Source organism: Vibrio gelatinilyticus (assembly GCF_022836845.1).
In the GTDB taxonomy this organism is placed as follows: domain Bacteria; phylum Pseudomonadota; class Gammaproteobacteria; order Enterobacterales; family Vibrionaceae; genus Vibrio; species Vibrio gelatinilyticus.
Map to the genome: position 1 here is coordinate 1 of NZ_JAJNNZ010000015.1, position 91,292 is coordinate 91,292.

Annotated in this window: 104 protein-coding genes, 1 tRNA gene and 1 riboswitch; of the genes, 65 read left to right on the plus strand and 40 right to left on the minus strand. The window is 45.4% G+C overall.

What is annotated here, in order from left to right; genetic code table 11:
* The first annotated feature begins 473 nt into the window (after positions 1-473).
* The 28 genes from rpsJ to rplQ all read left to right on the plus strand — a co-directional run bounded on the left by rpsJ (position 474) and on the right by rplQ (position 14,127).
* Positions 474-785 (plus strand): 30S ribosomal protein S10, encoded by a 312-nt coding sequence (gene rpsJ, locus LNL84_RS15690; RefSeq protein WP_005417222.1) that lies wholly within the window; start codon positions 474-476, stop codon positions 783-785.
* 14 nt (positions 786-799) lie between these two features.
* Positions 800-1,429, plus strand: coding sequence for a 50S ribosomal protein L3 (gene rplC / locus LNL84_RS15695; protein ID WP_244358500.1), 630 nt, complete (start codon positions 800-802; stop codon positions 1,427-1,429).
* A gap of 16 nt (positions 1,430-1,445) precedes the next feature.
* Positions 1,446-2,048 carry a 50S ribosomal protein L4 gene (gene rplD, locus LNL84_RS15700; protein ID WP_244358501.1) on the plus strand — a complete coding sequence of 201 codons (603 nt, stop codon included), beginning with the start codon at positions 1,446-1,448 and terminating at the stop codon, positions 2,046-2,048.
* Positions 2,045-2,347, plus strand: a complete 303-nt coding sequence (gene rplW, locus LNL84_RS15705) for a 50S ribosomal protein L23 (protein ID WP_031495626.1) — start codon at positions 2,045-2,047, stop codon at positions 2,345-2,347. The genes rplD and rplW overlap by 4 nt, the downstream gene beginning before the upstream one ends.
* A 16-nt stretch (positions 2,348-2,363) precedes the next feature.
* Positions 2,364-3,188, plus strand: a complete 825-nt coding sequence (gene rplB, locus LNL84_RS15710) for a 50S ribosomal protein L2 (RefSeq protein WP_244358502.1) — start codon at positions 2,364-2,366, stop codon at positions 3,186-3,188.
* Positions 3,189-3,207: 19 nt separating this feature from the next.
* Positions 3,208-3,486, plus strand: coding sequence for a 30S ribosomal protein S19 (gene rpsS / locus LNL84_RS15715; RefSeq protein ID WP_004736729.1), 279 nt, complete (start codon positions 3,208-3,210; stop codon positions 3,484-3,486).
* Positions 3,487-3,496: 10 nt separating this feature from the next.
* Positions 3,497-3,829 (plus strand): 50S ribosomal protein L22, encoded by a 333-nt coding sequence (gene rplV / locus LNL84_RS15720; protein WP_075651046.1) that lies wholly within the window; start codon positions 3,497-3,499, stop codon positions 3,827-3,829.
* Positions 3,830-3,843: 14 nt separating this feature from the next.
* Positions 3,844-4,542, plus strand: a complete 699-nt coding sequence (rpsC, locus tag LNL84_RS15725; protein ID WP_244358503.1) for a 30S ribosomal protein S3 — start codon at positions 3,844-3,846, stop codon at positions 4,540-4,542.
* A gap of 11 nt (positions 4,543-4,553) precedes the next feature.
* Positions 4,554-4,964, plus strand: coding sequence for a 50S ribosomal protein L16 (gene rplP / locus LNL84_RS15730; RefSeq protein ID WP_021708930.1), 411 nt, complete (start codon positions 4,554-4,556; stop codon positions 4,962-4,964).
* Positions 4,964-5,155 (plus strand): 50S ribosomal protein L29, encoded by a 192-nt coding sequence (rpmC, locus tag LNL84_RS15735; protein WP_004410456.1) that lies wholly within the window; start codon positions 4,964-4,966, stop codon positions 5,153-5,155. Before rplP ends, rpmC begins: the two co-directional genes overlap by 1 nt.
* Positions 5,155-5,409, plus strand: a complete 255-nt coding sequence (gene rpsQ / locus LNL84_RS15740; protein ID WP_244358504.1) for a 30S ribosomal protein S17 — start codon at positions 5,155-5,157, stop codon at positions 5,407-5,409. Before rpmC ends, rpsQ begins: the two co-directional genes overlap by 1 nt.
* Before the next feature lie 161 nt (positions 5,410-5,570).
* Positions 5,571-5,942 carry a 50S ribosomal protein L14 gene (gene rplN / locus LNL84_RS15745; protein ID WP_004398463.1) on the plus strand — a complete coding sequence of 124 codons (372 nt, stop codon included), beginning with the start codon at positions 5,571-5,573 and terminating at the stop codon, positions 5,940-5,942.
* An 11-nt stretch (positions 5,943-5,953) separates the two neighbouring features.
* Positions 5,954-6,271: a 50S ribosomal protein L24 gene (gene rplX, locus LNL84_RS15750; RefSeq protein WP_096994896.1), complete on the plus strand. Its 318-nt coding sequence runs from the start codon at positions 5,954-5,956 to the stop codon at positions 6,269-6,271.
* Positions 6,272-6,294: 23 nt separating this feature from the next.
* Positions 6,295-6,834: a 50S ribosomal protein L5 gene (gene rplE, locus LNL84_RS15755; RefSeq protein ID WP_244358505.1), complete on the plus strand. Its 540-nt coding sequence runs from the start codon at positions 6,295-6,297 to the stop codon at positions 6,832-6,834.
* A gap of 17 nt (positions 6,835-6,851) precedes the next feature.
* Positions 6,852-7,157: a 30S ribosomal protein S14 gene (gene rpsN / locus LNL84_RS15760; RefSeq protein ID WP_042502755.1), complete on the plus strand. Its 306-nt coding sequence runs from the start codon at positions 6,852-6,854 to the stop codon at positions 7,155-7,157.
* Between the two features lie 29 nt (positions 7,158-7,186).
* Positions 7,187-7,579 carry a 30S ribosomal protein S8 gene (gene rpsH / locus LNL84_RS15765; RefSeq protein WP_244358506.1) on the plus strand — a complete coding sequence of 131 codons (393 nt, stop codon included), beginning with the start codon at positions 7,187-7,189 and terminating at the stop codon, positions 7,577-7,579.
* Positions 7,580-7,591: 12 nt separating this feature from the next.
* Positions 7,592-8,125, plus strand: a complete 534-nt coding sequence (gene rplF / locus LNL84_RS15770; RefSeq protein WP_244358507.1) for a 50S ribosomal protein L6 — start codon at positions 7,592-7,594, stop codon at positions 8,123-8,125.
* A 9-nt stretch (positions 8,126-8,134) separates the two neighbouring features.
* A complete protein-coding gene (rplR, locus tag LNL84_RS15775; protein WP_244358508.1) occupies positions 8,135-8,488 on the plus strand; it encodes a 50S ribosomal protein L18 in 354 nt (117 codons plus the stop codon).
* A gap of 14 nt (positions 8,489-8,502) precedes the next feature.
* Positions 8,503-9,003 (plus strand): 30S ribosomal protein S5, encoded by a 501-nt coding sequence (gene rpsE, locus LNL84_RS15780; RefSeq protein WP_244358509.1) that lies wholly within the window; start codon positions 8,503-8,505, stop codon positions 9,001-9,003.
* 5 nt (positions 9,004-9,008) lie between these two features.
* Positions 9,009-9,188 carry a 50S ribosomal protein L30 gene (gene rpmD, locus LNL84_RS15785; RefSeq protein WP_102471327.1) on the plus strand — a complete coding sequence of 60 codons (180 nt, stop codon included), beginning with the start codon at positions 9,009-9,011 and terminating at the stop codon, positions 9,186-9,188.
* 5 nt (positions 9,189-9,193) lie between these two features.
* Complete coding sequence (gene rplO / locus LNL84_RS15790) at positions 9,194-9,628, plus strand: 50S ribosomal protein L15 (protein WP_102471326.1); 435 nt, start codon at positions 9,194-9,196, stop codon at positions 9,626-9,628.
* Positions 9,629-9,648: 20 nt separating this feature from the next.
* Complete coding sequence (gene secY / locus LNL84_RS15795) at positions 9,649-10,983, plus strand: preprotein translocase subunit SecY (protein ID WP_244358510.1); 1,335 nt, start codon at positions 9,649-9,651, stop codon at positions 10,981-10,983.
* A gap of 39 nt (positions 10,984-11,022) precedes the next feature.
* On the plus strand, positions 11,023-11,136 hold the full coding sequence (rpmJ, locus tag LNL84_RS15800) for a 50S ribosomal protein L36 (RefSeq protein WP_000868186.1): 114 nt from the start codon (positions 11,023-11,025) through the stop codon (positions 11,134-11,136).
* Positions 11,137-11,284: 148 nt separating this feature from the next.
* Complete coding sequence (gene rpsM / locus LNL84_RS15805) at positions 11,285-11,641, plus strand: 30S ribosomal protein S13 (RefSeq protein WP_244358512.1); 357 nt, start codon at positions 11,285-11,287, stop codon at positions 11,639-11,641.
* Positions 11,642-11,659: 18 nt separating this feature from the next.
* A complete protein-coding gene (gene rpsK, locus LNL84_RS15810) occupies positions 11,660-12,049 on the plus strand; it encodes a 30S ribosomal protein S11 (RefSeq protein WP_005597095.1) in 390 nt (129 codons plus the stop codon).
* A 27-nt stretch (positions 12,050-12,076) separates the two neighbouring features.
* A complete protein-coding gene (rpsD, locus tag LNL84_RS15815; protein ID WP_244358514.1) occupies positions 12,077-12,697 on the plus strand; it encodes a 30S ribosomal protein S4 in 621 nt (206 codons plus the stop codon).
* A 24-nt stretch (positions 12,698-12,721) separates the two neighbouring features.
* Entirely contained in the window at positions 12,722-13,714 is a 993-nt protein-coding gene (locus tag LNL84_RS15820; protein ID WP_004729813.1) for a DNA-directed RNA polymerase subunit alpha, read from the plus strand.
* Positions 13,715-13,740: 26 nt separating this feature from the next.
* The gene (rplQ, locus tag LNL84_RS15825; RefSeq protein WP_244358515.1) at positions 13,741-14,127 is read left to right on the plus strand and encodes a 50S ribosomal protein L17; all 387 of its coding nucleotides are present in this window, start codon (positions 13,741-13,743) and stop codon (positions 14,125-14,127) included.
* Between the two features lie 131 nt (positions 14,128-14,258).
* Here rplQ and bamJ read toward each other — a convergent pair whose 3' ends face one another.
* On the minus strand, positions 14,259-14,879 hold the full coding sequence (gene bamJ / locus LNL84_RS15830) for a BamJ family beta-barrel-assembly machinery protein (RefSeq protein WP_244358517.1): 621 nt from the start codon (positions 14,877-14,879) through the stop codon (positions 14,259-14,261).
* A 257-nt stretch (positions 14,880-15,136) separates the two neighbouring features.
* Between bamJ and LNL84_RS15835 the strand changes: the two genes are divergently transcribed.
* Positions 15,137-15,736, plus strand: coding sequence for a LysM-like peptidoglycan-binding domain-containing protein (locus tag LNL84_RS15835; protein WP_244358637.1), 600 nt, complete (start codon positions 15,137-15,139; stop codon positions 15,734-15,736).
* 1 nt (position 15,737) lies between these two features.
* Here the strand turns inward: LNL84_RS15835 and LNL84_RS15840 are convergent, their stop codons facing one another.
* The 4 genes from LNL84_RS15840 to LNL84_RS15855 all read right to left on the minus strand — a co-directional run bounded on the left by LNL84_RS15840 (position 15,738) and on the right by LNL84_RS15855 (position 19,777).
* Positions 15,738-16,628 (minus strand): DMT family transporter, encoded by an 891-nt coding sequence (locus LNL84_RS15840; RefSeq protein WP_244358519.1) that lies wholly within the window; start codon positions 16,626-16,628, stop codon positions 15,738-15,740.
* Complete coding sequence (locus tag LNL84_RS15845) at positions 16,625-17,083, minus strand: GNAT family N-acetyltransferase (protein WP_244358521.1); 459 nt, start codon at positions 17,081-17,083, stop codon at positions 16,625-16,627. The genes LNL84_RS15840 and LNL84_RS15845 overlap by 4 nt, the downstream gene beginning before the upstream one ends.
* 71 nt (positions 17,084-17,154) lie before the next feature.
* Entirely contained in the window at positions 17,155-17,724 is a 570-nt protein-coding gene (locus LNL84_RS15850; protein WP_244358523.1) for a Crp/Fnr family transcriptional regulator, read from the minus strand.
* 85 nt (positions 17,725-17,809) lie between these two features.
* On the minus strand, positions 17,810-19,777 hold the full coding sequence (locus tag LNL84_RS15855) for a bifunctional 2',3'-cyclic-nucleotide 2'-phosphodiesterase/3'-nucleotidase (protein WP_244358525.1): 1,968 nt from the start codon (positions 19,775-19,777) through the stop codon (positions 17,810-17,812).
* Between the two features lie 296 nt (positions 19,778-20,073).
* Here LNL84_RS15855 and cobA point away from each other — a divergent pair, with 296 nt between their 5' ends.
* From cobA to cysC, 5 genes are read left to right on the plus strand one after another with little or no spacing between them, the layout of a single operon-like run.
* The gene (gene cobA / locus LNL84_RS15860; RefSeq protein WP_244358527.1) at positions 20,074-20,931 is read left to right on the plus strand and encodes a uroporphyrinogen-III C-methyltransferase; all 858 of its coding nucleotides are present in this window, start codon (positions 20,074-20,076) and stop codon (positions 20,929-20,931) included.
* 39 nt (positions 20,932-20,970) lie between these two features.
* Positions 20,971-21,909, plus strand: a complete 939-nt coding sequence (gene cysD, locus LNL84_RS15865) for a sulfate adenylyltransferase subunit CysD (protein ID WP_341829463.1) — start codon at positions 20,971-20,973, stop codon at positions 21,907-21,909.
* Positions 21,910-21,927: 18 nt separating this feature from the next.
* On the plus strand, positions 21,928-23,340 hold the full coding sequence (gene cysN, locus LNL84_RS15870; RefSeq protein ID WP_244358531.1) for a sulfate adenylyltransferase subunit CysN: 1,413 nt from the start codon (positions 21,928-21,930) through the stop codon (positions 23,338-23,340).
* A gap of 52 nt (positions 23,341-23,392) precedes the next feature.
* Positions 23,393-25,117, plus strand: a complete 1,725-nt coding sequence (locus tag LNL84_RS15875; protein ID WP_244358533.1) for an SLC13 family permease — start codon at positions 23,393-23,395, stop codon at positions 25,115-25,117.
* A 39-nt stretch (positions 25,118-25,156) separates the two neighbouring features.
* Positions 25,157-25,774, plus strand: a complete 618-nt coding sequence (gene cysC, locus LNL84_RS15880) for an adenylyl-sulfate kinase (RefSeq protein WP_244358535.1) — start codon at positions 25,157-25,159, stop codon at positions 25,772-25,774.
* A gap of 45 nt (positions 25,775-25,819) precedes the next feature.
* Here the strand turns inward: cysC and LNL84_RS15885 are convergent, their stop codons facing one another.
* The 6 genes from LNL84_RS15885 to LNL84_RS15910 all read right to left on the minus strand — a co-directional run bounded on the left by LNL84_RS15885 (position 25,820) and on the right by LNL84_RS15910 (position 31,327).
* Complete coding sequence (locus LNL84_RS15885) at positions 25,820-26,728, minus strand: TIGR03899 family protein (RefSeq protein WP_244358537.1); 909 nt, start codon at positions 26,726-26,728, stop codon at positions 25,820-25,822.
* Positions 26,729-27,085: 357 nt separating this feature from the next.
* The gene (locus tag LNL84_RS15890; RefSeq protein ID WP_425244318.1) at positions 27,086-27,598 is read right to left on the minus strand and encodes a DUF3299 domain-containing protein; all 513 of its coding nucleotides are present in this window, start codon (positions 27,596-27,598) and stop codon (positions 27,086-27,088) included.
* 11 nt (positions 27,599-27,609) lie between these two features.
* Positions 27,610-28,869, minus strand: a complete 1,260-nt coding sequence (locus tag LNL84_RS15895) for an ABC transporter permease (protein WP_244358539.1) — start codon at positions 28,867-28,869, stop codon at positions 27,610-27,612.
* Positions 28,866-29,555 carry an ABC transporter ATP-binding protein gene (locus LNL84_RS15900; RefSeq protein ID WP_244358541.1) on the minus strand — a complete coding sequence of 230 codons (690 nt, stop codon included), beginning with the start codon at positions 29,553-29,555 and terminating at the stop codon, positions 28,866-28,868. The genes LNL84_RS15895 and LNL84_RS15900 overlap by 4 nt, the downstream gene beginning before the upstream one ends.
* A gap of 57 nt (positions 29,556-29,612) precedes the next feature.
* Positions 29,613-30,290 carry a zinc uptake protein ZrgA gene (zrgA, locus tag LNL84_RS15905; protein WP_244358543.1) on the minus strand — a complete coding sequence of 226 codons (678 nt, stop codon included), beginning with the start codon at positions 30,288-30,290 and terminating at the stop codon, positions 29,613-29,615.
* Between the two features lie 485 nt (positions 30,291-30,775).
* Positions 30,776-31,327: a YtfJ family protein gene (locus LNL84_RS15910; RefSeq protein WP_244358545.1), complete on the minus strand. Its 552-nt coding sequence runs from the start codon at positions 31,325-31,327 to the stop codon at positions 30,776-30,778.
* A 326-nt stretch (positions 31,328-31,653) separates the two neighbouring features.
* On the opposite strand from LNL84_RS15910, the gene LNL84_RS15915 reads away from it, so the two are divergent.
* Positions 31,654-31,854 (plus strand): DUF1107 domain-containing protein, encoded by a 201-nt coding sequence (locus LNL84_RS15915; protein WP_244358547.1) that lies wholly within the window; start codon positions 31,654-31,656, stop codon positions 31,852-31,854.
* A gap of 107 nt (positions 31,855-31,961) precedes the next feature.
* Here the strand turns inward: LNL84_RS15915 and msrA are convergent, their stop codons facing one another.
* Positions 31,962-32,582, minus strand: a complete 621-nt coding sequence (gene msrA, locus LNL84_RS15920) for a peptide-methionine (S)-S-oxide reductase MsrA (RefSeq protein ID WP_244358548.1) — start codon at positions 32,580-32,582, stop codon at positions 31,962-31,964.
* A gap of 160 nt (positions 32,583-32,742) precedes the next feature.
* Here msrA and tamA point away from each other — a divergent pair, with 160 nt between their 5' ends.
* The 3 genes from tamA to LNL84_RS15935 all read left to right on the plus strand — a co-directional run bounded on the left by tamA (position 32,743) and on the right by LNL84_RS15935 (position 38,719).
* The gene (gene tamA / locus LNL84_RS15925; protein ID WP_244358550.1) at positions 32,743-34,452 is read left to right on the plus strand and encodes an autotransporter assembly complex protein TamA; all 1,710 of its coding nucleotides are present in this window, start codon (positions 32,743-32,745) and stop codon (positions 34,450-34,452) included.
* Positions 34,449-38,291, plus strand: coding sequence for an autotransporter assembly complex protein TamB (gene tamB / locus LNL84_RS15930; RefSeq protein WP_425244320.1), 3,843 nt, complete (start codon positions 34,449-34,451; stop codon positions 38,289-38,291). The genes tamA and tamB overlap by 4 nt, the downstream gene beginning before the upstream one ends.
* Positions 38,292-38,368: 77 nt before the next feature.
* A complete protein-coding gene (locus LNL84_RS15935; protein ID WP_244358552.1) occupies positions 38,369-38,719 on the plus strand; it encodes a DUF2799 domain-containing protein in 351 nt (116 codons plus the stop codon).
* A 62-nt stretch (positions 38,720-38,781) separates the two neighbouring features.
* On the opposite strand, the gene ppa is transcribed toward LNL84_RS15935, so the two are convergent.
* Both ppa and fbp read right to left on the minus strand, forming a co-directional pair.
* Positions 38,782-39,306, minus strand: a complete 525-nt coding sequence (gene ppa / locus LNL84_RS15940) for an inorganic diphosphatase (protein ID WP_244358554.1) — start codon at positions 39,304-39,306, stop codon at positions 38,782-38,784.
* Between the two features lie 127 nt (positions 39,307-39,433).
* Positions 39,434-40,447, minus strand: coding sequence for a class 1 fructose-bisphosphatase (gene fbp, locus LNL84_RS15945; protein WP_244358556.1), 1,014 nt, complete (start codon positions 40,445-40,447; stop codon positions 39,434-39,436).
* 239 nt (positions 40,448-40,686) lie between these two features.
* On the opposite strand from fbp, the gene mpl reads away from it, so the two are divergent.
* The 5 genes from mpl to thiQ all read left to right on the plus strand — a co-directional run bounded on the left by mpl (position 40,687) and on the right by thiQ (position 46,259).
* Positions 40,687-42,039 (plus strand): UDP-N-acetylmuramate:L-alanyl-gamma-D-glutamyl-meso-diaminopimelate ligase, encoded by a 1,353-nt coding sequence (gene mpl / locus LNL84_RS15950; protein WP_244358557.1) that lies wholly within the window; start codon positions 40,687-40,689, stop codon positions 42,037-42,039.
* Positions 42,036-42,656 (plus strand): flavin prenyltransferase UbiX, encoded by a 621-nt coding sequence (locus tag LNL84_RS15955; protein ID WP_279611061.1) that lies wholly within the window; start codon positions 42,036-42,038, stop codon positions 42,654-42,656. The genes mpl and LNL84_RS15955 overlap by 4 nt, the downstream gene beginning before the upstream one ends.
* A gap of 83 nt (positions 42,657-42,739) precedes the next feature.
* Positions 42,740-42,861: riboswitch (TPP riboswitch) on the plus strand.
* A gap of 86 nt (positions 42,862-42,947) precedes the next feature.
* Positions 42,948-43,913 carry a thiamine ABC transporter substrate binding subunit gene (thiB, locus tag LNL84_RS15960; protein WP_244358643.1) on the plus strand — a complete coding sequence of 322 codons (966 nt, stop codon included), beginning with the start codon at positions 42,948-42,950 and terminating at the stop codon, positions 43,911-43,913.
* A gap of 59 nt (positions 43,914-43,972) precedes the next feature.
* Positions 43,973-45,568 (plus strand): thiamine/thiamine pyrophosphate ABC transporter permease, encoded by a 1,596-nt coding sequence (gene thiP, locus LNL84_RS15965; RefSeq protein WP_341829464.1) that lies wholly within the window; start codon positions 43,973-43,975, stop codon positions 45,566-45,568.
* Positions 45,555-46,259 (plus strand): thiamine ABC transporter ATP-binding protein, encoded by a 705-nt coding sequence (gene thiQ / locus LNL84_RS15970; protein WP_244358559.1) that lies wholly within the window; start codon positions 45,555-45,557, stop codon positions 46,257-46,259. The genes thiP and thiQ overlap by 14 nt, the downstream gene beginning before the upstream one ends.
* 27 nt (positions 46,260-46,286) lie before the next feature.
* On the opposite strand, the gene yjgA is transcribed toward thiQ, so the two are convergent.
* Positions 46,287-46,814: a ribosome biogenesis factor YjgA gene (yjgA, locus tag LNL84_RS15975; RefSeq protein ID WP_244358561.1), complete on the minus strand. Its 528-nt coding sequence runs from the start codon at positions 46,812-46,814 to the stop codon at positions 46,287-46,289.
* A 118-nt stretch (positions 46,815-46,932) separates the two neighbouring features.
* On the opposite strand from yjgA, the gene pmbA reads away from it, so the two are divergent.
* A complete protein-coding gene (gene pmbA / locus LNL84_RS15980; protein WP_244358562.1) occupies positions 46,933-48,276 on the plus strand; it encodes a metalloprotease PmbA in 1,344 nt (447 codons plus the stop codon).
* Positions 48,277-48,353: 77 nt separating this feature from the next.
* On the opposite strand, the gene mgtE is transcribed toward pmbA, so the two are convergent.
* The 12 genes from mgtE to LNL84_RS16040 all read right to left on the minus strand — a co-directional run bounded on the left by mgtE (position 48,354) and on the right by LNL84_RS16040 (position 57,593).
* The gene (gene mgtE / locus LNL84_RS15985) at positions 48,354-49,712 is read right to left on the minus strand and encodes a magnesium transporter (protein ID WP_244358563.1); all 1,359 of its coding nucleotides are present in this window, start codon (positions 49,710-49,712) and stop codon (positions 48,354-48,356) included.
* A 138-nt stretch (positions 49,713-49,850) separates the two neighbouring features.
* Positions 49,851-50,126, minus strand: a complete 276-nt coding sequence (locus tag LNL84_RS15990) for an HPr family phosphocarrier protein (protein WP_244358564.1) — start codon at positions 50,124-50,126, stop codon at positions 49,851-49,853.
* Between the two features lie 20 nt (positions 50,127-50,146).
* Positions 50,147-51,007, minus strand: coding sequence for an RNase adapter RapZ (gene rapZ, locus LNL84_RS15995; protein WP_244358566.1), 861 nt, complete (start codon positions 51,005-51,007; stop codon positions 50,147-50,149).
* A 22-nt stretch (positions 51,008-51,029) separates the two neighbouring features.
* The gene (gene ptsN / locus LNL84_RS16000; RefSeq protein ID WP_244358568.1) at positions 51,030-51,476 is read right to left on the minus strand and encodes a PTS IIA-like nitrogen regulatory protein PtsN; all 447 of its coding nucleotides are present in this window, start codon (positions 51,474-51,476) and stop codon (positions 51,030-51,032) included.
* Between the two features lie 2 nt (positions 51,477-51,478).
* Positions 51,479-51,766: a ribosome hibernation promoting factor gene (gene hpf, locus LNL84_RS16005; RefSeq protein ID WP_244358570.1), complete on the minus strand. Its 288-nt coding sequence runs from the start codon at positions 51,764-51,766 to the stop codon at positions 51,479-51,481.
* A 25-nt stretch (positions 51,767-51,791) separates the two neighbouring features.
* Positions 51,792-53,267, minus strand: coding sequence for an RNA polymerase factor sigma-54 (locus LNL84_RS16010; protein ID WP_244358572.1), 1,476 nt, complete (start codon positions 53,265-53,267; stop codon positions 51,792-51,794).
* Positions 53,268-53,312: 45 nt separating this feature from the next.
* Positions 53,313-54,038 (minus strand): LPS export ABC transporter ATP-binding protein, encoded by a 726-nt coding sequence (gene lptB / locus LNL84_RS16015; protein ID WP_244358574.1) that lies wholly within the window; start codon positions 54,036-54,038, stop codon positions 53,313-53,315.
* Positions 54,039-54,051: 13 nt separating this feature from the next.
* Positions 54,052-54,546 (minus strand): lipopolysaccharide transport periplasmic protein LptA, encoded by a 495-nt coding sequence (gene lptA, locus LNL84_RS16020; protein ID WP_244358576.1) that lies wholly within the window; start codon positions 54,544-54,546, stop codon positions 54,052-54,054.
* Positions 54,527-55,090 carry an LPS export ABC transporter periplasmic protein LptC gene (lptC, locus tag LNL84_RS16025; protein WP_244358578.1) on the minus strand — a complete coding sequence of 188 codons (564 nt, stop codon included), beginning with the start codon at positions 55,088-55,090 and terminating at the stop codon, positions 54,527-54,529. Before lptC ends, lptA begins: the two co-directional genes overlap by 20 nt.
* Positions 55,087-55,644 (minus strand): 3-deoxy-manno-octulosonate-8-phosphatase KdsC, encoded by a 558-nt coding sequence (gene kdsC, locus LNL84_RS16030; RefSeq protein ID WP_244358580.1) that lies wholly within the window; start codon positions 55,642-55,644, stop codon positions 55,087-55,089. Before kdsC ends, lptC begins: the two co-directional genes overlap by 4 nt.
* Positions 55,645-55,646: 2 nt before the next feature.
* Positions 55,647-56,615: a KpsF/GutQ family sugar-phosphate isomerase gene (locus tag LNL84_RS16035; RefSeq protein ID WP_244358582.1), complete on the minus strand. Its 969-nt coding sequence runs from the start codon at positions 56,613-56,615 to the stop codon at positions 55,647-55,649.
* A gap of 12 nt (positions 56,616-56,627) precedes the next feature.
* The gene (locus tag LNL84_RS16040; protein ID WP_244358584.1) at positions 56,628-57,593 is read right to left on the minus strand and encodes a calcium/sodium antiporter; all 966 of its coding nucleotides are present in this window, start codon (positions 57,591-57,593) and stop codon (positions 56,628-56,630) included.
* A 274-nt stretch (positions 57,594-57,867) separates the two neighbouring features.
* On the opposite strand from LNL84_RS16040, the gene mlaF reads away from it, so the two are divergent.
* From mlaF to LNL84_RS16080, 8 genes are all read left to right on the plus strand, one after another.
* Complete coding sequence (gene mlaF, locus LNL84_RS16045; RefSeq protein WP_244358587.1) at positions 57,868-58,662, plus strand: phospholipid ABC transporter ATP-binding protein MlaF; 795 nt, start codon at positions 57,868-57,870, stop codon at positions 58,660-58,662.
* A 2-nt stretch (positions 58,663-58,664) separates the two neighbouring features.
* Complete coding sequence (gene mlaE, locus LNL84_RS16050) at positions 58,665-59,447, plus strand: lipid asymmetry maintenance ABC transporter permease subunit MlaE (protein WP_244358589.1); 783 nt, start codon at positions 58,665-58,667, stop codon at positions 59,445-59,447.
* Between the two features lie 19 nt (positions 59,448-59,466).
* The gene (gene mlaD / locus LNL84_RS16055) at positions 59,467-59,952 is read left to right on the plus strand and encodes an outer membrane lipid asymmetry maintenance protein MlaD (protein ID WP_244358591.1); all 486 of its coding nucleotides are present in this window, start codon (positions 59,467-59,469) and stop codon (positions 59,950-59,952) included.
* 44 nt (positions 59,953-59,996) lie between these two features.
* Positions 59,997-60,605 (plus strand): ABC transporter substrate-binding protein, encoded by a 609-nt coding sequence (locus tag LNL84_RS16060; protein ID WP_425244324.1) that lies wholly within the window; start codon positions 59,997-59,999, stop codon positions 60,603-60,605.
* Entirely contained in the window at positions 60,598-60,903 is a 306-nt protein-coding gene (locus LNL84_RS16065) for an STAS domain-containing protein (RefSeq protein ID WP_244358592.1), read from the plus strand. Before LNL84_RS16060 ends, LNL84_RS16065 begins: the two co-directional genes overlap by 8 nt.
* A 9-nt stretch (positions 60,904-60,912) precedes the next feature.
* Positions 60,913-61,167 (plus strand): BolA family iron metabolism protein IbaG, encoded by a 255-nt coding sequence (ibaG, locus tag LNL84_RS16070; RefSeq protein WP_244358594.1) that lies wholly within the window; start codon positions 60,913-60,915, stop codon positions 61,165-61,167.
* A gap of 9 nt (positions 61,168-61,176) precedes the next feature.
* Positions 61,177-62,442: a UDP-N-acetylglucosamine 1-carboxyvinyltransferase gene (gene murA, locus LNL84_RS16075; RefSeq protein WP_244358595.1), complete on the plus strand. Its 1,266-nt coding sequence runs from the start codon at positions 61,177-61,179 to the stop codon at positions 62,440-62,442.
* A gap of 72 nt (positions 62,443-62,514) precedes the next feature.
* Positions 62,515-63,246, plus strand: a complete 732-nt coding sequence (locus tag LNL84_RS16080) for a 1-acylglycerol-3-phosphate O-acyltransferase (protein ID WP_244358597.1) — start codon at positions 62,515-62,517, stop codon at positions 63,244-63,246.
* A 54-nt stretch (positions 63,247-63,300) separates the two neighbouring features.
* Here LNL84_RS16080 and LNL84_RS16085 read toward each other — a convergent pair whose 3' ends face one another.
* The 5 genes from LNL84_RS16085 to arcA all read right to left on the minus strand — a co-directional run bounded on the left by LNL84_RS16085 (position 63,301) and on the right by arcA (position 67,795).
* Positions 63,301-63,690, minus strand: a complete 390-nt coding sequence (locus LNL84_RS16085) for a RidA family protein (protein ID WP_244358599.1) — start codon at positions 63,688-63,690, stop codon at positions 63,301-63,303.
* Between the two features lie 102 nt (positions 63,691-63,792).
* A complete protein-coding gene (gene pyrI, locus LNL84_RS16090) occupies positions 63,793-64,254 on the minus strand; it encodes an aspartate carbamoyltransferase regulatory subunit (protein ID WP_244358600.1) in 462 nt (153 codons plus the stop codon).
* Positions 64,255-64,269: 15 nt separating this feature from the next.
* Positions 64,270-65,199 (minus strand): aspartate carbamoyltransferase, encoded by a 930-nt coding sequence (gene pyrB, locus LNL84_RS16095; protein WP_244358601.1) that lies wholly within the window; start codon positions 65,197-65,199, stop codon positions 64,270-64,272.
* A gap of 244 nt (positions 65,200-65,443) precedes the next feature.
* Positions 65,444-66,448 (minus strand): ornithine carbamoyltransferase, encoded by a 1,005-nt coding sequence (gene argF / locus LNL84_RS16100; protein ID WP_244358602.1) that lies wholly within the window; start codon positions 66,446-66,448, stop codon positions 65,444-65,446.
* A gap of 126 nt (positions 66,449-66,574) precedes the next feature.
* On the minus strand, positions 66,575-67,795 hold the full coding sequence (gene arcA, locus LNL84_RS16105) for an arginine deiminase (RefSeq protein ID WP_244358603.1): 1,221 nt from the start codon (positions 67,793-67,795) through the stop codon (positions 66,575-66,577).
* Between the two features lie 572 nt (positions 67,796-68,367).
* Here arcA and rraB point away from each other — a divergent pair.
* Positions 68,368-68,784, plus strand: a complete 417-nt coding sequence (gene rraB / locus LNL84_RS16110) for a ribonuclease E inhibitor RraB (RefSeq protein WP_244358604.1) — start codon at positions 68,368-68,370, stop codon at positions 68,782-68,784.
* Positions 68,785-68,929: 145 nt separating this feature from the next.
* Positions 68,930-69,730, plus strand: a complete 801-nt coding sequence (locus LNL84_RS16115) for a glycosyl hydrolase 2 galactose-binding domain-containing protein (RefSeq protein ID WP_244358605.1) — start codon at positions 68,930-68,932, stop codon at positions 69,728-69,730.
* A gap of 9 nt (positions 69,731-69,739) precedes the next feature.
* Here the strand turns inward: LNL84_RS16115 and LNL84_RS16120 are convergent, their stop codons facing one another.
* The 5 genes from LNL84_RS16120 to pepA form a co-directional block, all read right to left on the minus strand.
* The gene (locus LNL84_RS16120; protein WP_244358606.1) at positions 69,740-70,645 is read right to left on the minus strand and encodes a bifunctional helix-turn-helix transcriptional regulator/GNAT family N-acetyltransferase; all 906 of its coding nucleotides are present in this window, start codon (positions 70,643-70,645) and stop codon (positions 69,740-69,742) included.
* A gap of 95 nt (positions 70,646-70,740) precedes the next feature.
* Positions 70,741-71,130: a DUF2061 domain-containing protein gene (locus LNL84_RS16125; RefSeq protein WP_244358607.1), complete on the minus strand. Its 390-nt coding sequence runs from the start codon at positions 71,128-71,130 to the stop codon at positions 70,741-70,743.
* Between the two features lie 173 nt (positions 71,131-71,303).
* Positions 71,304-74,162, minus strand: a complete 2,859-nt coding sequence (locus LNL84_RS16130) for a valine--tRNA ligase (protein WP_244358608.1) — start codon at positions 74,160-74,162, stop codon at positions 71,304-71,306.
* Between the two features lie 107 nt (positions 74,163-74,269).
* Entirely contained in the window at positions 74,270-74,719 is a 450-nt protein-coding gene (locus LNL84_RS16135; protein ID WP_244358609.1) for a DNA polymerase III subunit chi, read from the minus strand.
* 43 nt (positions 74,720-74,762) lie between these two features.
* Complete coding sequence (pepA, locus tag LNL84_RS16140; RefSeq protein WP_244358611.1) at positions 74,763-76,271, minus strand: leucyl aminopeptidase; 1,509 nt, start codon at positions 76,269-76,271, stop codon at positions 74,763-74,765.
* 192 nt (positions 76,272-76,463) lie between these two features.
* Between pepA and lptF the strand changes: the two genes are divergently transcribed.
* Together lptF and lptG are read left to right on the plus strand one after the other, a co-directional pair.
* On the plus strand, positions 76,464-77,579 hold the full coding sequence (gene lptF, locus LNL84_RS16145; RefSeq protein WP_244358613.1) for an LPS export ABC transporter permease LptF: 1,116 nt from the start codon (positions 76,464-76,466) through the stop codon (positions 77,577-77,579).
* A 3-nt stretch (positions 77,580-77,582) separates the two neighbouring features.
* Positions 77,583-78,653, plus strand: coding sequence for an LPS export ABC transporter permease LptG (gene lptG, locus LNL84_RS16150; RefSeq protein ID WP_244358615.1), 1,071 nt, complete (start codon positions 77,583-77,585; stop codon positions 78,651-78,653).
* 51 nt (positions 78,654-78,704) lie between these two features.
* Here lptG and LNL84_RS16155 read toward each other — a convergent pair whose 3' ends face one another.
* Both LNL84_RS16155 and zur read right to left on the minus strand, forming a co-directional pair.
* On the minus strand, positions 78,705-79,166 hold the full coding sequence (locus LNL84_RS16155) for a chemotaxis protein CheX (protein WP_244358617.1): 462 nt from the start codon (positions 79,164-79,166) through the stop codon (positions 78,705-78,707).
* Positions 79,167-79,188: 22 nt separating this feature from the next.
* A complete protein-coding gene (gene zur, locus LNL84_RS16160; protein WP_244358619.1) occupies positions 79,189-79,632 on the minus strand; it encodes a zinc uptake transcriptional repressor Zur in 444 nt (147 codons plus the stop codon).
* Positions 79,633-79,797: 165 nt separating this feature from the next.
* Here zur and dusA point away from each other — a divergent pair, with 165 nt between their 5' ends.
* From dusA to LNL84_RS16190, 6 genes are all read left to right on the plus strand, one after another.
* Positions 79,798-80,778 carry a tRNA dihydrouridine(20/20a) synthase DusA gene (dusA, locus tag LNL84_RS16165; RefSeq protein WP_244358621.1) on the plus strand — a complete coding sequence of 327 codons (981 nt, stop codon included), beginning with the start codon at positions 79,798-79,800 and terminating at the stop codon, positions 80,776-80,778.
* 141 nt (positions 80,779-80,919) lie between these two features.
* Complete coding sequence (gene pspG, locus LNL84_RS16170) at positions 80,920-81,129, plus strand: envelope stress response protein PspG (RefSeq protein WP_244358623.1); 210 nt, start codon at positions 80,920-80,922, stop codon at positions 81,127-81,129.
* A 106-nt stretch (positions 81,130-81,235) separates the two neighbouring features.
* A complete protein-coding gene (locus LNL84_RS16175) occupies positions 81,236-81,466 on the plus strand; it encodes a thymidylate kinase (RefSeq protein WP_244358624.1) in 231 nt (76 codons plus the stop codon).
* Between the two features lie 114 nt (positions 81,467-81,580).
* Positions 81,581-83,416 (plus strand): assimilatory sulfite reductase (NADPH) flavoprotein subunit, encoded by a 1,836-nt coding sequence (locus LNL84_RS16180; protein ID WP_425244321.1) that lies wholly within the window; start codon positions 81,581-81,583, stop codon positions 83,414-83,416.
* Positions 83,416-85,149 (plus strand): assimilatory sulfite reductase (NADPH) hemoprotein subunit, encoded by a 1,734-nt coding sequence (gene cysI / locus LNL84_RS16185; protein WP_244358628.1) that lies wholly within the window; start codon positions 83,416-83,418, stop codon positions 85,147-85,149. The genes LNL84_RS16180 and cysI overlap by 1 nt, the downstream gene beginning before the upstream one ends.
* On the plus strand, positions 85,142-85,918 hold the full coding sequence (locus LNL84_RS16190; RefSeq protein WP_244358630.1) for a phosphoadenylyl-sulfate reductase: 777 nt from the start codon (positions 85,142-85,144) through the stop codon (positions 85,916-85,918). Before cysI ends, LNL84_RS16190 begins: the two co-directional genes overlap by 8 nt.
* A 59-nt stretch (positions 85,919-85,977) precedes the next feature.
* Here LNL84_RS16190 and LNL84_RS16195 read toward each other — a convergent pair whose 3' ends face one another.
* On the minus strand, positions 85,978-86,451 hold the full coding sequence (locus tag LNL84_RS16195) for an RDD family protein (RefSeq protein ID WP_244358631.1): 474 nt from the start codon (positions 86,449-86,451) through the stop codon (positions 85,978-85,980).
* 172 nt (positions 86,452-86,623) lie between these two features.
* Here LNL84_RS16195 and LNL84_RS16200 point away from each other — a divergent pair, with 172 nt between their 5' ends.
* The 3 genes from LNL84_RS16200 (at position 86,624) to LNL84_RS16210 (ending at position 90,632) form a co-directional block, all read left to right on the plus strand.
* On the plus strand, positions 86,624-87,709 hold the full coding sequence (locus tag LNL84_RS16200) for a threonine aldolase family protein (protein ID WP_244358633.1): 1,086 nt from the start codon (positions 86,624-86,626) through the stop codon (positions 87,707-87,709).
* A 155-nt stretch (positions 87,710-87,864) separates the two neighbouring features.
* Positions 87,865-87,949, plus strand: a tRNA-Leu gene (locus tag LNL84_RS16205).
* A gap of 505 nt (positions 87,950-88,454) precedes the next feature.
* Positions 88,455-90,632: a CHASE3 domain-containing protein gene (locus tag LNL84_RS16210; RefSeq protein ID WP_244358635.1), complete on the plus strand. Its 2,178-nt coding sequence runs from the start codon at positions 88,455-88,457 to the stop codon at positions 90,630-90,632.
* The last annotated feature ends 660 nt before the right edge of the window (positions 90,633-91,292 follow it).

The following is a 91,292-nucleotide window of genomic DNA, read 5'->3' on the forward strand; positions in this document are numbered from 1 at the left end:
GATCTTTGACTAATTATTAGTTGATATCTTGCGAATATCGCATTTGAAAAGGGGAGCTTAGGCTCCTCTTTTTATTTCTTCAATCTTATACATTCGATTTTTTCTTACTTTACAAACACATAACCTCCCTTGCTAAAAAACACTACGGCTCCAGTAGATTATTTTTTCTTCAGCTATTGCAACTCCGTTCCCGTTCTGTATAATACCGCGCACTGGCCTAGCCAGTTGTGAACCAATGAGCATTGAGGAGTGAACGCCTACTCACGTAGATGTTTAGTAACGTAGACTCAGCTTATGTTCGCAGTTAATACAATTATTTGCTTATCAATGATAAGTGAATGATCGAAAATTAGCTGACAATGCGCTCAATTAGAGTGCTACGGTTTCACATAAATCAATCGGCATTCTCTCGTCTTTACGAGTATGAGTGGCGATATTGTTTGTGTAATTAATTAATTTTGGAGCTCTGTCTCATGCAGAACCAACGTATTCGTATCCGCCTAAAGGCTTTTGATTACAAACTAATCGATCAGTCTACTGCGGAAATCGTTGAAACAGCTAAGCGTACCGGCGCGCAGGTTCGTGGTCCTATTCCACTACCTACTCGTAAAGAGCGTTTCACTGTTCTTACCTCTCCACACGTCAACAAAGATGCACGTGACCAGTACGAAATTCGTACTCACAAGCGTTTGATCGACATCGTAGAGCCAACAGATAAAACTGTTGATGCTCTAATGCGTCTTGATCTTGCTGCTGGCGTTGATGTTCAAATCAGCCTAGGTTAAGGGAGATAAGAATAATGATTGGTCTAGTCGGACGTAAAGTGGGTATGACCCGCGTATTTACCGAAGAAGGCGTTTCTATCCCTGTAACAGTTGTTGAGGTTGAAGCGAACCGTGTAACTCAAGTGCGTACACTTGACACAGATGGTTATGCAGCAATCCAAATCACTGCAGGTGCTAAGAAAGCTAGCCGTGTTTCTAAGCCAGAAGCTGGCCACTTTGCGAAAGCAGGTGTTGAAGCAGGTCGCGGTCTTTGGGAATTCCGTTTGGAAAGCGGTGAAGAGTTTGAAGTTGGCGCTGAGCTAAACGTAGAACTTTTCAACGACGTTAAAAAAGTAGACGTTACTGGTACATCTAAAGGTAAAGGCTTCCAAGGCGCTGTTAAGCGTTGGAACTTCTCTACTCAAGATATGACTCACGGTAACTCTTTGTCTCACCGTGCACCGGGTTCAATTGGTCAATGCCAAACTCCAGGTCGCGTATTTAAAGGCAAGAAAATGGCTGGTCACATGGGTGCTGAGCGTGTAACGACTCAAAACCTAGAGATCGTACGTGTTGACGCTGAGCGCAATCTGCTTCTTATTAAAGGTGCAGTACCAGGCGCAGTTGGCGGTAACGTGATCGTTAAACCAGCTATTAAAGCATAACGTCTAGGAGTAAGTAATGGAATTGATGGTTAAAGGTGCTGATGCACTAACTGTTTCCGAGACTACTTTCGGACGTGACTTCAACGAAGCTCTTGTACACCAAGTAGTTGTTGCATATGCAGCAGGTGCTCGTCAAGGTACTCGTGCTCAAAAGACTCGTTCTGAAGTATCTGGCGGTGGCGCTAAGCCATGGCGTCAAAAAGGTACTGGCCGTGCTCGTGCTGGTACAATTCGTAGCCCAATCTGGCGTACAGGTGGTGTTACTTTTGCTGCGAAACCACAAGATCACAGCCAAAAAGTAAACAAAAAAATGTACCGCGGTGCTATGAAAAGCATTCTTTCTGAGCTTGTTCGTCAAGAGCGTTTGATCGTTGTTGATAACTTCTCAGTAGAAGCACCAAAAACAAAAGAACTTGTAGCTAAGCTTAATGAACTTGAGCTTAACGACGTTCTGATTGTGACTGGCGAAGTAGATGAGAATCTATTCTTAGCTGCTCGTAACCTGTACAAAGTTGACGCACGTGACGTTGCTGGTATTGATCCAGTAAGTCTAATTGCATTCAACAAGGTTCTAATGACTGCAGAAGCAGTTAAGCAAGTTGAGGAGATGCTAGCATGATCACTGAAGAGCGTATCCTAAAAGTTCTACGTGCTCCGCACATCTCTGAGAAAGCAACTATGGCTGCTGAGAAAGCGAACACTATCGTTTTCAAAGTAGCAAAAGATGCAACTAAGAAAGAGATCAAAGCAGCTGTAGAAAAGCTATTTGAAGTTGAAGTTAAGTCTGTAAATACTCTTATTCTTAAGGGTAAGACTAAACGTCAAGGTCTACGTCAAGGTCGCCGCAGCGACGTTAAGAAGGCGTATGTGACTCTGGCGGAAGGTCAAGATCTTGACTTCGTTGGCGGTGCGGAATAACAGGAGTAGTTAAACAATGGCTATTGTTAAATGTAAGCCGACTTCCCCTGGTCGTCGTCACGTAGTTAAAGTTGTTAATGCTGACCTACACAAGGGTAAGCCATACGCACCACTTCTAGAGAAAAACTCTAAGAACGGTGGTCGTAACAACAACGGTCGTATTACAGTACGTCACATCGGTGGTGGTCATAAGCAACACTATCGTTTGATTGACTTCAAGCGTACTAAAGATGGCATCCCAGCGAAAGTTGAGCGCCTAGAATACGATCCAAACCGTAGCGCAAACATCGCTCTAGTTCTGTACGCAGACGGTGAGCGCCGCTACATTATCGCACCAAAGGGCATCCAAGCGGGTGACCAAATCCAGTCAGGTGTTGATGCGCCAATCAAAGCAGGTAACACTCTGCCGATGCGTAACATCCCTGTAGGTTCTACAGTTCACTGTGTTGAATTGAAGCCTGGTAAAGGTGCACAAATTGCTCGTTCTGCAGGTGCATACGCACAAATCATCGCTCGCGATGGTGCTTATGTAACTGTACGCCTACGTTCAGGTGAGATGCGCAAGATATTATCAGAAGGCCGTGCAACAATCGGTGAAGTTGGTAATGCTGAGCACATGCTACGTGAACTTGGTAAAGCTGGTGCTACGCGCTGGCGCGGTGTTCGCCCTACCGTTCGCGGTGTGGTAATGAACCCGGTTGATCACCCACACGGTGGTGGTGAAGGTCGTACTTCTGGTGGCCGTCATCCAGTATCTCCTTGGGGTGTTCCAACTAAAGGCTTCAAGACTCGTAAGAACAAGCGCACTGACAAGTACATCGTACGTCGTCGTAACAAATAATCTATAAAGAGGAATCGCCATGCCACGTTCTCTCAAGAAAGGTCCATTTATTGACCTACACTTGCTGAAGAAGGTAGAGAAAGCGGTGGAAAGCGGAGACAAAAAGCCTATTAAGACTTGGTCCCGTCGCTCAATGATCATTCCAACAATGATCGGTTTGACCATCGCTGTCCATAATGGTCGTCAGCACGTTCCAGTTTTCGTTACCGAAGAAATGATCGGTCACAAACTGGGCGAATTTGCACCAACTCGCACTTATCGCGGCCACGCTGCTGATAAGAAAGCTAAGAAGAAATAGGAGTTAGATGATGGAAGCTATCGCTAAACATAACTTTGCTCGTATTTCTCCACAGAAAGCTCGCTTAGTTGCAGACCAAATCCGCGGTAAAAACGTGGATCAAGCTCTAGAAATTCTAACGTTCAGCAACAAAAAAGCTGCTGAGTTGATCAAGAAGGTTCTAGAATCAGCAATCGCGAATGCGGAACACAACGAAGGTGCAGATATCGACGATCTTAATGTCGCTAAAATCTTCGTAGATGAGGGCCCTATCATGAAGCGTATTATGCCTCGTGCTAAAGGCCGTGCGGACCGTATCTTGAAGCGTTCTAGCCACATCACTGTTGTTGTAGCAGATCGCTAACTAGGAGATAAGCAATGGGTCAGAAAGTACATCCTAATGGTATTCGTCTTGGCATCGTTAAGCCTTGGAATGCTACATGGTTTGCTAATACCAAAGATTTCGCTGATAACCTAGACGGCGACTTCAAGGTACGTCAGTTCCTAACTAAGGAACTACAAAAAGCATCTTTGTCTCGTATCGTTATCGAGCGTCCAGCTAAGAGCATCCGTGTGACTATTCACACTGCTCGTCCTGGCGTTGTTATCGGTAAGAAAGGCGAAGACGTTGAGAAACTACGTGCAGGCGTAGCTAAGATCGCAGGTGTACCAGCGCAGATTAACATCGCTGAAGTACGTAAACCTGAGCTAGACGGCAAGTTAGTTGCTGATAGCATCGCGTCTCAGCTAGAGCGTCGTGTTATGTTCCGTCGCGCTATGAAGCGTGCGGTACAAAACGCTATGCGTCTCGGCGCTAAAGGCATCAAAGTGGAAGTAAGCGGTCGTCTTGGCGGCGCTGAAATTGCACGTTCTGAGTGGTATCGTGAAGGTCGTGTACCTCTACACACTCTACGTGCTGACATTGATTACGCAACTTCTTCGGCTCACACTCAATACGGTGTGATCGGCATTAAAGTTTGGATCTTCAAAGGTGAGATTCTAGGCGGAATGCCAGCTGCTAACGCAGTAGAGCCAAAAGGCGATAAGCCTAAGAAGCAGCGTAAAGGCCGTAAGTAAGGAGTCGACAGATGCTACAACCTAAACGTACTAAGTTCCGTAAGGTTCAGACTGGTCGTAACCGTGGTCTAGCTAAAGGTACTGATGTAAGCTTCGGCGAATTCGGTCTTAAAGCTGTAGGCCGTGGTCGTCTAACTGCTCGTCAAATCGAAGCGGCACGTCGTGCAATGACACGTCACGTTAAGCGTCAAGGTAAAATCTGGATCCGTGTGTTCCCAGACAAACCTATCACAGAAAAACCACTTGAAGTTCGTCAAGGTAAGGGTAAAGGTAACGTTGAGTACTGGGTAGCCCAAATCCAACCTGGTAAGGTTATGTACGAAATGGATGGTGTACCTGAAGAGTTGGCACGTGAAGCGTTCCGCCTAGCGGCTCGCAAACTGCCGTTCAAAACTACATTTGTAACTAAGCAGGTGATGTGATGAAAGCACAAGATCTACGCGAAAAAAGCGTTGAAGAGCTTAACGCTGAGCTATTGAATTTGCTACGTGAACAGTTCAACTTGCGCATGCAAGCTGCAACTGGTCAACTACAGCAAACTCATACTCTGAAAGCTGTACGCCGTGATATCGCACGTGTGAAAACTGTTTTGACTGAGAAGGCAGGCGCATAATGAGCGACAAAATTCGTACCCAACTAGGTCGTGTAATCAGCAACAAAGCAGATAAGTCTATTGTTGTTGCGATCGAACGCATGGTGAAACACCCAATTTACGGTAAATTCGTAAAGCGTACGACTAAACTACACGCACATGACGAAAACAACGAGTGTGGCCTTGGCGACACTGTTGAAATTCGCGAATGTCGTCCACTGTCTAAGATGAAGTCTTGGACATTGGTAAACATCGTAGAAAAAGCGAAATCTTAATTTCGGTTTTCCTATAGAAATCAAGCGGCTCCGAATTTTTTTTGGGGCCGCTTATTTTTTGTCTATCCAAGTCTCGAAAAGGGTGGTACAATTCGCGTCCCTTTAAAGAGGCAGCCCGACCCGAGAGGGTCTAGTTTTTAATATTTAGCGGAGCACTAACAATGATCCAAATGCAAAGTACACTCGACGCTGCGGATAACTCCGGCGCTCGTAGAGTAATGTGTATTAAGGTTCTGGGTGGCTCTCACCGTCGTTATGCACATATCGGTGACATCATCAAAGTTACAGTGAAGGAAGCAATTCCTCGCGGTAAAGTAAAAAAAGGTGATGTTCTGAAGGCGGTGGTAGTTCGCACCCGTAAAGGCGTTCGTCGTCCAGACGGTTCTGTCATTCGCTTCGACCGTAATGCTTGTGTATTGTTAAACGACACTACTGAGCAACCAGTCGGCACACGTATCTTTGGTCCAGTGACTCGTGAACTTCGTAATGCGAAATTCATGAAGATTGTTTCACTGGCTCCAGAAGTTCTGTAAGGAGCGTCAACATGGCAGCTAAAATCCGTCGTAATGACGAAGTAATCGTTCTTGCTGGTAAAGATAAAGGCAAGAAAGGTAAAGTAACTAAGGTACTCGCTACCGGTAAAGTTATCGTTGAAGGTATCAACCTTGTTAAGAAGCACCAAAAGCCGGTTCCGGCTCTAGGTCAACAAGGTGGCATCGTTGAACAAGAAGCAGCTATTGATGCTTCTAACGTTGCAATCTTTAACGCAGCTACTGGCAAAGCGGACCGTATCGGTTTCCGTATTGAAGACGGCAAGAAAGTTCGTTTCTTCAAGTCTAACGGCGAAACCGTTTCTAACTAATAGAAGTAATTTGGAGTTCTACTATGGCGAAACTGCATGATTACTACAAGTCGTCTGTAGTTGCTGAACTGACCAAAGAGTTCAGCTACTCAAGCGTCATGCAAGTCCCTAGGATTGAGAAAATCACCCTAAACATGGGCGTTGGTGAAGCAATCAACGATAAGAAACTGCTAGAAAACGCAGCAGCTGATATGGCAACGATCTCTGGTCAAAAGCCACTTATCACTAAAGCGCGTAAATCTGTTGCAGGTTTCAAAATTCGTGAAGGCTACCCAATTGGTTGTAAAGTAACCTTACGTGGCGAGCGTATGTGGGAGTTCTTAGAGCGTCTCATTTCTATCGCACTTCCACGTGTACGTGATTTCCGTGGTGTTAGCGCTAAGTCTTTTGACGGACGCGGTAACTACAGCATGGGCGTTCGCGAGCAAATCATCTTCCCGGAAATCGACTACGATAAAGTCGATCGCGTTCGCGGTCTTGATATTACTATCACGACAACCGCGGGTTCCGATGAGGAAGGCCGAGCTCTGCTGGCTGCCTTTAACTTCCCATTCCGTAAGTAAGGTGAAGGGTTACTGTTATGGCTAAACAATCAATGAAAGCGCGCGAAACTAAACGCGCGAAGCTAGTAGCTAAGTTCGCTGAAAAGCGTTCAGCGCTTAAAGCTATCATCAGCGATGTAAACGCATCTGAAGAAGATCGTTGGAATGCAGTTCTTAAACTGCAAGCTCTTCCACGTGATTCAAGTGCATCACGTCAGCGCAACCGTTGCAACCAAACTGGTCGTCCACACGGTTACCTACGTAAATTCGGTCTAAGCCGCATTAAGGTTCGCGAAGCTTGCATGAAAGGCGAGATTCCGGGTCTTCGTAAGGCTAGCTGGTAATTGCCACTTAATCATTTGGAGTAAATCGTATGAGCATGCAAGATCCGATTTCGGATATGCTGACCCGCATTCGTAACGGTCAGGCAGCAGATAAAGTTGCTGTAAAAATGCCTTCTTCAAAGCTTAAAGTTGCAATTGCTACTTTGCTAAAGGCTGAAGGCTACATCGTTGACTTCGCTGTAGAAGGCGAAGCAAAACCTGTGCTAGAAGTTACACTTAAGTACTTCCAAGCTAAACCAGTTATCGAGCAAATCCAACGTGTTTCACGTCCTGGCCTACGCGTCTACAAGAATAAAGACTCGTTGCCATCAGTGATGGGCGGTATGGGTATTGCTGTTGTTTCCACTTCCAAGGGTCTTATGTCAGACCGCGCTGCTCGCAAAGCAGGTCTTGGTGGTGAAATCATCTGCTACGTAGCTTAATAGGAGTAGACTATGTCTCGTGTTGCTAAAGCACCTGTCGCTATTCCAGCTGGCGTAGAGGTGAAACTAAACGGCCAAGAGATCACTGTTAAAGGTGGTAAAGGTGAACTTACTCGCGTTCTTAACGACGCAGTAATCGTTGCCCAGGAAGATAACACTATCGTTTTCGCACCGCGCGAAGGTATCGCTAAAGCTAACGCTCAAGCTGGTACTGCACGTGCACTTGTGAACAACATGGTTGTTGGTGTTACTGAAGGCTTTACTAAGAAACTTACCCTTAAGGGTGTTGGTTACCGTGCTGCTATTAAAGGCAACGCTGTAGGTCTAACTCTAGGTTTCTCTCACCCAGTTGAGCACGAGTTGCCAGCGGGTATTAAAGCTGAGTGTCCAAGCCAAACTGAAATCGTACTAACGGGTTGTGACAAGCAACTTGTTGGTCAGGTTGCGGCTGACATTCGTTCTTATCGTGAGCCTGAGCCTTATAAAGGCAAAGGTGTTCGTTACGCAGATGAAATTGTGCGTACTAAAGAAGCTAAGAAGAAGTAAGGTAACACTATGGATAAGAAAGCATCTCGCATCCGTCGTGCTACACGCGCACGTCGTAAGATTGCAGAACTGGGTGCAACTCGCCTAGTAGTACACCGTACTCCTCGTCACGTTTACGCTCAAGTAATCGCAGCGAACGGCTCTGAAGTTATCGCAGCCGCTTCTACTGTAGAAAAAGCGATTCGTAACGAAGTTAAGAGTACTGGTAACATCGATGCAGCTAAAGCAGTAGGTAAAGCTATTGCTGAGCGCGCTCTTGAAAAAGGCGTATCTGCTGTTGCATTCGATCGTTCTGGTTTCCAATACCACGGTCGAGTAGCGGCGCTAGCAGAATCTGCTCGCGAAGCTGGTCTGAAATTCTAAGGTAGGGTTGGACGATGGCTAAAGAACAACAACAAGCTAGTGATTTGCAAGAAAAGCTAATCGCAGTTAACCGTGTTTCTAAGACGGTTAAAGGTGGTCGAATCATGAGCTTCACTGCACTAACAGTCGTTGGTGACGGTAACGGTCGTGTAGGTTTCGGTTACGGTAAAGCCCGTGAAGTACCTGCTGCGATTCAAAAAGCAATGGAAAAAGCGCGTCGTAACATGGTTACTGTTGCGCTTAACGAAGGCACTCTTCACCACGCGGTGAAAGGTCGTCATTCGGGCTCTAAGATCTACATGCAGCCAGCTGCAGAAGGTACAGGTATCATCGCCGGTGGTGCGATGCGTGCAGTACTTGAAGTTGTAGGTGTACACAACGTATTAGCAAAAGCTTACGGTTCAACTAACCCAATCAACGTTGTTCGCGCAACGATTGCTGGTCTAGTAGACGTTAAGTCTCCAGAAATGGTAGCTGCTAAGCGTGGTCTAACTGTTGAATCAATTTCGGAGTAAGAACCATGGCTAATACTATTAAAGTGACTCAAACTAAGAGTTCAATCGGTCGTCTACCTAAGCACAAAGCGTGTCTTAAAGGTTTAGGCCTTCGTAAAATCAACCATACAGTAGAACTTGAAGATACTCCGTGTGTACGCGGTATGATCAACAAGGTTTACTACATGGTTAAAGTTGAGGAGTAATCAGAATGCGTTTGAATACTCTATCACCGGCTGCGGGTTCTAAGCCTTCTAAGAAGCGCGTAGGTCGTGGTATCGGTTCTGGCCTTGGTAAAACAGCTGGTCGTGGCCATAAAGGTCAAAAATCACGCTCTGGCGGCAGTGTTCGTCCAGGCTTTGAAGGCGGTCAAATGCCTTTGAAACAACGTCTACCAAAATTCGGCTTCACTTCTCGTAAGAGCCTAGTGTCTGCTGAAGTTCGCCTAGCTGAGCTAGCGAAAGTAACAGGTGACGTTGTAGATCTAAACAGCCTTAAAGCGGCTAACGTTATCACTAAGAACATCGAATTTGTTAAAGTTGTTCTTTCAGGTGAACTAACGAAAGCTGTGACTGTTAAAGGTCTACGCGTGACAAAAGGCGCTAAAGCTGCAATCGAAGCTGCAGGCGGTAAAATCGAGGAATAATCTCGAGGAACGAGGTACAGATGGCTAAGAAACCAGGACAAGATTTTCGTAGTGCTCAGAGCGGCTTAAGTGAACTAAAGTCGCGCTTATTATTCGTAATTGGTGCACTTTTAGTATTCCGAGCGGGCTCTTTTGTGCCGATTCCTGGTATTGACGCGGCTGTACTTGCCAACTTGTTCGAACAGCAAAAAGGTACCATCGTAGAAATGTTTAACATGTTCTCCGGTGGTGCATTAGAGCGTGCATCTATTTTAGCATTGGGCATCATGCCGTATATTTCGGCATCTATTGTTGTCCAATTGCTAACTGTAGTTCATCCAGCGTTAGCGGAACTCAAAAAAGAGGGTGAAGCAGGCCGTCGTAAGATAAGCCAATATACACGCTACGGCACGCTTGTACTTGCAATTTTCCAAGCTATTGGTATTGCAACGGGCTTACCAAACATGGTCGATAATCTGGTTGTTATCAACCAAACCATGTTTACGCTCATTGCTACCGTAAGTTTAGTAACTGGCACCATGTTCTTAATGTGGTTAGGTGAACAAATTACAGAGCGAGGAATTGGTAATGGTATTTCCATTCTAATTTTTGCAGGTATTGTTGCTGGATTGCCATCGGCAATCGGTCAAACAATTGAGCAAGCGCGTCAAGGTGAACTGCACGTACTTCTTCTGCTGTTGATTGCTGTGTTGTCATTTGCGGTAATTTACTTTGTTGTATTTATGGAACGTGGTCAGCGTCGTATCGTCGTTAACTATGCGAAACGTCAACAAGGTCGCAAAGTGTTTGCAGCACAAAGTACTCACTTGCCATTGAAAATTAATATGGCGGGTGTAATACCAGCAATCTTTGCGTCAAGCATTATCCTGTTCCCAGGAACATTGGCGCAGTGGTTTGGTCAGAACGGTGAAAGCAGCACATTCGGTTGGTTAACTGATGTGTCTTTAGCTCTAAGCCCAGGTCAACCGCTGTACGTAATGCTTTATGCAGCAGCTATCATTTTCTTCTGTTTCTTTTACACGGCGTTGGTTTTCAATCCGCGTGAAACAGCAGATAATTTGAAGAAGTCCGGTGCGTTCGTACCCGGCATCCGCCCAGGTGAGCAGACAGCGAAGTATATTGATAAAGTAATGACTAGACTAACTCTAGCGGGTGCTCTATATATTACCTTTATCTGTCTGATTCCCGAGTTCATGATGGTCGCTTGGAACGTTAGGTTCTATTTTGGCGGCACATCGCTACTCATCGTAGTAGTGGTTATTATGGACTTTATGGCACAGGTACAGACTCATCTGATGTCTCAACAGTATGATTCTGTGTTGAAGAAAGCAAATCTGAAAGGTTACGGCCGTTAATTCGGTGGTAGTCTCAGATTTCATTTACGGAGTTTAGCAATGAAAGTTCGTGCTTCCGTTAAAAAAATCTGCCGTAACTGTAAAGTTATCAAGCGCAACGGTGTTGTGCGAGTAATTTGCAGTGAGCCAAAGCACAAACAGCGCCAAGGCTAATAAAGCAGAAATTTTTACTTGAAATATAAGGTATGGTCGAGTATATTCCTCGGCCTACCTTTTGCGTGCAAAAGAAGTAGTATGCCGCAGCGTATCCTCGACGGGCTTTGCTGCGGATAATTCTTTACTAAAGTACTAGGAGTGAATAGTGGCCCGTATAGCAGGCATTAACATTCCTGATCAAAAACATGCTGTAATCGCATTAACTGCGATTTACGGTATCGGCAAAACCCGCGCTCAAGCTATTCTAGCTGACGTGAACATTGCTGAGAATGTTAAGATCAGTGAACTAACTGAAGAGCAGATTGATCAACTGCGTGATGGTGTAGCTAAGTACACCGTAGAAGGTGATCTACGTCGTGAAGTCTCAATGAACATCAAGCGTCTTATGGACCTTGGCTGTTACCGAGGTCTTCGTCATCGTCGCAGTCTACCACTACGTGGACAGCGTACTAAAACCAACGCTCGCACCCGTAAGGGTCCGCGCAAGCCGATCAAGAAATAGTCGGGAAGGTAGAGTACAATGGCAAAACAACCAACACGCGCTCGTAAGCGCGTACGCAAGCAAGTTGCTGATGGCGTAGCGCACATCCATGCATCTTTCAATAATACAATCGTAACTATCACGGATCGTCAAGGCAATGCTCTAGCATGGGCTACTGCTGGCGGTTCTGGTTTCCGCGGTTCTCGTAAGTCTACTCCGTTCGCTGCACAGGTTGCTGCAGAGCGTTGTGCAGAAATGGCTAAAGAATATGGCCTAAAGAACTTGGAAGTTATGGTAAAGGGTCCTGGTCCAGGTCGTGAATCTACTGTTCGCGCACTGAACGCAGCTGGTTACCGCATCACTAACATTGTTGATGCTACACCAATCCCTCATAACGGTTGTCGTCCACCTAAGAAACGTCGCGTATAACGTTTCTAGGAATATTGGAGAAGAATCATGGCAAGATATTTGGGTCCTAAGCTTAAGCTTAGCCGTCGCGAAGGCACTGACTTATTCCTTAAGTCTGGTGTTCGTGCGATTGATACCAAGTGTAAAATCGATAACGCACCAGGTGTACACGGCGCTCGTCGCGGTCGTCTATCTGAGTACGGTGTTCAGCTTCGTGAGAAGCAAAAAGTTCGTCGTACATATGGCGTTTTAGAAAAACAATTCCGTAACTACTACAAAGAAGCTGCACGCCTTAAAGGCAACACAGGTGCAAACCTGCTTCAGCTTCTTGAAGGTCGTCTTGATAACGTAGTTTACCGCATGGGCTTTGGCGCAACACGTGCTGAATCTCGTCAACTAGTTAGCCACAAAGCTATCCTAGTTAACGGTAAAGTTGTAAACGTTCCTTCATTCAAAGTTGCGGTTAATGACGTTGTTTCAATCCGCGAGAAAGCTAAACAGCAGACTCGTATTAAAGCGGCTCTAGAAGTTGCTGAACAACGTGAAAAACCAACTTGGATTGAAGTAGATGCTGGCAAAATGGAAGGTACATTCAAGCGTATGCCTGAACGTTCTGACCTATCAGCTGACATCAACGAACACTTGATCGTCGAGCTTTACTCTAAGTAAGGTTTAAACTAAAGAGAGGACACAATGCAGGGTTCTGTAACAGAATTTCTTAAGCCACGTCTTGTTGACATCGAACAGATCAACACGACACACGCAAAAGTAACTCTTGAGCCATTAGAGCGTGGTTTTGGCCACACTCTAGGTAATGCGCTTCGCCGTATTTTGCTTTCGTCTATGCCAGGTTGCGCAGTGACTGAAGTTGAAATTGAAGGCGTTCTTCACGAGTACAGCACTAAAGAAGGCGTTCAAGAAGATATCCTAGAGATTCTTCTTAACTTGAAAGGCCTTGCTGTTCGCGTTGCGGAAGGCAAAGATGAAGTGTTTATTACACTGAACAAGTCAGGCTCAGGCCCTGTTGTTGCAGGTGACATCACCCATGATGGTGATGTAGAGATCGCTAACCCAGAACACGTAATTTGTCACCTAACGGATGACAACGCTGAGATCGCTATGCGTATCAAAGTTGAACGTGGTCGCGGTTATGTTCCAGCTTCAGCCCGTATCCATACTGAAGAAGATGAGCGTCCAATCGGTCGTTTGCTTGTTGACGCGACTTACAGCCCAGTAGACAAAATTGCCTACGCTGTAGAAGCGGCACGTGTTGAGCAACGTACTGACTTAGATAAGCTTGTTATCGATATGGAAACAAATGGTACTCTTGAACCTGAGGAAGCAATCCGTCGCGCAGCTACTATCCTAGCTGAGCAATTGGATGCATTCGTAGATCTTCGTGATGTACGTGTTCCTGAAGAAAAAGAAGAGAAGCCGGAGTTCGATCCGATCCTACTACGTCCTGTAGACGATCTTGAACTAACAGTTCGCTCTGCTAACTGTTTGAAAGCAGAAGCGATTCACTACATCGGTGATCTTGTACAGCGTACTGAGGTTGAGCTACTTAAAACGCCAAACCTTGGTAAAAAATCTCTTACAGAGATTAAAGACGTGCTTGCATCACGTGGTCTTTCTCTGGGCATGCGCCTAGAAAATTGGCCACCAGCATCAATCGCTGAAGATTAATCGATACTAGTTAGAAGGATTAGGTCATGCGCCATCGTAAGAGTGGTCGTCAACTCAACCGCAACAGCAGTCATCGCAAAGCGATGTTCAGCAATATGGCTAGCTCTCTTGTACGTCATGAAGTAATCAAGACTACATTGCCTAAAGCAAAAGAGCTACGTCGCGTAGTTGAGCCTTTGATTACACTAGCTAAGACTGACAGTGTTGCTAACCGTCGTCTAGCATTTGCACGTACTCGTGATAACGAAGTAGTTGCGAAACTATTCAACGAACTAGGTCCACGTTTTGCTGCCCGTCAAGGCGGTTACACTCGTATCCTAAAAGCTGGTTTCCGTACCGGCGACAAAGCTCCAATGGCTTACATTGAGCTTGTAGATCGCCCAGAAGTTGCTGAAGAAGCAACTGCTGAGTAAAAAAGTTCGAAGAAAATGAAAAGACCGAGCCTTGTGCTCGGTTTTTTTATGCCTGTGACAATGCCCTTTTATTTAGATAAAAAAAAGGCTAGCCCAAAGGCTAACCTTAATACGTAGCATTGCGAGTATTCTTAAAGAATATCTAGTAGCTCTACTTCAAATACTAGAGCTGCGAATGGTGGGATTGCCGCACCAGCACCACGTTCGCCGTAAGCTAGATCTTGAGGAATGTACAGTTTCCACTTAGAACCAACAGGCATTAATTGAAGTGCTTCAACCCAGCCTTTAATAACACCTGTAACAGGGAATTCAGCTGGTTGGCCACGAGATACTGAACTGTCGAATACAGTACCGTCAGTTAGCTCACCGTGATAGTGAACACGTACTTGTTTGTCTGAAGTTGGGATTTCGCCAGTACCTTCAGTAAGTACTTCGTATTGAAGACCAGATTCTAATACAGTCACTTCTGAACGAAGAGCATTGTCTTTAAGGAAAACTTCACCGTCTGCTGCCGCTGCCTTCGCTGCTTCTTGGCGTACTGATTCTGCACGAGTGTGAAGCTCTTGAAGTGCTTTGTTGATCTCGTCAACTTCGATTTCTGGCATGTCGCCAGTCAGTGCTGTTGCGATACCTTTAGCGATAGCATCAACGTTTAGGCCTTCTAGACCACTACCAGCAAGTTGTTGGCCCATTTGTAGACCAATACCGTAGCTTGCTTTTTGCTCTACAGTTTCTAATTTCACGTCAGACATGACTGTCTCTCTTTTACTTAGTCAAATGGAAGGCAAAGGATATCAGTTCTAATTACTTTAAGAAACGTCTGTTAAGGGATGAGTTGTTAGTTACTATCATATTCATGCTCTATGATGGTGAAATTCACTCGATGGCTGCACAGATTTGATAAACTTGTGATGTTTAGCTGCTATAAATAAGCCAGTGACTGATTTTTGTATACTATGTGATTAGGTTTTTTTAAACTGGGCTCGTATAGAGTTGGAGTCAAAACGTGATGAATCGTCGACACAGGAAAAAACAACAGGTAGACCACTTTGAACAGTTGAAACAACGTTTGTCTTCAATTGATTTTAAGCGCATCAATGTTTCGCTACCAGATCGGAAAGTGGCACGTGATAACATCGTGAGTTTCTGGAACCGCTTACCGAAGCTACATCGCCGGGCGCTTAGTATTCTGACACCGTTAGTGTTCATCTTAATGCTTTGGCCTTCGAGTAAAGGCGAAGATAACACAGTGCAAACGGCCCCAAATCAGCGTGTCGCTCTTGATTTCAACGCAACCTCACTGAGTGAACAAAGCAGTACGGCACCAGCAAAACACTCATTGACCACAAACGAGTGGCAAGAGTATACCGTAAAGCAAGGTGATACTTTGGCCCAGGTCTTTCGTAAAAATCAGTTTTCTATGGCTGACCTTAATGCGCTGGCCAAGATCGAAGGTAGCGACAAACCTCTTAGCCGTATCAAACAAGGGCAGTTGATTCGTTTTAAACTCACAGAAGAAGGTGCTTTAGACATACTTCAAGTAGAGAAATCAGGTCAATCGATTATGTTTTTTCGATTGTCTGACGGAGGTTTCGGGCGCAGTAAATAGTCTAACGCTCTGAAGTGAGTCTCTGCAACGCTTGCTTGATTTTATCTCTGGGAAGCAAAGGAATCACAATCAAAAGGATACCGATAGCCGTTATTAGTGACGGTATCTCATCAAACCAAATGATGCCAATCACAGTCACAAACGCCAAACCCGAATATTCGCTCATAGCGATGTCTGCGGGTTTAACCTTTTTGTAGGCCACGACAGCCAATCCGTTGTACAAAAGGATTAACGCTGCCGCAATGCCAACCAAGCCATACTCTTTCCCCGATACTGTCTGCCACGTTAGACCCGCCCCAATAGAAGCGACAGGGATAGACAATAACGACGTCCAAAATAACGTCGTCACGACACTTTGTTGGTTCGGTATCTTCCTCGCCATGATATTAAAAATTGCTAACGTTGTCGCCGTGACCAATGCACATAAACTGGCCCAATGAAATTCAGAGGGTCTTAGTACGATCAGTACTCCAATAAAACCGACAATTGTCATCATGATTTTCGCACGAGCTGGCTTTTCGGCAAGTATCACTAGCGATAATGGCAACATGATAAGTGGGGCTGCATAAACAACAGCATTAGCCGTTGCAAGGGGGAGATAGGTCAATGCAAGCATCATGCTCCCACTTCCGACAAGTATTAAATGTGCACGAAAAAGAGTTGCTTTGGGGTTGCTTAACCCTCTTTTGTGCGACGGCTGAAGAAGCCAAAATGGCAAAATCATTAGTGCAGAAGTGAGCTGCCGAATAAAGACATACTGGAAAGGTGTGATACCTCCCTCAAGCAATTTGACCGCAACATCAGAAAAAGCCGCAAGACAGTTCCCTACGACCAATAGGGCTATGGCAGTATGGTAGTACTTAGCGGGCGAATCTGTGCTAGTTGAACTCATTGACTCGGGGTGCGCAGCATATCGATATGCGGAATCCCATCTTCGAGATATTCTTTTGAGTTAATGACAAAGCCATGGCGTCCGTAATAGTGCTCTAAATGAGCTTGAGCGCCAATTTCGATGGTGCTTTGTGGCCATAGAGATTCAATACAAGTCAGAGCCTGAGTAAGCAGTTGATGGCCAAGTCCACCACCACGATGACTAAGCTTAGTCGCTACGCGACCAATGCTAGCGCTTGGGTATGAAATCCCTTGAGGTATTAGTCGTGCACAAGCGATGAGTTCGCTCCCCTGATAGCCCAACAGGTGATATACATCAGGCATACTATCTTTGCCGTCTAGTTCAGGATAAGGGCAATTTTGTTCAACAACGAAGACATTCACCCGCAAGCGAATTAGTTCATACAGCTCGATAGTAGAAAGTTCGGAGAATAGTTTGAGCTTCCAGGTTGTCATAAGGATCTCTTAGTCGATAAAACAAAGGTGGCTAATGTATATTGATTGGTGAGCTTTTTCATTAACCTTTGTTAATTATCTGAATGGTCCCGTGACTTTATACGACTTAAGCTTACTTGAGTAACGCCCAAGTAGGCGGCAATATGATAGTCGTTGATTCGCTCTTTGAGTTCAGGAAAGTGCTGGCAGAAAAAGCGATAACGTTCTTCGGGCGTATAAAGAAGCATAAAGCGTTCTTTGTATTCCTTATGCAGAAATTGCGCCTCAAGTAGCCTCATATATATAGGATGACGCTGTGTGCGCCATTCGTTCACCGTTGACATGGGTAAGCTATAGAGCGAAACCGGTGTTAAGGTTTCAAGCAAAAATGGCGATGCTGATGACTTAATTAGGGATTCAAAGCCAATAATCCAATCATTTTCCCAGTAAAACTCTTTGCTAAATTGTTTTCCAGAATCTGTTAAATAGCAGGCGTGACACAGTCCTTCAAGTACAAAATAGAAAGCATCCGATGTCTCACCTTGCTCCACCAAAATATGGCGAGTTGGCAGCTCTAAAGGCTGAGCAACCAGCAGTATCATTTCGATTTCGTGTGTAGAGAAGCCGTATTGTGCCAGTTGCTGTATAAATTGTTGTTCCATCTTGCCCTTCGTTCTGATTGGAGTCATAAAAAAAGCCATGACCGAAGTCATGGCTTAATAGTAAAGTGTCTAGAGGACTAATTCATTACTTTTGCAGATTAATTCTATACACCGCAAAACCTACGTCATCAGTCGCCACTTTTTCCATAGGGTATTGGCCTTTGTTTTTCACGAAGTCCGCTGCTTTCTCTGAAGGCGATGTTTCAAAGCGGATGTCGAGTTTGACTGATGATTTGATTGGAGCAAATGTCCAGTTATTGTCTGCGCTTGGCGTCACTTCACCTTTTGCTTTACTAACGCTAGAGATGTAGTTGGCCACAACCGTTCGGTTTTCATCTGGTGAGTCGAAAGCCACGAAGCTGCTACCAGTACCTGGGAATTTATTGCTGTACGCACGGTAGTTGTTGGTTGCAATAACAAAGGTCTGCGTCATATCAATTGGCTTGCCTTGATAGGTAAGACCGACGATACGCTCACTACCTTCATTTAACGGCTTACAGTTACCATCATAGCGTGCTGGCTTGGTGACATCGATTTGATAGTTAACACCATCCATAACATCGAAGTTATAAGTACGGAATCCATCCCAATCAATAAGCGATTGAGGTTGTGTACTGGTGGTATCGATTTGTTTAAATTGACCGGCAGAACATTCTAGCCATTCTTTGACTTCTTTACCCGTCACTTTCAGCGCAACTAGGGTATTAGGATACAGATACAAGTCTGCCGCATTACGGAATGTCAGCTGACCGGATTCAACTTCAGTAAAGTTTGCTGGATCATTTTTACGTCCACCGGCTTTAAATGGCGCCGCCGCTGAAAGAACCGGCAAACCATCAAGGTCTGGATCACCTTGGATCATGGTTTCAACGTAGTCTTTTTGTGCCAGATTAACAATTTGAACTGTCGGATCATCTTGCACTAGTGCTAGGAAGCTATACATCACATCGTTAGCTTTGCCAATAGGTTGGTTAACGAAAGCTCGAGTTGCTTTGTGATCGTCAGCAAGCGCTTTTACTATGCCTTCGTCAGCTTTGGCCAAAGACTTTTTGTTGTTCGCATCATAAATAGGGCGAGCTTGGGTTTTAGTATGACTCTCGGCAACTTTCCAACCACTGCCGTCTTTCTTAAGCACTAAATCCATGATACCCACATGGCTACCCCAACGGCCAGGCATTACAGCGGCAACGCCGTTGATCGTGCCTTTTTCGTTGTCAACACCTTGGATATTATCAAATCCTTTACCAGGGAAGACCGAATGAGAGTGACCAAACGCGATCGCATCAATGCCATCAACTTCAGATAGGTAGTACGTCGAGTTTTCTGCGCCAGCTTTATGCGGATCGCTCGATACGCCTGAGTGTGGAATTGCTACGATGACGTCAGCACCCTCTTGCTTCATTTGAGGAACAAGCTTCTCGGCGGTTTCTTTAATGTCTTTGGCGTAAACTTTGCCTTCAAGATTTTTCTTGTCCCAAACCATGATTTGCGGTGGTACAAAACCGATATAGCCAACTTTTACTTCATGAGCGTTGCCGTCAGTATCTTTGAAGGTGTGGCTCTTGATGATGTATGGCTTGAAGTAATGCTCATTAGTTTCTTGATCAAACACGTTAGCACTAACATAAGGGAACGCAGCGCCCTCTAAGGTTTTAGCAAGAAAATCAAGGCCATAATTGAACTCGTGGTTGCCGATATTACCCACTTCATAGTCAAGCTGATTCATCGCCTTGTAGACCGGGTGGATTTCACCAGTCTTAATACCTTTCGAGGCCATGTAGTCACCCATAGGACTACCTTGAATAAGGTCACCATTATCAACAAGAACGCTATTGGTTACTTCGGATTTCGCTTCTTTGACCAGTGTGGCAGTACGGGCTAAACCAATTTTCTGAGAAGGCTTATCTTTGTAGTAGTCGTAGTCCATCACATTGGTATGGATGTCGGTGGTTTCGATAATGCGCAATTTGATCTCGTCAGCCATTACTGGGCCAGCGATGGCGAGCAGTCCGCCTAGGACGGCAAGTGAGAGAGGTTTTACTGCCACTTTCATATTAGATTCCTTTTTAATCGATGTGTTCGAAAAACGTGGCTAATGTATCAAATTACTATGTAACAAAGGCCGTTAGGTCGCTCAATATGTGATCTTTGTTGGGTTTATAAGTTGATAACATTAACGAGATCGAATCTTCAACAAATAGCGTATCGCTGATTGGCCAGTTTGCCATCGATACACCCGTAAAAATGTTTCTATATTAGTTTTTGGTATAAAAAATGAAATTTTAGAATTTCCGGTAATATGTAGTAGTGGTCATAATGCCATCAATGGATTAGCGACGGATTGCCAATATGACTTCAACGATAAGCACACAACTCGGACAAGCAACCAAACCAAGGTTGGTGTCAAGCCAGTCAAGGCCAGTGCTACCATCTAGCCGGTTGCAAACGGGTGAAGTTGCGCTGATAGGCGCGGGGCCTGGAGATGCCGAGCTGCTTACCTTAAAGGCGCTTAACTTCCTGCAGCAAGCTGATGTCGTACTGTATGACTACTTAGTCTCTCAAGAAATATTATCGCTGGTTTCTGACGATGCCATTTTGGTGTGTGTCGGCAAACGTGCCGGACATCACAGTGTCCCACAGGAAAAAACCAATCAATTATTGGTAGAGTTTGCCGAAAATGGTCATCGCGTTGTGCGGATCAAAGGCGGCGATCCTTTTGTCTTTGGCCGAGGTGGCGAAGAACTACAAGTACTGGCTGAGGCAGGAATTCAATTTCAAGTTGTTCCTGGAATTACCGCTGCCGCTGGGGCAACCGCGTATGCCGGTATTCCTCTTACCCATCGTGATTATGCGCAATCAGCGCTATTTGTGACGGGGCATTTGAAACCCGAGAGTGATGATATGGATTGGTCAACGTTGTCGAGAACCAACCAAACTCTGGTGATTTACATGGGGCTGATGAAGAGCGAGTACATACAACATCAACTTTTGCAGCACGGCCGAGGAGCACAGACTCCGGTCGCCATCATTGAAAATGGCACTCAGTCATCTCAAAAAGTCTCTATCGGAACACTCAATGGCTTATCAAAAATGGCCGAGCACGCTGCATCTCCGGCTCTTATTGTCGTAGGTGAAGTGGTGAAATTATCACAACAGCTGAGCTGGTTTAATAAAGAGCCAGCTCCGTTAGCAGTCAATATTGCCTAATGAATCATTGGCTTCTTATCACGCGCAGCCAATAGCTGTGTGGGTACAAGTAAAAAGGAAGTACAACAAATGGACCAAGAAAGACTCACTCACTTACAGCAATTAGAAGCTGAAAGTATTCATATTATTCGCGAAGTCGCGGCGGAGTTCGATAATCCGGTAATGATGTATTCGATCGGTAAGGACTCATCGGTGATGCTGCACTTAGCGCGTAAGGCGTTCTACCCAGGAAAAATACCTTTTCCATTACTGCACGTGGATACCGACTGGAAATTCAAAGAAATGATTGAATTTCGCGATCGCACTGCGAAGAACTATGGCTTTGAGCTGCTGGTACACAAAAACCCGGAAGGGTTAGAGATGAATATTAGCCCATTCGTGCACGGCTCATCTAAACACACTGACATCATGAAAACGCAAGGCTTGAAGCAAGCATTAAATAAGTATGGCTTTGATGCCGCTTTTGGGGGCGCAAGGCGTGATGAAGAGAAATCGCGTGCCAAGGAGCGAGTGTATTCATTCCGCGATAAAAATCATACATGGGATCCGAAAAATCAGCGTCCTGAATTGTGGAAGACTTACAACGGTCAGGTGAACAAGGGTGAGAGTATTCGTGTATTCCCTTTATCTAACTGGACCGAGTTGGACATCTGGCAATACATCTATTTAGAGAGCATCGACATTGTACCGCTGTATCTTGCTGACAAACGCCCAGTCGTTGAAAGAGATGGCATGTTAATTATGGTCGATGATGAGCGTATGGAGATTGGTCCCGATGAGCAGGTGGTCGAGAAAAACGTGCGCTTTAGAACGCTGGGTTGTTATCCGTTAACGGGTGCTATTGAGTCAGAGGCCACGACACTCACGGAGATTATTGAAGAGATGTTGGTTGCGACATCAAGTGAGCGCCAGGGGAGAGCCATCGACCATGATCAATCAGGTTCGATGGAGTTGAAAAAGCGTCAGGGATATTTCTAAGGATCGAAGGGAAGCATTATGAATAGCGCAGTAGAAGCACAATTGGCCGAATTAGGTATTGAAGGATACCTTACACGGCATCAGCACAAATCATTACTTCGATTCCTGACATGTGGTTCGGTCGATGATGGTAAAAGTACGTTAATTGGACGCTTGCTCCATGATTCTAAGCAAATTTATGAAGATCAGCTAGCGGCAGTTCACTCAGACAGCCAGCGCGTCGGTACTACCGGAGATAAGCCAGATCTGGCATTGCTAGTGGATGGCCTACAAGCTGAACGTGAGCAGGGCATTACCATCGATGTCGCCTATCGTTACTTCTCTACGGAGAAGCGAAAGTTCATCATCGCCGACACTCCAGGCCACGAGCAATACACTCGAAATATGGCGACAGGGGCATCAACATGTGATTTGGCAGTGATCTTGATCGATGCACGTAAAGGGGTACTGGATCAAACTCGTCGACACTCATTTATTTCAAGTCTGCTAGGGCTGAAACAGTTTGTGGTCGCTGTTAACAAAATGGATTTGGTTGAGTACTCAAAAGCACGCTTTGAAGAGATCCGCGATCAGTACTTAGCGTTTGCTGAGAACTTGGGCAAAGACATTGATATTCAAATTATCCCAATTTCAGCTCTCGAAGGTGACAATGTGGTCGAGGCGAGCGACAAGTTGTCTTGGCACCAAGGACCGTCATTGTTAGAAATTTTAGAGACGGTGGATATTGATAAAAAAGCCGTACAAAGTGAATTTCGTTTCCCGATCCAATACGTCAACCGTCCGCATCTCGACTTTAGAGGTTTTGCGGGAACAATTGCGGCTGGTGGCATTACTGTCGGAGATAAAGTCAAAGTTTTACCGTCAGGTAAAGAGTCAACGGTAAGCCGAATCGTCACTTTTGATGGCGATTTACCAAGTGCCAGAGCTGGTCAAGCCGTGACGCTTACTCTTGAAGATGAAATAGACATTAGCCGCGGTGACTTGTTGGTCAAACAGAGAGCGTTGTTAGAGTCTTCTAACCGATTTTCTGCGGATGTGGTGTGGATGACAGAGCAAGCTCTAGAGCCGGGTCGTCAATATGACATTAAAGTCGCTGGGAAGAAAACAGCGGGTCAGGTGGATAATATTCTACATCAGTATGACATCAATTCGTTGGAGACGTTTTATAGCGATAAACTGCCTCTCAATGGTATTGGGCTATGTGAGTGGTCACTTACCGAATCCGTAGCTTTGGATCTCTATGACGAAGTACAAGATACCGGTGGATTTATCATCGTAGATCGCTTGAGCAACGTCACAGTCGGTGCCGGCCTAATTCGCCGCGTGTTACAGGAAGAAGCGCTCTCGCCATCTGAGCGACTAGGTTCATTTGAGTCAGAGCTCAAAGCGCTTATTTTGAAACACTTCCCAGAATGGGATGCGCGAATTTAGTGTATCGCATGACGATAGATAGCTCCGGTATTGACTTGCGAGGATAAGATAGATGTGGGAACAAGGAGTGGTATTAGCATTGCTGATGGCGATTGTCAGCTGTCTTATTGCCACGAAGCTTAAGCCTAGCCTTATCTTCGCAAGTGCGGCTTTTATCGCGTTTCTTACGGGAATGATAGAGCTTAGCGCGGTCGCCACTAATTTCACTAACTCATCGCTACTTACCCTGGTGTTGCTCATTTTGGCATCGACGGCTTTAGAGAAAACCCGGCTAATTAGTTGGGTAAGCCGCAGCATTGCTTCTGGGCGACTTGGAACGGTGGTAGCAAAGTTAGGAATTTCGACTGCGTTGCTGTCATCGTTTACCAACAACACAGCGGTAGTCGTGTCGCTGATTGGGGCAATAAAGCGCAATCAACGACATGCACCATCTCGCCTGTTGATTCCCCTCTCATACGCAGCCATTTTAGGGGGAACATTGACCCTAATTGGTACGTCAACCAACCTGATTATTAATAGCTTTGTTGAAGATGTAGGCTTACCGAGTCTCGACTTCTTTGCACCAACGATGATTGGTCTGACGGTGCTTGTTGGCGGGGTCCTGGTATTAATACCTTTGAGTTATTTTTTGCCAAGCCACGATGAATTTGGCCAAGATGATTTACCCTATTTTTTGGAAGCACGTGTAGAGTCAGGTTCACCTTTAGTTGGGAAAAGCATCACCGAGAATAATCTGCGGGCTTTAAGAAAACTGTTTCTTGCAGAGGTCGTTCGAGACGATGAGGTGATTGCTTCGGTGGGCCCCGATTTTGTATTGCAAGCTCGTGATCGATTGCTGTTTTGCGGAGACGTAGAAAGCGTCACAACATTGCAAGAAATTCAAGGATTGACCTTTTTCGGGCAGCATCATTTAAATGGTCAGAACTTACTAGAAGTCGTGGTCAGTTCATCGGCAAAATTCTGCAATAATACCCTGAAATCGAGTCGCTTTCGTGATCGTTTTGATGCAGTGGTTGTCGCGATCAGGCGAGGTCACGAACGATTAGAGGGAGGTCTGGGTAATATTGTATTGCAAGCGGGTGATACCCTTGTTCTTGCACCTGGCAAAAGGTTTGAGGCTGAACGTCGTCAGCACCGAAAAGAATTTGTTTGGGTGAATGACTTAGAATCAAGCACCAAATTAGACAGTACTAAGTCTGGTTATGTCCTGCTTGGCTTTATCACGGTGATTGCGTTAGCACTTACTCACACCTTACCGATTATTAAAGGGTTGGCAGTGTACGTGCTCGCTATGCTGTTGCTAGGCGTTGTCAATATCGGTGAATTACGCCGCCGCTTTCCAATGGATATTGTCGTGATAGTTGGCTCGGCGCTATCGATAGCTCAACTGATGATCTCATCAGGCCTGTCTGTTCGTATGGGCGAGATGTTTCTCGAAGGTTTTAACGGTTGGGGAGTGTTTGGTGCGTTAGTGGCCACTTACTTAATGACCTTGTTACTTACCGAATTGGTGACTAACAATGCCGCTGCCGCATTGTCTTTTCCAATCGGCTATAGCATGGCGGTTGGCTATGGGGTTGATCCTATGCCCTTTATCATGGCGGTGCTTTTTGGGGCGAGCGCCAGCTTCATCTCACCTTACGGCTATCAAACCAACTTGCTGGTCTACAGTGTGGGTAACTATCGCTTGAAGGACTATCTGAAAATAGGAATACCAATCTCTATCGTATATTCAACTTTGGTGTTGACGTTGATCCCCCATTTTTTTCCATTTTGATGATGACAAATGGGCTGGTAATTAAATAAAGGAATGAGCATGACAACCGATTTATTGTCAAAAGATGAAAATGTAATTTGGCATCAGCACAGTGTGGATAAGCAAACTCGTGCCAAAGCGAAGCAGCAAAAACCCGCCGTATTATGGTTTACAGGCCTATCTGGGGCTGGAAAATCTACTGTTGCTGGAGCTTTAGAGCACGCGCTTACGCAGATGGGGCATCATACCTATTTATTGGATGGTGATAATGTCCGTCATGGCCTGTGTCGCGATCTTGGCTTTTCTCAACAAGATCGTCGTGAAAACATTCGCCGAGTCGGTGAACTGGCAAAGCTAATGGCCGATGCCGGATTGATTGTGCTTTCGGCTTTTATTTCACCGCATAGAGAAGAGCGGCAACTTGTTAGGAGCTTGCTTCCAGAGGATGAGTTTTTGGAGGTGTTTGTCGATGCGAGCTTAGCGGTGTGTGAATCACGCGATCCTAAAGGACTCTACAAGAAAGCTCGTGCTGGCGAGATCAGTAATTTCACCGGTATCGATTCAGAATATGAAGCGCCGTTGTCGGCCGAAATTACACTTGCTACCGGAGTAGACAGTGTTGAACAGTTGGTACAACAATGCCTAACGGAGCTACGTTTAAGGCAGATTATCGCATAATCTCTGGAGCACCAAGTGTCATGCTTGGTGCCTGCAATTATCGCGTTAGACTTTATGGTAAAAGTGACTTCGAACGTCAGACTGTACCTGAAACTTTCGATTTAAAAGTTCGACCAGCTTTTCTTGATAGCGGGGATTGCTTCGATTCCCCAGCAATTGACACAGTTCGTTACCAGTCGGTGTGAAACGATAGTAGGTCATCGTGGTTCCCTTGCTTTTTGGCTGCAGGGTGTATTCTTTTCCTTGGTAGCTGAGTTTCAAAGCGGGTTCAATCTCTATCACACCAGATTCCAGCTCGGTTCCAAGCACAATTCCTAATTCAACTAAGATCAATAGACTTGAATAGGGAAGTTGAAACTCTCCCAAGCTTAAGGCATCGACGCTTTCTCTACGCGAAAATAAGAAAAACCCTGTCTGAGACTTAATACCAAGTAGCAATTTCTTACTGTTGTCGCTACCAAAAGAGCAGGCCAAAGACGCGGCTTTTTGCAAAGTTTGCGCTTCATTTGGAGTCATGTTTTTCAGCACTTTGAGTGCTTTGAGTGATGTTGAACCGGGTTTGGTGACCTCGCGCTTTAGCACTTGCGCCCACAGTTTCTGCATTGAATGATTATGAATATCCTGAGCTAAATCGAGAAAGCGTAGCAGCCAATCGTGGTCAGGCTCACCTGCAATTTCATCCTGGCAAGAGTCGAGGGCGACTTTGAGTATCAGCTCGAGGTTCTTCTGCCGTAGCTCTTTACGTTGCTTTTCTCTTAGCAGTGCTCTTTCGAACAGAGACTTGGAAGGCGTGTCTTCAGAGATCATTGCATCCAGGCCGTGCTTTTCAGCAATGGCCTTAATACGAAAAATACTGCCTTTGATGTGGTGGGTCTTTTTGTCTGATTGCGTTCGTTGCTGAGAGCCAGCACGCTCATTATGATCGTCAGAGACCACCGGTGTAATGTCACTCATGGTTCGCTCGGTTATTAAGCAATATTGATTAATTTACTGCGCTTAGGGCCAATATTCTAGTAAAAAGACTGTGAAGTTATTTCCGTATTGACAATATTACGCCCTAAATGGGTACAGCAAGCAAAAAACGCTAGGCGATATGATAAATTTTTGTTAAATTTGTTACACAAAAGCAAGGAGGGTTTATGCGGCAATCAAGCGAGAATAAACTCAAAAAACATTTATCGACAGCGCTATTGCTCTGCTTATATTTAGGTGTGCTAGGCTATCTATCGACTTATATTAGTTAGTTAGAATAACCTAGCGTGAAGATCCTGAAGGATAGTTATTTACATTTCATCGCTGTTCTCAACAGCATTAGTCATTGTTGTAGTCATCGTCATCGTCATAGTCTTCAATTCGAATACCATCAATAACGTAGCCGGTTTCAGCTAGCTCGTGGTTGATGGTTTCTGTCTTTAATGTTCCGACAACGTAAATCACATCCCAAAGTCTGTGGACTGGCGCCCCTTCTTCAAACTTCACATACACGATTTGGTTTGGTGGTGGTGGTGGTACGTGAATACAGGCGCCAAAGTAGGGAACCAGAAGAAATTCAGTGACGTTATTCTCATCGCCCTCTAGTGGGATCACAAATCCTGGTAACCTAACTTGGCTGCCATTGAGTTCCTGGCGCACGCTGCCTATTTTTGACTGCAGTGCGGCGTTTCCTGAATGATCGGCATTTGGCATTCCCATGGCATCAAATTGGTTTCTTTCTGATTTAGGTATTAAATCAATCCAATCGAGCGTCAATGGTGATTCGTCATTGGCGAAAGAGAATGTTGCGGTACAGAGCAGTGTTGCCAGTATTAATAGTTTTTTCATCATAGTGTTCTACGTTAAATGCGTATGGTCATACCGTCACTCAAAGACTGACGATACGCTCTAAAAGCTGGAATAAAGCCAATAACAATACTCGCAAACTGCACACAGCCGAGTAATAGCCATTCATGGCTAGTAATGGCACTGATCTCAATATTAATGCCATAATGAGCCCGAACAAAGGGAGCGGCAAGAGTCAGTAACGTAAATAAGAGACTGATCCCAACCGTGATTCCAAGTAATGTTAGGCCACTGGCTTCACAAATAAGCAAGGCAAAAATGTGCTTAGGTCTTGCTCCCATTGCTCTCAATATTGCCATTTCTCTTCTGCGCTCTTGCAAACTGGTAAGTAGGCTGCTGAGCATTCCCAGAAACCCTGCGATGACGACAAACACTGAGACGACCAACAAGGCCTGCTCAGCGATGCTCATCATAGCCCAAAGTTCATGGAGTGCGATGCCGGGTAGAATCGCACTCAATGGTTCATCCGGGTAGGTGTTAATTTGTCTTTGTAGCGCGAAGGTTTGAATTTTACTTTTTAAGCCAATCATCATTGCGGTAATTTGCTTGGGTTGAAAATCAACTTGTTCTAGCTGTTTTTTACTGGGTGTATTCCCCAGATTAGCGCCAGACTCCCAACCGACGTGTATGGCTTCGATAGCCTCTAATGACACATGGACCGTTTTATCTACTGGCGTTCCGGTTGGTGCTAAAATTCCGACGACTTTGAATGGCAGGTTATCATGACGACTAAAGCCCACATCACTGATACCGTGTGCAATGATGAGCTTGCTACCAATATCGTAGCCTAATGATTTCGCAACGTCTGAGCCTAGCACCGTTTCAAATAATCCGTTGAACTGGTGACCTGAAGCGAAGCTTAGTGCCTGTTTTTGTCCGTACTGGTAATGCTCAAAATAGCTGTGGTTGGTGCCCATCACTCGAAAGCCTTTGTGAGAGTCACCCAAAGATATTGGGATTGCCCAGTCAACGGAGCGGTGATGACTAAATTCTTCAAAGCTTTTCCAGTCAATATTATTGGTGGCATTACCAATACGGAAAACCGAGTAAAGAAGCAGATTCACTTGCCCTGAACGACCACCCACGATGAGATCGGTGCCTGATATTGTGTTAGCGAAACTGCTTTTGGCCTGAGTCCGGATACGCTCAACGCCCATCAATAAAATCACCGAAATAGCGACGGTCATAACGGTCAGTAATGCTGTTGTTTTTCGATTAAGCAGGCTTTTCCAAGCAAGTTTTAAAGTGATGCTCATAGCGCCCTCGCTCGGTTGATATCTTGTAGGTTTTCGCTTCGGGTAAACAAGGGTTCTAACGTCGGGTCATGACTGACAAAGATTAACGTAGACTTTGCTACGTTGGCTTGCTCCATCAACAGTTCTATAAAGGCCTCACGATTGTCGTGATCCAAAGCCGATGTCGGTTCATCCGCAATCAGAAATTCAGGTTGACCAATCAGGGCTCTTGCTGCCGCGACTCGTTGCTGTTGACCGATACTTAGTTCAATCACCGGTTTGTTGAGCAGGTGATGGGGCAGTCTTAAATGTTCTAGCAAGTGTTTGGCTTCTTCGTGCAAAGGCTCAGTGACTTTCTGCTTGCGAGTGCGAGAAAATTGACAAGGCAGAGTAACGTTATCAATCACAGAAAGATAAGGCAGCAGATTAAATTGTTGGAAGATGTATCCGATATGATCGGCTCTGAACTTGTCCCGAGCACTGGCTGATAGGGATTTTAGATTCTGACCAAGAGCAACTACATCGCCAGATGTAGCGACATTGATACCGGTTAGTAGCCCCAATAAGGTGGACTTACCGCAGCCGCTTGGGCCTTTCAAAAATAAATGCTCACCCTGCTCGATAGCCAGTGATGGGATATCCAGTGTTGGATCTTGCTCTGGGTGCCATTGGAAAGTCAGATCGGTGAGTTCGATTACTCTAGCCATAGTGTCCTCTTATCCTCGCCCCCTAAGCCGCACCATTACGGCTTAGGGGGGGGATGCTTACAGTTTAATGACAGTGTTGCCTGATGTTAGTTCAGTAGCAGACTGCGCGGCATCAGTTAATAAGTTTACTGATACTTTTTCTGTAGCTGGGAAGTGAGTGAACCACTGAGTGTCAATCTGGTTTAACTTGCTAAAGTCTTTACACGTAAATTGATATTGGACGCTGAACTCACCATGGCCGTCGTGACCATGGTCTTTGTGATCGTCGTGGTCGTGATGCTCATCATGGTCTTTGTGATCGTCGTGGTCGTGATGCTCATCATGGTCTTTGTGATCGTCGTGGTCGTGATGCTCATCGTGGTCTTTGTGATCGTCGTGGTCTTTGTGATCGTCATGATCATGGTGGTCTTCGTGTGACTCCAGCGTCGTGTCGACATCTACGTCTACCAGCTTACAACCCGCTGAGGTAGGTAAGATAAGCACGCTATTAACGTCATTGAGGGTTGCCTTTGCTTTGGCGACACTCGCTTTTTCTGCCTCTGTTTTTGGAGCGTGTTCGAAGCCGACAACGTCCGCCCCTGGTGCGGTAATTTCGACCAGTAAATCTTGGCCGTCTTGCGCGATATTAAACTCCACATGGCCGTGAACGTGAGCATCGTGTTGGCGAAAGTTTTCTTCAGCGACAGCAAATTGAGAGACAACAAGCCCGGCTAATAGAGTCATCTTGAGTTTCATGGGTATTCCTTAAATCTTAATATTTGATAACGATAGATAAATAGTAGGGGTTACGTTAGCAAGGGCGGAGAGCGAGCGCTGATGCTCGCAGGCTTACAGTGGCAGATACTATTATCTATGACTTCAAGAATAGAGATTGAAACGACGCGACAGGGTATGTTGGTGTTGCCAACAGGCAGAGAATGCGTCCCTTTGGTAAAAAGCGGGCAATGATGCTCTTGGTGGTCGATGTGAGCGTTATAATTATGCTCAATTGATAACGCATTGAGAGCAAGTAGCAGCAGGCTTAGGCACAATACAGCGCTGAGCCTAGAGCTTGACTTGATATATGAAATCGACGACATGCGACTTATTCTCGTTTAATCAGAAATTGTTATGTTATAACAAATCTGAACATTTACCAATGTAAACGAGTAAAGCGTTCGCATTCAGACGGTGGATCAACAAGGGGAGCACACAGGCTCCCGTGTCAGTTTGTTAATGAACTACAGGTTGTCTCTGATCATTGCCAGTACTTGTTGAATCTCATCGTCGGTCAAAGCGCCTTCTTTGATGTACAAAATTTTGCCCTGCTTGTCTTGGACGATAATCGCAGAGCTGTCTTCTTTGAGTTGCCACGCATTGGCGACGATGCCCTTCTCGTCTAGCACCATTGAAGACCAAGGAAACTCCTGTTTGCTATCTTCTGCAGATGATTTTACGAATGAGCCAGTGCCCCACATCGCATCGTCTTGATTAATAATGGTCGTGGTTTGATAGCTTTCTGGCGGGAACTTGGCTTCCGTAATGGCGGCCATCAGCGGCGCGTTCATTTTCTTCGCGCTTTTGCGACCTGCAATCGCCTGGATAACCCGAACTTTTCCAAGCATGTCTTGGCTATTCCATTGCTCATAGCGGATGTTCTCATTATCGAGCAGCAATTCACCGTGAGATTCAACGGACACACTGTTCACTTGTTGACCAATCCCCAGATTGTTTGCTAGTGCAAGTGCAGGAGAACACAGTAGCCCAAGGACTAGGAGAGACTTCATTTTCATATTATTTTCCATTGTTATTGAATGAGCGCAGAAACACATAAGGTTCATAAGCCTTTTATTTGCGTTCCACGAAGGATTTAGCAGCGATTATTGTATGCATTGTCATCAATATGTCAGCATTGATGAGGACGCTTTGAGTGCTACGTAAATCTTGGCATAGCATAACAGTATTTTAATAATTGTTGCAAAGTTGTTAATCCCTCTTGAGCCTAGCGATATTTAAGTTATAATCCCCGTATAAGCACAAAGGATATTGTGCGTCGTAGGTTGTTTATCGTGTTCTGCGCAATCGTGAGTTGTACTCAAACGGATATTGGGGTTAGGTTATGCTACGAGAATTTTCAGTTTATCGTCCGCGACAGATAGCTAAGTTTGTGAAGACGCTGTTTAAAGGACAGTTCATCATCGCAGGCATTGGCGTGTTCAGTTTTGATAACGGTAAGGTTTTGCTGCCAGAGGTGGACAATAAAAAGCACTTGTCAGTGTTTAAAGAAGTGAATGTTGCAATTGCGACTTTAGCGACGTAAAGCTGGCAAAGACGTTAAAAATCATTAAAGCCCTGATCATATCGATGGTCAGGGCTTTAAGTTTTTATCACGTGGAGTGATTGATAAGCTATAGCAATAAATTTGGCTTAATTTGGAGGGAAGCAAACCCCCGTACCACCAAGACCACAATAACCGTTAGGGTTTTTTGCAAGGTATTGCTGGTGGTAGATCTCAGCAAAATAGTACGGGCCAGCAGTGGAGATCTCTGTGGTAATGTTTGATTCAGCGCCAAGAGCCGACTGGTAAGCGACTTTAGATTGTTGCGCTAGATGCATTTGGGTGTCGTCATAAACATAGATGACAGAGCGATACTGAGTGCCGATATCATTCCCTTGTCTCATTCCCTGAGTCGGGTCGTGCTTTTCCCAAAATGCCCTGAGTAATGTCTCAAAGTTAACTGTTTGTGTATCGAACACGACTTTGACGACTTCGGCGTGTCCGGTTTGTCCACTGCACACTTCTTCGTATGTGGGGTTTTTGGTAAATCCGCCGCTGTATCCCACGGAGGTCGATACCACCCCATTGATTTGCCAAAACAATCGCTCTGCCCCCCAAAAGCAACCTAACCCAAACAACACCTGTGCTTGGTTTTCGATTAAAGCTCCGTTGAGGTCACTGCCATTGATGTAGTGTGGCTCCATAATGGCGATCGGGGTGTCTCGGCCAATTAAAGCGTCGTGCTTTGTTACGGGGTTCGTTGTACTCATAGGTCTTCCTCAGCTCCATTTCGACCAGTGACTCACTGAAAAGATGAGATAAATGTTAGTTATTTTTTAAAGTCTTGCTATTAATATACAGACTTAATATCTGAACAGGGTTATCATTTTAGAGGTCAATGGTGTTGTCTTGGGTTGTACTTGTATACGCATGATAAAACAAATCTACTCATTTTTCTTTGTGCTCCTGTTGCCACTGTCTGCGTTTGGCGAAGAGCTCAGATTGAACATTAAAGGATTAAAGGGGGCATTGTCAGACAACGTCGATGTTTATGTTTCCGCTATTGCGCAAAGCGACTATTCAACATCATTACGTTTTCAGGCTCGACTCACCAATGAACTCAATCAAGCGCTAAGTGCGCTTGGCTATTACAATCCTAAGATAGCCTTCGACATTGTCGAAAACAGCCAGGAAATCACAGTCAATGTTGACCCTGGGCCTCCGACTGTGGTTGAACTGGTGGACATTCAAATTACCGGTGAAGCCGCCAAAGATGACGATTTTATTAAACTGGTTCGCACCTCCCCCATCCAAAAGGGGCAAGTTCTCGATCATAGTCGCTACGACGCCATCAAATCGAATATTCGCAACTTAGCGCTACAGAAAGGGTACTTTGAAGGGGAATATACCTTAAGCCGTTTAGAGGTGGTTCCAGAGTTAAATCAGGCCTACGTTCGTCTCTATTTTAACAGTGGCATTCGCTATTCTTTTGGGTCCTCGACGATAACAGGCAGCCAGATTGATATTCAAAAGGTGCAATCGTTACAGCCCTATAAAACCGGAGACAGCTATCAAGTGTCGAAGGTCGCTCGTCACAACCAAAATCTTTCCAACACCGAATGGTTTTCTTCGGTGTTTGTTGAACCCGATTTGGAATACATTGGTCAAGGGCGCGAATTACCGATGAAAGTCTCACTGGCCCCGCAAGTCAGAAATCAATTTGAAACGGGCTTAGGTTACTCGACCGATGTCGGTGCAAAAGTAAAATTTAAGTGGAAAAAGCCGTGGGTTAATGAACAGGGGCACAGTTTTGACTCAAGTATTGAATACTCGATCCCAGAGCAGCAAGTGACCGCGGGCTACAAAATTCCACTCGATGATGTACTCAATGACTACTACCGCATTCAGTACGGATTAAAGAATGTGAACCGTTCGGATAAGAAGACGCTGGAGTCTAACTTGGCGTTTGAGCGTCACTGGGTGCTCGAAAGTGGTTGGCATCGCAACTTGTACGTGCGTTACTTGATCGAGGATTATGAACGCAACTTGGAAGGTGATGTTGGCCAGTTTTTGCTCCCAGGTATTTCTTTTTCCCGCATTGAAACTCGAGGTGGTGTATTACCTATGAGTGGCAACAAACAGACGGTTATGTTTGAGTATGGCGATGACAGTATGTTGTCTGAAACTAGGGTATTGCGTATGCGCGGTACCTCGGCGTGGATCGGCAGTGTCGGTAGCAATCACCGTGGTTTATTTAAGGTCGACCTAGGGGTAAATGTCGTTGATGATTTCGCCAAATTGTCACCTTCTTTACGTTTCTATGCAGGCGGTGACAACAGTGTCCGTGGATACGATTACGAGAGCATTTCACCCGTTGATAGCTCGGGAAAGAAAACGGGCGCGAAATATCTAACAACCTCAACTTTAGAGTACCAATACCGTGTCTATAACGATTGGTGGGGGGCGGCCTTTTTCGATATAGGTGATGCGTTTAATGATACTCCTGAATTGAAAAGAGGCGCAGGATTCGGGGTTCGTTGGGTATCACCAGTCGGGCCTATTCGATTTGATTTTGCTTATGGCATGGACAAGCCAGAGCCGGAATGGCGATTACACTTTTCGTTGGGACCAGAACTATGATGTTGAAAGTGTGGCGAATTACCAAGTGGCTATCAGCACTTTTATTGCTATTACTGCTGATCGTTGTCGTCTCTGTCGCGGCTCTGCTGTTTACCAATACTGGATTAAATCTGGCATTGTGGGGCGCAGAAAAAGCAGTTCCACAGTTTCAGTATTCGCAGGCCGAAGGAGCATTATTTCCCCGTTTTACGCTTCGTGATGTACGTTTTAATGATGCCGATTTGCACATTGACCTTAAAGCCGACGCTGTCACATTGGCTGTGGATCTTAACTGCTTGACAGATCCAAGGTTGTGTATCAACGAAATCGCGATTTCAGGTCTCAACTTTGTGATGCCAGAGTTGCCAACCAGTGAGCCCGCCTCAGAACCCTCAGAGCCACTAAAGAAAGTGTCGGTTCCCATCCCAATTGTGGTTGGTGTAGTGAAACTTGATGATATTCAATTGGATATTTTGCAGCACAACATTCAATGGCAGCGCTTTGAAACCTCATTGTCGATGGCAGGACAACGGCTTTCTATCGGTAAGACGCGCCTGTCTGATATCTCGGTTGAACTTGCAGTAGATGCTGAGGTTAGCCCTCAAGGCGCTGAACTAAATTCGACCTTACCCGACGAAACCACTGGGCAAAACAGTCCATCTCCAGTCGCCACTTCTCCGAGTGGCGAGGATGAAGAGAACAGTGTGGCTGAGCAGGGTATTGTGTTGCCGGAAGTCTTGATACCGCTGTTTATCAATATTACCCGTATTGATATCGATAACTTCTTATTGAAACAAGAGCAACCGATAGTGGTTAACCATCTAGGTTTTTCTGGTCAAGCCGGCGAGTTCTCAGTCAACGTAGATTCACTAGAGCTGGACGTTCCACAAGCCAATGCGACATTGGCTGGCAATATTATTTTACGTCGTGATTATCCGCTCAACTTGAAATTGACGTTGGATGTCAAAGAGACGGAATTGGCCGGTCAATCCCTTGCGTTATCGGCTCAAGGTAGAGTGTCGGACCTGATACTAGATAGTCAGTGGCAAGGGTTGATCGACGCAAAACTGACTGGGCGAGTGAAGCCACTGGATCCTGAGCTGCCGTTCGATTTTGTTCTCTCTAACGCAAAGGCTCAATGGCCTCTTACTGGCAAAAGCGATTATCAGGTCGACCTGAAAAAGGTGACGGCCAGTGGTTCGATGAACGACTATACCGTTGCGTTGACGGGAGCGGTTGATGGTAAGCCGATCCCAGCAATGGAGATTGATCTTAACGGACAAGGTTCACTCGAGCATATTGATTTGGCCTCGCTTTCTTTGAAGACCTTGGGAGGCAAGCTGGATGGTACCGTGATGGTTAACTGGGCATCGCCCATCAATTGGGATGCCGATGTAAAGCTCAGCAATATTCAGCCGGGGTTGCAATGGCCTGAGGCGGAAGGAAACGTTAGTGGACGCATCGTCACGACCGGTTCGCTCACTGAGGCGGGAGGTTGGCAAGCGCAGGTTCCGACTCTGGATCTAACGGGAGTATTGAGGGAGTTTCCTCTCGTTGTGAAAGGAGAGCTTAGCGCATCGGATCACAAGGGAACGGGTGAAATTATGGCCAGCACTAGCGGCCTGTCTTTAGCCCATGGCCCCAACGCCTTGTTTGCCAGAGGGGAGTTGAATAAGCAATGGAACATGGCTATTGATATCGATTTCAATCAGTTACAAAAAACGGTTCCAGATCTTCAAGGTCAAGTCAGTGGGAGGTTGGCTCTTAAGGGGAATGTTAAAGAACCAGACATCACGGTTGATTTAGCTGCGAGCAATATTGATTGGCAACAAGAGGCCAGTTTGGCGTCATTTCGACTGCAAGGACAACTGAAGCCGCTGCCGCTGCCTTTCGCCGATCTTAGGTTGAATGCTCGAAAAATTGCCTATCAAGGTAATGATGTCGACAGCGTGAATATGAAGATTCAGTGGAATGAGCAATCACACGATATTGCGTTAGATGTCGTCTCGCCCTTATTGTCTGCCAGTTTAGCCATCGCAGGTCAGTTGGAACTCAAACCAAGTATAATTTGGCAAGGACAACTCACCCGAGCGCACTTTGAAACCGAGCAAGGGCCGCTTGATCTCGCAAAAGCCACACCAATTGTGGTCGATGTTGATAAACAGCAGGCAAATGTGTCTGCTCACTGCTGGTGGCAAGAGCAGTCGAAATTGTGCCTGGAAAAAGACATCATTGCAGGCGTATCTGGAGAAGCATTGGTTACGATAAGAAATTTTAATTTTTCTCAGATCCAGGCTTACCTGCCAAAAGAAACCCAGCTTAAGGGCAGTGTTGATGCCACAGTATGGGCTAAATGGGCTAAATGGGCTCCTGAAGAGGTCCCCGAAGTTAAAATTGATGTTACCTTGCCCAAGGGCAAGGTAACACAGCAACTTGAAAATCCAGTGGATATCGCTTGGGAATCAGTAGCACTACAAGCGCGATTAGCCAACGATACTCTTGATGCCAGTTGGCTAATAGACTTTACCGATAACGGAGATTTTTCTGGCAAGGCGCGATTACCCAATGTCACCGCAGCACAGCAAAAAATAGATGCGGACATTGAGCTATCGACGTTTAATCTGGATTTTTTACAGCCGTTACTAGGGGAGTACAACCAACTTTCTGCGATTTTTACCTCTAGGTTGAAAATACAAGGGGATGTGCTCCATCCACAGGTATATGGTCAATTTAAGGCCAGTGATTTATCACTTAGAGGAGAGCTTTCTCCGGTGGAAGTTCAGTCGGGAAATTTGGATCTAAGTTTTAACGGTTATGATGCCAATCTCGATGCGAAAATGATGACCACTGATGGGGAGCTCAACGTCTCGGGTGAAGGCAATTGGCGAGACTTACAAGCTTGGAGCAGCAAGGTTCGAGTCTTCGCTAAGAAACTTAGAGTCACCGTTCCTCCAATGGTCAAGATTGAAATCGTACCAGATATGAACATCGAGGTGAATCCGAAGCTTGCCAAAATCACGGGTGATATTGCTTTACCTTGGGCGCGAATACTGGTCGAGGAATTACCCGCTAGTGCGATTAGTGTCTCGAAAGATCAAGTGTTGCTTAAGCCTGATTTATCCCCAATTATCGAAGAAAGGACCATCCCGTTTAACATCGAAACCAATATCAATATCCGCATTGGTAACGATTTTCAACTCTCGGCTTTTGGGCTTAAGGGTGGCTTAAGAGGGGGCCTGAATGTTTCTCAAAAAGACAAGGGCCCGTTTGTGCAAGGGGAAGTCAATATCGTAAAAGGTTCTTATCGTTCCTTTGGTCAGGACTTGATCATTGAAGAAGGTAAAATCTTGATGACGGGACCTATCGATCAACCCTACGTGTCAATCAAAGCGATCCGTAATCCAGAGACAACCGCAGATGACGTGAAAGCAGGTGTCAAAGTCACTGGTTTGGCGGATGAACCTGTCATTGAGATCTTTTCCGATCCGGTTATGCCGCAAGCCAATGCACTGTCTTATTTACTGCGAGGACAAGATATTGATGGTGAAGCTGGCGGTAACGCGCTTACCACGACGCTCATAGGATTGAGCCTGGCAAAAAGTGGTAAAGTGGTCGGTGAAATTGGCCAGGCGTTTGGGGTTCAAGATCTGCAGCTGGATACAGCTGGGTCTGGTGATGACTCACAAGTGACAGTGAGTGGTTATGTATTACCGGGACTGCAAGTTAAATACGGTGTTGGCATTTTTAACTCGCTCGGTGAATTTACCGTTCGCTATCGCATCATCGAAGATTTTTACGTAGAAGCTATTTCGGGTCTGTACAGCACAGTATTGTTCTTGTATCAATTTGATATGAAATAGAAAAGCGAATACGGGCTGTATGCGCTAGCCTTAGATTAGGTGCACTGTGCTTTATGGCACTTATCTATGGAGGCTATATGCGATATTTAATAGCGTTGGTCATCGCCTTAGGAATGGTCGGTTGTGTTTCAGTCGAGGCTCCCAATTCCGATAGTAACAGGGATTGGAAAAACTATGGCTATGCTTGGGCCAGCAAAGGGTATATCGAACAAGATGAGCGCGATCTTTTCAAGCTGACAAGCGGTAACAGCAAGGAGCTTATTCATGCCTATCGTCAGGGGTACGCCGAAGGCAAGCAGCAATATTGTCAGCAAGACCCATTTGTCTTGGGGTACAACGGCAAGATCTACTACGGTATTTGTAATGATCTCGACCCTCGATATCTCGATGAATACTGGCGTGGGAAAAAACGGCGCAATCGACGCTGATGTCAGCGTTACCTAAAAAGATGCCCGAAATTAACTCGGGCATATCTAAAGCAACTCTCGGATTACTGAGCTCGCTGGTAAGAGCTTTCTATTTCGTCTCTCGCAGCTTGAGCATCAGCCCACCCGTCAACCTTGACCCACTTCCCTGCTTCAAGATCTTTATAACGCTCAAAGAAGTGCGTGATTTGCGCTTTGAGTAACTGTGGTATGTCATCAACATCCTGGATATGGTCGTATTCTTTCGACAGTTTCGAGTGAGGCACTGCGATCACTTTGGCATCTTCACCAGACTCGTCGGTCATTTTTAGAACACCAACAGGACGACAGCGAATGACAGAGCCAGGCATGAGCGGGTGCGGTGTCGGGACGAGCACATCCACAGGGTCACCGTCTAGTGACAGAGTATGATTGACATACCCGTAGTTGCAGGGATAAAACATGGGAGCAGACATAAACCGATCGACAAATACAGCTCCAGAGTCTTTATCGACTTCATATTTTATGGGATCGGCATTGGCTGGAATTTCGATGACGACATAAATATCATCAGGTAACGATTTTCCTGCAGGGACATCATTTAGGCTCATTTGACTTTCCTTTTCGACTGGCACTAATCAATAAGAGGCTCACAGCGACTGTGCGCCTCTTGTTTTTGATTAAGTATATACGGTCGAAAAAGAAACAAAAAGTGCCTCAGTGAGAGACACTTCGAAGTTATGACTCTGGGTATTCTTTAAGGAATTGTTCTACTTTGTTGACCATGTGCTTGGAGCCGACAAAAAATGGGACGCGCTGGTGTAGCTCGGTTGGTTTAATGTCCATGATACGGCCCTGGCCATCGGTCGCGATTCCGCCAGCTTGCTCCATGATAAATGCCATTGGGTTGCATTCGTAGAGCAGTCGTAGTTTTCCGCTAGGGTGACTTTGAGTGCTCGGGTAGAGGTAAATTCCCCCCTTCAACAGGTTGCGGTGGAAGTCCGAAACCAGTGAACCAATATAGCGGGAAGTGTACGGACGCTTTTCCTCAGGCACATTTTCTTGGCAATACTTAATGTATTTCTTAACTCCCATTGGGAAGCGAATGTAATTGCCTTCATTAATTGAGTATATGGTGCCGCTGTCTGGAATCATCATGTTTTCATGAGATAAGCAGAATGTGCCAATCGACGGGTCATAGGTAAAACCGTTGACGCCTTTACCAGTGGTATACACCAGCATGGTTGAAGAGCCATAAACCACATAGCCTGCTGCGACTTGTTTGTTACCCGGCTGTAAGAAGTCTTCTTGAGTGGGAGGCGTTCCGATCGGAGATACGCGACGATAGATTGAAAAAATCGTTCCGACAGAGACATTAACATCAATATTGGATGAGCCATCAAGTGGGTCCATCAGAACAACATATTTGGCGTTTTTGTTGAGTTCTTTGTTAAAGGCGACGGCTTCGTCTTCTTCTTCACTTGCCACACCACAAACCTGGTCTCTGGCTTCCAGTGCCGCTTTAAATTTGTCATTGGCATAGACATCAAGTTTCTGCTGAGCTTCACCTTGCACGTTTTCTGTACCAATGGCACCGGTAATGTCAACGAGACCGGCTTTGTTTATTTCACGGTTTACAATTTTAGCAGCGAGTCGAATTGAAGATATCAGAGATGAAAGATCACCGCTAGCATGGGGGAAGTCGTTTTGTTTCTCAACAATGAACTCTCCTAGGGTGCGCATTTCTGGCATGTTTATTCCTTAACTATCTTGTTGGTAGGGGGAGTTGCGTGCAGCGATGTAACATCTCGCTTTGGCACGTGCTACTAGTGTAGATGGGAGAACTTTTTAATGGTAATGAAGTAACTGTTTAAGAAAGAAAAATGTTGGTTTTGTGTCACAATTTTGTAGACATTGACCATGGTACTCGCTTTTGAACGCTTGATTGGGTATATATAGCGGAAACAGCCTGATTAACTAGGGACAAAATAATGCATATTCATATCTTAGGCATTTGTGGCACTTTTATGGGCGGCGCCGCCGCATTAGCAAAACAGCTTGGGCATAAAGTGACTGGCTCAGATGCCAATGTATATCCCCCGATGAGTACGTTGCTTGAATCCCAAGGTATTGAGATTATTCAAGGCTTTGACCCGAGTCAGCTTAAACCTGCTCCAGATCTTGTCGTTATTGGCAATGCTATGAGCCGAGGTAACCCATGTGTCGAATATGTACTCAATCATAATCTTCGTTACACCTCAGGCCCACAATGGTTGCAAGAATTTTTACTGCATGACCGCTGGGTACTTGCCGTTTCAGGCACCCATGGAAAAACCACGACTGCCAGTATGCTGAGCTGGATCCTGGAAGATTGTGGCTACAGTCCAGGCTTCTTAGTCGGTGGTGTGCTCGGTAACTTTGGCCAATCCGCAAGGCTAGGCGAATCGATGTTTTTCGTGGTTGAAGCGGATGAATATGACAGTGCATTTTTCGATAAGCGCTCGAAATTTGTTCACTATCACCCACGCACTCTCATCATGAATAATCTAGAATTTGATCATGCGGATATATTCGATGATCTCGAAGCTATTAAGCGACAGTTCCATCATATGATGAGAACGGTGCCAGGCAATGGTCGAGTGTTTGTACCGCGATCTGATACTGCGTTAGCCGATGTATTAAGTCGTGGCTGCTGGAGCGAAGTCGAACATACTGGCGATAAGGGGGATTGGCTGACTAAAAAACACATCGCCGATGGTTCTCAGTTCGATGTGTTTCTTCATGGCCACAAAGTGGGTGAGGTGAAGTGGGATCTCGTTGGCGATCATAATGTGAATAATGCACTCATGGCCATAGCTGCAGCACGACATGTTGGTGTCGTCCCCGAATTAGCCTGTGAGTCTTTGGGGCGTTTCATCAATACCAAACGACGCCTTGAATTTAAAGGAGAAGTCGCTGGTGTATCGGTTTACGATGATTTCGCTCATCATCCAACAGCCATTGAACTCACGCTGCAAGGTTTACGTAATAAGGTCGGCTCGCAGCGAATTCTTGCGGTATTGGAGCCACGCTCAGCAACAATGAAACGAGGTGTGCATAAATCAACGTTAGCCAGCGCTCTTACAGAAGCTGACGAAGTTTTTTTATTCCAACCAAGCGACATTAACTGGCAGGTGACTGATATAGCAAGTGCTTGCACACAACCTGTGGTAGTGAGTGGTAGTGTTGATGAACTGGTCAAGAAAATTATGAACACAGTATCTGCGGGAGATCAGGTTTTGGTGATGAGTAATGGTGGCTTTGATGGTATTCACGACAAGCTTTTAAAGGCCTTAGCACAATGATGGAAAAAAAGAAGGCAATTACCTTAGCCTTTACAGGCGCTTCTGGTGCTCCTTATGGTATCCGGCTATTAGAGCGCCTACTTGCCGCAGATTATCAAGTGTATTTACTGATTTCTTCTGCCGCTCGCGTGGTGTTAGCGACAGAGCATGATGTCAAACTGCCAGCCAACCCAGAAACGGCACAAAAGGCACTAATCTCACGTCTTCAATGCAGGCCTGAGCAGTTAATTGTATGTGGCAAAGAAGACTGGTTTTCGCCCGTTGCGTCAGGTTCTGCCGCTCCAAAGAAAATGGTTATTTGTCCTTGTTCGGCAGGCAGCGTGGCGGCTATTGCTCATGGTATGTCAGATAATCTTATTGAACGCGCGGCCGATGTGGTGATTAAAGAGCGTGGTCAACTGCTACTGGTGGTGCGCGAAACGCCGTTTTCGACACTGCATTTAGAGAACATGTTGAAATTGTCAAAGGTAGGAGTCACCATCATGCCCGCTGCCCCTGGCTTTTATCATCAACCGAGCTCGATTGATGATTTGGTTGACTTTATGGTGGCTAGGATTTTGGATCACTTGCAGATTGATCAAGAACTGGTTCCGCGTTGGGGGTACGACCACCGATAGATTGTTGGCATTAATGTGAATGTATTATTGATGGATAAAATGCAACATGAGCGTTACAATCCGTCTGCTGTTACCATATTGGTAATTCACTCACGGGGTGCATCGGTTAATAGTTGAACCGAATAAGATGCTGAGAGCGAGAGTTTCGCAACCCGATGACCTGATCCAGATAATGCTGGCGTAGGGATAGAGTCAATCTGTTTTGCACTTCATTCTTCACGCTATCGGGATCTGATACAACGACTAAGGATAGACTCTGTGAAGACACACCCATTACTTTCTTTTTGTGCACTGACCCTAGGGGCAAGTGCCACCGCTATCGCTGCACCGCAAACTTTGACGGTATACACTTATAGCTCTTTCGCTTCTGACTGGGGTCCAGGACCTGCAATCGAGAAATCTTTTGAAGCGCAATGCGAGTGCGAACTTAACTTTGTTGCGCTTGATGACGGAGTGTCGATATTAAACCGCCTTCGCCTAGAGGGAGATTCGACCAAAGCTGACGTTGTATTAGGCCTGGATAACAGCCTTATTGTGGAAGCAAAAAAAACAGGGCTTCTTGCAAAGCATGCGGTCAAAACTGACGATATCCGTGTTCCCGGTGGATGGCATGATGACACCTTCATTCCTTTTGACTACGGCTATTTTGCTTTTGTTTACAATAAAGAAAAAGTGGCTAATCCACCAACAAGTTTAAAAGAGTTAGTGGAGAGTCGAAATGATCTCAATATTATCTATCAAGATCCGCGAACTTCAACGCCTGGCCAAGGTCTGTTGCTATGGATGAAGTCGGTTTTTGGTGAGCAATCGAGCGATGCATGGCAGCAGCTAGCGACAAAAACAGTGACGGTAACCAAAGGTTGGTCTGAAGCTTACTCGATGTTTTTGAAAGGTGAAGCCGATATGGTGCTGTCCTATACTACGTCGCCAGCTTACCATTTGATTGCTGAGCAGGATGATAAGTTTGCCAGTGCAGACTTTTCTGAAGGTCACTACACTCAAATAGAAGTTGCTGCTAAAGTATCAACGACAAAGCAATCCGATCTGGCTGATCAGTTTTTACAATTTGTGTTGAGCAAAGAGTTCCAATCGCAAATTCCTACAGGAAACTGGATGTACCCGGTAACCGATGTTGAGTTACCTGAAGGGTTTGGTAGCTTGTCTATTCCAGCCCAAGCCTTGTCGTTATCTCCAGATGAAGTCGCCAAAGGGCGCAAAGCCTGGATCCGTGAGTGGCAAGGTGCGCTTATTAACTAGCGCCACCTTATTGGAATACTCAGGGCTGTCATTGGCAGCCCTTCTTATTAGGAGTCCATGTGATTAAAACCCCTAAAGCGGGCATTGTGACCGTGACTGGTATCGCTATGTTTGTTTCTAGTGCGCTTTGGGCTTTGATGGGTTACGCCTCCGTTGGCGATGTCTTTAGCACTTTAAGTGACCCTTATTACCTACATGTTACTCAGTTCAGCTTTTACCAAGCGACGGTGTCTACTGTGTTGAGTGTGGGCTTAGCCATCCCAGTGGCGCAGGCATTGTCGTGTCGCCACTTCCCCGGACGAGCCTTGTTTTTAAAATTCTGCGCATCTACTTTAGTGCTGCCCGTTCTCGTTGGGGTATTTGGCGTACTCGCTGTTTATGGCAACCAAGGTGTGCTAGCGAGTCTTGTCCACTATTGGGGAGGGGAGTGGTCTTTCTCCATTTACGGTCTTAACGGAATTTTGCTTGCACACGTGTTCTTTAATTTGCCATTCGCAACAAGATTACTGCTGCAAAGCATAGAAGGGATCCCTATGGAGCAGAGGCAATTGGCAAGTCACCTTGGAATGAATCGCTGGCAAGTTTTTCGGTTAATCGAATGGCCTCGCCTTCGCGAGCACCTTCCTCATATTGTTGGATTGGTGTTTATGCTTTGCTTTACGAGCTTCGCAACGGTAATGGCACTTGGGGGCGGCCCTAAGGCGACCACAATTGAGCTCGCTATCTATCAGGCAATTAAATTCGACTTTGATTTGCAAACAGGTGCGATTTTGGCGTTATGGCAAATGGTTATTTGTGCGGGCTTGGTGTTGTTTATACACCGTTTCGCACGGCAAACGACCAGTAGCGTTACTCATCAAACTCAGCCCATGGTCAATTATCAAGATAGCTTGCGGGCCAAGCTTTGGGATTGGTCGTGGATCGTATTGGCTATGCTGCTGGTAGCGCCACCGCTGGCCATGGTCTTGATATCAGGTCTCAATTCGATTACCTGGCAGGTATTACAAGATAACAAATTCTGGCAAGCGTTGTTGTCTTCGCTACAGATCGCCACGATCTCAGCTAGTCTAGCGTTGTTGTGCGGGGTATTGATCTTAAATTCCAGCCGCGCCCTGCGCCTGAAGCAGGCAAATAGAGTTGCAGAGCCGGTCGAGCTAATGGGAACCATTATTTTAGTGACACCTAGCCTGGTGGTTAGCACTGGGACGTTTTTATTGTTGCGACAGTTTACCGATGTATTTAGCCTAGCGCTGTTTGTGGTTATTGTGGTTAACGCACTGATGGCGCTGCCTTATGTGATTAAATCGCTAAATCAACCGATGCTACTGCATGCAAAACAATATCACCTTTTGTGGCAGTCGTTAGGCATGCGTGGCGTGCGGCGATTTCTATTAATGGAGTGGTATGCGCTCAGAATGCCACTCATCCACGCATTTTCAATCAGCTTTGTGCTGTCTATTGGCGATCTTACCGTGATTGCTTTGTTCGGTAGTCAAAACTTCAATACATTGCCATTGTATTTGTATCAGCTGTTGGGCAGTTATCAGATGGAGGCCGCTGCGGTGGTTTCACTGGTACTACTGCTCATCAGTGTCGGGACATTTTCAATGTTGGAAAACATGCTAGCAAGAAGGGCGCAAGATGCTAAGACTTGATCGTATTCAGTACTGTTATCAACAAGACGAATTTGAGTTTTCTTTATCCGTTAAAGCGGGGGCAATCCTTGCAGTAATCGGTCCAAGCGGAGCTGGAAAATCGACGCTATTGAGTTTAGTTGCCGGCTTTTGTCAGCCGACTTCAGGAGACATTACCATCGCTGGGCAACCGATTTTGGCTATGGCGCCACATCAGCGTCCTGTGGCGATGCTATTTCAAGAATACAATCTGTTTGAACATTTAACGGTGGAGCAGAACATTGCTTTGGGATTGAACCCAGGGCTCCGCCTCAATAATGACCAATGGATGCAAGTGCAGCACGCTGCGAAGAAAGTGGGACTGGCCGAGCACCTAAAGCGTCTTCCTTCTCAGCTCTCTGGCGGTCAGAAACAACGGGTGGCGTTGGCTCGCTGCTTTGTTCAGCCTCATAAATTGTGGTTGCTCGATGAGCCCTTTTCAGCACTTGACCCGATACTAAGAAAGGAAATGTTGACTGTGGTTCAGCAATTGGCTCAAGAGCAAGCGCTGACCATTGTGATGGTGACCCACCACCTTAGTGATGCCAGAGCAATTGCGACCGACATCGCGTATCTAGCGAATGGAAAAGTGGAATACCAAGGGGCGGTAGAGGAGTTGGATGTGCAGCACCACAACGCGGAGCTTTGCCGCTTTGTGCGAGCTGCACACTAGAACAACAGGGTTAATATCCGGTGTTGGTTATATCTCTTGCTCTTCTTCGGTTTTCAATACCTGAAAAATCTCACGATAAGCTTTGGCAGGTTTATTCGCTTTTTTCTCTTTAGCAGCCTGACGTGCCAGCTGACGTAAGCGCTGTCTGTCAAGATTTGGGTATAGTTCAAGCGCATCGCTGATGGCTTGGTCGCCTTCATCGACAATGCGCTCACGAAGCACTTCTAGCTTATGCAGTGCTGCCGTTGCTTGTGAGTGCTTGTTTCGGACCTTGTCTAGCGCAGCCTGAATAGGTTCAGGATCAACGTTTCGCATGACTTTACCGATATATTGCAGTTGGCGACGCTTGGCTTCATTTTTAAAGCGTTGTGCATCTTTAATCGCTTCCCTTAGCTCGTCACTAAGAGGGAACTTTTCTAAAACAGCCGGCTTTAAGGCCACTAGCTCTTCACCGAGCTTTTGCAGTTCTTCCATGTCATTCTTCATCTCGGTTCTACTAACCCAGATGATTTCTTCTTCTTCTTCCCATGGGGCTTTCTGATTTTTACGGGCCATCTTTTTGCCTATATCACTATCTCATTACGAATATTGTCTATTTTAGCAAGAATTGTGGGGAGAAAGCGAAAACCTTGTTATCCTAAGTCATAATTAAATCAGAACAGCTAGATGGACTATGGACGTAAAACAGCAAGTTGCTCAACAGAAAGTGGAGCTTGAAGCCGCCGTTGCAAAAGCGCTGGAGATGGCTTCTCTTAGTGCCGACGCTGCAGAAGTAGCAATTACTAAGAGTACAGGGCTCAGTGTTTCAACACGCATGTGTGAGGTCGAAAATGTCGAGTTTAATAGTGATGGTGCGCTGGGCATTACCGTTTATCGCGGCCAGAAGAAGGGCAGTGCTTCAACTTCTGACTTGAGTGAAAAAGCAATTGAACAAACGGTCGCTGCGGCACTGGACATCGCTCAATATACGTCTGAAGACCCATTCGCTGGACCTGCGCCGAAAGAATTAATGGTCAAAAGTGTCCCTGATTTGGATCTCTTTCATCCTGATGAACCTGATCCTGATAGCGCCGCTCAAAAAGCCATTGAAGCGGAACAAGCGGCTTTAGATTTTAGTGACCAAATAAAGCAAAGTGACGGTGCAAGCTATGATAGCCATTATGGCTTAAAGGTCTACGGCAATAGCCATGGTTTGCTGGTGAGCTACCCATCAAGTCGTCATAGCCTGAGTTGCAGTGTGATCGGTGAAGATCGCGATGGCAATATGGAGCGTGATTATAGCTATACGCTTTCTCGTCATCGTGATGATCTTTGGGCTCCGGCGACTGTCGGTCAAATTGCAGCTCAGAAGACGGTCGAGCGTCTTAATCCGCATAAGTTAAAGACCGGTCAATACCCTGTGATGTTTGTTGCAGAAGTCGCAACAGGTTTACTGGGTCACCTTGTTATGGCAATAAGCGGTGGCAACCTATATCGAAAATCTTCATTTTTACTCGATAAATTGGGTGAGAAAATCTTGCCGGATTGGTTCTCAATTGAAGAGAAACCTCATGTCCTGCGTGGCCTCGCGTCGAGCCCATTTGATAGTGAAGGGGTTCAAACCAAAGACATGTCGATTATTACTGATGGTAAGCTCGCGACGTATTTGCTGACCAGTTATGCCGCAAGAAAACTGAACATGACTCCAACTGGGCATGCTGGTGGTATTCACAACTGGTATGTGGCGTCATCTGGGCAAAACTTTGAACAAATGTTAGCTCAATTGGGTACGGGTTTACTCGTTACCGAAGTGATGGGGCAGGGCGTAAATATTGTTACGGGTGACTACTCTCGAGGCGCCGCTGGATTCTGGGTTGAAAATGGCCAGATTCAGTATCCGGTGTCAGAAATTACCATCGCAGGAAACCTTGAGACGATTTTTAAGAGTATTGTTGCCGTTGGCAGCGATGTGGAAACGCGATCGCAAATTCAGACGGGTTCGATTTTGATTGAGTCGTTGAAGGTGGCCGGAGATTAACCGAGTGATCTTCTTTGCATAATAAAAAACGCCACTTCGTTGAAGTGGCGTTTTTTTGCGTCTTATTGCTAAATGCGTTAACTGATCATGATGGTAGCAAGCCCTAAAAATACCGATAGACCAATGACATCGGTGATCGTTGTTAATGCCATGCCGCCCGCGAGAGCTGGATCGATATTGAGTTTCTTAAGCAAAATAGGGATGGTTACACCAGCAATCCCTGCAATCAGCAAGTTTGTGAGCATCGCCGCAGAAATGATGCCGCCGAGCATCCAATTGCCTTTCCATACTATGACGATACCGCCGATAATCGCAGCCCAAAGTATACCGTTGAGTAGGCCGATGGCGGCCTCTTTGTAAAGCAGTTCTTTCTTGTTACTGTCACCGATATGACCGAGTGCCAGGCCTCGGATGACAAGTGCCACGGTCTGATTACCGGCCACACCACCCATGGACGGCACGATGGTCATCAATACCGCGATCGCCGCCATTTGATCAAGAGTGGCTTCAAACATATTAGAGACCGAAGCCGCGGCAAGGGCAGCCAATACATTGGCAGCTAACCAGATACTTCGGCGACGCGCTGATTTGACCACAGGGGCGAAGGTATCTTCATCGTCATCCATACCCGCCATGCTCATCATCGAGTGCTCAGCATCTTCTCTGATGATATCAACAACGTCATCGATGGTGATACGACCCACGAGATGGTGTTCGCTATCCACAACGGGAGCTGAAACCCAATCACGACGTTCGAACAAAGAAGCTACGTCTGAATCGCTGGTTTCGACGTGAATCGCTTCGTCGGCGTCATCCATCACATCACAGACTTTAATGTCTGGTTGGGTAGTGAGAATCGTTGAAAGAGATAAATGACCGATAAGCATGCTTTCTTCATCGATGACGTAAAGCGCGTCAGTCGCCTCTGGCAACTCACCACGCATACGCAGGTAGCGTAACACTACGTCAACATCAACGTCACCACGAATAGTAATTACGTCGGTATTCATAATACCGCCGGCCGTGTCCTCTGGGTAGGAGAGCGCTGTTTCGACTCTGAGTCGGTCAGCGCTGTCCATTTGCGAGAGCACTTCACGAGAGACATCATCAGGCAAGCTACGCAGGACATAGGCCACGTCATCGGTGTCCATGCCTTCCGTTGCTTCTGCTAGCTTCTCCGGTGCCATTTTGGAAACGATGGCGTCTTTGACGTCCTCATTCAGTTCATCTAGGATTTCACCGTAATCTTCGGGATCGGTAAGTTGCCATAAAACTTCACGGCTTTTTCTTGGTGATGCTTCCAGGAGGTGGGCAATGTCTTCTGGCTCCATGTCTTGGAGCTGACGTCGAACATGCACGAAGCGACCGTTTTCGAGTGCTTCACTGACTTCTTGGAGGGTTTGGTGAGCTTGGTCGAATTCTAATTGCTCTGCCATTCATTCCCCCTAATCCTAAAACTGCTTTTAATATATTGAATGTTATCTTAATTCTAACGTGTAATTAATAATAACTTGTGAAAAGAGTGGAAAAATTCTCAATACTAGGAGTATAGAGCGTTAGAAAAGAGAAATGGATTACTCATCTTCATCAAAACGATGTTCAATCAGTTCACAGACCGCATTGATGGCTGGCTCTGCCTCACAACCCTCCACTTTAATGGTAATGGTTTCACCTTGGGCTGACTCGAGCATCAGTAGACCCATTACGCTATCGGCAGTGGCTTCTTTTTCTTCGTTATTGCGAACCGTGATGACAGCGTCAAAGCTTTGTGCGAGCTCAACCAGTTTGACGGCGGCACGGGCGTGTAAGCCCAGTCGGTTTTGAATCAATACAGAACGAGAGATTTGCACAAAAGGCTCCTGTGGCAAAGCTAGCTAGAATGGCGCTCTAGGGAAGCATGACGAATTTTGACTTGATGGCCGAGTTGTTGGAAGTATTCGCCAATTTGTTGCGTTAGATACACAGAGCGGTGCTTGCCGCCAGTACAGCCTATTGCCACCGTTAGATAGCTTCGGTTGTTTTTTTCTAACAAAGGCAACCAACGTTCGATAAAGTTTTGAATGTCGAGTTTAAGCTTGATGACATCTTGGTGGCTTTCCAGAAAAGACTTTATCGGAGCATCGAGTCCTGTTAACGGCCTGAGATCTGGCTGCCAATGCGGGTTAGGCAAAAAACGCACATCAAAAATATAGTCCGCATCGTGTGGTGCGCCGTACTTAAAGCCAAATGACTGAAAGACCATGACCAGATCGCGCTTTCCTTTCCCTTCGAGTTCGACGCGAATACGTTCGCTTAAATCATGGATTGACTGATTTGTGCTGTCGAGAATTAAGTCCGCTTCTTCTTTGATTGGGGTCAGTAACTGCCTTTCAAGGTCGATAGCCTGTTCTAGCGAGAGCTTTTCCTCACGCTGAGAAAGAGGGTGAATTCGACGAGTTTCACTATAGCGAGTGAGCAAAGTGTTTTTTTCTGCGTCAAGGAAAAGCAGTTTCAAGTCATGAGATTGAGCTAGCTCTTCGAGGCGCTTGGAAAGCAGGTTTAAATTATCTGGCAGGTTACGAATGTCTATACTGACGGCCACACTTTGCTGAGTGTTTTGAGTCGTAGCAACAAACTGTTCCAATAAATCGACGGGCAAGTTGTCGACACAATAATACCCAGAATCCTCGAGGACTCGAAGTGCAACACTTTTTCCTGCGCCGGAATATCCGCTAACTACAACTAATCGCATGATGGCCCCTCAATAAATTCTGTTAATGATTGGTCATGATGTCGTAGAGCTCTTGGTCGCTTTGCGCGCTGCGGAGCTGTTTAAGGATGCTTTTGTCATTAAGCCTTTCAGCCATGCAAGACAACGTTTTAAGGTGTTCTTTACATTGAGCATCTGGAACCAAAAGGGCAAATAATAGATCGACAGGGCGGTTATCGATGGCATCAAATTCGATGGGTTGTTGACATTGCAAAAGCACGGCGATGGCTTTATCACTAGATTGCATACGAGCATGAGGAATCGCAATACCGTTACCGATACCCGTACTGCCTACTTTTTCACGGCCTAGCATACATTCAAACAATTCAGTTGAACTTTGGTTAGTGTGCTCGGCGGCGATTTCACTGATAAGCTCAAGTGCTCGTTTTTTACTTGTGCATTGGACTGCACTTTTGGTGCAGTCCAATGATAATACTTCACTTAATTGCATTTTTAGTGGCTACTTAGTTTTTCTTTGTGCTTATTGAGCTGTCTGACAAGTTTGTCTACTAGAGAGTCAATGGCAGCATACATGTTTTCATCATTGGCGGTCGCGTGGATCTCACCTTGACTTACGTGGAGGGTAGCTTCTGCTATTTGGTTTAGTTTTTCAACTTTTAAAATAACGTGAACGTTGCTGATGTGATCAAAAAAGCGCTCAAGTTTTTGGAATTTACTGTGAACATAGTCTTGCATTGACTCAGTTAGATCGACGTGATGGCCTTTAATTTGAATTTGCATAGACTTTCCTTCTAGGTTGTTGGCCTTAAAGTAGGCGTTTGCGCTGACTTGAAGGGGCAATGCCCAATGATTCTCGGTACTTTGCTATCGTTCTTCTCGCAACCTGAATCCCTTGGTCAGCTAGTTGAGCTGCGATTTTACTATCGCTCAATGGCTTGGCTGAGTTTTCCGCAGCAACAAGCTTTTTGATCAGTGCTCGAATCGCTGTCGATGAGCACTCTCCGCCATTGTCAGTAGAGACATGGCTTGAGAAAAAATACTTTAATTCAAATATGCCGCGTGGCGTATGCATAAATTTCTGGGTTGTGACACGCGAGATGGTTGATTCATGCATTTCGACATCCATTGCAACATCATTGAGCACCATTGGCTTCATGGCTTCTTCGCCAAACTCAAAGAAATCATGCTGATGCTCAACAATGCATCGAGCCACTTTTAACAGGGTATCGTTGCGGCTTTCTAAGCTTTTAATTAACCATTTCGCCTCTTGCAGGTTTGAGCGGATATATTGGCTATCGGCACTATTACCCGTACCCAATTGAGCGTATTGTTGGTTAACTTTCAGTCTTGGTACGCTATCTGGATTGATACTCACCACCCACTTTCCACGATCTTTGAAAACAGACACATCAGGCACAACATACTCGGTTTCGTCTGGCGTAATTTTACTTCCAGGGCGAGGATCGAGTTGCTGAATCAGTGCTAACGCTTCACGAAGTTCCGCTTCTTTAAGCTTAGTCTCTTTGATGATGAGTTTGTAATCTCGATTACCTAATTGATCGATGTGATCACTAAGCACTGTGCGAGCTTCGCTTAACCAAGGAGTATCTTCTGGAAAGGTGACTAATTGCAGTAGTAGGCAATCTTGTAAATTTAGAGATGCAACACCGAGAGGGTCAAATTGTTGAATGCGTTTACGAACCGCTTCAACTTCATCCAACTCAAGATCTTCAATATCGGCACTCTCAAGAATATCCTCACAGCTCACCGATAAGTAGCCATAGTCATCGATGGCATCGATGATGGCCAGAGCGATAGCTCGGTCGGTGTCACTGAACGGAGTGAGATCGAGTTGCCAAGTTAAATAGTCGTGCAGTGACTGAGTGGTTTCCCCCTGATAAACAGGTAAATCGTCATCATAGGCAATACCCGTATTGCCCGTGTTAGCGCTATAGACATCTTCCCATGTAGTGTCGATCTCTAGTTCGTTGGAAATCTCTGAAGATTCAATCAGTTCAGAACTGTCTTTAGGCTCAGGCTCACCAAGTTCCACACTAATTTCAACGGCCTCGTCTTTTGTGCTAGTAGACTCCGTTTTTTCATCGTTGTTAGGCGACTCTTCCTGACCCTCTTCTACCTCCAACAATGGGTTGGAATCCAAAGCTTCTTGTATTTCTTGTTGCAAATCGAGTGTAGACAGCTGCAGCAAACGAATGGCTTGCTGCAGTTGCGGTGTCATTGCTAACTGTTGACCTAGCTTGAGTTGTAGTGAGGGTTTCATGCAGTGTTGTTGGCCTATTATTGAATTCTTTACAGCTCTATTAAATCATAGTCTGAATTGTTCACCGAGATAAACTTGTTTTACATGTTCATTATTGAGAACATCTTCCGGAGAACCTTCAGCGATAAGATGCCCTTGACTTACAATGTAAGCTTTTTCACATACATCAAGGGTTTCGCGAACATTGTGGTCGGTAATTAGTACCCCTAAACCTCGATCTCGAAGGTGCTCGATAATTTTCTTGATATCGATAACCGAAATGGGGTCGACTCCGGCAAAAGGTTCATCGAGTAGAATGAACTGTGGGTTCGCAGCCAGTGCTCGGGCGATTTCGACACGACGACGTTCGCCTCCGGACAAAGCCATACCTGCACTTTTTCGAATGTGCTGAATATTGAATTCTTCGAGTAAATCTTCAAGCTTATCTTGGCGCTCTTCTGGCGATAACTCGTTACGAGTTTCTAGTACCGCCATAATGTTATGTTCTACGCTCAGTTTTCTAAAAATGGAGGCTTCTTGTGGCAGGTAGCCAATGCCCATCTTTGCGCGGCTATGCATCGGTAGGATACTGATGTCTTTATCATCGATACTGATCTTGCCCTCGTCGCGAGCAACCAACCCAACAATCATATAGAAAGAGGTTGTTTTACCGGCACCATTAGGTCCGAGCAGTCCAACAATTTGTCCTGATTCCACTTGCAAGCTGACATCAGAAACAACTTTACGATTTTTGTAGCTTTTTGCTAAGTGGCTTGCTTTTAACAGTGCCATAAAATATTAACTCTTATTCCGGTGCTTGCTGGGGCTGTAAAACGGTCGATACTCGTTCTTTTGAGCTGCCATCAGCAATCAATTTTTGCGACGTGATTTTGTAACGGATCTTCGAGCCACGAATAATGGAGTCATCTTGTGACAGCATGGCTTTATTGATCATGGTTAACTGATCGTCTTTTAACACGTAGTAAAGCTCCATGGCTTCACCGTACAAGGTCTTTCCATCGTCGGTAAGTTGAGAGAACGTCGCAACGTCGCCATAGCCTTCAATGATTTCGATGGTACCTGTTTCTGCATGGCGAAATACTATCACTTTATCTGCGTTTATATTGATGCTGCCTTGCTTTAACTTTACATCGCCTATGAATGTGACTTTATTGCTCTTCATATCCAGATGTTGAGAGTCAGAATCGATATAGACCGGTTGTTCTGAGTCTGTCGATAATGCCACTGCATTAGCCGAAAGAGTTAAACAAAACAAAAGGCTAAGGTGTGATAGTTTCATATTTACCTTTTACATGGTTGAATAAGACAGCCGTGTTATCGGCAAAGTTTCCTTTCATTGCCTGTCCAACTGTCGTGAATTGTGGGCCTAAGAGTGTGACCGTATTATCGGTCCAAAAATCACGGTTAGTGAGTTTTATACTCATTTGTACTGTCGATAAAGTATCAAATGCGGACTCGGGCAGTAAGTTCTCAGCCAGTACATTGTTATATAAGGTGAGTACCTCGTCCTCACCGAGAATGGCCTTATCCGCTGAGATTTCCCACTCTTGTGTCACGCCTTCTACGTAGATCTTGAGTATCGGTTCTTGAAATACGGTGATGCCTTGCTTGGCAAAATTTTCCAGTTCACTCGAAATAATGGTGTAACTGCGTGTTCCTGATTCGGTATAAGAGACGCTATCCACCATCGTGCCACTAAATGCCGGAAATTCGACATTTGGCAGTATGTTAATCACTTTTTCTGGGGCTTTGGTGTACAGATAATAACCACATCCAGCGGATATGGCGATAAGAATAGTGTAGATTACCCGAGACATACTCATATACTGAGGCCTTTGTGGCTCTCAAGTTCCCCTTTGGCTTCTAAGATGAGGTCACAAACTTCTCGTACAGCGCCCCTTCCACCTGGAGTGCGAGTCACAAAGTTGGCTTTGCTTGCCAGCAGTGGGTGACCATCAGCGACGCAGACTCGAAGCGCAACTTGCTCCATGACTGGCCAGTCGATAAGATCGTCGCCGATGTAGCCAGTTTGTTCTGCAGAGATATTTAATTTCGAACAAATATCTCGATACGCTTTGATTTTGTCGTCTTGTCCTTGGTAGATCAGTGAAATCCCTAGTGCGCGCATTCTGTTTTCAACAATATCAGACTTACGCCCAGTAATGATGGCGACTTCAACACCTGAATTCATGAGTGCTTTAACACCATAACCATCTCTGGTGTGGAAAGTTTTGAGCTCTTCACCTTGATTTCCCATGTAAATCAAGCCGTCAGAAAACACGCCATCCACATCACAAATTAACAGGCGAATATTAGCAGCAGTCTGATAGACAGTGGAATCCACATCACCATAGATGGTTTGGGTTCTCGGGTTCATTGTTATACGACTCCTGCTTTAAGCAAATCATGCATGTTTAACGCGCCAACCACTTTACCTTCTTCAAGCAACAAGAGGCCATTGATACTCTTTGATTGCATTAAATTGAGCCCTTCCGCTGCCAACATGTTTGGCGATGCGGTGGCTGGATTTTGGGTCATGACATCGCCAATTAAGGCGCTGTGAATATCGATACGCTTGTCTAGGATTCGACGTAAATCACCATCGGTAAAAATACCTAGCAGCCTTTGGTCTTGGTCGACAATCGCCGTCATCCCCAGGCCTTTTTGAGAAATTTCCAAAAGGGCATCTTTGACCAAAGCATCAGGATGCACGGTCGGCAATGCCTCACCCGAATGCATAATGTTTTCCAATTTTAGCAGTAATTTTCGTCCCAGCGCACCACCAGGGTGTGACAATGCAAAATCTTCAGCAGTGAAACCACGCGCTTGCAGCAGCGCAACGGCCATCGCATCGCCCATGACCAAGGTCGCAGTCGTACTTGATGTCGGTGCAAGGCCAAGAGGACACGCCTCTTCTGGGACTGTGATTTGCAAGTGCAAATTAGATAAGCGAGCCATAGTTGACTTGGGCTTGCCGGTCATACTAATGATCACAATACCAAGACGTTTGAGTACCGGGTACAAAGCAAGAATTTCACCAGATTCGCCAGAGTTCGATATCGCGATCACGATGTCACCCGCTTCAACCATACCAAGGTCGCCATGCGCGGCCTCACCTGGATGGACAAAAAAAGCAGAAGTGCCCGTACTGGCAAAGGTTGCCGCCATCTTCCTGGCAATGTGACCTGATTTTCCCATGCCCATGACGATGACTTTGCCTGGATTGGCCAGCAACTTCTGGCATGCGTTTTCAAAGTCTGCGTTGAAGTACTGCTCTATGTGTTGAAGAGCGCCGATCTCAGTTTGGAGAACGGCCTTACCTGCAGTGCAGAAATCGAATGAACTCATTTGCTTGGTTCCTTACGCTGACATGTTGGTAAATAGATAAATTTGGTAGCCCAAAAAGCATAAGGTAAGAATACCACCCTCAATGCGATTGATGCTTTTGGATTTGCCAAGTGCCATGACAACCAATAATAACGAAACCCCAAGCATGACCCAAAAATCACGCCCCATCGCATGTTCACTCAAAATTGATGGATTAAGAATGCCTGGTATTCCCATGACGGCAAGGATATTAAATACATTCGAGCCAATAATATTGCCGACAGCCATGTCATCTTCACCTTTAAGCACACCAGCAAGAGAAGCGGCCAGTTCTGGCAAGCTGGTACCAATCGCAATAATGGTTAGGCCTATCACCAGGTCGCTCATGCCAAAGTATTGAGCAATAACGACGGCACTTCCGACCAGACGGTCGGCAGCAAGTGGCAGTACAATAATACCGATCACGCACCACATAATAGCCTTTCTGTTGCTTACACCTTCCGGAACTTCTGATTCTTGTTCTTCGAGTAACGCATCGCCAGCAGCTTGTTCGGATTTGCTGATCTTCAACATCATCAAAATAAACAGAGCGAACAGAACAAACAAGACAATGCCTTCATAATAACCCAGGTGGCTGTCCCAGAGCAGAACCCCAGCCAGGACGGTAACGGCAATCATCAGAGGGAATTCTCGACGCAATACGGCCGAAGAAATAGACAATGGTTTGATTAGTGCCGTAATACCCAAGATCAAGGCAATGTTGGCAATATTAGAGCCCAACACGTTGCCCACAGCGGTATCGGTTTTGCCATCTAATGCGGCGGTAGCTGATACCATCATTTCGGGAGCTGACGAGCCCATGGCCAAAATGGTCATCCCGATGATCAGTGGAGAGATCCCGAAGTTACGCGCTAATGCCGCTGCACCATAGACTAATTTATCGGCACTCCAAACTAAGAAGACCAATCCAATAATAAGAAACGCAACTGCTTCGAGCATGACTATTCCTAACAACGCTGATGGGGGGATAATTAACCGCTAATTTTGACGCTTTGAATCTTAAAAGGGAAGTGATTCAATCAATAATTTATAACAATACTCTGATAATTTCGTGTAGTTACTATTCTTGATACTGTTGTTACAGGCAAGTTGTTGAAATTTTGGTCCTAATTTGAGCTCGTTGTAAAAAATGTGTTGAAGCTTTTAATTCACAGCGTCTATCCTTATGATTGAAGAATAGATGTTCATCTTGATGCAAAGATATGGGAAGCGTATGCCAAACAAGGACTTGGTTAGAATGGAAAAGCTCTCGTTCACGAGAGGCGAACGCAAGATCTTTGATGAAGTGTCTTTGTGTGTACCAAAAGGCAAAATCACCGCTATTATGGGGCCATCCGGCATAGGTAAAACCACCCTGCTACGCCTTATTGGCGGGCAATTGCTGCCAGATTCGGGGCATATTTGGTTTGAGCAAAGTGATATTCCAACCTTGTCGCGCAGCGCTCTTTATAAAGTCCGAAAAAAAATGAGTATGCTGTTTCAATCAGGGGCGCTGTTTACCGATTTAACGGTGTTTGACAATGTCGCATTCCCCATTCGTGAACATACCCAACTTGACGAGCAACTTATCAAAACCTTAGTGTTATTAAAATTGGAAGCAGTTGGATTACGAGGGGCGGCGCAGTTGATGCCTAGTGAATTGTCGGGCGGTATGGCGCGCCGCGCCGCGCTGGCAAGAGCTATCGCCCTTGATCCTGAACTTATCATGTACGATGAACCTTTTGTCGGCCAGGATCCTATTACTATGGGGGTATTGGTGACTTTAATTCGTCAGCTAAACCAAGCGCTAAATTTAACGTCAATTATCGTCTCTCACGATGTACCTGAGGTGATGTCCATTGCTGACAATGTGTATTTGTTGGCCGATGGTAAGGTTGTTGCTCACGGAACGCCTCAATCGTTACGTGAAAACGACGATCCCAGAGTCCAGCAGTTCTTACAAGGAAACGCCGATGGCCCGGTTCCATTTAGGCACCCGGCACAAGCGATTGAAAAGGAGCTGTTCTGATTATGTTTATGGATGTGGTACAGCAGCTTGGTAAACGCAGCTTAGCCCTATGTCGTTCCTGGGGTAAAGCAACATTCTTATTGTTCGGAGCGATCGTTTCCAAACCCGATCCGGTTAAAGCCTTTCCATTGCTGATAAAACAGCTGTACAGCGTTGGTGTTCAATCATTGGCGATTATTCTCGTTTCTGGTCTGTTTATCGGCATGGTATTGAGCCTACAAGGCTACGTGGTGCTGGTGGATTACGGTGCGGAGGGCAGTCTTGGTCAAATGGTGGCGCTCTCTTTGTTAAGAGAGCTCGGTCCGGTGGTCACCGCTTTATTGTTTGCTGGACGAGCAGGTTCTGCATTAACCGCAGAGATTGGGTTGATGAAAGCCACCGAGCAACTATCCAGTTTAGAAATGATGGCGGTGGACCCAATAAAGCGCGTAGTCGCACCAAGGTTCTGGGCTGGCGTCATTTCGATGCCATTGCTGGCGATGATTTTTATCGCTGTGGGTATATGGGGAGGACAGCTAGTTGGTGTTGACTGGAAGGGGATCGACCATGGAAGCTTCTGGTCAGCGATGCAAAGCTCGGTCGAGCTGGGGCGAGATATTGGTAATAGCTTTATAAAAAGCACTTTTTTTGCAGTTACAGTGACCTGGATAGCGCTCTTTAATGGTTACGATTGTATTCCGACATCAGAAGGGATAAGCCAAGCAACAACGAGGACTGTGGTGCATTCCTCTTTGGCTGTATTGGGGTTGGATTTTATTCTCACCGCACTTATGTTCGGTAATTAGTAAGACTTTAGGGAAGAGTATGCAGCAGACACGAAAATTGGAATTATGGGTCGGCAGTTTTGTATTGATTGGTTTTTGCGCAATCCTGTTTATGATTTTTCAGGTAGCTGACGTAAAGAGCTTGGGTTCGCGCGATACTTATACTCTGAAAGCGCATTTCGACAATATTGGCAGCTTAAAAGTCCGTTCTCCGGTGAAAGTAGGGGGCGTGGTCATTGGTCGCGTTAGTGAAATCAGTCTCGAGAAAGAGAACTACCTGCCAACCGTTAGTATGGAAATTAGTCGTGAATACGATAATTTTCCCGATACGTCGAGTGTTCAGATCTTGACCTCGGGTTTAATAGGTGAGCAGTACATTGGCTTTGTACCAGGCTTTGTTTTCGACGATGAAGGTTACCTGGCTGATGGCGATCTTATCCAGGATACCAAATCGGCTTTGGTGCTTGAAGATATGATAGGCCAAGTACTCTACAGCATAGGTGGTTCGGATGAGGGGGACAAATGATGGTGCAGTCGTTGATTTGCAAGGTAGCGTTTACGCTGCTTCTCATGACCAGTTACTCGGTCAATGCCAGCACGGTAGACTCGACTCAGCCTTATGACATGATGCAGACCGTCTCTAAGGTGACGTTTGAGCGTCTGGCGAAAGAGCAAAGCCTTATCCAACAAGATCCCAATTATTTAAAAGTGGTTGTTGAAGAAGAGCTGATGCCTTACGTCAATGACAAATATGCCGCGCTAAAGTTATTAGGGCCTAACTTAAAGGGCGCTAAACGAGAAGATGTTTTGACCTTTATCGAAGCTTTTCGTGGTTATTTAGTCACAGCGTATGCGCAAGTCCTTACTCAGTATACTGGGCAGGAAATTGTCTTTGGCAAAAAACCAACGATCACTGACAAGAGTTTAATTGTTGGCATTAAAGTGATCATCATTGATGCGCCTCGACCGAATATTAACCTTGAATTTAAGTTACGTAAAAACAAGAAAACCAGTGAGTGGAAAGCATTTGACATGATTGTTGAGGGCATCAGTTTGCTCTCGAGTAAACAATCAGAATGGAACGCGAAAATTCGTCAAGAAGGGGTCCTCTCGGTGGCAAAGGAATTAGAAACTTTGGCTGGTGCCGACGTTCGCTTTGAGGGTGGCCAGAATGAGTAGTTCGATGAAAAGCTGGGTATTGAACAATGACATGCTAAGCTTCTCGGGCCAGTTAGACAGAGAGGTCGTGCCACTTTTGTGGCGTGATCTCAAGCAGCTTAAATATGCGCAAAATGAGCTTTTGGTCTCACTTGAGAAGGTTGAGCGCATAGACTCTGCCGGAATGGTGATGCTAATTCACTTAATAGAGCATGCAAAAAGTCAAAATTGTCATATAATGCTCAGCTTCGTGCCTGAGCAACTGATGACGTTAATTCAGTTGAGCAATGTTGAGTCACTGATCGAGAAACATATTTAGGAGTGATTTGTGGATAGCACACAAGTACAAGAATTATTACAAAACGCGCTCAACCTAGAAGAATTGATGGTTAAGGGCGAAGGCAGTCACTATGAAGTGATTGCGGTTGATAAGCAGTTTGACGGCATGAGCCGAGTAAAAAAACAGCAGCTTATTTATGGTCCTCTGATGGAATATATTCAGCGTAATGACATCCACGCGGTTTCAATTAAAGCGTACACTCCAGAAGAGTGGGCACGCGATAAGAAGTTGATGTCTCTGTAAGGTTTTTTGATGGAAAAGTTTCGAGTAATTGGTTCAGACCAGCCACTGTGTGGCGAAGTAACGATATCTGGCGCTAAGAATGCTGCCCTTCCTATTTTATTTGCCTCTATTTTGGCCGAAGAGCCCGTTGAGGTCAGTAATGTTCCTCACCTTCGTGATATTGATACCACGATGGAGTTGCTTAAGCGACTCGGTGCGGATGTTCGTCGCAATGGTTCTGTTTGGGTAGATTGCAGCCGTATTGATGAGTATTGTGCTCCGTACGATTTGGTAAAAACCATGCGTGCATCTATTTGGGCTTTGGGACCATTGGTTGCTCGATTTGGTAAAGGTCAAGTGTCATTACCAGGCGGCTGCGCGATCGGTGCAAGACCGGTCGATTTGCACATCCATGGCCTAGAACAATTAGGCGCAACCATCACTCTAGAAGATGGTTACGTGAAAGCCGAAGTGAATGGCCGCTTGCAAGGTGCTCACATTGTGATGGACAAAGTGAGTGTGGGTGCCACGATCACTGTCATGTGCGCGGCGACATTAGCAGAAGGAAAGACGGTGCTCGACAATGCTGCTCGAGAGCCTGAAATTGAAGATACTGCTAATTTCTTAAATACACTAGGTGCGAAAATCAGTGGCGCAGGTACAGATACAATCACCATTGAAGGCGTTGAACGTCTGGGTGGTGGTGCTCATCGTGTGGTAGCGGATCGTATCGAAACTGGTACGTTTTTGGTTGCTGCAGCGGTATCTGGCGGTAAAGTGCTGTGTAAAAATACTAATGCACACCTACTTGAAGCCGTATTGGCAAAGCTTGAAGAAGCAGGCGCTGACGTACAGACGGGTGACGACTGGATTTCACTCGACATGACGGGACGTGAGCTAAAAGCGGTGTCTATTCGCACTGCTCCTCATCCAGGCTTTCCGACAGACATGCAGGCACAGTTTACCTTGCTTAATATGATGTCGAAAGGTGGTGGCGTTATTACCGAGAACATCTTTGAGAATCGTTTCATGCATGTTCCTGAGCTAATGCGTATGGGCGCGCATGCTGAAATTGAAGGCAATACCGTGATTTGTGGTGACTCAGAACACCTAAGTGGTGCACAAGTGATGGCTACGGATCTTCGCGCATCCGCAAGCTTAGTGATTGCAGGTTGTATAGCTAAAGGTGAAACTATCGTTGATCGTATTTACCACATCGACCGTGGGTACGAAAAAATCGAAGATAAGCTATCGGCTCTAGGTGCAAACATAGAGCGCTTTAGAGAATCTGAGTAAAGTTAACCTTATTAAACTTTAGCCGAAATCATTGAATTTCGGCTTTTTGTTGAATGTTTTCGGAGTACAAAAATGATAGCACTCATCCGCTGTATCGCAGTGGCTATCTTTGCCATCGTTATGTTCGTGTTTGGTTGTGGGTATTGCTTACTGAGTCCGCGAAACCCAAAACACGTATTTACCTTTGGCCGACTGTTTGGAAAAATGTCCAAAGTCTTTGGCATCAAGCTTGAATTGAGATTGCCAGAAGATGCGTATTCTCGTGGTCAGCACATTTATATCGCTAATCACCAAAATAACTGGGACATCTTTACGGTTTCTTCTGCTGTTACCCCTAATGTAGTGACAGTGGGTAAAAAGAGCCTAGCGTGGATGCCGCTGTTTGGACAGTTGTATTGGCTAACGGGTAATATTTTGATTGATCGTGCTAACCGCAGTAAGGCGATGGGAACCATCGAGCAAGTGGTTGAACAAATCAAGCAAAGCCAAGTGTCAGTTTGGATGTTCCCAGAGGGTACTCGTTCACGAGGTCGTGGCTTATTACCTTTCAAAACGGGCGCTTTTCACGCTGCATTGGGGGCTAACCTGCCGATCGTTCCGATCGTGTGCAGTAGCACTGATAAGCTGAAATTTAATCGTTGGGATAATGGCCACGTTATCATTGAGATGATGCCGCCAGTATCAACCGAAGGCTACTCAAAAGAGGAAGTGCGTAAGTTGGCCAATGATTGTCGCGAGCAAATGAAGAGTAAACTCGAAGAGCTCGATAACGAGGTCGCACAGCGAAACAACGCAAACACATAATCAAAAAAAGGGTTGATGATTCAACCCTTTTTTGTATCTGTTTGCTTACTCAAGCTATTTGCGAACGGCAATCGCTTCAATTTCAATTTTCACATCTTTAGGCAAGCGAGCGACTTCAACGCACGAACGGGCAGGGTAGTTTGCCACGTTGTGTTCGTCAAAAAACTTACCATACACTTCGTTTACAGTACCAAAATCATTGAGGTCTTTAACAAACACCGTCATTTTTACAATGTCGGTCACGGATAGGCCAGAAGCTTCTACAACGGCTTTTACATTCTCAAGAGACTGTCGAGCCTGTGTTGCGATGTCTTCAGACACTTCGCCAGTCACAGGGTTTACAGGGATCTGACCAGAAGTCAGCACCATATTGCCGAGATCGACACCTTGTACATAAGGGCCAATTGCTGCTGGAGCTGCTTCAGTATGAAGGACTTTAGTCATTTTCTAATTCCAATGTTGAATGGAGAACAAGCAGTTAGACTGCCTTTTGAGCGCCAAAAAATCAAGCCTATCAAAGGGTAGGCTAGAAAACATGACGATCAATTATCTTTCAGTGACGACTTCTCGTGAGTAAACTTTCTCACAATATTTGCACTTGAGTCGAACGTTCTCATTTTTCTCAACTACGCTAAAGCTACTTGATACTGGCTCATTATGCGTAATGCAGTTGCTGTTAGGGCACTCAAACACGTCGTTAATCACTTTTGGTAGCTCTAGTGCCAATTTCTTGCTGACCTGGTAGTCTTCGATTTGGTTAACCGTTGCGTGCGGTGCGTAAAGTGCCAGTTTGTTGGCTTGCTCTTCGCTAACAAAAACGTTCTCAATTTTGAGAAGATCTTTGCTGCCAAGCGCTGAAGAAGGCAGATTTAAGCCAACCGTAACTCTCTGATTCGATTTGTGCATTTCGAAAAGTTTTAACACTTTGATGCCAATATTAGCGGGGATGTGGTCAATGACCGTGCCGTTTTTGATTGCTTCGACCTGCAGTTGTGTTTCTTTTGTCATTGTCATTTCTCCCAATTACAGTGTTTTATTTAAAACAAGCGCTAATAATGCTTCACGAGCATAGACACCGTTTTCAGCTTGTTGGAAATAGTATGCATGTGGCGTGACATCAACATCTGTCGTAATTTCGTCTACACGCGGCAGCGGGTGCAGTACCTTCAAGTTCGCTTTGGCGTGCTTTAATGTCGCAGCCGAGAGAATGTACGCTGATTTGATATGGGTGTATTCGGATTCGTCAAAGCGTTCTTTTTGCACGCGAGTCATATACAAAATATCGAGTTCAGGCATCACGCTTTCCATATCGGTATGTAAGCTGTACTCAATGCCTGCTTCATCTAATTCCTCACAGATATAATCAGGCATTGCCAACGCTTCTGGTGCTATAAAGTAGAAGCGAACGTTATTGAACTTGGCGAGCGCTTGAGTTAAAGAGTGGACGGTTCGTCCATATTTCAAATCACCGACAAATGCTACGTTTAAGCCATCTAGCTTTCCTTGCGTTTCTGCAATAGAGAATAGGTCGAGTAGTGTTTGTGTTGGGTGCTGGTTGGCACCATCACCCGCATTGATAACAGGCACTCCATTTGAGAACTCAGAAGCTAAGCGTGCAGCGCCTTCTTGAGGGTGGCGCATAACAAAGGCATCAACGTAAGAAGAGATCACTTGCACTGAATCGGCCAGTGTTTCCCCTTTTTTTGCTAGAGAGGTGTTGCCACCGCTATCAAAGCCAATGACATCTCCACCGATACGTTGAATTGCCGTTTCAAATGAAAGGCGTGTGCGCGTTGAGGGTTCAAAAAAGCAACTGGCAACCACTTTGTTTTTAATCAGATTAGGTTGTGGTTCTGCTTTGAGTTGTCCCGCAGTATTGACGATAAGTTCTAACTCATCGCGTGTCAGTTCGGGAATGGAGATTATGTGCTTTTGATAGAGCGTGTTCGCCATGATCGTCTTTCCTATTATTCGTCAAACGTGAACCTAAATTAACAGCCATAAAAAAGCCCCCCATAATGGGAGGCTTAAAATTTGATAGGAATAGATAACAGTGCGTGATAAGTAGAGAACTTACCTTTTACGAAAACAGACTGTAAAGTCGCTTGCACCATTTCTTGCTCCTCAGACAAATTGCTGAGAATTATACTCTTAACTTTTTTGAGCGCAAGCGATTACGTCAAAGCTTTCGGTGTTGTTAATTGCCTAAAGTTGCAACCATGACCGCTTTGATGGTGTGCATTCTGTTTTCCGCTTCATCGAATACAATGGAGTGTTCTGACTCAAATACATCGTCGCTGACTTCGAGCCCTTTCATGCCATATTTCTCTGAAATTTCCTTACCGATCGTGGTTTGATCGTCATGAAAGGCGGGTAGGCAATGCATGAATTTCACGTCTGGGTTGCCGGTTTTTTTGATGACATCCATGTTGACCTGATACGGCTTCATCAACTTTACGCGCTCATCCCAAGCTTGTGCCGATTCGCCCATTGAGACCCAAACATCGGTATAGAGAAAATCACAGCCCTGGACGCCTTCTTCAACGTTCTCGGTTAAGGTGATTTTTGCACCCGTAGATTGTGCAATCTGTTGGCACTGATCGATGAGTTTTTGCTCTGGCCAAAATGCTTTCGGAGCCACTAGTCGGATGCTCATGCCCATTTTTGCTGCCCCTACTAACAATGAGTTACCCATGTTATTGCGAGCATCACCAAGGTATGCAAAGGTCATTTCATGTAACAGTTTCCCTTTACCATGCTCTAACATGGTTTGGAAGTCGGCCAAAATTTGGGTCGGGTGAAACTCATTGGTCAAACCGTTCCACACAGGCACACCCGCATGTTCGCCTAATACTTCAACGATGTCTTGCCCAAAACCGCGATATTCAATACCGTCGTACATACGTCCAAGAACGCGAGCGGTATCTTTCATTGACTCTTTGTGGCCAATTTGAGAGCCAGAAGGGCCGATGTAAGATACCTGAGCACCTTGATCAAATGCTGCCACTTCAAAGGCGCAGCGAGTACGTGTTGAGGCTTTCTCGAAAATGAGCGCAATGTTTTTTCCGGTGAGTTTTTTTTGTTCGGTACCGGCGTATTTCGCGGCCTTAAGATCTTTAGCTAGATCAAGAAGAAACTGAATTTCTTTCGGCGTAAAGTCGAGCAGCTTAAGAAAATTTCGATTGCGCAAATTAAATGCCATTTTCAGATCCTTTTTAAATTGGCTTAGTTATTAACTTTATACATATAAATGCTTTAAAAGTGAATAATTATTTTTTCAAAAAGGATGAAAAAAGACCGAGTTCGGCCTTCTTTAATACGGTTCTCTTTACAACCCATCACGTTCGATTGGGCAACTCATACAGCGAGCGCCTCCTCGGCCACGGCCAAGCTCATTTCCAGGAATAGGCAATACGGTTATCCCAGCTTTATCATATTTTTCATTGGTATACACGTTGCGTTCGTAGCCAATGACCACGCCGGGTTTCACCGTTAACACATTGTTAGCGTCATTCCACTGCTCTCGCTCAGCCTCATAGTTATCACCACCAGTTGTAATGATTTTGAGTTGGTCGATGTCTAAAGCCTTTTCCAGAGCAGATAAATAGCTAGGCACTTTCTCGGCTTTCATCATGCCATCATTGTCAGGTGTTAAACGCCAAGTATCGAGGGATTTGTTGATGATTTCAGGGTAAACCGAGAAAGTATCCACATCCATGTGCGTCATCACGGTGTCAAGGTGCATGCATGAACGATGTTTCGGTAAATCAATGGCAATGACCTCTTTTGCTTGACCTGCTTTAAATAGGTTAGCGGCGAGATTCTCGACCCCTTGTGGCGTAGTGCGCTCAGAGATGCCAATCAGTACCGCGCCATTGCCAATCACCAAAACATCGCCGCCCTCAATGTTGGCGTTGTCGTAATGAAGATCCTCATCACCGAAGTAACGGATGAAATCTTGGCCAGCAAACGTTGGGTGCCATCGGTAAATCGCACGCAGGTGGTTAGTTTCACGCTGACGGGCAGGTTTCATCATTGGGTTGAGGGAGACGCCCCCATAGACCCAACATGACGTGTCACGAGTAAATAGATGGTTAGGCAAAGGCTCTATGACAAAATCCAGTGGGCGGCTCATTTTCTGTAACATTGATGAGGTCTGGATAGGCAATTCGGAATAGGCCAAACCACCAAGTAGGATAGAGGCAAGGTGTTCATTATCCATATCACCCAAATACGCTCTTAGTTTTCGCGCAAAGATAGGGCCGTAGCGAAAATCTGAAATTTGGTTAGCAAGAAGCCACTGTTTGGCTTCGGCTACGGCGAGTGTTTCCACCAACAGGTCATGCAGCAATAGTACTTCGACACCTTGATCGCGAAGTGTGGACGCAAAGGCATCGTGCTCGACTCCAGCGGCCTCAACTGCCAACACATCATCAAACAGCAGTTCATGACAGTTTGATGGAGTGAGGTGAGTAAGGGCTCTTTCAGGGCGATTTAATAATACTCGCCTTAGTTGGCCGACTTCAGATCCTACGTACAGCTTGCTCATCTTGCTTCCTTTCCATTTTACGAGTCGCTATTTATGACAAGCTTGTTATCAAGATGCAAGTTATTTTGTTGGTGTTTATTACGGTAAGCTGGCGATATTGCAGTTATAATTCGTGAACTTAACTAATATATCAGGATAAGTGTCTGATTAAAGTTAAGGGTAGGAGTTTGGCTTTTATGGTTTGTTATTCACTTAGTGTCGTCAATTAGCACTGCCCCATTTTTGCTATTTAGTCATTATTAAGCATAGATATGCGCTATGGCTCTGTATCAATGCTTAGGCAGTTAGACTTTGTTTGTTTCACGATTATGGGTTCTATGCACATCGGCTCGATAAACAGGCGATATCGAGAAAGACGAACGAACAGCGGCAAAGAAATGATCGTCCTAAAATAGAAGCAAGAATGAAAGTTGTTAATTTTTTGTTTCTGTGAGTTTGATCGTGAGCGATTTCCCAGACGGAAAGATTCTTTTGTTGTCATTGGAAGAAAAAGATCATCGCTTTGATCTTTCGCTATTGCGTGACATGCCGTAGAATCCACATCGTTAATCGTATAATACTGGAGCACAAAAATGTCTCAACAAGATGAGTATCTAACCGTTGAAGAACTGATTGAATATCAGAAAGACGAAACTCGCGATATTATCCAAGCGTTGATCGAAGATGGTAGTGATCCGGATGCTCTTTATGAGATCGAGCATCACTTGTTTGCTGAAGATTTTGATCGTTTAGAGAAAGCGGTTGTTGAAGCATTTAAAATGGGTTTTGAAGTATTAGAAGCTGAAGAAACCGAAGATGAAGACGGCAATAAGTTGTTGTGCTGCGATGCGACAATGGAATCAGCGTTAAATCCTGAACTTATTGACGCTCAGGTTGAGAAGCTTGTTCACCTAGCTGAGAAATTTGACATCATTTATGATGGCTGGGGTACCTACTACGAGGGTGAAGACGCTCTCTATACAGAAGAAGATGAAGACGGCGAAGAGTAATTTCCTTTTTTCTCGTTTTGAAAGCCAGCATGATTGCTGGCTTTTTTACAATACGAGGCATTTTTCTCATCCATTGATTCTCTGGTATTAATTGCTAAGGCTTTTCACTATACTCAAGTGAATTTGATCTGGCTCAATATTTAACATGAAACAATACCTCAAAGGGCTATGGCAACTGTCCCCTTTAACCGACCTTTCTATCCCTCAAAATGATATTGAGTTTCCTGCACCGCTCAGTCAGGCACTACCCTCATCGCTTTCTGAATCCTCTATCTCAGCCCAAGAATGGCATCTAATGCATGACATAGAAGTCGACGAATCATTGTTGAGTTTCCCTGCTATTGAGTTGGTGGTGGCTGGTATTGAGTACTACGCAGAAGTACGTCTTAACGGCGTTGCCCTGTTTGATTGCGATGGTGGGCAAAGTGAATATAAGAAAGACATCCGCCCCTACTTACAGTTAGGAAGAAATCGCTTTGAGATCCTTTTCATCGAAGAAGATGAAGATCAATTGCTAGAAGAGGAAAGTGCGGACATGTGCGTGCTTGGTGAGCAGCTCCCCAAGGAAAAGCACCGAGCTGTTGGTGTGTGGGTTGCCCCGTATCTTCAGTTTATTCGTCATGTCCGTCTAGATCATGTCACGATGGAGCAGATTTGGCATCATGGTGGTGGCTGTGAGTTTAAGGTAGATCTGTTCTACCATACACTCGCGGCAGGACTGGTTTCAGCAGCGGTAAAATTTGATGGCATGACCTATCATGTTCCGATTGATGTTAGAGCAAAACATGCCTCTGTGCTGTTCCAAGTCGATGCGCCTCGCTGTTTTGATCCACAAAAGCCAACCGCTGAGGATATGTACTGCCTTGTGGTTGAGCTTGATGGCCAGCGACAAGAGTTTGAAGTGGCGTTAAGGCCAGATCTTTGTGTCACCCATATCCCTTTGTAACTTTGTAGCTTATAGCGTTTTAGCCATGACGACTTCACAGGCATCATGGCCAGTATTACCAAGTGGGGCATCTAAATGCTCAAAGCCTAGCTTCTCATAAAGATGAATCGCTTCTTTTAAATCGGCGGTAGTTTCTAAATAGCATCGTGAAAACCCCATTGATTTCGCCATAGCAAATGCTAGGTGAGCGATCCTCTTTGCTAGTCCTTGCCCGCGACACTCGGCAAGAAAATACATTTTTTGCAATTCACAAATATCAGATTGACCTTGAAGCGGCGCAAACCCACCTCCACCAACGATTCGACCTTGAAACTCTATCACCCAATAAGCGGAATTTTCGTTACTGTAAACGCTGTACATATCATCGAGGGTAGGGTCGCCAACACCATACCCCTTATCGGCAGTGAGTCCATATTCTGCCGACACCACTCGAATAACCTCGGCTATCTTCGAGTTGTCGAACTCGGTCAAAGGACGGACGGCAAAAGAGCCTGACTGACAAATGTGACTGACACTTTTGATGTAGCTCTCTAACCCTTGCTGCAGTTGAAGTTGCGTCTTCTGGTCCAATGGTGCGAGAACTTGCTGGTAGAATTGTGACTGCTGTTGGTCGAGTCTGCTTAGGTGCTGTAAGCCAGATTGAGTAATGGATATGTGGTGGTTACGCTTGTCTTTGATACTGGGCACGTTGTCGATAAGACCAAGTCGCAGCAGTGCCGTCACGGTTCGACTGGCATTCGATTTGTTGACATGTAATCGCTGAGCCAATTGGCCAATCGTGAGTGTTTCTGATTGGAGTTCAATGAGCGTATGGGCTTGCACTGGCGTTAAATTAACCTCGCCACATTGCTTATCAAGCATGCCCAATAGACGGACAAGTTGACGAGAGGCATAGCGTAATTGACTTGGGTGCATGACATTCTCCATTTGATAGCGCAGCGCTAATTAATTTAATTGCGCTACGCAACAAAGTCAATGAGTGTTGTATATGATGTTACTGGCCTTTTTGTTTACGCATGTTGGTGGCACAGTATTAACGCTCGTTCTTTGCGTTGCCAGTTTTGTTCATGGAAATAGTAGGCAATGGTATTGAGTGTCGGCTCAAGTAGCGCCATGATTCCGCCAACAAGAAGATCGCCGGTCAAAAGGTAGATAACGCCAAAGGCAACAGCAAAGTGTACGCTGGCAAAGCTGACCGTTTTCATTTTGGTTAGCCATTGTAAAGAATGGTTGCTTGTACGGCGTGACCATACTTTTTCGTGCAGGTAGAAAGCGACGGTGTTTACCATTGGCTCAAGAAGCGCAACTAAACTACCAATAATAAGATCACCTGTGAGTGCATAGGCCACACTAAATGCAATGGAAAAGTGGATACTGGCAAATATTAGGGTCTTTTTCATGTCGGCCTCTTAGCATGGGCATCTACGTTTGAATTTATGCTGCTATTATGGCGCTCTCTTTGATGTAGTTAAAATCGATTGAATTTATTTTATTGATAGGTTTTTTCGATTGTCTGATTGGCAGGTGATAAAAAAGGCAGCATAAATGCTGCCTTCTATCATTGCTTAGAGTATTAGAGTGCGGCGATTGTCGCCTTTTGCTCTTCTAACTTCACTAGCGTTTCTTTGTAACCTTCAAGCTTTTCACGCTCTTTGGCAACCACGGCTTCTGGTGCTTTGGCCACAAAACCTTCATTACCTAGTTTGCCTTCAATACGCTTGATTTCGCCTTGAGTTTTCTTCACTTCACCGTCTAGGCGAGCAAGCTCTGCGTCTTTGTCAATCAGACCTGCCATCGGGATCATCAGCTCAGATTTGCCCACTAAAGAGGTGGCACATGCTGGGGTTTCTTCACCGTCATCCAGCACCTTGATGCTGTCTAGCTTCGCTAATGAAGTCAGTACAATCTCGTTGGCTTTAACTCGTGCTGCGTCTGTCTCATTAGCGACTTTAAGCATTACGTCTAGACCTTTGCTTGGCGCGATATCGTATTCAGCACGTAAGTTACGAATGCTAGTGATGAACGCTTTAACCCACTCAAGGTCGGCGACGATTTCGGTATCGAAGTTGTCTTGGTTAAATTGCGGTAGCGGTTGAGTCATGATGGTCTCACCCTCAACGCCATTAACCAATGGCTTAACACTTTGCCAGATAGATTCCGTGATGTACGGCAGTACTGGGTGAGCAAGACGCAGTGTCTTCTCAAGTACGGTAATCAGCGTGTGGCGAGTCGCACGTTGTTGTATTTCGTTACCTTTCCAAAGAACAGGTTTAGTCAGCTCCAGGTACCAATCGCAGAATTGGTTCCAGATAAACTCATATAACGTGTTTGCCGCCATATCGAGACGATAGTTGTCTAAATGAGCATTAAACTCTTTTGCTGCCAACTCAAACTGAGATTCGATCCATTTGTCTGCCAACGAGAATTCCATCTCGCCACCATTCATGCCGCAATCGTGCTCTTCAGTGTTCATCAGTACATAACGGCTTGCGTTCCATAGCTTGTTACAGAAGTTACGGTAACCTTCAAGACGCTTCATGTCCCAGTTGATATCACGACCAGTAGAAGCCATTGCCGCTAAAGTGAAGCGCAGCGCATCCGTACCGTATGGTTCGATGCCGTTTTCAAATGTCTTACGTGTGTTTTTCTCGATCTTCTTCGCTAGCTGAGGTTGCATCATGTTGCCACAACGCTTTTCTACTAGCTCTTCAAGGCCGATGCCATCAATCATGTCGATAGGGTCAAGTACGTTACCTTTCGATTTAGACATCTTGTCACCGTTTTCATCACGGATCAGGCCTGTAACGTATACGGTTTTAAATGGTACTTGTGCTTTACCATCTTCATCTTTGTTAAAGTGCATGGTCATCATGATCATACGCGCAACCCAGAAGAAGATAATGTCAAAACCTGTCACCAGTACATCTGAAGGGTGGAATGTCTTCAGATCGTCTGTTTGCTCAGGCCAGCCTTGCGTGCCGAACGTCCAAAGTGCAGAAGAGAACCAGGTATCCAGTACGTCGTCGTCTTGGCGCAGAACCACAACAGGTGCTAGGTTGTTCTTTTCACGCACTTCTTCTTCAGTGCGACCAACATAGACATTACCATCATTGTCGTACCATGCAGGGATACGGTGGCCCCACCATAGTTGGCGAGAGATACACCAATCTTGAATGTCGCGCATCCAAGAGAAGTACATATTTTCGTATTGCTTAGGAACGAACTGAATATCACCATCTTCAACCGCTTTTACTGCAGGTTCTGCAAGTGGTGCAGCGCGGACGTACCATTGGTCAGTCAGCATTGGTTCAATAACTACGCCGCCACGGTCGCCATATGGCACGGTTAAATCGTGATCTTTGATCTCTTCAAGCAGGCCAAGTTCATCGAATTCAGCCACGATAGCCTTACGAGCAGCAAAGCGCTCCATGCCGTGGTATTTAGCAGGAAGTTCTGTTGAGTAAACATCGCTTTCTTCGCCGTTCGTTGTGAATACTTCAGCAGCATCACGGATATCAGCGTTGAACGTTAGGATGTTGATCATTGGTAGATTATTGCGCTTACCCACTTCGTAATCGTTAAAGTCGTGAGCAGGTGTAATTTTCACACAACCTGTGCCTTTTTCCATGTCAGCGTGCTCATCACCTACGATAGGGATCAGACGGTTAACTACAGGAAGCAGGATCTCTTTACCGATAAGATCTTTGTAACGTGGATCTTCTGGGTTAACCGCTACGCCAGTATCACCAAGCATGGTTTCTGGACGAGTAGTTGCAACAACGATGTAGTCTTTACCGTCTGCGGTTTTAACACCGTTCGCTAGTGGGTAGCGGAAGTGCCACATGAAGCCTTTTTTGTCTTTGTTTTCAACTTCTAGATCTGAGATTGCTGTGTGCAGTTTAGGATCCCAGTTAACTAGACGCTTACCACGGTAGATAAGATCGTCTTCATAAAGACGTACAAACACTTCTTGAACAGCATTGGACAAACCGTCATCCATAGTGAATCGCTCACGATCCCAGTCTACCGATGCACCAAGGCGACGAAGCTGTTGAGTGATAGTGCCGCCAGATTCGGCTTTCCATTCCCAAATTTTGTCGATAAAAGCGTCGCGGCCGTAATCGTGCTTAGTTTTGCCTTCTTCTGCTGCGATCTTGCGCTCTACAACCATTTGAGTAGCGATACCTGCGTGGTCTGTACCCACTTGCCAAAGGGTATTTTTGCCCTTCATGCGTTCAGCACGGATAAGTGTATCCATGATGGTGTCTTGGAACGCGTGGCCCATGTGCAGGCTACCAGTAACGTTTGGTGGTGGGATCATGATGCTGTAAGCGTCTTTTGATGTGTCACCGTGTGGCTTAAAGTAGCCTTTCTCTTCCCAAGTCTGATACAGAGCTTGTTCGATAGATTGTGGGTTGTATGTCTTTTCCATAGTTTTCTTGGATACTTATATCGTTAAATCTGTGAGAGAAGTTGGGTCAAACCCTATAGGTAAACGTTAGCATATCGATTACCTATAAGGATTGACATCTTAGCGAGCTATAAGTGCTCAATCTCGATAGTTTGTAGCTGATAGCCAGCTTGACGGTAAATTTTATACCTTTCTCGAGCAAGTTGCTTAGCTTTTTCTTCGCAAGGGACGAAGTCTACCACTTGAGCAAAGGCATTCGCAAAGGTTGAATCTTGATCAGCTAAATTTATTATCAACTGACGATTCCAGCTTGGCTTTACTCCGTGATAACCAATTTCAACAGGAGTGCCGTTTTTCGGCCCTTCTCCTACTAAATTATGCGCAAGGAAATTCTGTGAGTCGATTTGCCAAAAATACTCAGCAACTGACTCTGCCTGCTGTTTGTCAAGGCAGTGAAGGTAGAGCTTGGCTCCCTGGCCACTGAAGTGACGGCACAAAAAATGAACATAATCATAAAAGCCCTCAAGTGTTGACTGGGGGCTTTGCTCGGCGATTAGGTAAAACGTTGCTGTCTTCATGACTGTTTAGCGTGCATAAAAAAGGGCCTTGCGGCCCTTTTTATTACTCTTCGGTTTCTTGGCCACTGCGATTAAGTAAGAACTGGACAAGTAGCGAGACTGGTCGACCCGTCGAGCCTTTCGCTTTACCCGATTTCCAGGCAGTACCTGCGATATCTAGGTGAGCCCAGTTGTACTTTTTCGTAAAGCGAGACAAGAAGCAGCCTGCGGTGATCGTGCCACCAGGGCGTCCGCCAATGTTCGCCATGTCAGCGAATGGGCTAGACAGCTGTTCTTGATATTCGTCAGCCATTGGTAGGCGCCAAGCGCGATCGCCCGCTTGCTCTGAAGAGTTGACTAACTCATGAGCCAGTGGATTGTGGTTAGAAAGCACGCCACTGATGTGGTGGCCTAACGCAATAACACACGCACCGGTCAGCGTTGCTACGTCAATAACGCAGTCAGGCTCAAAGCGTTCAACGTAAGTTAACGCGTCACACAACACCAAGCGACCTTCAGCATCGGTGTTGAGAACTTCAACCGTTTGGCCAGACATAGTTGTGAGGATATCCCCTGGGCGATAGGCGTTGCTACCAGGCATGTTTTCACAGCCAGCAAGAATCGCCACTACGTTAATTGGTAGGTTTAACTTTGCCAGAGCTTTCATGGTGCCAAATACAGATGCCGCACCACACATATCGTATTTCATCTCATCCATGCCTTCGCCAGGCTTAAGAGAAATACCGCCTGAATCAAACGTTAGGCCTTTACCAACAAGTACAATCGGTTTTGCATCTGGGTCGGGATGGCCTTTATAGGTCATCACTGACATCATTGACTCGTTGCGAGAGCCACGGCCAACAGCAAGGTACGACGTCATGCCCAGCTTTTCCATTTCCTCTTCGCCAATGATCTTGGTGGTCACTGTCTCATGGTCGTCAGCCAAACGACGGGCTTGTGACGCTAGATAGGCTGGATTGGCGATGTTTGGTGGCATGTTGCCAAGATCTTTACAAGATTTAACACCTGAAGCGACAGCAAGACCGTGGGTAATGGCTTTTTCGCCAAGGTTAAGTTCACGACGCGTTGGTACGTTGAACACAAGTTTGCGCAGCGGACGACGCGTTTCCGGCTTGTTGCTCTTGAATTGATCGAAAGTATAAAGACCATCTTTAGTCGCTTCGACTGCTTGACGTACCTTCCAGTACGTATCACGGCCTTTAACGTGAAGCTCAGTCAAAAAGCATACAGCTTCCATCGAACCCGTTTCGTTCAATGTGCTGATGGTTTTTTGGATGATTTCTTTATATTGGCGTTCGCCCAGCTCTCGCTCTTTGCCACAACCAACCAGAAGAACACGCTCAGAAAGCACACCTGGTACTTGATGCAATAGCAGCATTTGCCCTGGTTTACCCTCTAGGTCACCACGGCGCAATAGAGAACTAATGTAGCCATCACTGATTTTATCAAGTTGTTCTGCTACCGGAGAAAGACGACGTGGTTCAAATACGCCGACAACGATACAAGCGCTGCGCTGCTTCTCTGGACTGCCACTTTTAACACTAAACTCCATGCGTACTCCTACATCCTAAAGACAAACAGAACTAAATGTTAGATAATGAATGCTTACCTGTTGAATTCAACAAGTCGTTTCAACCTTGGAACACCGTTCTGATGACGAACAAAAAATTAAAAAAACAAAAGGTTTAACGGAAAACTATAGTGATTCGACCAAAAAAACAAGTTTTGTGTAGGTATTTTCAGTGTGATTATTGTTAGATATTTGATCCGAGAAACAGTTAAGAGTCAGCTTGCGATCTTTTTCGTACTGTTTTTAGTCTTTTTTAGCCGACAGTTTATTAATGTTTTGGCGGATGCGTCCGATGGCGATATTCCAGCTCGACTCATTATGACATTAGCGGGATTAACCATGCCAACGATGGGGCTATTGATGTTCCCATTAAGTATTTATATTGGCATTTTGGTGACATTTGGTCGTTTGTACGCAGAAAGTGAGATTACGGTCATGAACGCTACGGGAATGGGAAATAAATTCCTGATCCGCGCAGCGCTATATTTGGCACTGATCACTTCGGCCCTGGCCGCTGGTAATGCCTTCTGGCTAGCCCCTTGGACACAGGAAAAAGAAAGTCAAATTATTGAAGAGCTGTCTTCAGAAAATTCTGTTGAACTTCTTCAAAAAGGAAGCTTTCAGCGAACTCCAGATGGCTCAGCAGTTGTTTTTATCGATGAAATTAAAGGTAAAGACCTTGAGAATGTCTTCGTCGCGCAATTAACACCGCGTGGCTCTCTGCTGCCAAGTGTTATGTATGCGAAAAGTGGCGATGTTAAAGAGCTCAGCGATGGACGTCAGGTTCTGACTTTATATGATGGAACACGTTATGAAGGTGTGCCAACTCGTCTTGATTATATGGCAACAGAGTATCAAGAATATGAGGGGGTTATTGGTGAGCGTGAAGCTAGAAGGCGCGGACGATCGTGGACGGCGATCCCAACTGAAGAGTTAATGGGTCATCCTCACCCTAAGGCACAAGCTGAATTGCAATGGCGCATTTCACTGGTCATCTGCATCCCAATTCTAACTATGTTGGTCGTGCCTCTGTCTGCGGTAAACCCAAGGCAAGGTAAATTTGCTAAGATGGGACCAGCAATTTTGGTGTACTTTACCTATTTCCTGGCGATCAGTGCGATGAAATCATCACTCGAAGATGGCTCTGTTCCTGGTTACGTTGGTATGTGGCCAATCAACTTTGCATTGCTTCTCGCCGCCATAGGGGTGAACTATTACGATAGTGTGCCTGTTCGTAAGATACGGGAAAAAATTAGACAGAAACGTTATATGAGAAAGAAGGCAGCCTGATCCGTGTTTAAAATTCTCGATTTGTATATAGGACGCACCATTATCGCTACCTCTATGTTGGTATTAGGGGTCTTTGTGGGGTTGTCGGCGGTCATTAAATACGTGGAGCAACTGCGTGCTGTAGGGGAGGGAACTTATACCCTAATCTCAGCGATGTACTTTGTGTTGTTAGGTATTCCGCGTGATATTGAGTTGTTTTTCCCAATGGCATCTTTACTTGGTGCATTGATTGGACTTGGGATGTTGGCAAGCAGCTCTGAGTTGGTTGTCATGCAAGCTGCTGGGGTGTCAAAAGTAAAGATTGGCGCGTCGGTTTTAAAAACCGCGGTGCCATTGATGTTGGTCGTAATGGCATTGGGGGAGTGGGGGGCACCCACGACGCAGCAAATGGCCAGAGATTTACGTGCTTTTTCGGTCTCCGGCGGAAACATTGTTTCGGTGCGAAATGGCGTGTGGGCTCGTGATGTGGATGATTTTGTCTTTATTGCAAGGGTGAACGGAGACGAAATTCAAGGGTTGAATCTTTGGCGATTCGACAAAGAGAAAAAACTGACCACGGTCATACACGCGCAAACGGCTGTCTATTTAGAGGGCAACCATTGGCAGATGAACAACGTACAGATCACCAAGATGAACGACAGTATTCAATTGGGTAAAGAGACCGTCGCAACCTATCCATGGTCTACGTCATTGGTGCCCGATAAGTTAGCGGTGGTCACCGTTGATCCCGGCGAGCTACCATTAAGTGGTTTGTACGACTATGTTGAGTATTTAAAAGCATCAGAGCAAGATCCTTCACGCTATGAACTCGCTTTTTGGCGTAAAGCTACGCAACCATTCTCGGTGGCCGTAATGATGCTGATGGCATTGTCATTTGTATTTGGCCCACTACGAAGCGTTACCATGGGTGCTCGTATTTTGTCCGGTGTCGTTGCGGGTTTTACCTTCTATATTTCAAGTGAGTTCTTTGGGCCGCTAAGTTTGGTATATGGAATATCACCAATGTTTGGTGCTATTGGACCAAGTCTAGTGTTCTTGGCAATTGCCACACTGCTTTTAAGAAGAAAGCTATAAAAAAACAGCTCCGAATGGAGCTGTTTTTTTATGCGATAAAAGAGCGAAAAGCTACTCGAAACAGATTTCGATAAAAGCATTACCCCATTCGGATGTGAAAGGCATAATGATGATGGAGCCTTCGCACTTATGCCTGATAGTATGCCCTCTCCCTGACACCACTACTGGTGTCGCCATATCAAAGTCGAAACCACCTTCGGCTAAAATTCGTTTTGCACCACCCGTCACCATATTGGTAATTTCGCCCACCATATCGGTAACTTCTTCATTCAAGCCATTTGGGCGCTCGCCAAGCATCTTATTCATGATTTCAAGAGCGAGGTTTTCTTCAAAGGTGATCGACATTGAGCCTCTGGTTTGTTTTCCAACCATACCAATAAGGCCTGATACATCTCCGCGAGCAATCTCGTCTTTTTTAAGCCTTGGTTTTTGAGGCTGTATGTCCATTGTTGCCATCGTTTTTAACACGTTGATTAACGAAGCTAAAAACGGATTTACAAATTCTGCGCGCATAATATCTTGTCTTTTTAACTAATTAGGTTGCTGAGGAAGAGCAAGCTTTGCAGATACCATGAGATTCGATGATGTGGCTAGAAAACTCAAATCCATGTTTTTCTACGTTGCGATTAAGTAAGGCTATCAGATTGTCGTCTTGCAATTCAACGACACTACCGCAGCTTTCACAAATAAGTAAGTGCGAAAAGTGTTTATGCTCACCAAATGTACAGCAAGAAATGAAGCTATTGGTTGATTCCACTCTGTGGATAAAGCCCTGTTCAAGCAAAAAATCAAGGGCGCGATATACCGTAGGAGGCTTCGCTTGAGGTTCGCTTTGCTTGAGTTGTTCTAGTAATTCGTAGGCGCTGCAGGCTCTTCTATTTTCACAGATTATTTCATAAACGCGGCGGCGCTGCGCGGTGAGCCTTACCCCTCGAGCGACACAAATATCTTCAATTTGTTGAGTTAACTGCTTATTCATGTGATGCCCTAATAATATCGAACTGTCCAATAATATATCATTTTTATTAAGACAGCAGAGTGAATTTGCTGCAATGACATTCCATCTGTATAATCGCGCCACTTTGAGTTTTGTGTTGTTTTTCGACAATGTATAATGTCTAACTAACCCTTTGCGAGAACCGTTATGTACCATGCTTCCCGTCTTTCCGTTGCACCGATGCTCGATTGGACCGACAGGCACTGTCGCTATTTTCATCGACTAATGACGACCCAAACTTTGCTGTATACGGAAATGATTACAACGGGAGCGATAATTCACGGTAAAGGTGACTTCCTCGCTTACAACCAAACCGAGCATCCTGTTGCCTTGCAATTAGGCGGCTCTAATCCGGCGGATCTGGCAACCTGTGCCAAACTTGCCGAAGAGCGCGGCTATGATGAGGTTAATTTGAATGTAGGCTGCCCATCGGATCGTGTTCAAAATGGGCGTTTTGGTGCTTGCCTAATGGGAGAGCCAGAACTGGTTGCTGAATGCATTGCGGCAATGAAAGCCGTCGTTTCGATTCCTGTCACCGTCAAAACACGTATTGGTATTGATGATCAGGACTCCTATGAGTTTTTGACGCGCTTTGTTTCTCTCGTTTCCGAGCAGGGGGGATGTAAAGATTTTACTATTCATGCTCGTAAAGCATGGTTGAGTGGTCTAAGCCCTAAAGAGAATCGTGAGATCCCACCTTTGGATTACCCACGCGCTTATCAGATCAAGCAAGATTTCCCACATTTGAATATCGGTGTTAATGGCGGTATCAAATCGTTAGAAGAATCCTTGGAGCACCTAACTCACTTAGACGGCGTTATGATTGGCCGCGAAGCCTATCAAAATCCGTACATATTAGCTGAAGTCGACCAAAAAATATTTGGATTAGAAACACCTGTGAAGAAGCGCTCACAAGTGGTTCGTGAAATGTACCCGTACATCGAAGAACAATTGAGTAAAGGGGCTTACCTTGGTCATATCTCACGACATATGATTGGTTTGTTCCAAGCGATGCCGGGAGCTCGCCAGTGGCGACGCTATATTAGTGAAAACGCACACAAGAAAGGCGCAGGTCTAGAAGTGCTTGAAGCGGCATTGGCCAAAATCCCAAAAGAGTTGGATGTATAAGAGCCCCAATAGTTGGTTTTTTTAACCAATTACCACTCAATGGAATATGTGGATTTTTTATAACTAGTTGATATTAATTATAAAAATAACTTGGCTCGAATAGTGCAATATCTCCAGTAAGATCATAATTGGAGAACGCAAATGTTCGAGCTGATTTTTTTACTGGTGTTTATTGCGACTTTATTGGTGACTGGCATGACCATGATGACAGTCTTTGTGGCGACGGGCGTGGCTTTTTTTATCATGTTTCTTCTGGGCATGATCGGTATGGTGTTCAAGCTTCTGCCTTGGCTGATCTTACTGCTGATCGGTGTGTGGATCTATAAGCAGTTTTGCTGCCAGTCTCAATAACTTTCCACACTAACTCGTTTAACTGTTGCTATAGTTAATGGTACTAGGAAGGACTCTTGTTCGTCTTCTCAAGTGTCAGTCATTCGAGTTGCTTTGGAGAATTAAGATGACAATTACAGAGCTTAAGCATCTCTATCAGCGTAACCTGTTGGCAGAGGCAATAGTGGAACCAGCAGAAAGCGATGGTGGTTGGATCGTCGAGTTTCGTCATACTCAAGGCGGTTTTTTGTTGCTCACCGATACTCATGGTGCGGAATGTCAGTATGAGGATCTTGATTTAGCCTCGAAAACGGCCATGGCGGTTGGGTTTAGTGAGGTTCGCATCGAAGCCAAGTGATCCATCCCTTCTTTCTATCTTCCAAAAAGTTATAAAACATTCATATCTATTCTTTCTTGTTATTAAAAAGGTTGGTTAATCTATCGTCACGCAATGAATAGGGATGTCGTGACTATGTCATCAAAAGGAAATACTCAACCACAAGATATCGCAGGGCTAGCCAGTCCTATCAACGATCAACAACTGGGATTGCTTCAGCAAACCTCATCGCAACTCTCGGCCAATCAACTTGCTTGGGTGAGTGGTTATTTCTGGGGGCTTAGCCAAGCTCAACCTCAACAACAAGCTTCGCCTGTGGCGAGCGCAGTATCTGCTGTTGCCAATCTACCTGCAGGTAAATTAAGCATCATTTATGCTTCGCAGACTGGTAATGCTAAAGGTGTCGCAGAGGCGCTTGAACAGGAAGCTCATACCCTTGGTATTCAGGCAGAGCTGTTCGATGCCAGTGACTACAAAGGCAAAAACTTAGCCAAAGAAACTCACGTCATCATTGTGGCTTCTACCAACGGTGAAGGTGAGGCTCCAGACAATGCCATCGAACTCCACGAGTTCCTTCAATCTAAGAAAGCACCAAAACTGAATAATTTGAAGTACGGTGTAATTGGCCTAGGGGATTCGAGCTACGAGTTCTTTTGTCAAACGGGTAAAGATTTTGATTCCTACTTATCGAAGTTGGGCGCGACACCATTTATTGAGCGTATTGACTGCGATGTGGATTATGAAGGTGTTGCGACAGCGTGGCGTGAAACGGCTCTGGACAAACTAAAAGAAGAGTTGAACTCAAGTTCGCAAGCTGACGTGGTCACTTTGCCAGTAGGACAAAGCTCGTCAGCAGTGCACTACAGCAAACAAAACCCATACACAGCAAGTTTGCTGACGAGTCAAAAAATAACAGGGCGCGATTCTGGGAAAGACGTTCGTCATGTAGAAATCGATCTAGAGGGTTCTGGCTTAACGTACCAACCAGGTGATGCGCTTGGCGTTTGGTATGAAAACAGTGCCGAGCTTGTCGATGCCATTCTCGCAAAAGTCGGTTTGTCTGGCATCGAAAGTATTGATGTCGACGGTGAAAGCCTATCACTGCGCAATGCGCTGATATCTAAGTATGAAGTGACGAACGCGAATCCGCAGTTGGTCTCGTTGTACGCGGAACTTTCTGGTAGCAAGAAACTAGAAAAGCTATCGCAAGATAAGAACAAGTTACGTGAATACGCATCCAAAACTCAAGTGATTGATGTGCTCTCTGAAAAGAAAGCCAAACTCTCTGCTGAGCAGTTGATTTCCTTACTTAGAAAATTGACCCCAAGATTGTACTCCATTGCTTCTAGTCAATCAGAAGTGGACGAAGAAGTTCACCTAACGGTTGGCTTGGTTGAATACCAGCAAGGTGAGGACACTCGTTACGGAGGCGCTTCTAGTTATCTGACTCATCGTTTGCAAGAGGGAGGAGAGGTCAAAGTTTTTGTTGAAAACAACAACAACTTTAAGTTACCAGAAGATGACGCCACGGACATTATCATGATCGGGCCAGGGACAGGTATCGCACCATTTAGAAGCTTTGTTCAAGAACGAGACAATCGCGATGCTTCGGGCAAAAACTGGCTATTCTTTGGTGACAGAACCTTTACTCAAGATTTCCTTTACCAAGTTGAATGGCAGAAGTATTTAAAGTCGGGAGTCGTCAATCAGATCGATGTGGCATTTAGCCGTGATCAACATGAAAAAATTTATGTGCAGCACCGCTTGCTAGAGCAGGGTGAGCAAGTCTGGCAGTGGCTACAAAATGGCGCGCATGTTTATGTGTGCGGTGATGCTAACTATATGGCGAAAGATGTTCATAGCGCTCTGGTGCAAATCGCTCAAACTTACGGTGCAAAAACAGAACAACAAGCAGAAGAGTTTATTAACGAACTGCGCAAAGCAAAACGTTATCAAAGGGATGTGTATTAATGAGTAAACAAGATTTCACAGCAGAACAAGAAGTTTTGGGACAAGTATTAGGGCCACTCGCTGATAACGAACGCTTAAAAAGAGAAAGTAACTTTCTTCGTGGCACGATTGAGCAAGATCTGGGAGACCAGATTACAGGTGGCTTTACCGCAGATAACTTTCAGTTAATTCGTTTTCATGGCATGTACCAGCAAGATGATCGAGATATCCGAGCTGAACGTGCTAAGCAGAAATTAGAACCGTTGCAAAACGTGATGCTTAGAGCACGTATGCCTGGTGGTATTATTACGCCCAAGCAGTGGCTTGCGGTAGACAAGTTCGCAACCGATCACACCATGTACGGCAGCATACGTTTGACGACAAGACAAACGTTTCAGTTTCATGGGGTCTTGAAGCCAAACATCAAATTGATGCACCAAACCTTAAACAGTATTGGCATTGATTCGATTGCAACAGCGGGTGATGTTAACCGTAACGTATTGTGTACCACTAACCCGATTGAATCCGAGGTTCATCAGGAAGCGTATGAGTGGGCCAAAAAGATCAGTGAGCACCTGTTGCCTAAGACAAGAGCTTATGCCGAGATCTGGTTAGACGGTGAACGTCTTGAAACGACCGATGAAGAACCAATTTTAGGCAGCAATTACTTACCGCGTAAATTCAAAACGACGGTTGTGATCCCACCAAATAACGACGTTGATGTTCATGCGAACGATTTAAACTTTGTTGCGATTGCCGAAAAAGGCAAGCTAGTGGGCTTTAACGTGTTGGTGGGTGGTGGTTTGGCAATGACCCACGGTGATACGTCGACTTACCCAAGAAAAGCCGATGACTTTGGTTTTGTGAGCTTAGAGAAAACCCTTGATGTGGCAGCGGCGGTGGTTACCACCCAACGTGACTGGGGTAATCGCTCTAACCGTAAGAATGCCAAAACCAAATACACATTGGATCGCGTGGGTATTGATGTCTTTAAAGCTGAGGTTGAAGAGCGTGCCGGTATTACGTTTGCTGACAGTCGACGTTATGAGTTTACACAACGCGGTGATGCGATTGGTTGGAAGAAAGGCATTGATGGTAAACATCACTTAGCGCTGTTTATTGAAAATGGCCGCCTACTGGATTTTCCTGGTAAGCCTTTAAAATCGGGCGTTGCAGAGATTGCAAAAGTGCACACGGGTGATTTTAGAATGACCGCCAACCAGAATTTGATTGTTGCTGGCGTGGAAGAACATCAAAAAGCCCAGATAGAGAAACTGGCAGTTGAACACGGATTGATGGATTCAGGCGTAAGTGCTCAGCGCAAAGATTCGATGGCGTGCGTAGCCTTTCCGACCTGCCCATTAGCAATGGCTGAAGCGGAGCGTTTCCTGCCTAACTTTGTGACCGATATTGAAGGCTTACTGACCAAGCATGCAATTGACCAGTCAGAAAGCATTATTCTCCGAGTGACCGGTTGTCCCAATGGGTGTGGCCGAGCCATGTTGGCCGAGGTCGGTTTAGTGGGCAAGGCTCCAGGACGTTACAACCTTCATTTAGGGGGCAACAAAGCGGGTACGCGTGTTCCTAAAATGTATCGTGAAAACATCACCGAGAAACAAATCCTCGAAGAGTTAGATCAATTGATTGCACGCTGGTCAAAAGAGCGAGAGCAAGGCGAAGCATTCGGTGATTTTGTTATTCGAGCAGGGATCATCGCAGAGGTAATCGTTTCAAAGAGGGATTTTCATGCATGACACTCAAGACAACGCATTGGATCTAGCTGAGTTATTGTCTGGAACCAAAACGCAACAGATCCTTAAATTGGCCGAGATTAACGGTGAATTAGAGAAACTGACCGCCTCAGAAAGGATCCTCTGGGCACTTAAAAACCTACCGGGCAATCATGCGGTGAGCTCTAGCTTTGGTATACAAGCCGCGCTGATGCTGCATCTGTCTACGTCAGTAAAGGCCGATCTTCCTATCGTATTAACAGATACTGGATATTTGTTTCCTGAGACGTATCAGTTCATCGATGAGTTAACGACTAAGTTATCTTTGAATTTGCATACATATCGTGCAAAAGAATCGGCGGCGTGGCAAGAAGCCAGATATGGAAAGCTATGGGAAAAAGGCGTTGAAGGTATTACTCGATACAATCAACTTAATAAGGTTGAACCGATGAAGCGCGCACTTGATGAGCTGCAAGTGAAAACATGGTTTTCTGGCCTCAGAAGAGAGCAATCAACAAGCCGAGCAAATTTGCCCGTACTTGCCATACAAAATGGTCGCTTTAAGTTCTTACCTATCATCGATTGGACTAGCGAACAGGTTGAAGAGTATTTGCAAGAGCATGGGCTGAGCTATCACCCATTGCGTGAGCAGGGGTACTTGTCTGTCGGTGATACTCATACCACTGAAAAGTGGCAACCGGGAATGACTGAAGAAGAAACTCGTTTCAATGGATTAAAGCGCGAATGTGGGTTGCATGAAGATGATGCTGAGCAAGATGGTTCAGGAATATAGTTTTTGAGCTACTCGCTATACCAAGCCAGCATCATAGAGTGCTGGCTTTTTTTATGTAGCTACTTTGCTTTGGGTAGTACAACTACCTGCGTCTTCGCCCAAATATCGTGAAAGCCACGTTTCTTTGGATCGATAAGAACGGCGAGGTTTGCAAGGCCAAACGCTGACGTTGCTACACGGATCAAGGCTTGTGTCATGGTAATACGGCCACCTTGTAGGTTTTGTACTTCAATCTTCCATGCGCGCATTCCCAGAGTTTGACCTCCACGGGTCCAGAAAAAAGCGAAGAAACCAATCCAAACGAACGCAAGATAGAGAGTGTAGATCAGGCTGAATGTCGGATGACGGGTAAGTAAATCACTCGCATCACTATAAGGTGCATAGTTTAGCAATCCAGCAGCGACTAGCGCCTCCATAACAGCAATGACAATGCCGCCAGCCATCATCACAATGGCAAGAACAACAAGGCTGTCATAAAAAAGAGCGCCAAAGCGTCTTAAAAAGCCCGCTGGTGGAAGAGATGTGTTTGTCATGTTTCGATAGTACTTAATTGATTAGATTGCGCCCAGAATAACGATTCTTAGGCTGAGAGAAAAGCGCTAAGGGTAGAATAAGCTCACATTGTGATAAATTGAACGCGTATGGTGTTTTAATTAAGCTATTGGCACCATACATAAGCCAGCTATCCACATAAAGGAAGAGATAATGAAGCCTTCAGCCCGGCATCTTTGTCATACCATACTTTCTGGCAACAAAGAGTTAGCGCCACACCAACTATTTAGTGATATGGCAAAGTGGTGTCTTGACAACGATGTAGCTCACGATACTTATGGAGAAGGGGAGTTATTGCAGGCCTTTGAGAAAGAAATAGCCCAGTTGCTAGGGTTTGAGTCAGCACTGTTCATCGTGACTGGCACCATGAATCAACCGACAGCGTTGCAATTGGCGTGTGAAAATCGTGCATCAAACTTGGTTGCGATGCACTCGACAAGCCACATATTGCAGCATGAAGCACAGGGATTTCAGCTGCAAAAGAGATTTAATGTTATCCCTATTGGCCATCAGTATAGCCCTTGGACACTTAATGACTTGAAAGCATCGCCTGAAGAGTTTGCAGCTGCGCTTTATGAATTGCCCATGAGAGAGATTGGTGGGCAACTGCCACAATGGCAAGAACTGCAAGACATTAAACACTACTGCCAACAAAAATGCATTCATTTTCATATGGATGGGGCAAGACTTTGGGAGTGCGCGGCTTATTATCAACAGCCATACCATGAGATAGCCAAGGGGTTTGATAGTGTCTATGTTTCCTTATACAAAGGGATCGGAGGTTTAGGTGGCTCGATGCTGGTGGGAAGTAAAAGCTTTATAGACAGAGCGCGAATTTGGGTCCGTCGACAAGGCGGAGATGTGTACCATCGTACGCCCTATATTGTCTCAGCTAAGATGGCATTCGATGAGCGCCTTGCTCAGATGCCCAAGTTGTTTGAGCGCACACAGCAGATCTATGCCCTCATTCAAGCCGACTATCCAGAGCTAACGCTGAATCCAGAAATGCCACAGTGTAATATGTTGCACTTATACCTGCCCTTTAGTGTGCAACAAACAGAGGCGCTTTGTGATGCTCTTGCACGGGAACAAGGAGTATGGTTTGGCAATCCCCAACCCACAGCCCTTTCTGCTCAGAGTAAAGTTGAATGGTACGTGGGTGAAACTTTATTGACTATGAGCGACCAACAGTTGCGTTCAATTCTTGATTGGTTGATGGAAAACGCTTCGCTCAAATAGCATCAGAATTGAACAGCTCCGAAAAAGAGTTTATGCAGCAATACATTGCTTAATGGCGAAATTGTGTCCAAACGAACGTTTTTTAAAGATTTTGCTCTTGCACGTCACTAAAGCTTACGTATAATGCCAAACATCAAAGGGCAAAGCCCAAAGATGCCGGTGTGGTGAAATTGGTATACACGACGGATTCAAAATCCGTTGCCTTCGGGCGTGGCGGTTCAAGTCCGCCCACCGGTACCATTATTTAAACGATAAAGCCTCGACGAAAGTCGGGGCTTTGTTGTATCTGGCGCTGGGGTATTCGTGATTTGTCAGATTTCACTTCTATGTGTTTGCTTGAACTCAAGCTCGGTCATTCGGCCTACTCGTACCCCATTTAAATGGCAAAGCATCGATGAAAATCGTGCTTAACTGTGTCATGTTGGAACCTTCACACTCCCGTCAATATTGGGCTTGTAAGTGTCGTAATTTGTTATAGCTCCATTGAATTAAGTGACAACAACATAGGACTCACGAATCATTCTCAATTTAGCTCTACGAAGACAATAGCTGTCATGCTTAATAGTAATAATTATTATGTTCATTCGTTATTGCCGTTAAATCTTTCTCGACTTGCAGACATTTCGTTCTATAACACTCTTATACGGGTGGCAGCCTCGTCGATTCACTTCATGCTTTACGGAGTGAGCAATCGTGCAGCCAGTTACTGTTTTAAGAACATTGAGAACTTCGGAGTGCAAACTGTATGAGCTTTCGTAATCTACCCCTGAAATTGAAAGTTGGATTAGGGGCAGGAGTCCCTATTCTGTTACTAATCTTTTTGTCATTTGTTGCAATAACGAGTACCAAATCTCAAATAAAAACCAATGCAATGGTTGATCATACCCATAAAGTGATTGAGCAAGCTCTTAAAATAGAAGCGGCGGCTGTTGATATGGAAGCAGGGATGAGAGGCTACTTACTAGCAGGGCAGGAAAGCTTCCTAGAGCCTTATGTCCATGGTGGAGAGACCTTTACACGAACGCTAGAACAATTAAAAATCACGGTTAGTGATAATCCTCAGCAAGTGGAGAGATTGTCAGAGGTCAAGACGATTGTGGAGTCATGGAAGCAGCATATTTCTGAACCGACCATTAAGCTACGTAGACAAATTGGCAATGCAAAAACAATGGATGATGTTGTTGATATTGTTGGTAGAGCACAAGGAAAAGTCTATTTTGATACTTTTCGAGGTCAAATCTCAACCTTCATAGAGCGAGAGCGGAATCTGTTAGCCGAGCGTTCGAATGTGAACGAGCAGACTTTTCGCAAAGCGAGCACTTTGTTAAGCGAGGTGCAGCGTTCAGGTACAATGAGTCGCAACGACTCCCTGCGGATGTCAGGTGATTTAGAGTCGTTAAAAACAGCCAGTGAATGGGTAAATCATACCCACAAGGTGATTGGAATGGCTAAAAACATACAGATCTTGGCGGTTGATATGGAGACAGGAATGAGAGGGTACTTACTGTCTGGTTCGCCAGGCTTTCTTGAACCCTATCAACAAGGTACCAATCAATTCTCTAAACAGATAGAAGAGCTCAAACAGGTGGTTTCCGATAACCCTACTCAAGTGCAATTACTGGATGACATACACAGTACGTTGTCCCAGTGGCAGTCAAAAGTAGCAGACCCCCAGATTGCACTACGCACCGAAATCGGTAATTCGAACACAATGAATGACATAGCAAAGTTAGTTGGCGAGGCGAAAGGGGAGGTTTACTTTAATCAGTTTAGATCGGCGATTTTAACTTTTATTGATGTGGAAGATTCATTAATGGTCGAGCGTCAACAAAAAGCAAAAGACGCGGCTGATAATGCGAATAAAATGATATTACTGGGCGCTGCGTTTGCGATCTTGTTAGGCGCCACACTCTCTTGGTTTGTGCTTAAGTCAATCACAAGGCCTATCAATGAGATGGCCAATAAGCTTGAATCTCTCGCTCAAGGGGACTTGACTCAGATGGTTGTTGCTGAATCTAACGATGAGCTGGGAAAAATGGCAAACAGTTACAATCAAACCGTGCAAAGAACTAACGCAGTAATGAAAGAGGTGCTTCAGACATCAGAAGATGTCTCACAAGGTGCTCTTGAAATAACCCGTTCAAATGAAATTATGGAAAATGAACTTGGCAAACAATCAGAGCAAGTTTCACAAATATCCACAGCAATTGATCAAATATCATCGAGTATCCAAGAGGTGGCAATCAGTTCATCCCAAGCAACAACAAGCGCTCAAAGTGCTGGAGATACGGCAAACAGTGGTGGTGAAATAGTGCGAAGCACGATCGCAGGAATGAATGAAATTGATCAAGCGGTCATGGCATCTTCACAAAGTGTCTCTGAGTTAGGAAAACGCGGTGCACAGATTGGCGAGATTATTAATGTTATTGACGATATCGCCGAACAAACCAATCTTCTTGCCTTAAATGCGGCAATAGAAGCTGCAAGGGCAGGAGAAGCTGGGCGAGGGTTTGCGGTTGTCGCCGATGAAGTAAGAGCTCTTGCGGATCGCACAACCAGTGCAACCACCGAAATTGCCAGTTCAATAGAAGCGATTCAAAGTGAAACGCAAACAGCGGTAGCCCGGATGGAAGTTGGCAATGGTCATGTCAAATCAGGCCTTGAGTTAGCCGGAAAAGCAGGTACGAGTTTGGACGACATAGTATCTGGTGCGCAGTCTGTCGCGATGATGATAGATAGCATCGCTGCTGCGGCGGAGGAGCAATCACAGGCAAGTCATGAGGTTAGTCAACGTGTCGAATCTGTTGCTGAGCTATCTAAAGGAGTAAATAAAAAAGCAGGGCAAGTGGCTAACTCTGCTCAGGCGGTATCTCAACGAGCCATAGAGTTAAATAAATTGGTTAATCAATTTAAAGTATCGTAACGGCATAACTCAGCATCTAATGACAACTACTAATCCGCTTATCTCATTTTTGGAGCCTGGGCTTATTAGTGGTTGTAGAAACTGGATTATAGCTGATTCTAATTTACTGAACCCAAGAAACACGCCGAGTTTCCTTCGTTCCTGCAAGTAAGACTTGATGACTTATCCCTGTTATTTAAAGTGACACCTCAGTACGTTGCACTCTATTGCTTTTCCATGAGTGGTCATGAACCAAGGTTACTCTGCCTAAATGGACTTAAAGTTCACAAGGAAACGGTCAATGAGCGAAAGAGAATACATCTACCCAGATCACTACAACTTGCTATGGCCAAACGTCGAATCTCCTATTATTTTGATAGCAATCACTCTTAGTTTACCTATGTACCAATGAAACTTGTTTGAATAACCGGCCATAGTTCGGAAGTGCCTGAAAGATGAAATTTGGGCTATAAATGTGCTGTTTTTATACTGATTGATTGCTTTTTAATCGAACGAAAGGAAAGTCATTTTTTTTTAGCAAAAATGGTTGACTCTATTGCTCATGTCGCTAGAATGGCCGCCACTTCGACGGGGAACGCAGAGTTACTTAAGTCGATACGCTCTTTAACAATTTAAACCTATCAATCTGTGTGGGCACTCGTTGATGATAATCAAAAAAGA

Bases quoted from the DNA above. Each gene is read 5' to 3' on its own strand.
- rpsJ (WP_005417222.1), top strand. From the start codon at position 474: ATGCAGAACCAACGTATTCGTATCCGCCTAAAGGCTTTTGATTACAAA.
- rplC (WP_244358500.1), top strand. From the start codon at position 800: ATGATTGGTCTAGTCGGACGTAAAGTGGGTATGACCCGCGTATTTACC.
- rplD (WP_244358501.1), top strand. From the start codon at position 1,446: ATGGAATTGATGGTTAAAGGTGCTGATGCACTAACTGTTTCCGAGACT.
- rplW (WP_031495626.1), top strand. From the start codon at position 2,045: ATGATCACTGAAGAGCGTATCCTAAAAGTTCTACGTGCTCCGCACATC.
- rplB (WP_244358502.1), top strand. From the start codon at position 2,364: ATGGCTATTGTTAAATGTAAGCCGACTTCCCCTGGTCGTCGTCACGTA.
- rpsS (WP_004736729.1), top strand. From the start codon at position 3,208: ATGCCACGTTCTCTCAAGAAAGGTCCATTTATTGACCTACACTTGCTG.
- rplV (WP_075651046.1), top strand. From the start codon at position 3,497: ATGGAAGCTATCGCTAAACATAACTTTGCTCGTATTTCTCCACAGAAA.
- rpsC (WP_244358503.1), top strand. From the start codon at position 3,844: ATGGGTCAGAAAGTACATCCTAATGGTATTCGTCTTGGCATCGTTAAG.
- rplP (WP_021708930.1), top strand. From the start codon at position 4,554: ATGCTACAACCTAAACGTACTAAGTTCCGTAAGGTTCAGACTGGTCGT.
- rpmC (WP_004410456.1), top strand. From the start codon at position 4,964: ATGAAAGCACAAGATCTACGCGAAAAAAGCGTTGAAGAGCTTAACGCT.
- rpsQ (WP_244358504.1), top strand. From the start codon at position 5,155: ATGAGCGACAAAATTCGTACCCAACTAGGTCGTGTAATCAGCAACAAA.
- rplN (WP_004398463.1), top strand. From the start codon at position 5,571: ATGATCCAAATGCAAAGTACACTCGACGCTGCGGATAACTCCGGCGCT.
- rplX (WP_096994896.1), top strand. From the start codon at position 5,954: ATGGCAGCTAAAATCCGTCGTAATGACGAAGTAATCGTTCTTGCTGGT.
- rplE (WP_244358505.1), top strand. From the start codon at position 6,295: ATGGCGAAACTGCATGATTACTACAAGTCGTCTGTAGTTGCTGAACTG.
- rpsN (WP_042502755.1), top strand. From the start codon at position 6,852: ATGGCTAAACAATCAATGAAAGCGCGCGAAACTAAACGCGCGAAGCTA.
- rpsH (WP_244358506.1), top strand. From the start codon at position 7,187: ATGAGCATGCAAGATCCGATTTCGGATATGCTGACCCGCATTCGTAAC.
- rplF (WP_244358507.1), top strand. From the start codon at position 7,592: ATGTCTCGTGTTGCTAAAGCACCTGTCGCTATTCCAGCTGGCGTAGAG.
- rplR (WP_244358508.1), top strand. From the start codon at position 8,135: ATGGATAAGAAAGCATCTCGCATCCGTCGTGCTACACGCGCACGTCGT.
- rpsE (WP_244358509.1), top strand. From the start codon at position 8,503: ATGGCTAAAGAACAACAACAAGCTAGTGATTTGCAAGAAAAGCTAATC.
- rpmD (WP_102471327.1), top strand. From the start codon at position 9,009: ATGGCTAATACTATTAAAGTGACTCAAACTAAGAGTTCAATCGGTCGT.
- rplO (WP_102471326.1), top strand. From the start codon at position 9,194: ATGCGTTTGAATACTCTATCACCGGCTGCGGGTTCTAAGCCTTCTAAG.
- secY (WP_244358510.1), top strand. From the start codon at position 9,649: ATGGCTAAGAAACCAGGACAAGATTTTCGTAGTGCTCAGAGCGGCTTA.
- rpmJ (WP_000868186.1), top strand. From the start codon at position 11,023: ATGAAAGTTCGTGCTTCCGTTAAAAAAATCTGCCGTAACTGTAAAGTT.
- rpsK (WP_005597095.1), top strand. From the start codon at position 11,660: ATGGCAAAACAACCAACACGCGCTCGTAAGCGCGTACGCAAGCAAGTT.
- rpsD (WP_244358514.1), top strand. From the start codon at position 12,077: ATGGCAAGATATTTGGGTCCTAAGCTTAAGCTTAGCCGTCGCGAAGGC.
- LNL84_RS15820 (WP_004729813.1), top strand. From the start codon at position 12,722: ATGCAGGGTTCTGTAACAGAATTTCTTAAGCCACGTCTTGTTGACATC.
- rplQ (WP_244358515.1), top strand. From the start codon at position 13,741: ATGCGCCATCGTAAGAGTGGTCGTCAACTCAACCGCAACAGCAGTCAT.
- bamJ (WP_244358517.1), bottom strand. From the start codon at position 14,879: ATGTCTGACGTGAAATTAGAAACTGTAGAGCAAAAAGCAAGCTACGGT.
- LNL84_RS15835 (WP_244358637.1), top strand. From the start codon at position 15,137: ATGAATCGTCGACACAGGAAAAAACAACAGGTAGACCACTTTGAACAG.
- LNL84_RS15840 (WP_244358519.1), bottom strand. From the start codon at position 16,628: ATGAGTTCAACTAGCACAGATTCGCCCGCTAAGTACTACCATACTGCC.
- LNL84_RS15845 (WP_244358521.1), bottom strand. From the start codon at position 17,083: ATGACAACCTGGAAGCTCAAACTATTCTCCGAACTTTCTACTATCGAG.
- LNL84_RS15850 (WP_244358523.1), bottom strand. From the start codon at position 17,724: ATGGAACAACAATTTATACAGCAACTGGCACAATACGGCTTCTCTACA.
- LNL84_RS15855 (WP_244358525.1), bottom strand. From the start codon at position 19,777: ATGAAAGTGGCAGTAAAACCTCTCTCACTTGCCGTCCTAGGCGGACTG.
- cobA (WP_244358527.1), top strand. From the start codon at position 20,074: ATGACTTCAACGATAAGCACACAACTCGGACAAGCAACCAAACCAAGG.
- cysN (WP_244358531.1), top strand. From the start codon at position 21,928: ATGAATAGCGCAGTAGAAGCACAATTGGCCGAATTAGGTATTGAAGGA.
- LNL84_RS15875 (WP_244358533.1), top strand. From the start codon at position 23,393: ATGTGGGAACAAGGAGTGGTATTAGCATTGCTGATGGCGATTGTCAGC.
- cysC (WP_244358535.1), top strand. From the start codon at position 25,157: ATGACAACCGATTTATTGTCAAAAGATGAAAATGTAATTTGGCATCAG.
- LNL84_RS15885 (WP_244358537.1), bottom strand. From the start codon at position 26,728: ATGAGTGACATTACACCGGTGGTCTCTGACGATCATAATGAGCGTGCT.
- LNL84_RS15890 (WP_425244318.1), bottom strand. From the start codon at position 27,598: ATGATGAAAAAACTATTAATACTGGCAACACTGCTCTGTACCGCAACA.
- LNL84_RS15895 (WP_244358539.1), bottom strand. From the start codon at position 28,869: ATGAGCATCACTTTAAAACTTGCTTGGAAAAGCCTGCTTAATCGAAAA.
- LNL84_RS15900 (WP_244358541.1), bottom strand. From the start codon at position 29,555: ATGGCTAGAGTAATCGAACTCACCGATCTGACTTTCCAATGGCACCCA.
- zrgA (WP_244358543.1), bottom strand. From the start codon at position 30,290: ATGAAACTCAAGATGACTCTATTAGCCGGGCTTGTTGTCTCTCAATTT.
- LNL84_RS15910 (WP_244358545.1), bottom strand. From the start codon at position 31,327: ATGAAAATGAAGTCTCTCCTAGTCCTTGGGCTACTGTGTTCTCCTGCA.
- LNL84_RS15915 (WP_244358547.1), top strand. From the start codon at position 31,654: ATGCTACGAGAATTTTCAGTTTATCGTCCGCGACAGATAGCTAAGTTT.
- msrA (WP_244358548.1), bottom strand. From the start codon at position 32,582: ATGAGTACAACGAACCCCGTAACAAAGCACGACGCTTTAATTGGCCGA.
- tamA (WP_244358550.1), top strand. From the start codon at position 32,743: ATGATAAAACAAATCTACTCATTTTTCTTTGTGCTCCTGTTGCCACTG.
- tamB (WP_425244320.1), top strand. From the start codon at position 34,449: ATGATGTTGAAAGTGTGGCGAATTACCAAGTGGCTATCAGCACTTTTA.
- LNL84_RS15935 (WP_244358552.1), top strand. From the start codon at position 38,369: ATGCGATATTTAATAGCGTTGGTCATCGCCTTAGGAATGGTCGGTTGT.
- ppa (WP_244358554.1), bottom strand. From the start codon at position 39,306: ATGAGCCTAAATGATGTCCCTGCAGGAAAATCGTTACCTGATGATATT.
- fbp (WP_244358556.1), bottom strand. From the start codon at position 40,447: ATGCCAGAAATGCGCACCCTAGGAGAGTTCATTGTTGAGAAACAAAAC.
- mpl (WP_244358557.1), top strand. From the start codon at position 40,687: ATGCATATTCATATCTTAGGCATTTGTGGCACTTTTATGGGCGGCGCC.
- LNL84_RS15955 (WP_279611061.1), top strand. From the start codon at position 42,036: ATGATGGAAAAAAAGAAGGCAATTACCTTAGCCTTTACAGGCGCTTCT.
- thiQ (WP_244358559.1), top strand. From the start codon at position 45,555: ATGCTAAGACTTGATCGTATTCAGTACTGTTATCAACAAGACGAATTT.
- yjgA (WP_244358561.1), bottom strand. From the start codon at position 46,814: ATGGCCCGTAAAAATCAGAAAGCCCCATGGGAAGAAGAAGAAGAAATC.
- pmbA (WP_244358562.1), top strand. From the start codon at position 46,933: ATGGACGTAAAACAGCAAGTTGCTCAACAGAAAGTGGAGCTTGAAGCC.
- mgtE (WP_244358563.1), bottom strand. From the start codon at position 49,712: ATGGCAGAGCAATTAGAATTCGACCAAGCTCACCAAACCCTCCAAGAA.
- rapZ (WP_244358566.1), bottom strand. From the start codon at position 51,007: ATGCGATTAGTTGTAGTTAGCGGATATTCCGGCGCAGGAAAAAGTGTT.
- ptsN (WP_244358568.1), bottom strand. From the start codon at position 51,476: ATGCAATTAAGTGAAGTATTATCATTGGACTGCACCAAAAGTGCAGTC.
- hpf (WP_244358570.1), bottom strand. From the start codon at position 51,766: ATGCAAATTCAAATTAAAGGCCATCACGTCGATCTAACTGAGTCAATG.
- LNL84_RS16010 (WP_244358572.1), bottom strand. From the start codon at position 53,267: ATGAAACCCTCACTACAACTCAAGCTAGGTCAACAGTTAGCAATGACA.
- lptB (WP_244358574.1), bottom strand. From the start codon at position 54,038: ATGGCACTGTTAAAAGCAAGCCACTTAGCAAAAAGCTACAAAAATCGT.
- lptA (WP_244358576.1), bottom strand. From the start codon at position 54,546: ATGAAACTATCACACCTTAGCCTTTTGTTTTGTTTAACTCTTTCGGCT.
- lptC (WP_244358578.1), bottom strand. From the start codon at position 55,090: ATGAGTATGTCTCGGGTAATCTACACTATTCTTATCGCCATATCCGCT.
- kdsC (WP_244358580.1), bottom strand. From the start codon at position 55,644: ATGAACCCGAGAACCCAAACCATCTATGGTGATGTGGATTCCACTGTC.
- LNL84_RS16035 (WP_244358582.1), bottom strand. From the start codon at position 56,615: ATGAGTTCATTCGATTTCTGCACTGCAGGTAAGGCCGTTCTCCAAACT.
- LNL84_RS16040 (WP_244358584.1), bottom strand. From the start codon at position 57,593: ATGCTCGAAGCAGTTGCGTTTCTTATTATTGGATTGGTCTTCTTAGTT.
- mlaF (WP_244358587.1), top strand. From the start codon at position 57,868: ATGCCAAACAAGGACTTGGTTAGAATGGAAAAGCTCTCGTTCACGAGA.
- mlaE (WP_244358589.1), top strand. From the start codon at position 58,665: ATGTTTATGGATGTGGTACAGCAGCTTGGTAAACGCAGCTTAGCCCTA.
- mlaD (WP_244358591.1), top strand. From the start codon at position 59,467: ATGCAGCAGACACGAAAATTGGAATTATGGGTCGGCAGTTTTGTATTG.
- LNL84_RS16060 (WP_425244324.1), top strand. From the start codon at position 59,997: ATGACCAGTTACTCGGTCAATGCCAGCACGGTAGACTCGACTCAGCCT.
- LNL84_RS16065 (WP_244358592.1), top strand. From the start codon at position 60,598: ATGAGTAGTTCGATGAAAAGCTGGGTATTGAACAATGACATGCTAAGC.
- murA (WP_244358595.1), top strand. From the start codon at position 61,177: ATGGAAAAGTTTCGAGTAATTGGTTCAGACCAGCCACTGTGTGGCGAA.
- LNL84_RS16080 (WP_244358597.1), top strand. From the start codon at position 62,515: ATGATAGCACTCATCCGCTGTATCGCAGTGGCTATCTTTGCCATCGTT.
- LNL84_RS16085 (WP_244358599.1), bottom strand. From the start codon at position 63,690: ATGACTAAAGTCCTTCATACTGAAGCAGCTCCAGCAGCAATTGGCCCT.
- pyrI (WP_244358600.1), bottom strand. From the start codon at position 64,254: ATGACAAAAGAAACACAACTGCAGGTCGAAGCAATCAAAAACGGCACG.
- pyrB (WP_244358601.1), bottom strand. From the start codon at position 65,199: ATGGCGAACACGCTCTATCAAAAGCACATAATCTCCATTCCCGAACTG.
- argF (WP_244358602.1), bottom strand. From the start codon at position 66,448: ATGGCATTTAATTTGCGCAATCGAAATTTTCTTAAGCTGCTCGACTTT.
- arcA (WP_244358603.1), bottom strand. From the start codon at position 67,795: ATGAGCAAGCTGTACGTAGGATCTGAAGTCGGCCAACTAAGGCGAGTA.
- rraB (WP_244358604.1), top strand. From the start codon at position 68,368: ATGTCTCAACAAGATGAGTATCTAACCGTTGAAGAACTGATTGAATAT.
- LNL84_RS16115 (WP_244358605.1), top strand. From the start codon at position 68,930: ATGAAACAATACCTCAAAGGGCTATGGCAACTGTCCCCTTTAACCGAC.
- LNL84_RS16120 (WP_244358606.1), bottom strand. From the start codon at position 70,645: ATGCACCCAAGTCAATTACGCTATGCCTCTCGTCAACTTGTCCGTCTA.
- LNL84_RS16125 (WP_244358607.1), bottom strand. From the start codon at position 71,130: ATGAAAAAGACCCTAATATTTGCCAGTATCCACTTTTCCATTGCATTT.
- LNL84_RS16130 (WP_244358608.1), bottom strand. From the start codon at position 74,162: ATGGAAAAGACATACAACCCACAATCTATCGAACAAGCTCTGTATCAG.
- LNL84_RS16135 (WP_244358609.1), bottom strand. From the start codon at position 74,719: ATGAAGACAGCAACGTTTTACCTAATCGCCGAGCAAAGCCCCCAGTCA.
- pepA (WP_244358611.1), bottom strand. From the start codon at position 76,271: ATGGAGTTTAGTGTTAAAAGTGGCAGTCCAGAGAAGCAGCGCAGCGCT.
- LNL84_RS16155 (WP_244358617.1), bottom strand. From the start codon at position 79,166: ATGCGCGCAGAATTTGTAAATCCGTTTTTAGCTTCGTTAATCAACGTG.
- zur (WP_244358619.1), bottom strand. From the start codon at position 79,632: ATGAATAAGCAGTTAACTCAACAAATTGAAGATATTTGTGTCGCTCGA.
- dusA (WP_244358621.1), top strand. From the start codon at position 79,798: ATGTACCATGCTTCCCGTCTTTCCGTTGCACCGATGCTCGATTGGACC.
- pspG (WP_244358623.1), top strand. From the start codon at position 80,920: ATGTTCGAGCTGATTTTTTTACTGGTGTTTATTGCGACTTTATTGGTG.
- LNL84_RS16175 (WP_244358624.1), top strand. From the start codon at position 81,236: ATGACAATTACAGAGCTTAAGCATCTCTATCAGCGTAACCTGTTGGCA.
- LNL84_RS16180 (WP_425244321.1), top strand. From the start codon at position 81,581: ATGTCATCAAAAGGAAATACTCAACCACAAGATATCGCAGGGCTAGCC.
- cysI (WP_244358628.1), top strand. From the start codon at position 83,416: ATGAGTAAACAAGATTTCACAGCAGAACAAGAAGTTTTGGGACAAGTA.
- LNL84_RS16190 (WP_244358630.1), top strand. From the start codon at position 85,142: ATGCATGACACTCAAGACAACGCATTGGATCTAGCTGAGTTATTGTCT.
- LNL84_RS16195 (WP_244358631.1), bottom strand. From the start codon at position 86,451: ATGACAAACACATCTCTTCCACCAGCGGGCTTTTTAAGACGCTTTGGC.
- LNL84_RS16200 (WP_244358633.1), top strand. From the start codon at position 86,624: ATGAAGCCTTCAGCCCGGCATCTTTGTCATACCATACTTTCTGGCAAC.
- LNL84_RS16210 (WP_244358635.1), top strand. From the start codon at position 88,455: ATGAGCTTTCGTAATCTACCCCTGAAATTGAAAGTTGGATTAGGGGCA.